This window comes from Pseudomonas sp. CFBP 8770 (genome assembly GCF_014841705.1).
Classification (GTDB): domain Bacteria; phylum Pseudomonadota; class Gammaproteobacteria; order Pseudomonadales; family Pseudomonadaceae; genus Aquipseudomonas.
The window spans coordinates 173015-285786 of sequence record NZ_JACYUL010000002.1 but is presented as its reverse complement, the minus strand read 5'-3'; the positions used below and the strand labels follow the sequence as shown (position 1 = coordinate 285786).

The 112772-nt window shown below is 59.2% G+C and carries 115 protein-coding genes, 1 tRNA gene and 3 pseudogenes (1 of these 119 cut by a window edge); 65 read left to right on the top strand and 54 right to left on the bottom strand.

Going from position 1 to position 112772, the window contains the following annotated elements; genetic code table 11:
- Positions 1-147 precede the first annotated feature (147 nt).
- The gene (locus IFT98_RS06180; protein WP_122476136.1) at positions 148-609 is read left to right on the top strand and encodes a PA2169 family four-helix-bundle protein; all 462 of its coding nucleotides are present in this window, start codon (positions 148-150) and stop codon (positions 607-609) included.
- A gap of 94 nt (positions 610-703) precedes the next feature.
- Here the strand turns inward: IFT98_RS06180 and IFT98_RS06175 are convergent, their stop codons facing one another.
- The 3 genes from IFT98_RS06175 to IFT98_RS06165 all read right to left on the bottom strand — a co-directional run bounded on the left by IFT98_RS06175 (position 704) and on the right by IFT98_RS06165 (position 3737).
- Entirely contained in the window at positions 704-1351 is a 648-nt protein-coding gene (locus IFT98_RS06175; RefSeq protein WP_192047769.1) for a serine protease, read from the bottom strand.
- Positions 1352-1842: 491 nt separating this feature from the next.
- On the bottom strand, positions 1843-2766 hold the full coding sequence (locus IFT98_RS06170; RefSeq protein ID WP_192047768.1) for a LysR family transcriptional regulator: 924 nt from the start codon (positions 2764-2766) through the stop codon (positions 1843-1845).
- Positions 2763-3737 (bottom strand): quinone oxidoreductase family protein, encoded by a 975-nt coding sequence (locus IFT98_RS06165; protein WP_192047767.1) that lies wholly within the window; start codon positions 3735-3737, stop codon positions 2763-2765. The genes IFT98_RS06170 and IFT98_RS06165 overlap by 4 nt, the downstream gene beginning before the upstream one ends.
- Positions 3738-3950: 213 nt before the next feature.
- On the opposite strand from IFT98_RS06165, the gene IFT98_RS06160 reads away from it, so the two are divergent.
- The 21 genes from IFT98_RS06160 (at position 3951) to IFT98_RS06065 (ending at position 22479) form a co-directional block, all read left to right on the top strand.
- Positions 3951-4970, top strand: coding sequence for an AraC family transcriptional regulator (locus IFT98_RS06160; protein WP_192047766.1), 1020 nt, complete (start codon positions 3951-3953; stop codon positions 4968-4970).
- Positions 4971-5187: 217 nt separating this feature from the next.
- Positions 5188-6576, top strand: a complete 1389-nt coding sequence (locus IFT98_RS06155) for an MFS transporter (protein WP_192047765.1) — start codon at positions 5188-5190, stop codon at positions 6574-6576.
- A 12-nt stretch (positions 6577-6588) separates the two neighbouring features.
- A complete protein-coding gene (locus tag IFT98_RS06150) occupies positions 6589-7329 on the top strand; it encodes a nitroreductase (RefSeq protein WP_192047764.1) in 741 nt (246 codons plus the stop codon).
- The gene (locus tag IFT98_RS06145) at positions 7326-8978 is read left to right on the top strand and encodes an AMP-binding protein (protein WP_192047763.1); all 1653 of its coding nucleotides are present in this window, start codon (positions 7326-7328) and stop codon (positions 8976-8978) included. The genes IFT98_RS06150 and IFT98_RS06145 overlap by 4 nt, the downstream gene beginning before the upstream one ends.
- 486 nt (positions 8979-9464) lie before the next feature.
- Entirely contained in the window at positions 9465-10703 is a 1239-nt protein-coding gene (locus IFT98_RS06140) for an urea ABC transporter substrate-binding protein (protein ID WP_192047762.1), read from the top strand.
- A 10-nt stretch (positions 10704-10713) separates the two neighbouring features.
- Positions 10714-11583 (top strand): ABC transporter permease subunit, encoded by an 870-nt coding sequence (locus IFT98_RS06135; RefSeq protein ID WP_192047761.1) that lies wholly within the window; start codon positions 10714-10716, stop codon positions 11581-11583.
- Entirely contained in the window at positions 11583-12614 is a 1032-nt protein-coding gene (locus IFT98_RS06130) for an ABC transporter permease subunit (protein WP_244650881.1), read from the top strand. Before IFT98_RS06135 ends, IFT98_RS06130 begins: the two co-directional genes overlap by 1 nt.
- The gene (locus tag IFT98_RS06125) at positions 12611-13336 is read left to right on the top strand and encodes an ATP-binding cassette domain-containing protein (protein ID WP_192047760.1); all 726 of its coding nucleotides are present in this window, start codon (positions 12611-12613) and stop codon (positions 13334-13336) included. Before IFT98_RS06130 ends, IFT98_RS06125 begins: the two co-directional genes overlap by 4 nt.
- A complete protein-coding gene (locus tag IFT98_RS06120; protein WP_192047759.1) occupies positions 13329-14033 on the top strand; it encodes an ABC transporter ATP-binding protein in 705 nt (234 codons plus the stop codon). Before IFT98_RS06125 ends, IFT98_RS06120 begins: the two co-directional genes overlap by 8 nt.
- Before the next feature lie 12 nt (positions 14034-14045).
- A complete protein-coding gene (locus IFT98_RS06115; RefSeq protein ID WP_192047758.1) occupies positions 14046-15566 on the top strand; it encodes an amidase in 1521 nt (506 codons plus the stop codon).
- Complete coding sequence (locus IFT98_RS06110; RefSeq protein ID WP_192047757.1) at positions 15563-16687, top strand: transporter substrate-binding domain-containing protein; 1125 nt, start codon at positions 15563-15565, stop codon at positions 16685-16687. Before IFT98_RS06115 ends, IFT98_RS06110 begins: the two co-directional genes overlap by 4 nt.
- A gap of 16 nt (positions 16688-16703) precedes the next feature.
- Positions 16704-17318: an ANTAR domain-containing response regulator gene (locus IFT98_RS06105; protein ID WP_122476163.1), complete on the top strand. Its 615-nt coding sequence runs from the start codon at positions 16704-16706 to the stop codon at positions 17316-17318.
- Positions 17319-17366: 48 nt separating this feature from the next.
- Complete coding sequence (locus IFT98_RS06100) at positions 17367-18518, top strand: iron-containing alcohol dehydrogenase (RefSeq protein WP_192047756.1); 1152 nt, start codon at positions 17367-17369, stop codon at positions 18516-18518.
- Positions 18519-18772: 254 nt separating this feature from the next.
- The gene (locus IFT98_RS06095) at positions 18773-19342 is read left to right on the top strand and encodes a hypothetical protein (RefSeq protein ID WP_192047755.1); all 570 of its coding nucleotides are present in this window, start codon (positions 18773-18775) and stop codon (positions 19340-19342) included.
- A gap of 14 nt (positions 19343-19356) precedes the next feature.
- Entirely contained in the window at positions 19357-20139 is a 783-nt protein-coding gene (locus IFT98_RS06090; protein WP_192047754.1) for a DODA-type extradiol aromatic ring-opening family dioxygenase, read from the top strand.
- 112 nt (positions 20140-20251) lie between these two features.
- Positions 20252-20863: a LysE family translocator gene (locus IFT98_RS06085; protein ID WP_122713837.1), complete on the top strand. Its 612-nt coding sequence runs from the start codon at positions 20252-20254 to the stop codon at positions 20861-20863.
- A gap of 201 nt (positions 20864-21064) precedes the next feature.
- The gene (locus IFT98_RS06080; protein ID WP_122476176.1) at positions 21065-21319 is read left to right on the top strand and encodes an AbrB/MazE/SpoVT family DNA-binding domain-containing protein; all 255 of its coding nucleotides are present in this window, start codon (positions 21065-21067) and stop codon (positions 21317-21319) included.
- A 29-nt stretch (positions 21320-21348) separates the two neighbouring features.
- The gene (locus IFT98_RS06075) at positions 21349-21663 is read left to right on the top strand and encodes a type II toxin-antitoxin system ChpB family toxin (RefSeq protein WP_446730812.1); all 315 of its coding nucleotides are present in this window, start codon (positions 21349-21351) and stop codon (positions 21661-21663) included.
- 97 nt (positions 21664-21760) lie between these two features.
- Positions 21761-21982, top strand: a complete 222-nt coding sequence (locus IFT98_RS20985; RefSeq protein ID WP_244650879.1) for a hypothetical protein — start codon at positions 21761-21763, stop codon at positions 21980-21982.
- Positions 21983-21997: 15 nt separating this feature from the next.
- Positions 21998-22129, top strand: a complete 132-nt coding sequence (locus IFT98_RS21070; RefSeq protein WP_274603752.1) for a hypothetical protein — start codon at positions 21998-22000, stop codon at positions 22127-22129.
- A gap of 125 nt (positions 22130-22254) precedes the next feature.
- Complete coding sequence (locus IFT98_RS06065; RefSeq protein ID WP_122794940.1) at positions 22255-22479, top strand: YgdI/YgdR family lipoprotein; 225 nt, start codon at positions 22255-22257, stop codon at positions 22477-22479.
- Here IFT98_RS06065 and IFT98_RS06060 read toward each other — a convergent pair.
- Positions 22457-23374, bottom strand: coding sequence for a DMT family transporter (locus IFT98_RS06060; protein WP_192047752.1), 918 nt, complete (start codon positions 23372-23374; stop codon positions 22457-22459). The genes IFT98_RS06065 and IFT98_RS06060 overlap by 23 nt on opposite strands.
- A gap of 89 nt (positions 23375-23463) precedes the next feature.
- Here IFT98_RS06060 and IFT98_RS06055 point away from each other — a divergent pair, with 89 nt between their 5' ends.
- On the top strand, positions 23464-24795 hold the full coding sequence (locus IFT98_RS06055; RefSeq protein WP_192047904.1) for an aminotransferase-like domain-containing protein: 1332 nt from the start codon (positions 23464-23466) through the stop codon (positions 24793-24795).
- A gap of 88 nt (positions 24796-24883) precedes the next feature.
- On the opposite strand, the gene IFT98_RS06050 is transcribed toward IFT98_RS06055, so the two are convergent.
- Positions 24884-25189 (bottom strand): hypothetical protein, encoded by a 306-nt coding sequence (locus tag IFT98_RS06050; protein WP_192047751.1) that lies wholly within the window; start codon positions 25187-25189, stop codon positions 24884-24886.
- 352 nt (positions 25190-25541) lie between these two features.
- Between IFT98_RS06050 and IFT98_RS06045 the strand changes: the two genes are divergently transcribed.
- Together IFT98_RS06045 and IFT98_RS06040 are read left to right on the top strand one after the other, a co-directional pair.
- On the top strand, positions 25542-26282 hold the full coding sequence (locus IFT98_RS06045; RefSeq protein WP_192047750.1) for an AraC family transcriptional regulator: 741 nt from the start codon (positions 25542-25544) through the stop codon (positions 26280-26282).
- A 68-nt stretch (positions 26283-26350) separates the two neighbouring features.
- Positions 26351-27292 (top strand): DMT family transporter, encoded by a 942-nt coding sequence (locus IFT98_RS06040; RefSeq protein WP_192047749.1) that lies wholly within the window; start codon positions 26351-26353, stop codon positions 27290-27292.
- Between the two features lie 68 nt (positions 27293-27360).
- Here IFT98_RS06040 and IFT98_RS06035 read toward each other — a convergent pair whose 3' ends face one another.
- On the bottom strand, positions 27361-27870 hold the full coding sequence (locus IFT98_RS06035; RefSeq protein WP_192047748.1) for an SRPBCC domain-containing protein: 510 nt from the start codon (positions 27868-27870) through the stop codon (positions 27361-27363).
- A gap of 87 nt (positions 27871-27957) precedes the next feature.
- Here IFT98_RS06035 and IFT98_RS06030 point away from each other — a divergent pair, with 87 nt between their 5' ends.
- On the top strand, positions 27958-28866 hold the full coding sequence (locus IFT98_RS06030; RefSeq protein ID WP_192047747.1) for a LysR family transcriptional regulator: 909 nt from the start codon (positions 27958-27960) through the stop codon (positions 28864-28866).
- A 130-nt stretch (positions 28867-28996) separates the two neighbouring features.
- Here IFT98_RS06030 and IFT98_RS06025 read toward each other — a convergent pair whose 3' ends face one another.
- Both IFT98_RS06025 and IFT98_RS06020 read right to left on the bottom strand, forming a co-directional pair.
- Positions 28997-29479 (bottom strand): OsmC family protein, encoded by a 483-nt coding sequence (locus IFT98_RS06025; RefSeq protein ID WP_122476198.1) that lies wholly within the window; start codon positions 29477-29479, stop codon positions 28997-28999.
- A gap of 80 nt (positions 29480-29559) precedes the next feature.
- Positions 29560-30033, bottom strand: a complete 474-nt coding sequence (locus IFT98_RS06020) for a Fic family protein (RefSeq protein WP_244650877.1) — start codon at positions 30031-30033, stop codon at positions 29560-29562.
- A 70-nt stretch (positions 30034-30103) separates the two neighbouring features.
- On the opposite strand from IFT98_RS06020, the gene IFT98_RS06015 reads away from it, so the two are divergent.
- Entirely contained in the window at positions 30104-30691 is a 588-nt protein-coding gene (locus IFT98_RS06015) for a LysE family translocator (RefSeq protein WP_192047746.1), read from the top strand.
- Here IFT98_RS06015 and IFT98_RS06010 read toward each other — a convergent pair.
- The 5 genes from IFT98_RS06010 to IFT98_RS05990 form a co-directional block, all read right to left on the bottom strand.
- Positions 30642-31544: an AraC family transcriptional regulator gene (locus IFT98_RS06010; RefSeq protein WP_244650875.1), complete on the bottom strand. Its 903-nt coding sequence runs from the start codon at positions 31542-31544 to the stop codon at positions 30642-30644. The two genes, IFT98_RS06015 and IFT98_RS06010, sit on opposite strands and share 50 nt — an antisense overlap.
- 301 nt (positions 31545-31845) lie before the next feature.
- Positions 31846-32562 (bottom strand): peptidoglycan-binding domain-containing protein, encoded by a 717-nt coding sequence (locus IFT98_RS06005; RefSeq protein ID WP_192047745.1) that lies wholly within the window; start codon positions 32560-32562, stop codon positions 31846-31848.
- 84 nt (positions 32563-32646) lie between these two features.
- The gene (locus IFT98_RS06000; RefSeq protein WP_192047744.1) at positions 32647-33453 is read right to left on the bottom strand and encodes a hypothetical protein; all 807 of its coding nucleotides are present in this window, start codon (positions 33451-33453) and stop codon (positions 32647-32649) included.
- Between the two features lie 77 nt (positions 33454-33530).
- Positions 33531-34961: a lytic transglycosylase domain-containing protein gene (locus tag IFT98_RS05995; protein ID WP_192047743.1), complete on the bottom strand. Its 1431-nt coding sequence runs from the start codon at positions 34959-34961 to the stop codon at positions 33531-33533.
- Between the two features lie 514 nt (positions 34962-35475).
- Positions 35476-36174 (bottom strand): hypothetical protein, encoded by a 699-nt coding sequence (locus tag IFT98_RS05990; RefSeq protein WP_192047742.1) that lies wholly within the window; start codon positions 36172-36174, stop codon positions 35476-35478.
- Between the two features lie 621 nt (positions 36175-36795).
- Between IFT98_RS05990 and IFT98_RS05985 the strand changes: the two genes are divergently transcribed.
- The 3 genes from IFT98_RS05985 to IFT98_RS05975 all read left to right on the top strand — a co-directional run bounded on the left by IFT98_RS05985 (position 36796) and on the right by IFT98_RS05975 (position 38108).
- Positions 36796-37056: a type B 50S ribosomal protein L31 gene (locus IFT98_RS05985; RefSeq protein ID WP_122713851.1), complete on the top strand. Its 261-nt coding sequence runs from the start codon at positions 36796-36798 to the stop codon at positions 37054-37056.
- A 158-nt stretch (positions 37057-37214) separates the two neighbouring features.
- Positions 37215-37547 (top strand): hypothetical protein, encoded by a 333-nt coding sequence (locus IFT98_RS05980; RefSeq protein ID WP_192047741.1) that lies wholly within the window; start codon positions 37215-37217, stop codon positions 37545-37547.
- 108 nt (positions 37548-37655) lie between these two features.
- Positions 37656-38108 carry a hypothetical protein gene (locus IFT98_RS05975; protein ID WP_192001006.1) on the top strand — a complete coding sequence of 151 codons (453 nt, stop codon included), beginning with the start codon at positions 37656-37658 and terminating at the stop codon, positions 38106-38108.
- Positions 38109-38552: 444 nt separating this feature from the next.
- Here IFT98_RS05975 and IFT98_RS05970 read toward each other — a convergent pair whose 3' ends face one another.
- The 10 genes from IFT98_RS05970 to phbB form a co-directional block, all read right to left on the bottom strand.
- Complete coding sequence (locus IFT98_RS05970; protein WP_192047740.1) at positions 38553-39278, bottom strand: ABC transporter substrate-binding protein; 726 nt, start codon at positions 39276-39278, stop codon at positions 38553-38555.
- 152 nt (positions 39279-39430) lie between these two features.
- Complete coding sequence (locus IFT98_RS05965; protein WP_192047739.1) at positions 39431-41074, bottom strand: acetolactate synthase large subunit; 1644 nt, start codon at positions 41072-41074, stop codon at positions 39431-39433.
- 81 nt (positions 41075-41155) lie between these two features.
- On the bottom strand, positions 41156-42481 hold the full coding sequence (locus IFT98_RS05960; protein ID WP_192047738.1) for an MFS transporter: 1326 nt from the start codon (positions 42479-42481) through the stop codon (positions 41156-41158).
- A gap of 61 nt (positions 42482-42542) precedes the next feature.
- Positions 42543-43595, bottom strand: a complete 1053-nt coding sequence (locus tag IFT98_RS05955) for a lactonase family protein (RefSeq protein WP_192047737.1) — start codon at positions 43593-43595, stop codon at positions 42543-42545.
- Positions 43596-43689: 94 nt separating this feature from the next.
- Positions 43690-46368 carry an aconitate hydratase AcnA gene (acnA, locus tag IFT98_RS05950; RefSeq protein WP_192047736.1) on the bottom strand — a complete coding sequence of 893 codons (2679 nt, stop codon included), beginning with the start codon at positions 46366-46368 and terminating at the stop codon, positions 43690-43692.
- A gap of 147 nt (positions 46369-46515) precedes the next feature.
- The gene (locus IFT98_RS05945; RefSeq protein ID WP_192047735.1) at positions 46516-47406 is read right to left on the bottom strand and encodes a LysR family transcriptional regulator; all 891 of its coding nucleotides are present in this window, start codon (positions 47404-47406) and stop codon (positions 46516-46518) included.
- A 302-nt stretch (positions 47407-47708) separates the two neighbouring features.
- Complete coding sequence (locus IFT98_RS05940; protein WP_192047734.1) at positions 47709-48779, bottom strand: isocitrate/isopropylmalate dehydrogenase family protein; 1071 nt, start codon at positions 48777-48779, stop codon at positions 47709-47711.
- Positions 48780-49046: 267 nt separating this feature from the next.
- Positions 49047-50027, bottom strand: a complete 981-nt coding sequence (locus IFT98_RS05935) for a GntR family transcriptional regulator (RefSeq protein WP_192047733.1) — start codon at positions 50025-50027, stop codon at positions 49047-49049.
- Positions 50028-50138: 111 nt separating this feature from the next.
- Complete coding sequence (locus IFT98_RS05930; protein WP_192047732.1) at positions 50139-51464, bottom strand: CitMHS family transporter; 1326 nt, start codon at positions 51462-51464, stop codon at positions 50139-50141.
- A gap of 124 nt (positions 51465-51588) precedes the next feature.
- Complete coding sequence (gene phbB / locus IFT98_RS05925) at positions 51589-52332, bottom strand: acetoacetyl-CoA reductase (RefSeq protein ID WP_192047731.1); 744 nt, start codon at positions 52330-52332, stop codon at positions 51589-51591.
- A 260-nt stretch (positions 52333-52592) separates the two neighbouring features.
- Between phbB and IFT98_RS05920 the strand changes: the two genes are divergently transcribed.
- From IFT98_RS05920 to IFT98_RS05895, 6 genes and pseudogenes are all read left to right on the top strand, one after another.
- Positions 52593-53174 (top strand): TetR/AcrR family transcriptional regulator, encoded by a 582-nt coding sequence (locus tag IFT98_RS05920; RefSeq protein WP_122714116.1) that lies wholly within the window; start codon positions 52593-52595, stop codon positions 53172-53174.
- A gap of 59 nt (positions 53175-53233) precedes the next feature.
- A complete protein-coding gene (locus tag IFT98_RS05915) occupies positions 53234-54337 on the top strand; it encodes an alkene reductase (RefSeq protein WP_192047730.1) in 1104 nt (367 codons plus the stop codon).
- Positions 54338-54435: 98 nt separating this feature from the next.
- Entirely contained in the window at positions 54436-55179 is a 744-nt protein-coding gene (locus tag IFT98_RS05910) for an SDR family oxidoreductase (RefSeq protein ID WP_192047729.1), read from the top strand.
- A gap of 63 nt (positions 55180-55242) precedes the next feature.
- A complete protein-coding gene (locus IFT98_RS05905; RefSeq protein WP_122713857.1) occupies positions 55243-55629 on the top strand; it encodes a nuclear transport factor 2 family protein in 387 nt (128 codons plus the stop codon).
- Positions 55630-55688: 59 nt separating this feature from the next.
- Positions 55689-55790, top strand: a pseudogene (locus IFT98_RS05900) (NAD-dependent epimerase/dehydratase family protein); the annotation flags it as partial.
- Positions 55791-55874: 84 nt separating this feature from the next.
- On the top strand, positions 55875-56336 hold the full coding sequence (locus IFT98_RS05895) for an SRPBCC family protein (protein WP_192047727.1): 462 nt from the start codon (positions 55875-55877) through the stop codon (positions 56334-56336).
- A 52-nt stretch (positions 56337-56388) separates the two neighbouring features.
- Here IFT98_RS05895 and yfcF read toward each other — a convergent pair whose 3' ends face one another.
- The 6 genes from yfcF to IFT98_RS05865 form a co-directional block, all read right to left on the bottom strand.
- A complete protein-coding gene (gene yfcF, locus IFT98_RS05890) occupies positions 56389-57015 on the bottom strand; it encodes a glutathione transferase (protein WP_192047726.1) in 627 nt (208 codons plus the stop codon).
- Positions 57016-57471: 456 nt separating this feature from the next.
- Positions 57472-57915, bottom strand: a complete 444-nt coding sequence (locus IFT98_RS05885) for a hypothetical protein (protein WP_122476218.1) — start codon at positions 57913-57915, stop codon at positions 57472-57474.
- A gap of 262 nt (positions 57916-58177) precedes the next feature.
- Complete coding sequence (locus tag IFT98_RS05880) at positions 58178-58435, bottom strand: DUF3077 domain-containing protein (protein WP_192047725.1); 258 nt, start codon at positions 58433-58435, stop codon at positions 58178-58180.
- A gap of 129 nt (positions 58436-58564) precedes the next feature.
- Positions 58565-58771: a hypothetical protein gene (locus tag IFT98_RS05875; RefSeq protein ID WP_192047724.1), complete on the bottom strand. Its 207-nt coding sequence runs from the start codon at positions 58769-58771 to the stop codon at positions 58565-58567.
- Between the two features lie 507 nt (positions 58772-59278).
- A complete protein-coding gene (locus IFT98_RS05870) occupies positions 59279-61993 on the bottom strand; it encodes a hypothetical protein (protein WP_192047723.1) in 2715 nt (904 codons plus the stop codon).
- Between the two features lie 742 nt (positions 61994-62735).
- Positions 62736-63110 carry a MerR family transcriptional regulator gene (locus tag IFT98_RS05865; RefSeq protein ID WP_192047722.1) on the bottom strand — a complete coding sequence of 125 codons (375 nt, stop codon included), beginning with the start codon at positions 63108-63110 and terminating at the stop codon, positions 62736-62738.
- A gap of 73 nt (positions 63111-63183) precedes the next feature.
- Here IFT98_RS05865 and IFT98_RS05860 point away from each other — a divergent pair, with 73 nt between their 5' ends.
- Positions 63184-63633, top strand: coding sequence for a hypothetical protein (locus tag IFT98_RS05860; protein ID WP_192047721.1), 450 nt, complete (start codon positions 63184-63186; stop codon positions 63631-63633).
- A gap of 12 nt (positions 63634-63645) precedes the next feature.
- Here the strand turns inward: IFT98_RS05860 and IFT98_RS20980 are convergent, their stop codons facing one another.
- Both IFT98_RS20980 and IFT98_RS05850 read right to left on the bottom strand, forming a co-directional pair.
- Positions 63646-65373 carry a PQQ-dependent sugar dehydrogenase gene (locus tag IFT98_RS20980; protein WP_244650873.1) on the bottom strand — a complete coding sequence of 576 codons (1728 nt, stop codon included), beginning with the start codon at positions 65371-65373 and terminating at the stop codon, positions 63646-63648.
- Positions 65330-65713 carry a tautomerase family protein gene (locus IFT98_RS05850; RefSeq protein WP_192047720.1) on the bottom strand — a complete coding sequence of 128 codons (384 nt, stop codon included), beginning with the start codon at positions 65711-65713 and terminating at the stop codon, positions 65330-65332. Before IFT98_RS05850 ends, IFT98_RS20980 begins: the two co-directional genes overlap by 44 nt.
- Before the next feature lie 94 nt (positions 65714-65807).
- On the opposite strand from IFT98_RS05850, the gene IFT98_RS05845 reads away from it, so the two are divergent.
- The 3 genes from IFT98_RS05845 to IFT98_RS05835 all read left to right on the top strand — a co-directional run bounded on the left by IFT98_RS05845 (position 65808) and on the right by IFT98_RS05835 (position 68174).
- Entirely contained in the window at positions 65808-66650 is an 843-nt protein-coding gene (locus tag IFT98_RS05845) for a LysR family transcriptional regulator (protein WP_192047719.1), read from the top strand.
- 122 nt (positions 66651-66772) lie between these two features.
- Positions 66773-67474: a glutathione S-transferase family protein gene (locus IFT98_RS05840; RefSeq protein ID WP_192047718.1), complete on the top strand. Its 702-nt coding sequence runs from the start codon at positions 66773-66775 to the stop codon at positions 67472-67474.
- 130 nt (positions 67475-67604) lie between these two features.
- Complete coding sequence (locus IFT98_RS05835; RefSeq protein ID WP_192047717.1) at positions 67605-68174, top strand: TetR/AcrR family transcriptional regulator; 570 nt, start codon at positions 67605-67607, stop codon at positions 68172-68174.
- 19 nt (positions 68175-68193) lie between these two features.
- On the opposite strand, the gene IFT98_RS05830 is transcribed toward IFT98_RS05835, so the two are convergent.
- Positions 68194-69063 (bottom strand): helix-turn-helix domain-containing protein, encoded by an 870-nt coding sequence (locus tag IFT98_RS05830; protein WP_192047716.1) that lies wholly within the window; start codon positions 69061-69063, stop codon positions 68194-68196.
- A gap of 156 nt (positions 69064-69219) precedes the next feature.
- Between IFT98_RS05830 and pobA the strand changes: the two genes are divergently transcribed.
- Together pobA and IFT98_RS05820 are read left to right on the top strand one after the other, a co-directional pair.
- Positions 69220-70404 (top strand): 4-hydroxybenzoate 3-monooxygenase, encoded by a 1185-nt coding sequence (pobA, locus tag IFT98_RS05825; RefSeq protein WP_192047715.1) that lies wholly within the window; start codon positions 69220-69222, stop codon positions 70402-70404.
- Positions 70405-70473: 69 nt separating this feature from the next.
- Complete coding sequence (locus IFT98_RS05820) at positions 70474-72036, top strand: sensor domain-containing diguanylate cyclase (RefSeq protein WP_244650871.1); 1563 nt, start codon at positions 70474-70476, stop codon at positions 72034-72036.
- 64 nt (positions 72037-72100) lie between these two features.
- Here IFT98_RS05820 and IFT98_RS21175 read toward each other — a convergent pair whose 3' ends face one another.
- From IFT98_RS21175 to IFT98_RS05795, 6 genes and pseudogenes are all read right to left on the bottom strand, one after another.
- Entirely contained in the window at positions 72101-72943 is an 843-nt protein-coding gene (locus IFT98_RS21175) for a methyl-accepting chemotaxis protein (protein WP_446730814.1), read from the bottom strand.
- 15 nt (positions 72944-72958) lie between these two features.
- Positions 72959-74083 (bottom strand): annotated as a pseudogene (locus IFT98_RS21170) (cache domain-containing protein); the annotation flags it as partial.
- A 142-nt stretch (positions 74084-74225) separates the two neighbouring features.
- Positions 74226-75221, bottom strand: a complete 996-nt coding sequence (gene araD1 / locus IFT98_RS05810; protein WP_192047712.1) for an AraD1 family protein — start codon at positions 75219-75221, stop codon at positions 74226-74228.
- A 53-nt stretch (positions 75222-75274) separates the two neighbouring features.
- Entirely contained in the window at positions 75275-76450 is a 1176-nt protein-coding gene (locus tag IFT98_RS05805; RefSeq protein ID WP_122476260.1) for an L-rhamnonate dehydratase, read from the bottom strand.
- Positions 76447-77505, bottom strand: coding sequence for a 4-hydroxythreonine-4-phosphate dehydrogenase PdxA (locus tag IFT98_RS05800; RefSeq protein WP_122476262.1), 1059 nt, complete (start codon positions 77503-77505; stop codon positions 76447-76449). The genes IFT98_RS05805 and IFT98_RS05800 overlap by 4 nt, the downstream gene beginning before the upstream one ends.
- Positions 77502-78458: an amidohydrolase family protein gene (locus IFT98_RS05795; RefSeq protein WP_192047711.1), complete on the bottom strand. Its 957-nt coding sequence runs from the start codon at positions 78456-78458 to the stop codon at positions 77502-77504. Before IFT98_RS05795 ends, IFT98_RS05800 begins: the two co-directional genes overlap by 4 nt.
- 398 nt (positions 78459-78856) lie before the next feature.
- On the opposite strand from IFT98_RS05795, the gene IFT98_RS05790 reads away from it, so the two are divergent.
- The 12 genes and pseudogenes from IFT98_RS05790 to IFT98_RS05735 all read left to right on the top strand — a co-directional run bounded on the left by IFT98_RS05790 (position 78857) and on the right by IFT98_RS05735 (position 89284).
- Positions 78857-79873 (top strand): Bug family tripartite tricarboxylate transporter substrate binding protein, encoded by a 1017-nt coding sequence (locus tag IFT98_RS05790; RefSeq protein ID WP_122794973.1) that lies wholly within the window; start codon positions 78857-78859, stop codon positions 79871-79873.
- Positions 79874-79925: 52 nt separating this feature from the next.
- Complete coding sequence (locus tag IFT98_RS05785) at positions 79926-80459, top strand: tripartite tricarboxylate transporter TctB family protein (protein WP_122476268.1); 534 nt, start codon at positions 79926-79928, stop codon at positions 80457-80459.
- Complete coding sequence (locus IFT98_RS05780) at positions 80456-81985, top strand: tripartite tricarboxylate transporter permease (RefSeq protein WP_122794974.1); 1530 nt, start codon at positions 80456-80458, stop codon at positions 81983-81985. The genes IFT98_RS05785 and IFT98_RS05780 overlap by 4 nt, the downstream gene beginning before the upstream one ends.
- Before the next feature lie 69 nt (positions 81986-82054).
- Positions 82055-82996, top strand: a complete 942-nt coding sequence (locus IFT98_RS05775) for a LysR family transcriptional regulator (protein WP_122476272.1) — start codon at positions 82055-82057, stop codon at positions 82994-82996.
- A gap of 214 nt (positions 82997-83210) precedes the next feature.
- A complete protein-coding gene (locus IFT98_RS05770) occupies positions 83211-84413 on the top strand; it encodes a pyridoxal phosphate-dependent aminotransferase (RefSeq protein WP_192047710.1) in 1203 nt (400 codons plus the stop codon).
- 52 nt (positions 84414-84465) lie between these two features.
- On the top strand, positions 84466-85365 hold the full coding sequence (locus IFT98_RS05765; RefSeq protein ID WP_122476276.1) for a transporter substrate-binding domain-containing protein: 900 nt from the start codon (positions 84466-84468) through the stop codon (positions 85363-85365).
- A gap of 98 nt (positions 85366-85463) precedes the next feature.
- Positions 85464-86192, top strand: a complete 729-nt coding sequence (locus tag IFT98_RS05760; protein WP_192047709.1) for an amino acid ABC transporter permease — start codon at positions 85464-85466, stop codon at positions 86190-86192.
- 3 nt (positions 86193-86195) lie between these two features.
- Positions 86196-86882, top strand: coding sequence for an amino acid ABC transporter permease (locus IFT98_RS05755; RefSeq protein ID WP_122713884.1), 687 nt, complete (start codon positions 86196-86198; stop codon positions 86880-86882).
- Positions 86879-87607, top strand: coding sequence for an amino acid ABC transporter ATP-binding protein (locus IFT98_RS05750; protein ID WP_192047708.1), 729 nt, complete (start codon positions 86879-86881; stop codon positions 87605-87607). Before IFT98_RS05755 ends, IFT98_RS05750 begins: the two co-directional genes overlap by 4 nt.
- Positions 87608-87651: 44 nt before the next feature.
- Positions 87652-87897: pseudogene (locus IFT98_RS05745) on the top strand (integrase core domain-containing protein); the annotation flags it as partial.
- 49 nt (positions 87898-87946) lie between these two features.
- Complete coding sequence (locus IFT98_RS05740) at positions 87947-88933, top strand: DUF2971 domain-containing protein (RefSeq protein WP_192047707.1); 987 nt, start codon at positions 87947-87949, stop codon at positions 88931-88933.
- A 69-nt stretch (positions 88934-89002) separates the two neighbouring features.
- Entirely contained in the window at positions 89003-89284 is a 282-nt protein-coding gene (locus IFT98_RS05735) for a hypothetical protein (protein ID WP_192047706.1), read from the top strand.
- A 519-nt stretch (positions 89285-89803) separates the two neighbouring features.
- Here IFT98_RS05735 and IFT98_RS05730 read toward each other — a convergent pair.
- Positions 89804-89893, bottom strand: a tRNA-Ser gene (locus tag IFT98_RS05730).
- A 213-nt stretch (positions 89894-90106) separates the two neighbouring features.
- Between IFT98_RS05730 and IFT98_RS05725 the strand changes: the two genes are divergently transcribed.
- Together IFT98_RS05725 and IFT98_RS05720 are read left to right on the top strand one after the other, a co-directional pair.
- Positions 90107-90796, top strand: coding sequence for a crotonase/enoyl-CoA hydratase family protein (locus IFT98_RS05725; protein WP_192047705.1), 690 nt, complete (start codon positions 90107-90109; stop codon positions 90794-90796).
- A 188-nt stretch (positions 90797-90984) separates the two neighbouring features.
- Positions 90985-91956 (top strand): magnesium and cobalt transport protein CorA, encoded by a 972-nt coding sequence (locus IFT98_RS05720; RefSeq protein WP_122795187.1) that lies wholly within the window; start codon positions 90985-90987, stop codon positions 91954-91956.
- Between the two features lie 36 nt (positions 91957-91992).
- On the opposite strand, the gene IFT98_RS05715 is transcribed toward IFT98_RS05720, so the two are convergent.
- The 10 genes from IFT98_RS05715 to IFT98_RS05670 all read right to left on the bottom strand — a co-directional run bounded on the left by IFT98_RS05715 (position 91993) and on the right by IFT98_RS05670 (position 101464).
- Complete coding sequence (locus IFT98_RS05715) at positions 91993-92718, bottom strand: amidotransferase (RefSeq protein WP_192047704.1); 726 nt, start codon at positions 92716-92718, stop codon at positions 91993-91995.
- 506 nt (positions 92719-93224) lie between these two features.
- Positions 93225-94058 carry a transglutaminase family protein gene (locus tag IFT98_RS05710; protein WP_122713900.1) on the bottom strand — a complete coding sequence of 278 codons (834 nt, stop codon included), beginning with the start codon at positions 94056-94058 and terminating at the stop codon, positions 93225-93227.
- Positions 94055-95005: an alpha-E domain-containing protein gene (locus IFT98_RS05705; RefSeq protein WP_122476296.1), complete on the bottom strand. Its 951-nt coding sequence runs from the start codon at positions 95003-95005 to the stop codon at positions 94055-94057. The genes IFT98_RS05710 and IFT98_RS05705 overlap by 4 nt, the downstream gene beginning before the upstream one ends.
- A 12-nt stretch (positions 95006-95017) precedes the next feature.
- A complete protein-coding gene (locus IFT98_RS05700; RefSeq protein ID WP_192047703.1) occupies positions 95018-96427 on the bottom strand; it encodes a circularly permuted type 2 ATP-grasp protein in 1410 nt (469 codons plus the stop codon).
- Positions 96428-96803: 376 nt separating this feature from the next.
- Positions 96804-97145 (bottom strand): ribonuclease E inhibitor RraB, encoded by a 342-nt coding sequence (locus IFT98_RS05695; RefSeq protein ID WP_192047702.1) that lies wholly within the window; start codon positions 97143-97145, stop codon positions 96804-96806.
- 220 nt (positions 97146-97365) lie between these two features.
- Positions 97366-97602: a hypothetical protein gene (locus IFT98_RS05690; RefSeq protein ID WP_122801087.1), complete on the bottom strand. Its 237-nt coding sequence runs from the start codon at positions 97600-97602 to the stop codon at positions 97366-97368.
- Between the two features lie 176 nt (positions 97603-97778).
- On the bottom strand, positions 97779-99866 hold the full coding sequence (locus IFT98_RS05685) for an LTA synthase family protein (RefSeq protein WP_192047701.1): 2088 nt from the start codon (positions 99864-99866) through the stop codon (positions 97779-97781).
- A 200-nt stretch (positions 99867-100066) separates the two neighbouring features.
- Positions 100067-100258 (bottom strand): PLDc N-terminal domain-containing protein, encoded by a 192-nt coding sequence (locus tag IFT98_RS05680; RefSeq protein ID WP_043185491.1) that lies wholly within the window; start codon positions 100256-100258, stop codon positions 100067-100069.
- Positions 100259-100348: 90 nt separating this feature from the next.
- Positions 100349-100879 (bottom strand): hypothetical protein, encoded by a 531-nt coding sequence (locus IFT98_RS05675; RefSeq protein WP_192047700.1) that lies wholly within the window; start codon positions 100877-100879, stop codon positions 100349-100351.
- A 63-nt stretch (positions 100880-100942) separates the two neighbouring features.
- On the bottom strand, positions 100943-101464 hold the full coding sequence (locus tag IFT98_RS05670; RefSeq protein WP_192047699.1) for an ankyrin repeat domain-containing protein: 522 nt from the start codon (positions 101462-101464) through the stop codon (positions 100943-100945).
- Positions 101465-101823: 359 nt separating this feature from the next.
- Between IFT98_RS05670 and IFT98_RS05665 the strand changes: the two genes are divergently transcribed.
- Entirely contained in the window at positions 101824-102102 is a 279-nt protein-coding gene (locus IFT98_RS05665) for a DUF3509 domain-containing protein (RefSeq protein ID WP_043185483.1), read from the top strand.
- Positions 102103-102275: 173 nt separating this feature from the next.
- On the opposite strand, the gene IFT98_RS05660 is transcribed toward IFT98_RS05665, so the two are convergent.
- The 3 genes from IFT98_RS05660 to aroC are packed head-to-tail and all read right to left on the bottom strand — an operon-like array spanning position 102276 to position 105117.
- Positions 102276-102821 carry an acireductone dioxygenase gene (locus IFT98_RS05660; protein ID WP_192047698.1) on the bottom strand — a complete coding sequence of 182 codons (546 nt, stop codon included), beginning with the start codon at positions 102819-102821 and terminating at the stop codon, positions 102276-102278.
- Between the two features lie 20 nt (positions 102822-102841).
- Positions 102842-104020 carry an MFS transporter gene (locus tag IFT98_RS05655; RefSeq protein WP_192047697.1) on the bottom strand — a complete coding sequence of 393 codons (1179 nt, stop codon included), beginning with the start codon at positions 104018-104020 and terminating at the stop codon, positions 102842-102844.
- Between the two features lie 5 nt (positions 104021-104025).
- On the bottom strand, positions 104026-105117 hold the full coding sequence (aroC, locus tag IFT98_RS05650) for a chorismate synthase (protein ID WP_122476314.1): 1092 nt from the start codon (positions 105115-105117) through the stop codon (positions 104026-104028).
- A 139-nt stretch (positions 105118-105256) separates the two neighbouring features.
- On the opposite strand from aroC, the gene IFT98_RS05645 reads away from it, so the two are divergent.
- A complete protein-coding gene (locus IFT98_RS05645) occupies positions 105257-106210 on the top strand; it encodes an alpha/beta hydrolase (RefSeq protein ID WP_192047696.1) in 954 nt (317 codons plus the stop codon).
- An 81-nt stretch (positions 106211-106291) separates the two neighbouring features.
- A complete protein-coding gene (locus tag IFT98_RS05640) occupies positions 106292-107074 on the top strand; it encodes a hypothetical protein (protein WP_192047695.1) in 783 nt (260 codons plus the stop codon).
- A 119-nt stretch (positions 107075-107193) separates the two neighbouring features.
- On the opposite strand, the gene prmB is transcribed toward IFT98_RS05640, so the two are convergent.
- Positions 107194-108102: a 50S ribosomal protein L3 N(5)-glutamine methyltransferase gene (gene prmB / locus IFT98_RS05635; protein WP_192047694.1), complete on the bottom strand. Its 909-nt coding sequence runs from the start codon at positions 108100-108102 to the stop codon at positions 107194-107196.
- Positions 108103-108239: 137 nt separating this feature from the next.
- Between prmB and IFT98_RS05630 the strand changes: the two genes are divergently transcribed.
- From IFT98_RS05630 to IFT98_RS05605, 6 genes are all read left to right on the top strand, one after another.
- Positions 108240-108830 carry a cysteine hydrolase family protein gene (locus tag IFT98_RS05630; RefSeq protein ID WP_122713912.1) on the top strand — a complete coding sequence of 197 codons (591 nt, stop codon included), beginning with the start codon at positions 108240-108242 and terminating at the stop codon, positions 108828-108830.
- 33 nt (positions 108831-108863) lie between these two features.
- Positions 108864-109184, top strand: a complete 321-nt coding sequence (locus tag IFT98_RS05625; RefSeq protein ID WP_122795005.1) for a hypothetical protein — start codon at positions 108864-108866, stop codon at positions 109182-109184.
- A gap of 36 nt (positions 109185-109220) precedes the next feature.
- Positions 109221-109778 (top strand): Smr/MutS family protein, encoded by a 558-nt coding sequence (locus IFT98_RS05620; protein WP_122476326.1) that lies wholly within the window; start codon positions 109221-109223, stop codon positions 109776-109778.
- A 72-nt stretch (positions 109779-109850) separates the two neighbouring features.
- The gene (folE, locus tag IFT98_RS05615) at positions 109851-110396 is read left to right on the top strand and encodes a GTP cyclohydrolase I FolE (protein WP_122476328.1); all 546 of its coding nucleotides are present in this window, start codon (positions 109851-109853) and stop codon (positions 110394-110396) included.
- Positions 110397-110424: 28 nt separating this feature from the next.
- A complete protein-coding gene (locus tag IFT98_RS05610; RefSeq protein ID WP_192047693.1) occupies positions 110425-110796 on the top strand; it encodes a glutaredoxin family protein in 372 nt (123 codons plus the stop codon).
- A gap of 109 nt (positions 110797-110905) precedes the next feature.
- The gene (locus tag IFT98_RS05605; RefSeq protein WP_122801105.1) at positions 110906-112105 is read left to right on the top strand and encodes a benzoate/H(+) symporter BenE family transporter; all 1200 of its coding nucleotides are present in this window, start codon (positions 110906-110908) and stop codon (positions 112103-112105) included.
- Here IFT98_RS05605 and pyrF read toward each other — a convergent pair.
- A protein-coding gene (pyrF, locus tag IFT98_RS05600) for an orotidine-5'-phosphate decarboxylase (RefSeq protein WP_192047692.1) crosses the window boundary here: on the bottom strand, positions 112095-112772 show its 3' portion. Its footprint extends 24 nt past the window's final position; the window shows 678 of its 702 coding nt (coding positions 25-702); its start codon lies beyond the right edge, outside the window — the gene reads right to left on this strand; it ends in the stop codon at positions 112095-112097. The two genes, IFT98_RS05605 and pyrF, sit on opposite strands and share 11 nt — an antisense overlap.

Below are 112772 nucleotides of genomic sequence, written 5' to 3'. Positions count from 1 at the left end.
GCGCCTGAAAGCACTGCCAAAGCGCCCCTTTCAAAAAAATCGGAACCTTCCGCCAAACAGGGCGACCTAAACACAGCGTACGTACCATGCCTACGCCATGGCTGCCTCTTGGGTCTGAGCCAGACCGTCCACCAAGGAGATTTTGAAATGACCGACGCTCATAAAGAAACGATCAAGGTACTCAACGACCTCATCGAAACATCGAAAGATGGTGAGGCTGGTTTCAAGGATCTCGCCGAAAACACCAACAACCCTGAGCTGAAGGCAGTCTTCGCAGCCGCCGCTTCCGACACCGCCAGCGGTGCTGCAGAACTGCAGAACGAGGTACGCAAGCTGGGTGGCGAACCCGAAACCACCACCAGCGTTGCAGGCGATCTGCACCGTCGTTGGGTCGACCTGAAGTCGGCCATCACCGGCAAGGACGACGTCGCACTGCTCAACGAAGCAGAGCGCGGCGAAGACGTTGCCAAGAAGAGCTACACCAAAGCGCTGGAAAACCATGACGTGACCCCTGAGGTACGCGCCGTGATCCAGAAGCAGTTCGATGGCGTCATGCGCAACCATGACAAGATCAAGGCACTGCGTGACGCAGCTCGCGCTCAGAAATGAGTGAGGGGCTTGGGCGGCTGCCAAGGCCGCCCGAGCCGTGCTTTACCCGCAACGCCCCCCGCCTTGACAACATCCCCGCCGTTACCCGATCGACTCAACGTGTCACATAGCCCATGACTGGGGCCGGTACTTTGACGTCGCCCTGAAAGCGATGCCATTCCTTGTCGATTTCCTTGTAACTCATGAACACACTCACCCGCTTGGCGTCGGCCAGATCGGTATTGGTCATGGACTGGGTGTAGCGCGTCGGCACGAATGCCACCGTGATGCCAACTACCGAGCCGTCATCCGCATACACCGGACCACCCGACATGCCCATGGCACTCGGACCGTCGTGGATGGAATAGAGCACGCCATCGTTGAGGTTGCTCAGCAACAGTTTGCCCTCCTTCACCTTGCCGCTGCCTTTGACGGGCATCAGCAGTGGACTGAAGCCGACGGCGGTGACGTTTTCGCCGACCGATGCCTGACGCCAGTGGGGAGCCGCTGCAGCCTTGCGCTTGATGAAGACCACATCGCCACGACCACGGTGCGCAACGTCACTGAGATAAGGGGTGTGCTTGGCAGAAACCGCGTAGTCCTCATTCCATTGCACGGCCGAGGCCTGATACAGGAGAGGGGCGGGAAGACTCGAGGTGACCATGAAAGCGTCTTTGTAGGCGGCATCGCTGACAAAGGGAGTTGGCATGCCATTGCAGCCGGAAAGAAGCAGGCCGAACATCAGGCAGATAGATCGATTCATCGTGTTCCAGTGTAGCAATCCCATTTCTGGGACTATTAAAGCAACCTTGCTTGCGTGGTTCTCATCCCTCTGGATGAGAATGGATTCGCTTGCGCGAGCGTTTGTAAAGACCCTGGAAACCGGCGCGTTGATGGGTGCGCTACGCGGTGTTCCAGGCCGCCATTGTTCCCTGGCGATCCTGTCGGATCGTGATTGACAGCGTGATCGGGTGTTGGTGGGCATGACGGCCAGGCCTTGAGAGCCTTTACCGAGCATGCCTAGCCAACCAAAGTCGCAACGCGCCAAGGTGCGGAAGCGAAACGACCAGTGATGACATTATGCCATCATTCATTGAAGACTGGCAACTAGATAGTGGCTCATAGCCATTTATCTCGTTGCACAGTGAGAGGGGTATCGGACCGGTCGGGGAAGTCTTTAATATCACTACGCTACTACTGTGACGTAGTTCCGATATCGCTGTCAGACGACAGCATGACCCTTGCGCCGCACACCTATCCCCAAGGGGGCACATCGACGAAGCGCGATTCGATCCATGCCTTGAATGCCAGGACGGTCGCCGCCGGAAACTTCGCAGAGGGTCGTATCAGGTAGATTCCGCCCACCGAGTCCAGTCGCCAGTCGGGCAGTATCTGAACCAGTTCACCCGATGCCAGTTGACGGCTCATCAGCCATTCGCCCGCGCCCAGAATGCCCGTGCCAGCCATTGCGGCGCTCAGCAGGGTTTCGCTGTCGTTGGATGTCAGTGTGCCTTGGGTCGTCACGCTTTCCTGACGGCCCGCGCGGTGCAGTTTCCATTCCGGAAACGACGCCAGCCCGCTGAAGCGCAGGCAGTTGTGCTGGATCAGATCTGCAGGCGTCAGCGGCATGCCGCAGCGTTCCACGTATGCAGGAGACGCACAGAGAATGCGGCGGTGCTCGCAGAGCTTGTTGGCGATCAATCGGCTGTCATCCAGCTCGCCGATGCGCAGGGCCAGGTCATAGCCTTGCTCGATGATATCGACAACGTGTTCGCTGTAGTCGGCCACAATCGAAACACCGGGGTGTGCGCTGAGGAACTCGGGCAACAGTGGGGCCACCCACAGCCGCCCCATGGCGGCCGGCAGCGCCAGGCGCAGGACCCCGCGCACCTGGGCGACGCCTGAGGTGGCCTGCTGCTCGGCTTCGACAATCTGGCTCAGGGCTGCGCGCAGGCGCTGTTCCAGCTTGGCGCCGACTTCGGTAATCCGGACCTGGCGCGTGGAGCGTTCCATGAGGCGCACGCCCAACCGCTTCTCCATGGCGGCCAGACGCTTGGAGATCACCGTGGGATGACGCTGGAGCAATCGACCGGCAGCAACGAACGAGCCCTGACTGGCCACGGCGAGGAAGGCGGCGATCTCGTCGCTGTGCTGACTGTCGAGCAGATCCGGAGTCATGGGACGAGAATGATTGTCCCGGCCGACTGACCCGATTCGAGCGCCTCATGGGCGCGAGCCGCTTCGGTCAAGGGATAGGTCTTCCAGATCCGCGGGGTGATGATGCCCGCCTCGACCGCCGCCAGCACGTCGGCCGCGCGCTCCTGGTATTCGGCTGTGGAAGCCGTGTGCGCGACGATGGAAGGCCGGGTCAGGAACAGCGACCCCTTGCCATTGAGGGTCGACAGTTCGACCGCGCCAGGCGCACCCGACGATGCGCCGAACGACACCATCAATCCGCGCGGACGCAGGCTGTCCAGCGACGCTTCGAAGGAGATGCGACCAATCGGGTCGTAGACCACATCGACCTTGCGGCCCTGGGTGAGCTTCGCCACGTCTGCGGCGAGCGTGGCCGCATCGAATACCAGCACCTCGTCGCAGCCCACCGCCTTTGCCCGCTCGACACTCTCGGGTTTCGACACTACGCCGATGACGTACGCCCCCAGGTGCTTGGCCCACTGCCCCATGATCTGCCCCAGGCCACCGGCGACACCGTACAGCAGCATCGTCGTCCCAGGACCTACCGGGTAGGTGGACTTCAACAGATATTGTGCAGTGATGCCCTTGAACAGCACCGCCGCCGCCTGATCGAAGGTGACCCCATCGGGCAGCTTCACCAGTCGGTCGGCCGGATAGAGCCGTTGCGCCGCATAGCCGCCCAAGGGCCCGGTGGCATAGGCAACGCGGTCGCCTGGCTGCACGTTGGTTACGCCTGGGCCCACCGAGATCACGGTGCCTGCGCCTTCCAGGCCCAAGCCGGACGGCAGCGGGACCTTGACCGCACCGTTGCGCTGGGTGACGTCGAGATAATTCACGCCAATGGCCGCCTGTTGCAGCCACGCCTGCCCTTCACCCGGCGCCTGCTCGACCACGGTGTCTTCCCACAGTACGGAGGAATCACCGGGTTGATTGAAACGGATCACTGCGGCCATGTCGTTCTCCAGTCGGTCAGTAGTGCCGACGAGTATGGAAACGCGCTCGGCGTTTCACAAGACGGTGAATCTGCAGTATATACCTGCACTGGGTGCAGCAATGATCAGTTGACGATTGCCCTGTTGTACTCGGACCGATTGCCTGACGTTGCGCGTTTGTTTACCGTTCAGGCCGCGGGTCGACACTCGGTGCATCGCTTACAGGGGCACGTCATGGCTGTAGTTGCAGACAAAGGCACGACTTCCATAGGCCTGGTGCACGAAGCCCTGCACGGGGCAGTGCAGCGCGGATTCGACATCCAGCCGGTGCTGCGAGACGCGGGCATCGACCCAGGGTTGCTCGATGCGCCCCAGGCCAGAGTCTCCGCAGTCGCGTTTTCTCGACTCTGGATTGCGCTGGCCAATGCGCTGGACGACGAGTTTTTCGCCATCGACAGCCATCCGCTGCGCAGAGGCAGCTTTCGCCTCATGTGCCACGTCGCCCTGGGCTGCCACTCGCTGGAGCAGGCGCTGCGGCGAATCCTGATGTTTCTGCGCAGCGCCCTGGACGATGTCTACGGCGAGCTGACGTACGAAGACGACTCGGCGGTGCTGGTCATTCACGACCACGGCGTGGAAAGACGCCTGTTCAGCTATGGCACCTGGCTGATCCTGGTGCACGGACTGCTCTGCTGGCTGGGCGGCCGGCGCTTGCCTATCCAAAGCATCGGCTTCCGTGCGGCACAACCTTTGGACGACAGCGACTATCGCCTGCGCTTCTGCGAGTCGCTGGTGTTCGGTGTCGCCCAGACCACCGTCCGGTTCGATCGCAGCCTCCTCGCCCTCAAAGTCGTGCAGACACCCGCAACCCTCACACCTTTCCTGGAAGAATCGCCCGGCAATTTGCTGGTCAAGTACCGCAACGATGAAAGCACGGGAGCAAGGGTTCGTCAGAAGCTTCGCGGTGTGGATCCGGAGGACTGGCCTGAGTTCGACCGGTTGGCGAAATCGCTGGGCACGTCGAGTTCGACACTGCAACGACGGTTGCACATCGAAGGCTTGAGCTACCAGCGCCTGAAAGATGACCTTCGCCGGGACATGGCCATTCATCTGCTTGGCCGTGAAGAGCTGACAGTGGTCGAAGTGGCACTGCAAACCGGTTTTCAGGACGCCAGCGCCTTCCATCGGGCCTTCAAGAAGTGGACGGGCGTCAGTCCCGGTTGCTATCGCCGCACCGAAGCCGATCAAACATGAGCACTGGCTGTTCGCCACTCTGAAATAAGCAAACCGTCCCGCCTGTCCCTGCCTGGGGACTGTCCAAACACCCCAATCAGAACGACGACTTTGGACATGGGCCTATTCCATGCCGGCGCCTACGATAGCCGAACTCCAGCCATGGCCGCTGCCCAAGGCCTGGTCGGCGGAACACCTGTGCACTTCAAAACAAGAATAAAACCGAAGGAGACACGCTATGCAACCCGTGAACGTATTCGCGCTGGCAAAGGATTCAAGATTCAACCGCTTCCATGGCCTGATCCTGTTCTGGTGCGTGCTCATCCTGATCATCGACGGCTATGACCTCGCCGTTGTGGGTGCGGCACTGCCGGCCATCATGAAGGACATGAACATCGAGGCCACCAGTGCCGGCATCATGGCCGGCTCGGCGCTGTTTGGCACCATGCTCGGCGCGATCTTTCTCGGCACGCTGGCCGATCGCATCGGTCGGCCGAAAATGACGGCCATCTGCGTTGCGCTGTTCAGTCTGTTCACTGCGGGTGCCGGGCTGACCAACGACCCCATCAGCTTCAGCATCATGCGTTTCATCGCAGGGCTGGGTATCGGCGGCGTGCTGCCGATCTGCACCGCGCAGATGGGCGAGTTTTCGCCATTGAAACTGCGCACCCGCCTGGTGACGCTGGTATTCGCCGGTTATTCCGTGGGTGGCATCCTGGTCGCCCTTACCGCAAAACAGCTGATCGAAAGTCACGGCTGGCAATGGGTGTTCTACGTCGCTGGCCTGCCCGTGATTCTCATCCCGTTCATTCTCAAGAGCATGCCTGATTCCATCGGCTACATGCTCAAACAGGGCCAGCAGGACGCACTCAGGGAGGTGGCGAGAAAGCTCGATCCCGGCAACATGATTCCCGACGATGCGCTTATGGCCGGCAACCCGGAGATCCTCGATAAACAAAATTCCCCCGTGCGCAACCTGTTCGCCGATGGCCGCGGTTTCAGCACGGTCATGATCTGGGCGGCATTCATGACCGGGTTGTTCATGGTCTACGCGCTGAACTCCTGGCTGACCAAGCTGATGGCGATGGCGGGTTTCAGCCTGGGATCGGCGCTGAATTTCGTGATCGTGTTCAACGTCGGCGCCATCGTCGGCGCGCTGGGCGGTGGCTGGCTGGGCGACAGGTTCAACATCAAGCGTGTGCTGGTGTGCTTCTACATCGTCGGCGCCCTGGCGCTGGTCATGCTTGCCTACACCCGCTCGCCTACCCTGCTCTACGCCGTGGTGTTCACGGTCGGCGCATCGACTCTGGGCACGCAACTGCTGGCCTACGCCTACGCCGGTGATTTCTACCCTTCGACCATCAGGGCCACCGGCGTCGGCTTTGCATCGGGCGTCGGCCGCATAGGCGCCATCGTAGCCCCGGTGCTGATCGGCTGGTTGATCTCGATGCACTTGCCGCTGGAGCAGAACTTCATGGCCATCGCCCTTGCCGGGCTGATCGGTGCGGCAGCGGTTTCGCTGATCAATCAGTCCCTCGCCGATTCTTCCCAGGCGCGCTCGACCCGCCGTGCGCCACCGGCCACCGACGGTGCGGCCTTGAATCGCGCCACCTCCAAATCCACCTGACTCGAGGCACTTATGAATCGACTGTCTCAACCGCCGTCAAGCCCCGCCCTGGTTGTGGAGGCTGTGGACTGGGCGATCAGGTCTCGGCGCAGCATCCGGGCGTTTCTTCCTGACCCCGTGGCCCAGGAAGACGTGGAAAGCATCCTCGATGTCGCCCGCTTCTGCGCGACGGGGGTGAACATGCAGCCTTGGCGTGTGCACGTGGTCACTGGCGACGCCAAACGGCAGCTGTCCAACGCCATAGCGGATATAGACAACGATCCCGCCCATGCCAACCAGCTGCTCGCCCCCTACGAGTACTACCCCAGGGAGTGGGTGACGCCCTACGTGGACAGGAAAAAGAAGGTCGGCTGGGAGCTGTACGGACTGCTCGGTATTGCCAAGGGCGACAAGCAGCGCATGCACGAACAGCACGGCCGCAACTATCGGTTTTTCGACGCGCCGGTAGGTCTGCTGTTCACCATCGACCGCGTGCTCCAGCAAGGAAGCCTGCTGGACTACGGGATGTTCCTGCAGAGCGTGATGGTGGCTGCCAGGGCTCGTGGGTTGCACACGTGCCCTCAGGCCGCCTTTCTGAAGTATCACCACGTCATCGCCGAAGTCCTTGGCATTCCCGACGAGCAAATGCTGGTCTGCGGCATGAGCCTGGGCTATGCGGACGCTTCCAGCATCGAGAACGAGCTGGTCACCGAGCGCGAAGCGGTGAGTGCATTCACCACCTTTCATCACAATAACAAAGAGACTCGCCCATGAAGCCTGCAGCCCTCAACGAGTGCCTCGACAAGACCCCGGCCAATCACCTCCCCCTTACCCCGTTGGGTTTTCTGGAAAGGGCTGCGCTGGCCCATCCGACACGGGCCGCGGTGGTGTATGGATCCATCACCCGGACCTGGGCGCAGACGCGAGAGCGCTGCCTGCGACTGGCCAGCGCTCTGGTCGCTCGGGGATTGGGCGCTGGCGATACCGTCTCCATTCTGTGCCCGAATACGCCGGCCATGCTCGAAGCGCATTTCGGCATCCCGTTATCGGGCGCAGTGCTCAACACCATCAACTGCCGGCTCGATGCCGAAGGCGTGGCGTTCATCCTCCGTCATGCCGAGTCCAAGGCCGTTCTGGTGGATCGCGAATACGCGAGCCTGGTTGCGGCGGCGCTCGAGCGCCTGGATCAGGCGCTGATCGTGATCGATATCGACGACCCCTTCGCGCCGTTGGGGCCATCGATCGGCGTGGTGGGCTATGAAGAGCTGCTCGCCAATGGCGATCCGGATTTTGCCGGCGTCTGGCCTGTCGATGAGTGGCACCCTATCGCCCTGAACTACACCTCCGGCACCACGGGCGATCCCAAGGGGGTCGTCACCAGCCACCGCGCGACCTATCTGATGAGCCTGCTGCAGATGACCAACTGGCCGCTGCCGCGTGCGCCGCGTTACCTGTGGACGTTGCCGATGTTCCATGCCAACGGTTGGTGTTTTACCTGGGCGATCACCGCAGCGGCGGGCACTCATGTGTGCATGCGCAAGGTCAGCGTCGAGGCCGTGTTCGATGCCATCGACGCCCACGGCGTGGACCATTTCTGCGCCGCACCCGTGGTCATGGCCATGATTGCCGATGCGCGTGATCGCGAGGTGTTGCGATCACCTGTGCGCGTGCTCACGGCCGGCTCCCCCCCACCGGCTTCGGTGCTCAGCGCCGTGGTTGCACTGGGCTTCGACGTGGATCACGTCTATGGCATCACCGAGGTATCCGGGACCCCGGTGAGCTGCGTGTGGCAAGACGGCTGGGACGCGCTGACGGACAGCGAGCAGCGCGCCTTCCGGGTTCGCCAAGGCACGCGAGCGGCAACGTTCGAAGGGATGATGGTGGCCGATCCGGACACCTTGATCGCGGTACCGCACGATGGTGTCACTACCGGCGAGCTGTTGCTGCGCGGCAATACCGTGATGATGGGATACCTGAAGAACGTGTCGGCCACCGGCAAAGCATTCGCGGGTGGATGGTTTCACACGGGCGACATTGCCGTGGTGCATGAAGGCGGCTACGTGCAGATCACCGATCGCTCCAAGGACGTCATCATCTCGGGCGGCGAGAACATCTCCTCGATCGAAGTCGAGGATGTCATCCACTGCCATCCCAGCGTCCTGCACGCGGCTGTCGTGGCCCAGCCCGACGACAAATGGGGTGAGGTACCGTGCGCCTTCATCGAACTCAAGGCCGGTGTCGCGGCGCCCACCGGTGCCGAGCTGATCGCGTTCTGCCAAACGCGACTGGCCAGGTTCAAATGCCCGCGGCAGGTCATCTTCACGGAGCTGCCGAAGACGGCCACGGGCAAAATCCAGAAATTCGTGCTGCGCGAGCGTGCAGGTAGCAAGGCTGCCATCTCGAGGCTTGCGTCCGGCGGGTGAAGCCGTTTGCGAACGTCCGTTCGATGCATAGGGGCAGTGTTCAACCCTTCCCGAGCACTGCCGCTGATGTTACCCATCGGATGGACCCTGCCCGGTATGAGTGCAGGATTCCCATTCTGGAGCACACTATTGCGCTCTCAAAAACGCACCAAAGAAAAATTACTAGTGAAAACATTTAGTTACTGACAGCGGCCTGATTATTGCTTCGTTTGAGACGTCGCGCCCCACGCGACATCTGTTTCCTCCAGCGCCCCCACGCACTGGGCGACCCGGCCCCAACGATGCGGCTGCGGTCACAAGCGAAACGCTCGTCACCCGTTCAGCCGACAGCGTCGTCGGTATGTGAGATCAGGCCCTACCCCCCCTCGCCTGCATCTCATCCAGACCCCACTCCATTGCTTTTCCGGTGCTTGCACGGGCAGCCCATTCGGCTGTCCGCGAACCGGCAGGCGATGGCACGCAGGGCTGGTTCCAGGAGCACTGAGCATGGCTATCAATCGTCGTACCTTCCTGCGTTCGTCCGCCATTTCCGCTGCCGCACTGTCGGCGCTGAGCTTCAAGAGCCTGTCGGCCTTCGCCGCCGACGACGCCATCAAGATCGCCTCGCTGTACGACAGCTCGGGTGGCCTGGACATCTACGGCAAGCCGATCGTGGACGCGCTGACATTCGCCACCGAGGAACTCAATGCCCAGGGCGGTCTGCTCGGTCGGCCGTTGAACCTGATCAAATACGACACCCAGTCCAACATGCAGCTGTACGCCCAATACGCCCAGCAGGCGGCGCTCAAGGATCGCGCCGCCGTGGTGCACGCGGGCATCACCTCGGCGTCACGCGAGGTGGTACGGCCGGTACTGGACCGCTACAAGACACTGTACTTCTACGACAACCAGTACGAAGGCGGCGTGTGTGATCGCAACTTCTTCGGCACCGGCGTGACGCCGGGGCAGACCGTGGAGAAGCTGGTGTCCCACGTGACCCAGAAGTGGGGCAAGAAGGTCTATATCGTGGCGGCGGACTACAACTACGGGCAGATCGTCACCGCCTGGGTGAAGAAGTACGTCGAGCAGGCCGGCGGTTCGAGCGTGGGTGTCGAGTTCTTCCCGCTGGACGTGACCAACTTCGGCGCGACCATTTCGAAGATCCAGGAAGCCAAGCCGGACTTCGTCTGGTCGGCCCTGGTCGGCGGCGCGCACATGTCGTTCTACCGCCAGTGGAAGGCCGCCGGCATGACCGGCAAGCTGCCGATCGCCTCGACCACCTTCGCCGGTGGCAACGAGCACATCGTGCTCTCGCCCGAAGAATGCAATGGCATCCTGATCTGCCAGAACTACGTGCAGGAACTGCAGACCCCGCTCAACACGGCGTTCGTCGAACGCTTCCACAAGCGCTTCGGATCCGACTACCCGTACATCACCGAACTGGCCATGGGCGCTTATCAGGGCATGATGCTGTGGGCCGAGGGCGTGCGCCAGGCCGGTTCCATCGAACGCATGGCGGTCATCGAAGCGCTGGAGAAAGGCATCAGCCTGGACCTGCCCAGCGGCAAGGTCAGCATCGACCCGGCCACCCACCACTGCATTCTGGACGTACACATCGCCGAGGTGCGCGATCGCCGCCTCGAGGTGGTCGAGAGCTTCGCCCAACAGGCGCCTTCGGACACCGCCGCAGTCTGCGACCTGATCAAGAACCCCCGTGATGCCAAGCAATACAGCATCGCGCTGTAAGGAGACGGACATGGATTGGGCTGCGATTTTTTCCCTGCAGATAGTCGGCGCCATCGCCACGCTGGTGCTGCTCAGCATCGGCCTGGCGGTGGTGTTCGGCATGATGAAGATCATCAACCTGGCGCATGGCGAGTTCATGATGCTCGGCGGCTACGTCGCCGTCCTGGCCACCCACCACTGGCACGTGCCGATCTGGATCTCGATCCTGGTGCTGGCGCCGCTCACGGTGGGCCTGTTCGGCATGCTGGTCGAACGCCTGCTGATTCGTCATCTGTACGGCCGCATGATCGACACCATGCTGGCCACCTGGGGCTTGAGCCTGGCGCTGACCGGTACGGCAACCATGCTGTTCGGCAACACCACGGTGGGCATCAGTTCACCGTTGCCGGGCATTACCCTGGGCGCCTATCAAACCAGTGGCTACGGACTGTTCGTGATTGCCGTGGCCGTGGCGGTCCTGCTGGGCCTGTGGGCGCTGCTGCGCTTCACCCAGTTTGGCCTGTGCGCGCGGGCGACCATGCAGAACGCCAAGATGGCCGCCGCCCTGGGCGCCAACCCCGGGCGCATCTACAGCCTTACCTTTGGCCTGGGTGCGGCTTTGGCCGGGCTCGGTGGCGCGGTCCTCGCGCCACTTACCGGGGTGATCCCGACGCTGGGCGCCAGCTACATCGCCAAGGCCTTCATCACCGTGATCGGCGGCGGCAGCGCAGTCATTACCGGCACGCTGAGTGCAGCCGGGGCGTTCGGCGTCATCAGCCAAGTGGTGACTTTCTTCAGCACCCCGGTGTTCGGTGAAGTGGCCTTGCTGCTGGCCGCCATCGTGCTGATCCGCGTGTTGCCCCAAGGCATCACCGGTCGTTTCTTTCGGAGGGCGTTCTGATGCTTGTTGCATTTCGTGATGTGCTGCCGGTGCTGGGCTGTGTGCTCGCTGCCGTACTGGTCGGCGTGCTACCGCAGTGGCTGGACCTGTTCACCCTGCTCTCGCTGACCATCTACCTGGTCATGGCCTTGCTGGCGCTGAGCCTGGCGTTCATCTGGGGCTTTGGCGGCATCCTGTGTTTCGGCCAGGCCGCGTTCTTCGGCCTGGGTGCCTATGCCTATGCCATCGGCGTGCTGAACATCGGCGACAGTACCTGGCCGGTACTGCTGGCCATTGCCGTGCCCGCACTGTTCGCCGCGGCCATGGGCTATTTCATGTTCTACGGCGGCATCAGTGATGTGTACTTGGGCGTGATCACCTTGGCGGTGACGTTGATTCTGTTCAACGTGATGAACTCCACCTCGGGCAGCGAATACCACATCGGCAGCGCGCTGCTGGGTGGTTTCAATGGCATTCCGGCGATCCCGACGCTCAACGTGCCGTTCGATCCGCAGCGCGTGCTGGAGCCTGAAACCCTGTTCCAGGTGATCGGCGGCGCCTTGATTCTCTGCTACCTGGGTCTGCGCGGGCTGCTCGCCAGCCGCTTCGGCAAGGTGGTCGTGGCCATCCGTGAAAACGAGCAGCGTGCCGGGCTGTTGGGCTACGACACGCGCCTGCACAAGCTGATCGTGTTCAGCCTGGGCGGCGGCATTGCCGGGCTGGCCGGATGCCTGTTCGCCAACTGGGGTGCGTTCGTCAGCCCAGGCGTGTTTGGCCTGGCACAGTCGGCGCAGATCATCATCTGGGTCATCGTCGGCGGCCGCGGCACCTTGTTCGGGCCAATCCTGGCGTGCATCGGACTGCAGGCGCTGATGGCGCGACTGGGCGAACAGCAAACGGTCGACAGTGGCCTGGTGCTGGGGGCGATTCTGCTGACCTTCGTCATGCTGCTGCCGCGCGGCTTGCTGCCAAGCCTGAGCTCACTGGCCAAGCGCGTATTTACGCGCCGCGCCGCTACCGCCACGGTCGTGCCACAGGAGGGCGGCGTATGAACGTGCTTCTGCAAACCCAAGGCCTGGGCGTCAGTTTCGGCGGAGTGCATGCCGTCAAGGCGGTGGATTTCACCCTTGAACGTGGTGAGCTGCGCTGCCTCATCGGCCCCAACGGTGCGGGTAAAAGCACCTTCTTCAAACTGCTCAGCGGGCAGTTGAAGCCTTCCCACGGCAACTGTCACTTCCAAGGCGAACGCATCAGCGGCCTGCCGCCGCACCGCATCGCCCGCATGGGCATCGGCATCAAGACCCAGACGCCCAGCGTGTTCGACGGCCTGGATGTGTTCGAGAACCTGCGGCTGGCCGCCAGCCGCACGCAGGGTGCCGATCAGGCCCGGCAAACCGCCGAACAGACCCTGCAACGCATCGATCTGAGCGAACACCGTCATCGTCTGGTGGGCGACCTTGCCCATGGCCAGCGTCAATGGGTAGAACTGGGCATGATTCTGGCCTCGCGGCCGACGCTGGTGCTGCTGGACGAGCCGGCCGCCGGCATGACCTATCAGGAAGTGCGCAAGACCGCAGCGCTGATCAAGGAGATCAATGCGCACAGCACCGTGGTAGTGGTCGAGCATGACATGGAGTTCATCCGCCTGATCGCCGGCACGGTCACCGTGTTCAACCAGGGGGCAATCCTCGCCCAGGGCAGCTTTGCCGAGGTGACTCAGGACCCGTTGGTGCGCGAAGCCTATCTGGGCAAACAGGAGATCAAACATGCTTGAAGTCAACGGATTGTGTTCCGGCTACGGACGCGTGCCGGTGCTGCGCGACATTGGTCTGCGCAGCGCCACCGACAGCTGCATCGGCGTGTTCGGCCGTAACGGTATGGGCAAGACCACCCTGCTGCGCGCGCTGATCGGCGAGTTGCCGGCGCTGTCAGGCAGCGTGCGGTTCGCCGGCCAGGACCTGAGCCGCGCCGACGCCAGCCAGCGGGCACGGGCCGGCATCGGCTACGTGCCCCAGGGCCGACAGATTTTCCCGTTCCTCACTGTTGGCGAAAACCTGCGCATGGGCTGCGTGAAGCACTTCGCTGAGGCCGGCGCCACCATCGAGCGGATCCTGGCGTATTTCCCGCGGCTGCAACGGCTGCTCGACCAGCCCGGCGGTGCATTGTCCGGCGGCGAACAACAGCTGCTGGCCCTGGCTCGCTGCCTGTGCGGCAACCCGAAGCTGATTCTGCTCGATGAACCGACCGAGGGCATCCAGCCCTCCATCTGCGACGAGATCATCGAAACCCTGCAGCGCCTGCGTCGCGAACAGGGCCTGGGGATCATTCTGGTGGAGCAGGACATCGACTTCCTGACGGCCCTGGCCGACCGCATCCTGATCATCGAGAACGGCCAACTGGTCGACGAAGTCGACCCTGCCAGCACCACTGCCGAAGCGCTTGCCGAGCGTTTCATGGGCTTTCATTCTTAAGGATTCATCGTCATGTCCATTCAACGTCCAACCCAGGCCGAACTTGCCGAAACCGGCAACCAACTGGGCCTGCATCTGCCAGCGCCGTTACTGGCGCAGTATGCCGACATCCTCGAAGCGGTCTGGCAGGACTATGACCGCCTGGATCAACTGCAACCTGCCAGCGTGCCGCAGCGGTACCCCAGGAATGCCGGGCAGATTCCCGCACCGGCGCAGAACCCCTACAACGCCTGGTACGTGCGCACCGACCTGCACGGCGCTGCCGACGGCAAGCTCGCAGGCAAGCGCGTCGCCCTCAAGGACAACATCTGCCTGGCCGGTGTGCCCATGATGAATGGTTCGTCGACCCTGCAAGGTTACGTCCCCGATGTCGACGCCACCGTGGCCACGCGCGTGCTGGACGCCGGCGGCAGCATTCTGGGCAAGGCCCATTGCGAGTTTTTCTGCGTATCGGGCAGCAGCCACACCAACGCCACCGGCGCGGTGCACAACCCGCGCAACCCAGGGCATTCGACCGGGGGGTCGTCGTCGGGATGCGCCGCGCTGATCGTCGCCGGTGAAGTGGACCTGGCCATCGGCACCGATCAAGGCGGCTCGGTGCGCATTCCAGCGGCCTACTCGGGCATCTACGGTATGAAGCCGACCCACGGACTGGTGCCCTACACCGGCATCATGCCCATCGAAATGACCCTGGACCATGCCGGCGTCATGAGCGCCACGGTGGCCGACAGCGCACTGATGCTCGAAGCACTGGCCGGCGCCGACGGCCTGGATCCGCGCCAGGATCGGCAGATGCCGGTACAGTCCTATACCCAGGCCCTGGGCGCAGGTGTTGCGGGCCTGCGCATCGGCGTGGTCAGCGAGGGCTTCGGCCACGCCAATTCCGAAGCCGATGTCGACGCCGCCGTGCGCCGCGCCGCCGGTCTGTTCGCCGAATGGGGCGCGCTGGTGGACGAGGTTTCCATCCCCCTGCACGCACTGGGCCATGCCATCTGGACACCGATTGCCGTGGAGGGCACCACGCAGCTGCTGCGCGGCTACAATTACGGTTCCAATTGGAAGGGCTTGTACGTGGAGAGCCTGATGCGCGCGCAACAAGATTGGCAACAGCAAGCCGACGCCTTCCCTCACGATCTGAAAACCTGCCTGCTGGCCGGCCATTATGCCCACCAGCGATTCGCCGGCCAGTTCTATGCCAAGGCGCAGAACGCTGCACGCCAGCTGCGCGCCGCCTACGACGAGCAGTTCACCCGCTACGATCTGCTGCTGATGCCAACGGTGCCACTCAAGGCACCCAAGCTTCCCGCAGCCGATGCCACGCCCGCAACCTGGGTCAATCGTGCCCTGGAAATGAACGCCAACACCGCACCGTTCGATGTGACCGGCCACCCGGCCATGTCGATTCCCTGCGGATTGGCCCAGGGGTTGCCGGTGGGTTTGATGCTCATCGCCCGCGATTACCATGAGGCGACCCTTTACCAGGCTGCGCATCACTTCGAACAGCATATCGATTGGGAAAGCCTGACCTCATGAGCGGCGAAGACTACAAGGTAGGCCTGCTGTTTTCCCGGGCCAGCCTGACGGCGGCGTCGGAAACCGCCCAGGCCAATGCCACGCACCTGGCCATCGGCGAAATCAATGACAGCGGCGGCCTCGACGGCCGGCGCCTGCTGGCCATCGACGGCGACCCCGGCGGCGACCCGAACAATTACCGCGACAGCGCACTGCAGCTGTGCGACCAGCATCAGGTGCAGGTGCTGTTCGGCACGCACATGTCGAGCACACGCAAGGTGGTTCTGCCGGTGGTCGAAAGCCGTCGTCGATTGCTGTTCTACCCAACCCTGTACGAAGGTTTCGAATACTCGCCGTACTGCTTCTATACCGGCTCGGCACCCAACCAGAACTCCCTGCAGCTGGCCCGCTACGTGCTGGAAACCCATGGCGGGCGGGTGCTGTTCGTCGGGGGCTCTTATGTCTACCCCTACGAATCGAACCGCATCATGCGCGAGCTGTTCGAACAGGCCGGCGGCGAGGTCGTCGACGAGATCTACCTGCCCTTCCACGCCACCGCCGAAGATTTCGACCGGGTCATGCAGCGGGTGCGCGAAACCGCTCCCGATGCCATCTACTCGACCATCGTCGGCAGCGACATTCCATCGCTGCACCGCGCCTATCGCCAGGCGGGGTTCGATCCTGCGGTCGTGCCCATCGTCAGCCTGGCCACCAACGAGGTCGACGTGCAAGCCATGAGCGACGAGGAAGCCGAAGGCCACATCTCCGCCGCGCCTTGGTTCTCGACCTTGCAGACGCCGGCCAGCCAGGCGTTCGTGGCACGCTACCGTGCGCGCTTCGGCGAACACGCCGCGATTACCTCGGGTGCCGAAGCGGCCTACTTTCAGGTTCACCTGTTCGCGCAAGCCGCGCGCCGCGCGTCCGATGACTCAGTGCAGGCCCTGCGCGAAGCACTGGCCGGGGCAAGCTTCGAGGCGCCTCAAGGCACCGTGCAGATCGACGCCCAGACCCAGCACACCTGGCTGTGGCCACGCATCGCCCGGCTCGACCAGCGACGGCGATTCCAGTTGGTGCTGGAGAGCGCCGAAGCCGTGCAGCCGAGCCCCTATATGGTCGACTACCAGATGGACGTGCAGCCATGACCTGCCGGAGGCCGAGATGACCAGCGCGCCGTCCCTGCTGCGCGAACTCAAGGGCCTGCGCGTACTGGTGATTCACCCACAAGACGGTGAGGCACGCATCGTGCTCGACCAACTGCAGCGCATCGGCTGCATCGTCGAACAACGCTGGCCGGTGCCCACCACGCTGCCCGAAGCGGTCGACGTGGTGCTGCTGGCCGTGGAACTGAGCCAGCGGTTGAACACGCAAACCTTGGTGGAAGGCCTGAGCGAGCAGGCGCCGCCAATCATCGCCGTGGTCGGTTACGAGAACCCGTCGATGCTGCAACTGGTGCTGGAGACGCAACCGGCGGCGGTCATCGAGCGGCCCCTGCGGCCCTTCGGCCTGCTGACCCAGTTGCTGATGGCGCGGGCCGCCTGGCGGGCGCGCATCGACATGCTCGCCGAGTTGCGCAAGCTGCAAAGCCGGCAACCGGCCGTGTCGAAAATCTCCATGGCCAAGGCGCTGTTGATGGCGCGCCATCGCCTGGGCGAGAACGATGCCCATCGGCGCCTGCAACGCGAAGCCATGACGCGCCGCACCAGCATGGAGGCCATCGCCCAGCAGATCATCGATGCCGATCAACCTGCCGAACCCGAACAGCCGCTGCCCTAGCCCTGCGCTGAACCAGCGCCCCCAACCACAAGAATACGAGGTCACCCCATGCAAGGATTCACCTTCAGCAGCACTGCCCACCTCATCTGCGCCACCGGCAGCGCCGCCGCCCTGGCCGAACAGTGCGCCAGCCGCGGCGCCCAGCGGGTATTGCTGGTCACCGATGCCGGCATCCTCAAGCACGGCCTGCTCGACAGCGTGCTGCCGGGCTTCGCCACTGCGGGCATCGAACTGGCGGTGTACAGCGACGTGCTCGCCGACCCGGCGGAAGCGTTGGTGCTGGCAGCCACCGAGCAGGCCCGGGGCATACAAGCCGACCTGATCGTCGGCTTCGGCGGCGGCAGCTCCATGGACACCGCCAAACTGGTCGCCTACCTGGCACACCCTGGGCAGCGGCAGAGCCTGAGCGACATCTACGGCGTGAACCAGGCCACCGGCCCGCGTTTGCCATTGATTCAGGTACCCACCACCGCGGGCACGGGTTCGGAAGTCACGCCCATCTCCATCGTCACCACGGCCACCGGCAAGTCCGGTGTGGTGGCGAACCAGCTGTTGCCGGACCTGGCAATTCTCGACGCGCAATTGACCATCGGCCTGCCCGCCCCGGTCACCGCTGCCACCGGCATCGACGCCATGGTGCACGCCATCGAGGCCTACACCAGCAAGCACCGCAAGAACCCGCTCTCCGACCTGCTGGCGCGCGAAGCCTTGCGCCTGTTGGCGGCGAACCTGGAACGCGCGGTCAATACACCGCAGGACCTGGAAGCCCGCCAGGCGATGTTGCTGGGTGCCTGCCTGGCCGGCCAGGCCTTCGCCAACGCACCCGTCGCCGCCGTGCACGCCCTGGCCTACCCGCTGGGTGTCAGCTTTCACCTGCCCCACGGCCTGTCCAATGCGCTGGTACTGCAGCAAGTGCTGCGCTTCAACCTGCCGGCCGCCCAGGGCCTGTACGCCGAGCTGGCGCCCTTGGTGCTGGGCGAGCGCCTGCAACCGGGCGATGCGGCGCAGCAGTTCATCGACGAACTGCTCAGGCTTCATGTGGCCACCGGCCTGCCGCTGCGCCTGGGTGATGCCGGAGTGACCCGCGAGAGCCTGCCGCAACTGGCTCGCAGCGCAATGCTGCAACAGCGCCTGCTGGTCAACAACCCGCGCGAAGTCAGCGAGGCCGATGCGCTGGCAATCTATACCGCGGCGTTCTAGGTCGCTGCCGACCACGGCGCCTCCCGTGCTGCACGGCAGACAGCCCCATACCAAGGGGCTGTCTGACTGCGAGCAACCCATCGCATCAACTCCATCAATGTTTACTATCGTGAAAGTCCGCTTTCTTTTCGCGGTGCCAGACGTTTATATGCGCGACTTATAGCAACTGTCTCGCTTTGGAGCTTCACGTGTACGCCCGCCCTGATTTGAAATACTCGCTTCTGTTCGCTTTGGCCAAATGTTCGATTGCTGGCTTGTCGTTTGCCATGGTGTGGTTGGACATCGCAGTCTTTCATACCGATATCCTTGAAATATCGTTTACCGAGATCACCCAGGAGCTCATGCTCGCGTTGTGCGCCCTGTTGTTCTGGAGCGCACCGGGACCGGCCCGCAAAGGCGGCTTCGAATACCTCGCCGCAGGATTTTTCGCCTGCCTGCTGACCCGCGAGCTGGACGGTCTGTTCGACCCCATCAGTCACAGTGCCTGGCTGTGGCCTTTTCTGGCTATCGCTGCAGTCGCCATAGGCAGCGCGGCAAGTGCCAGACACAGACGGCAAACCCTGCAGTCCCTGGGCGCTTTCCTGCGCACGCCAACGTTCGCCGCGCTGGCCACGGGCTTTGCGGTGCTGATCTTTTCGAGGATTTTCGGCATGGGTGCGTTCTGGCACCAGGTCATGGGTGACGGCTACCAGCGCCTGGCGAAAACCACGGCTGAAGAAGGTGTGGAGCTGCTGGCGTATGGCATCTGGCTATGCGCGAGCTTCGAGTATTGGGTCAAATGCCGGCTTGGCGAAAGCTGGAGTCCTCAAACCGCAACGTCTTGACGTGGAGTCCGCCGATGACTATTCGATCGCCCGTACTGTTCGTGTCCCATGGTTCCCCCATGTTCGCGGTCGAGCCCGGCCTGGCTGGCAAACACCTGGCCGAGCTGGGTCGTAAGTTGCCGCGGCCCGAAGCCATCGTCATCCTTTCCCCGCATTGGATGACCCGCAGTGACATCCGCGTGACCGCCAGTGCAGCCCCGCCGACGATTCACGATTTCGGCGGCTTCCCCGACGCCCTGTATCGGATTCAATACCCAGCACCGGGCGCACCGGCCCTGGCCGCGCGGATCGTCGACATGCTGCAGGCCGGCGGCTGGCAATCCCGCCTGGATGCCGAGCGGGGCCTGGACCACGGTGCCTGGGTACCCCTGCTGTATCTGGCGCCAGCCGCGGACATCCCGGTGATACAGGTCTCCATGCCGGCGTCGCTCGACACCCGCGAAGCATGGAAGCTGGGCCAGGCGCTCAAGCCACTGCGCGACATGAACGTGTTGATCGTGGCCTCCGGCAGCCTGACGCACAACCTCTACGAGTTCCGCGGCGCCACGCCCCACGGCGCTCAATACGTCAAGGATTTCGCCGCCTGGACGGCGAAAACCCTGGCCTCGGGCAATCTGGATGCGCTGCTGGACTACCGGCAATACGCCCCCTCGGCAGAGCGCGCGCACCCCACGGACGAGCACTTCATGCCGTTGTTCATCGCCTTGGGCGCGGCGGGTGAGCAGTATGAAACGCGGGTGATCGAGGGCGGCGTGGAGTATGGGGTGTTGGCGATGGACAGTTATTTGTTCACGTAAGGGCATCACCCGAATGCTGGGTGTACGGGTGAAATGAACTTTGGCTGTACGGTATCACTGGCCCTGCCGTCAGGTAGTTTCACTGCTACAACATCCCAGAGACCATACGGACATGCTCATCGACCTCTTGCCTGCCTTCGCCCTTTTCGCTCTGGTGTCGTCCATCACTCCAGGTCCGAACAACACCATGCTGCTGGCTTCGGGGGTGAACTTCGGTTTCCTGCGCACCATTCCCCATGCCTTGGGCATCAGCCTGGGTTTTATGCTGCTGGTGCTGGCGGTAGGATTGGGCCTGGGTGAAATATTCACCGCCGTGCCTTGGACCTACACCGCCCTGCGCTGGATAGGCGCGGCCTACCTGCTTTACCTGGCATGGTGCATAGCCACCTCTGGCAGCATGAGCGAGGCAGGAGAACAGGACAGCACACCCATGACCTTCCTCGGCGCCGCCGCCTTTCAATGGGTGAATCCCAAGGCCTGGGTGATGGCAGTTGGCGCCATCACCACCTATGTGCCGGCGCAGGGTTACGTTTACAACGTGGTGGTCATCGCCGCGGTGTTTGCACTGGTCAACCTGCCCAGCGTCTGCGTCTGGGCCGGTTTCGGCAGTGTGTTGCGTAACGTGCTGCGCGTGCCGCGCTGGTTGCGGCTGTTCAACTGGGGCATGGCGGCGTTGCTGGTGCTGTCGTTGTATCCGTTGTTGCAGAGCCCGGCGCCGGTGTGAGGTGCTGGAAAGTCATCCGCGTATTAGCGTTCAGGCGATGTATTGGGCTATTCCCTGATGGCCCAGTCTTGGGATATGCAATGTAGGCGACGGTTTTACAACGCGCTTTTGCGCTAGAATTGTAGATACTATGTTTATACAAAACGCTTGTGACTGACTCGCCCTGTATCTACAATGTGTACACTTTTTCAGGAGATTGCCATGGAAGTCAAAGTGCAGCAGTGGGGCAATAGCGCGGCGATTCGCCTGCCGGCAACTGTGCTCAAGATGATGAATCTGGTCAGTGGCGATGTGCTGAAACTCGATGTGTCCGCCGAGGTTATGACCCTCAAGCCTGCGAAGGCCAAGCCGCGTTACTCGCTGGCCGAGCTGATGGCGCAGTGTGACTTGAGCGCGCCGGAACCTGCCGACATGGCAGCGTGGGATGCCATGTCAGCCGTTGGGCGTGAAGCGTGAGGCGGGCCAAATTCAACCGTGGCGACATTGTGCGCCTGAACCTGAATCCCACCGCCGGCCGTGAGCAGCAAGGCGATTTTCGTCCAGCGCTGATCATTTCGCCTGCGGCCTTCAACGTATCGGGCTTGGTGCTGATCGCACCCATCACCCAAGGCGGGGATTTTTCCCGCCATGCCGGTTTTGCCGTGCCACTAAGCGGTTCCGGCACGGAGACGCAAGGCGTGGTGTTGTGCAATCAACTGCGCACCGTTGACCTTGAGGCTCGTGGGGGCAAACGCGTAGAGACCGCCCCCGAGGTGGTGATGGACGATGTACTGGCCCGCATTCAGGTGTTGGTTGAGTAAGGAAAACAATACCAGCGCCTGCTCTCGCTGAAGAACCCATGGGAAAATACGCTGCAATATCGGCAGCGACACCCACCGGCCCACACTGGATAGACCCATGAAATACAGCATCCTGGCTTCGCTATTGGCTTTGAGCCTGAACGCATCGGCCGCTCAACAGAGTCTTGATCTACCCAGTTGCGACATCAAAGCCCAGCGCGAGCTGGTGGGCGAAACAGGTGGCAAGATCACCGACCCTCGACAAGCCCACATCTCGGTACGAGCCAACATTCTCAGCGCGGACATCGGCACCACGCGAAAAGCCCGCAAGATCAGCTAAGCTGAAGCCGACCGTATGATCGAACGTGTCGAAGCCGTCCTTCATCAAACCGACCAATTCGTACATCAGCAGGGCTTCTTGAGCGCAGCGGAAAAAGCCAGTTTCGACCGAGAGTTCGACAGCCTCGCCATGCATCTGTGCAAGTAGAAGGGTCGTGGTGAATAGGTCGATGGTATTCTCACAACGCGTATAAAACGCCCGACCCACAACACCGCAGCTCATCAAAGAAGAGCATCCGCAACCCAGCGAATCGATCGAAGAAGGTCAACCTCATGAAACTGAAAGCTGTTTACTATTGCACTGCTTTCCTGTGCGCCGCTACGTTGGCGGGTTGCTCCACCAACACGGTCGTCACGTTGCAGGACGGGACGCAGTACATCACCAAGGACGTACCTGACGCCAAAACGAAAGACGGCTTCTATGAGTTCGAAGATGTTTCGGGCAAGCAGGTAAGGGTCAAGGCAGATGAAGTGGCTACCGTGAAGGAAGAGGATTGATCCTGCCGTAACGCCTGGCCCCGGCGACACAGAGGATCACCGCCACGGTGACGCCGAACATGCCAAGGCTGACCTGTTCGTGCAGCAGTACTGCGGCCAGCGCTAGGCCAAAAAATGGTTGCAGCAGTTGTAGCTGGCCGACAGCAGCGATGCCGCCCTGCACCAGGCCGCGGTACCAGAACACGAAGCCGATCAGCATGCTGAACAGCGACACGTAAGCCAGGCTCAACCACGCTGGTGTGCTGATGCCGGAAAACGAAGCGGGCGCCAACCATGCTGTCAGTGGCATCACGACCGGCATCGCCAACACCAGCGCCCAGCAGATCACCTGCCAGCCACCCAATGTTTTGGAAATTTTTGCCCCTTCGGCATAGCCGAGGCCGCAGGCGAGAATCGCCAAGAGCATCAGAATGTCGCCGGTCGGCGAGGCTGTCAGCCCTTGGGTGACGGCAAACCCGACGACCAACAGACTGCCCAGCACCGAGAAAAACCAGAACACCGGCCGAGGGCGCTCGCCACCGCGCAGAACGCCGAACGCAGCAGTCGCCAGTGGCAACAAGCCGACGAACACAATGGAATGGGCCGACGTCACGTGCTGCAATGCCAACGCCGTCAGCAGCGGAAAACCGATCACGACGCCCATCGCCACAATGATCAAAGGCAATAACTGCTGACGTGCCGGTCGCCGTTCCTTGAACAACAAGAGCAGGCACAGCGCGAGCACGCCGGCGATGGCTGCCCGAGCCACGGTTAGAAATACCGGGTCGAATTCCAGCACAGCGATGCGAGTGGCGGGCAGCGAGCCGCTGAAGATCACGACACCGATGAGGCCATTGACCACTCCGCTCGCGGGTTTCACTGTTGCCTGGCTGTGCACGTCAGAGGTGCGTTCCATCGAGTGTCCACTCCAAGTCGGGTTGCATGTAACGCATCGTATGACTGACTATCGTGACAATCAAAAAATTGTCATGGATACACTTCAAGATGGCTCGTCCCCGGTACAAATCGCTGGTAGATACCTTTGCAGCCGATATTCGCGCCGGACGTTTGCCGCCGGGTACGCGTTTGCCGACACATCGCCAACTTGCGGCCACTCATGGATTGGCCTTGGTCACCGCCAGCCGGGTGTATGCGGAGTTAGAAGCCATGGGACTGGTCAGCGGCGAGACCGGGCGCGGGACGTTCGTTCGGGAAACCTCACTGCCGCCCGGCCAAGGTATCGATCAACCGGACGTTACTGCGGGTGTGATCGACCTCAACTTCAACTATCCGGCCATGCCAGGGCAGGCCGACCTGTTGCGCAGTGCCTTACGCCAACTGGCGTTGTCCGGCGACCTGGAAGCGCATTTACGCTATCAGCCACATGCGGGCCGCGTGCATGAACGGGCTTCAATCGCCCGTCATCTGATCCATCGTGGCGTCACGGTTGATCCCGAGCAGATTCTGATCGTCAGTGGCGCCCAACACGGTTTGGCGATAAGCCTGATGGCATTGCTGAAACCTGGGGACGTGATCGCGGCAGATGCGTTGACCTATCCTGGCTTCAAGTTGCTGTGCAAGACATTGCACCTTGAAGTGCTGCCGATTCCTGTCACTGCTCAGGGGCCGGATCTCGAGGCCCTCGCCTCGCTCTGCCGCCGTCGTTCGGTGCGCGCCGTCTACACGATGCCTACGCTGCACAATCCGTTGGGTTGGGTGCTGCCCGCCGATCAGCGCGAGCGCTTGGTGGCGATCGCCCGCGCGCATGATCTGATGATCATTGAAGACGCGGCCTACGCGTTTCTGGCGCAGGATCCGCCGCCACCCATCATTGAGTTGGCGCCTGAAAGAACGTTTTACGTGTCCGGGTTTTCCAAGAACATCGCCACCGGCTTGCGCGTCGGCTTCGTCGCAGCCCCTGTGCATCGAGTGGACGCGTTGAAGCGCACGGTCAAGGCCACGACCTGGAACACACCCGGCGTCATGACCGCCATCACCTGCGCCTGGCTCGACGATGGCACGGTCGACGCGCTGGAGACGCAAAAGCGCGCGGACGCGCAGGCCCGGCAGGCGTTGGCTGACACGCTCCTGTCAGGGTTGCCGGTGGTGCGTCATCCCTCTTCGTACTTTCTGTGGCTGCCGTTGGCGGAAGATGCAAGGGCGGATCAAATCGCCCTGGAACTGATGCGCGAGCATGTGTCGGTCTCGACGGCCGAGCCGTTTTCGATCTCGGTTCATGTCCCTCATGCACTACGGCTGGCGCTTGGGTCGGTAAGCATGAGCGCCCTGGGTGAGGCGCTGAGCGCTGTAAAGCGGGTGGTGGGGGCGTATATCTGATCCCAGTTCACCCAGGTAAGAAAACGAGACACCACGTCGTCTACTCGACCGCCGAATGCGATATGAGGTCAGTTTGGACATGTGGCCATCAAACACGCTTGATTGCGTACATAAAAGCAAAAACAGCCAGGATCTTGAAAGTTGCCAAAAACCCTTTAAGTGCCAAAGAATACCACTCTGTTCCTTCAACACAGTCCATGCACTGCAGCGACGCAGGCGAGCTTCCTGACTTGTCGAACTCCAGTTCGCGGCAGTAGCCATAAAACATGAACGACCAGAGAAGCATGACCGCGCCCAATGCTTTGATCTTGTCTCTAGAGGAGTAGATGACCTCTGGCTCAAGAAGGTAAACCACGCCTGCCAAGACAAAAATCAACATGCCCACATAAGCCATTTTTTTTCGGCACCTCGGCGACGCCCGAAAATTGTTGAATACATCGAAAGGATGAAATGTACGGTCCCTCTGTAATCTATCTTCGAGGGAAACCAAATAGCCGGAGCAAAAAGCGAGCATCCCAATAATAAGAACAAGGATCATATGACGCCCCGCATTAGCAAAACTGGGCAGAATACCGATCTACCATTTCCCGATCAGGCTGTGGCTCTCACGACCTCAATACTAACACCGGTACTCGCCATCGGAATATGATGCGGCAGTGGTGTCAACGCCCCCTTCTCGCGCGATCTATCGCCCGGCTCGGGTGCTAAAATCCCTCGTCCCTGGACTCCGCCCGAGTGATGCACTCATGCTCCTGAATCTAGAAATCCGCAGCTATGAGTGTGAAAACCCTCATCACTCCCACGATCATGCTCAATTTGTCCTGCCGGTTCGTGGCCAGATGGAGATCGATGTAGACGGTCGCGGCGGGAGCATCGATCAGTCATTGGCCGCCGTGGTGAGGCCAGGCTCGGTGCACTCTCAGCTCAGCCGCGCAGACAGCTGTTTTCTGGTGCTGGACTGCGCGCCGGCTCTGCTGGAGACACTTCAGATGGAGCTTCTGGCTCGAAAGACGTACGTACCTATCTCCCCTGCGACACGGCGGCTGATCGAGTTCGCCGAGCTCATCGGCAACGAGCGACTAGCCTTGGACGCTCCACAGTTGAGCTCGCTGCTTCTCTCATCTCTCGGCCCTGACACCTACAGTTCCCCATCCGCCATCGAGCAACTGGTCGCTCGCTTGCGGGCTAACCCGGGGGCAAACTGGAGCAACGAGGTCATGGCCCAGGCTGCAAACATGAGCATGAGTCAAATGCACCAGCGATTTCGGCAAATGTTTGGAATGAGTCCTCAGGCCTGGTTGACGGGGTTACGCATCCAGGAAGCTCAGAGATGGCTGCGTGGCACTTCCTTGCCGATCGCCGAGATTGCCTTGCGTACAGGTTTTTCCGATCAGGCATCGCTGACTCGAACCATGCAACGTGTAAGCGCCGTCACTCCGGCGGTCTATCGCAAAGCGCAAAAGCATTCTGGGATAAAAATCCCGTAGTTACCGACAATACTCTCCTGGTTCGGCGCTTCAGACTTTCCCCGTTCAAGCTACGGAGCACGGGTGGAATGTTTACTGATCGATCGCTGTTGAAGGGTATTGTTTATGGTGTTTGCGCGGGACTGTGCTGGGGAGTGATTTTTCTTGGGCCACAGCTCACCCAAGGCTTGAGCGGCCTGCAATTCGCAGTGCTTCGATTTCTTTTTTACGGTGCGATTTCAGCTGTTCTGCTTATGTCCCGGTGGCGGCAGGTGTGCGCAAACCTTACTCGAGCCGATTGGAATTCACTCTTCTGGCTCAGCCTGATCGGGAATCTCGTTTACTACGCGCTGGTAGGTACCGGGGTGCAACTGGTGGGAATTGCGACGACGTCACTGATTGTCGGGCTCATCCCCGTGTTGCTGACCTTGGCAGGTCGGCACGACACCAATGCCGTCTCCCTGCGCAGACTCGCCCCCTCGCTGTGCTGCGCAATGGCCGGCGTTGTACTTATCAGTTGGCATGCACTGATCAATGGCGACACGCCTGAAACATCGACAGCCATCGCGGGTATTCTCTGCGCCACAGGTGCGTTGGTTGCGTGGACTTGGTTCGCCGTCCGCAATGCTCGGCGGCTGATTCAGCTCACCAGCATTTCCTCCAATGACTGGGCACTGCTGACCGGCATCATGACGGGCGCTCAGTCGTTGCTCCTGGCGGTGCCTGTGCTGGTTTTTCAGGCAGATGCCCATGGCAGTTCAGAATGGCTGCGTTTTTTTCTGGTGGCCTGTGGTGTAGCCCTTCTTTCCTCGGTTATCGGGGGCGCGTGCTGGAATCAGGCAAGTCGGCTTCTGCCGTTGGCACTTAGCGGGCAAGTGCTGGTGATCGAGACGCTGGCAGCGTTGGCTTTTGGATTTGTATGGGAGCATCGGTTACCCGATACGTACGAGATAGCGGCCATTACGTTGCTGGTCGCCGGGGTTGTCTGGTGTCTGAATTGCCATCGTGCTCCTCCTACACTTGCAAGCTGATCAAACCCGCACGTGAACATCGGCAACGGATGTGCTGATCTGCCGAACTGACGGCCAAGCGAATTCAATCACTGACCAATGGACTTCGCAGCGTTGACCAAGCCATCCAGCCAGTCCTGATGGCCATTGATCATCGGATTGGGTCTAGCTTGGGCAAGCTCTCGTGCAGGCTTACCTTTCTGAGTCTCCTGCGTGAAGATGCGCACGCGCCCGAGGGGCAGGTCCTCGATCAGCCAGGCATGGTGAACATCCAGACGTGTCTCGCCTTCACCCGCCCAACCATGCCAGGCAATCCGGCCAGGTTTGGTCGAGGTTGGCGGCACGTGCTCATTGCACAGCGCCTCTACGGGAAACCCGAACGTCTCGAAATAGAAGCGCACGCCATCAGCCAGATCAGGCCCAACGTGATCGTGAAAGCGCACGTTTGCAGAGTTCGCGTAGTACGAAGGCCACCGCTGGGCCTGACTCAACAGCGGCCACACCTGTGCAGCGCTCAAACCCGCAACGATCACTTCGTTGGAAACGAAGTTTTCAGTGAAGCCGGGCAAAAAGCCCTCGGGCCAGATGATTTCGTTCATGAAAGTCTCGGTAGCTGATGTAGGGAGTGCGCCATGATCGGTGTAAGCTTGAAATAACGCCAATCGCGATATTTTATCCAGCACATCATGAATACTGATATCAGACACCTGGACCTGAACTTGCTCCAGGCCCTCGACGCGCTGCTCGATGAGCGTAGCGTCACTCGTGCGGCCGATCGGCTGTCACTGACCCAACCCGCCGTCAGTGGCATGCTCAACAGGCTGCGGGAAAGCTTCAGCGATCCGCTCTTCGTACGCGCCCAGCGTGGCATCGTGCCGACAGTGCGAGCCGAGCAATTGGCGGCACCGGTCAAGCAACTGTTGGCTGACATTGAAGCCTTGCTGCAACCCCAGGGGTTCGATCCACTTAGTGCCAACTTGACGCTTAATCTGGCATCGACCGACTATGCGTTGCGCGCAGTCGTCGTGCCGTTCTTGCGTGCGCTGAGGGAACGGGCTCCGAACATCCGGGTTGCGGTTCAGCCCGTTGATGATAAGCAGCTTGCCTCCCAGATGGATCACGGTGATATCGATCTGGCGCTGGTCACACCCGCCACAACACCCGCAGGGCTACACGCTGCCCCGCTGTTCGATGAGCAATACGTCTGCGTCATGAGAACTGACCACCCCGACGCGCTGAGCGGCACCCTCTCACTGGATCGTTTTTGCGCTGTGGATCACGTATTGGTTTCGCCCTCCGGTGGAGGATTTCGAGGCGTGACAGACATTGCCCTCGAACGCATTGGCCGGACACGTCGAGTCATCTCATCGGTGACCAGCTTCTTGATTCTTCCGGAACTGCTGATGCAGAGCGACCTGATTGCCGTGGTCCCCCGGCGCCTGGTGCTGCATCAAAATGGTCTGTGCCTGATGAAACCCCCGGTCGAGATTCCCGGCTTCAGCAAGACGCTGGTCTGGCATGAAAGGACGCACCGCGATGCGGGACATCAGTGGATACGTTCACTTCTGCTCGAAACGATCGAGTTGCTTGACTGACAAGGGCATGAAAAAACGAAAGCCTGGCGCATGTCTGTTTGCTTGGACACCATCGCGGCCCTGAGCTCATCTAGGCAGTTGCGTAGATTTTTGAAGGGTGCCCGACTAGGCGGACACCCTCTCTGGCTGACTAGGCACTTGGGCTTATCGATATTTCGGGTGCGTGGCTGACTGGGAAGTTTACCGAACGGGCAATGAAGCACTTTTCATGAGCTACTTTGTGAAGCGTCTGAGCTTTTGCGATCTCAGACCCCGATTCCAGTACCACTTTCGGCCTCAGAATAACTGAGGTGAACTGACCGGCGCCGTTGCTCTCCTCGAGCATTGTTCCTTGAGCGTTGTCCTCGTAGGCCAACACAACGATACCGGCCTCGGCGCAAAGCCCAAGGTACCAAAGCTTGTGGCACGCAGATAAGGATGCCAAGAGCAATTCCTCGGGATTCCAGCGCGTGGGGTCTCCTCGAAAACTGGGATCGGACGACCCCTCAATGGGTGTTTTGCCGTTGGCTGCGATTACGTGCGCCCGGCTGTAACCCCGATAAGATGACGTTCCGGTCCCGTTGTTGCCGGCCCAAGTTACCTGGACTTCATACTCGTGCGTTTTATCTACCATTGATCCCTCCTGGGAACGTTTTCGAAAAGTCCGTCAAAGAACGGGCTCATTGAGTAAGCACCCATCGATGAGGTAGCGAGTCAGCGCAACCCAACGTTTGAGGTCGCCCGGCTATAGGCGATCTGTGGCACGTCGAGAAATGTCAGTGGGCAGAGGTTGGCACGAAACAGGGGCAGATTCGCCGCGAGCCGTGAGGTGCGCTTGTTGATATAGGCAAAGGGCTGCAGATAGGGCAAGTGCACCATCACGAAAAAGGATTGCTCGAACGGATCGGCAATCTGATTGGCCTTGCTCAGCACTTCGTCCAGTAACGGCTCAATGAGCCCGGGCGCAGACAGCGGCCGGTACACGCTTTTGCTGATATCTACCGCATGCTGACGAATCCGCCCTTCATCGGCTGGGTTGGGCAGCAGGTTTTCTGCCAGTGGCGCAATTGTGGCGCGATTTCGAGAATCGCGCCAATTTTTGGCGCGATTTATGGCGCAATCTGCAGAATCGCGCCAACCGTATTTGACATTGAAGGAAACAAACGCTGGCAACGTGTCCGGGAGCAATTTCCTTCAATACAGCCCCTTCCCATGATCTCTACCGTCAGTGCTCCCTCACCCGTATTGAAGGTGCCTGATGAGTATCGTCGTTTCCATGGCCGTGTTTGCGTTGGCGTCTTCCATAAGCCCCGGCCCGGTCAATCTGGTCTCCCTGAGCTGCGGTGCACACCACGGACTGCGGGCCGCCCTGCCCCACGTTACGGGGGCGACTCTGGGCTTCATCCTGCTGCTCGTGCTAATGGGCCTGGGACTGCATGAAGTGCTGAACCGCTGGCCGTGGTTGACGCAGCTGATTCGCATGGCTGGGGTGATATTCCTGCTGTACCTGGCCTACAGGCTGGCAAGCAGTGATGGGCGAGTGAACACGGCGCACGTGCAGACACGACCTTCCGCCTTCACCGGCGCACTGATGCAATGGCTCAACCCGAAAGCCTGGCTCGCGTGCCTTGCGGGCATGGGCGCATTCGTCGCCGACGGCGATGTGCGAATGGTGTGGATGTTCGCACTGATCTATCTGGTGATCTGCTGGCTATCGCTGGCCAGTTGGGCCTGGGCCGGTGCCTCGTTGCGCGACTACCTGAACAACACTGCCAGACTGCGCGGGTTCAATCGCGTCATGGCCGCGCTGCTCGGGGGCTGCGCGGTGTATCTATTGCTTGAGTAGGCACACCGCGATAGTGCCCTGGCGTCGTCGCCAAGGCGCGCTTGAACAGCCGCTGCAAGTGCGCTTGATCCGCAAAACCAACGCGCGCCGCGACTTGGGCGATGTCTTCACCCTGGCGCAGGCCATCGCGGGCCAGCTTGAGGCGGCAATCAATCAAGTACCCATGAGGCGTAAGCCCATGGCACGCTTTGAAAGCACGGATCAGATAGGAAGGTGAAAGCTGTACGGCCGACGCTATATCCTCCAGCCGCAACGCATCAGCGCAATGCTCACGAATGAATTTCGCTGCCTGGGCCATTTTGTGCGGTTCACTTTTGGCGTCATCGCTGACCGGCTGCAACCGCGCCACCAGTCGCTGGAAGAACCCCAGCGTTGCACTCTGCATGGTATTTGGCGGGCAGTCGCTGGCAGTGAGCGTGCGGTACAGATCGTCCAGCTCGTCAAACAGACTGACGTCGGCGCTATAGGTCTGCGCAAAAGGCACGAAGCCCTTGTGCTTGCCAGGACTGTGCTGCTGTTGCAGATCCGCGAGCCACTGGGCATCCACGTAGAACATGCGGTATGCCCAAGGCTGGTCATGTATGGGGTTGCACGCATGCACCACGCCGGGATTCATGAGCACCACGCTGCCGGCACTGATCAGACGGCTACTGTCGCCGTTCAGGTAAGTGCTCTGCCCCTGCATGATCGCGCCAATGGAGAACGTCGAATGAGAGTGGCGCGCGTGGCTGAACGTGCGGCCGTCCTCGACGTTGCGGATTTCCAGGTGAGCGAGTGCTGGATGACGCCAGTAGTGAGACATAGGTCCTTCCATCCCGTGGGGCTGGCATGCGGAAAGGGGCAGCTTCGCCATTGGACACGATCGAGCTTGATCCTGAGCTTATACCGGCGGCCCGCTGTCGGCCAACAAGTGACGGGGAGCAATGAATAAGTAGCTGTGTTTAGCAGACGTATTCTTTGTTAATGCGTGACCAGCACGCCGTTGACGCTGGCATAGAAGAGATTGGCAAGTGAAAACAGAACGTGTTTTGCCGCAAAATGCCTGCGTAATTCAACTGGGCATCAATGCAATTTTTGCGATCCTTCAACTGCCAAACCGCAAGACTTGATGTTAATGCCTTTGGAGCTGCTGGTTTCCGCTAAAGCCCCATGGTTCATATTTCCGTAGGCCAGTCGATATTCAATGCGTGCGCCGTCGCGGGCCCCACGACGCCGTCGGAGACCAAGCGGTGAGTTTTTTGAAACGCGATCACTGCAGCAACGGTATGCGGCCCGTACTGGGAATCGATTGTGCCTGGGTCGAGGCCGAGCCTCTTGAGGCTCTCCTGGATTTTCCTGACCTTAGGATTTTTGACATTTGGATCTTCTAAACGAATGACATACGGTTGTGGCTTGAGTCGTAAGGCGCGTGTATCGCTACTGTACTCGATGTCGGGAATTCGGCAGAAATAGTCCCAGACCCGGCCACTGACATTGCCAGAGCGCACCCCAAGGTTTATGCCGGCGGCTTCCATGGTCCTGCCGACACCATCACTCATTGCGATGTGTCCCATCTGCCCGGCCAATGGCGGTTTTCGGATTAGAACCACCCCAGCGGTGAGCATCGCATCGCGCTCGTCACTAGGTAGCAGCGTGCCGTTCTTCGCATCGGTAACCCAAGCCCCTGAGTAGGCTTCGGTGGTGGCCGGGTTGCCACGGTCATTCACGCAACCATAAAGCTTGTTGGTCTTCTGGTAAACGACCCATGAAATGAACTCGGCGCAATCCCAAGGACCACTCCAGTTGGGGTTATCCTTGGGTACCAGTACGTTTACGTACTTCTGGCCCTCCTTGCTTTTAGCGAGTTCATAGAGTTCTAGTCCGGTCGTCATGCCAGCCGCTCCGTTCGTTTACCTAGTGTTATTGATCCGAGCTTCAATAGCTCGGTTAGATCCAGCTTATACCTAGCCTCTTGGTCAATTACCGGGCAGTCGTGACAAGAGCTTGTCAGCTCGCTCAGAAGTGAGAGGTCCGACGGAGCGTACTGATTCGGCAAACGCCTTGATAGCCTTCGAGTCATTCTGAAGCGTATTCCTATTCAGGTGACTTAGCACAACCAGTGTATTGTAAACGCCATTTTCATTACCCTTGTGACCGTCTGCATAATCGAGCAGTGCCGCGGGAAAGTCTGGACTGTCGGCATACTGAGCCATGATTTGTTGGTAGGCGTCTCCTCGCGCGCGCGCCTTGGATGAAAATAGCTCTTGGATGGATACATTCATGTCCGCCGGCGGATCCGAGTGATTGCTCACAGGCGCGTTCGTGCGCAAGTCCAAGCCGGTCGCGTTCAGATCTTGCCTGATCTCCGTGATCTGCGGGTTGGCTGCGAGGATAGGTGTACTCAGCTTGTCAGCGATTTTGTCCAGTGAAATGCTGGTTTTGGCAAGGTCGCTGCGAAACTTCTGATTCTCCTTCTCCAAACTACTATTCTCCATCGCCAGATCCGCTTTCTTCTGCTCAAGCAGCGTCACTTCACCGTCTAGTTTCGCTCGAGCAGCTTGAATCTCGGACATTCTAATATTCGCTCTTTCTGCCTTGACCTCGGCTAATTGAAATCCTGCAATGGCGGCCATCACACCCCCAACACCCAGTATCATTGAACCGAATAATTTCACGGACTCAACAATTGGCGTTGTCCGTGTGAGTATTTTTATTTCGGCCACGGTTTTTTCATTTTGAGACTTCAGCAGCTCAAGCTCATACCTTTCTTTTTCAAGTTGCATGCTGCATCCCTCTTATCTTGAACTTGCAACGCCAGCCGCTCAGGGCAGCACTGTGGATTACGCTGGCCTGAGCACGGTCATTGCGATGACTGCAAGAGCCCTGAAAAGCTAGGCGTGCCCTTGGCTTGAAAATCCAACCTGTCACCGACGGCCATACAATCATTGAAGAACTCAACAAATTTATCGATGTGGTTGCCCGTTCCAGTGGGGTAGCACAGCATCTTCCATTTGTTTTTATCCCCACGATCCAATCTGATAGACCCAGCGTTATAGGCGGCGGCAACCTTCGGCGGATCAAAATGAGTAGTGCCTCGTTGCGAGGCAATATAGGCAGTGCCAGCCTCAATCGAGAGGTCTGGCCGAAGAAGGTTTTCACCATTGATGTCATGCTGCCCCAACACGCTTCGGGCTGTTCGTACCAGCGTTTGCATCAGGCCAACGCTTTCGTCATTAATTTTGGCCTCGATCAGCCTAGCGTTGGGGTTGCCGGCGCTTTCAACGGCAATAGTTGCCACGATCAATTCAACCGGCACACCGTACTGTTTCGAGTATTTGGAGCAGATATCTCCGTAGCGACTCCAGATCGATTTAATGGTACTGGGCTCACCCATGGTTCCATTGGGTTCAACACTGTCGATCCATATGCCGCCAACTCCCATTCTCCAACAAACACCCGCATCGGAAAAAGAATGGTTGGTCGTTAGCTCAGTCAGCACCTCTGACAGAAGATTGTGAGGTGCAGGCGTAGCAGGCGACGCTACCTCTCTCTGATCTTCCGTACTTGGAAGCGAAATAATTCCTTGCGGTTGTGCAGACTCTGCTTGCGCATGACCTAAAGCAGCCCTACCTAATTGAGCGCCTAGATCCTTTATTACTCCAGCTATGCTTTCTGATTTGTCCTGAGACCCTTGACTACTACCCCAGTAAAAGCTTACTACATTTGCAGCGATACCGTTTACAAAACCAACAATAGTTCCAACCACCCCAAAAACAGCCACTACGATATTTTGTGATTGAGTAGGTATTTTATCGGAAAAGAATATCATTAACAGCGAGCCTACCACCACAACCATCAAACTGACCAAGGCAATGACAACCAGCGACATTCCCGAGGTGAATACTCTGTTAGTGAGACCGCTTTCAAATTGAAATTTTCTCGAGCTTTTTTTATCTTCAAGTTCAATCTCCGCGAATTTCAAGCCCGACTCTAGCTCATATCGTTTTAAATCGCTTTCAGCCTTTTTCAGGTCAATGAGGATCTGCGGGTTCGCATTGTGCTTGTCGATAGCCAATACGATATTCTCAGGTGTCGCAATGCTGACTGACCTCGCCGCCCGTCTGGCATCGCGTGGTTCTCTATCATCTGAATTGTCGGGCAGATACTCTTTTAGTGCGCTTGATGCAACGGCTGCAGCTATCAAGTTAAAAGGGGGAGGCAACGAGAGGGCCGCGAGCAGCGTAGGGGCGGCGCTTTGAATGATCGCCTTGACAGACGACGAAATTTGCATGATCGGCTTCCTGTGGAGAGCGGTGGCACCCACAGGAAAAGCACAATGCTCCTCAGGTTTAGCCTTAGACTATAGGTCAACTTTTGATGTGCGGGGTTTTTTATCCGCTTTTTTCCAGTATCGCCTCACACACCCAAGGCAGAGATGACGCTCCACCGCTGAAATGCGGCATCCCACTGAAGTAATGGGTGCCTCGCAACTGTAATGTCCATCATCCTGATTCGGTCAAGCCCATCACATCATGTCTTTCGCGACCGACGAACACGCAGAATCAAACAGTCTCGTTAGAGGGTGACTTTCAGGGGCGCGGCTATTGGCAAGGAGCGCTTCCAAGGCAGTGCTGTGCTGATCCTCATCTGTGTAGAGAAGTAGCTGCGGCACACCTGATACTCTCGTCTGATTTACCAGCATGAGATCCATGATCTCTCAAGCAATCCTTTGGGCAAGGCTAGTCGATCGTTACTTGACAAAAAGAAGCCAGAGCTCACCGCTTGGTATAAGCCTGCCAACAACTTCATTTTTCCGTGGTAAAGACCAGGCCTTCTACACCCTTTGCGAAATCGATAGACACGATATCAAATATAAACTCTCGCTTGATTTTGTATTTCACCCCACCGACATCTTGATAAGTTATCGTGCACACCAACAATGGAAAATCAGCTAACAACTCCGCTTTGCCAATCCGCACTGCGCCGATCACGTAAGGTTCCCAGAGCATGACATAGGCTGGTGGAATATCGATTGATAGCGGTTGATCATCTACCGACGCTGGCAAAGCAAAGTCCAATTTTTTGACTTTCTGGTTTCTCCAGAGCGAAATGGAAACTGCCGCATGCTTCCCCTTAGACGAAACCATACCATGCTCGTAGCTGTAGTGATTGAGATCAGCCCCTGCGGCAGCCAAAGCGTTTATTTTTTCGAGTGCCAAAGGAATTGGGAACGACCAGCTTAATTCTATGTTTTTCGCCGAGCCAAGACCGATATTGTAGGCATCCACTGAGATCTTCTCTGCGGTCATCATGCCATGCGGATCAGCTCCAGCTTGACGTGTAGAGTCGAACCTGGTCCGAACAAAAATTATCTCCGGACGGTAGGAAGACTTTCTATTTTCAGAAACCTGCAATACCGTAAAAAGGGTAGCAAGTGCAGACACCGCCGCTGCAACGCTTGAAGATACGGCAATCAGCTGATCAGTGCTCAGTCCAAACAACATCACACACCTTCGAAATGATTTATCTTTTCGCTGTAGGGAAGTTTATTTTTTAATACTTCACGGCCCGCAGCAATACGCCACCCGCCATCGTAGACGATGACCATTTGTATGAATTCCGTGCCGCTTCAGCGTTCCGGGGGTCGGCTTTGGCACTATAGCGCGGCGACCTACGCTATTCCCGTAAAAATTGCTAAGTGCGCGCTCACTGCGGCTTTGATGACCAGTGAGTATCGATGATGATGCCGTCGCGCCTGACGCTGGAATGCCAACAATTGATAGTGATTTGCAGCGACCCACCCACAGGCGCTACCTTCACTATCGACTGGACGATCAAATCTGGATTCCACTGCGACTATCCGCTTCTGTGAGCTCTCGCCTACCGAATGTTCCAGGTGCCAAAGGTTGGGCAGCATGCGTCGATGTCCAGCACACCACGTGTCAGTCATGCGAAGGCTGGCGAACAGCAGCGTTGGGCCGATAGCTGCGAACCCGTTAAAGCGAACGCTTCTTACGTCTCGAGCCACCGTCTGGCTCGACCGTCAGGAAGCAGAGAGGTATGGAAAATTGCTCAGTAAACATGTTATGATATAACGTATTTATTCATAATTTAGGGTAACAATCATGAAACCTGGAATCCACCCTGACTACCGAACCGTCCTGTTCCACGACACGGCTGCGGACGTCTATTTCCTGATCGGTTCGACCGTGGAAACGGATCGAACCCAGACCCATACGGATGGCAACGTGTACCCGTATGTCGCCCTCGATGTCTCGAGTGCTTCACACCCTGTCTACACCGGCCAGGTCCGCAAGACACAGGCGGAAGGCCGTATTGCCGGGTTCAACAAGCGTTTTGCCGGTTTCGCGTCGAACAACAAGTGACCCCTCATAACCCGTGTCGCTGAAGCCAATGGCCCCCGCTGGCTTTGATCTTGGCGACACGTCTACTCGGGTGCATGTCACATACCGTCGTGCCAAGCCCTTTATCGCGAGGGTATGCAGTTAGACTGTGCACACATTTCAGGTATGGATCCCGAGCCGTGAGCGTGATTCTGATCAGCATTGTGTGCATCATCTTCTGGACCACCGTGTCATGGCTCTCAGGCACTGCGGAGCCGTGGGACGCAGCGGGTTACTGGACCATTGTCTATCCGGTAGCGCTGGTGCTGTCAGCCATTCTGGGGGCAATGTTTCTACGCTTCAGCCTGATAGCCGGGGCGATAGTCATGTTCGCCCAACTCCCGGTGGTCGTAGTGTCTGCCGGCGTTTCGCCCCTGCTGACCGCGGGGATCATCTATGTCGCCCTCCTTTCCATTCCCGCAATGATGATCTCCTGGGGGTCCGGAAAACTACGGCGTTTTTGCAGCCGTTGAATGGCGGCAGGCTGCTGGCCCCTCTGCTCGGCATTGAGCCTTACAGTATCGGGTGATGAGGCATCGGAGATGCTCCGATGGCCAATACCCTCGATAAGGAGATGCGAGATGAAGGATCAGGACAACCATGCGCTAGTGAGCACGTTGATATTCCCTATTGCTCCCATCGTGGTGATTTTCGCGCTTTCGGCTCTCTGCGCAGATATGTGGCACGCAGCCCATTACACGCCGGGTGAAGATGGTGGTGAAGTTGAGCCTGCCATGGCGCTCATTCTGATACCGCTGCTGCTGACGATTCTTGCCATGGTCCTTGCGGGAATGACAGCACTCAATCGTTGGGTCGCCCGACGGTTCGCTCCGGGCATCTGGTGGCGCTTCGCAATGGCCATTCCGCGAGTGCTGCTGGCGGGCCTGTCACTGCTGCTTTTTCTCGTCTCCGCGGGTTTCTTCATGGGCGACGTGACGGCCATAGGACACTGGCAGGTAGTTTGCGCCTGGATTGCCTGCCTAATCGTAGTAGCGACGTTCGTTGTTCAGCAGTATCGCCGCCTGACTGAATGAAAATCGAACGTAGGCACCGCCGACGACTTCGTGGCGGCGGGTGGTTCTTCGATCTGGAACAGTCGCGGTGAAAGCCTCTGCAGTGCTGGTGCAGATCAGGAAGCATTGATTGCGTATGACATGGAGACTGGCGAAGCGGGTGTTTTTAGCCTGGTGTGAAATCCGCCCATGTGCTGCCCGCCTTTAGAGTCACCGGCTAGTTGTCTCGAAGCAGCTTGCGGCAAGCTAACAAGAGTCGTTGACGTCACGCTCCTTTCAATTCCTGCGGTGAGACTTGCCTGACTGTGCCGACGGCTGCTGCGTTTTTGCAGTGGCATGGGATATGGCGTTTATACGAATACCGCAACCTATCAAGATGGCCTAACTCAAGGTTGCGGCACTTCAGGGCAGTTTGGAACCGCCAGAACTAACGTCTGTGATGAACCACAGATTGGTCGCTGGGCATTATTCCGGAACGGTAACGTCCGCCTGCCCGGTTTCATCCAGTGCCTTGCGCACCAAACCATTGGCCTTCTGCCGCTTCACAAAGTCCTGAATGTATTCAGCGCCTGCCGTGTGCTGCCGGGGCACGGCCATGGCTTGGCGAATGGACGTGAATTGCCCCTCGATAACTCGGTATCCAGCATGTGCCGCAGCGAATTTCTCCAGCGGCTGACGCACACCGGCCGCGGCATCCAGCCGCTGATCGAGGAATAGGTCGACTGCGCCCGCCGACGTTTCAGCCCGATGCAGCTCGGCATGCTTCAATGTCCGCGACAGGTAGAGGTCGTAGGCCGCACCTTTACCCACCGCAATCTTCAAGCCAGCGCTGTCCAGATCGTCAACTTGGGTGAACGTCGATTCGGCTCGCACCAGATATGTCCCTTCAATGGCCACGTAGGGGTCACTGAAAGCAACTTGCTCAGCACGAACCGGCTCAATAGCCATGAACGCCACGTTCCAAGTGTTCTGATCGAGCGCGGCAAAGACTTTCCCCGCCGCATCGAACGTGACCATTTCCAACGGTACGTTCAGTTCTTTCGCCAGGGCTTTGGCCAGTTGAACCGAGACGCCTTGTGGGCTGCCATCGGCTGCTTGTTGCGCCAGCACAGGGTTACCAAAGTTGATCGCGGCGCGAAGGGTGCCACCGGGTGCGAGGTCAGCAAGTACGGCGGGTGAGACTGTGCTCATTTTTCTCTCCAAATCCATAGCCTGAACAGGCAGTGAGAAACCGGCGGCAAGGGCCGCCACAAGGAACAGATGACGCCTGATAGGACGCCATGAAGTGAACGTCGGCTCGGCGCCTGTTCTTGCTGAATCAGGTGTCCGAAGTCTTGGCGCTTTCATACCAAGGCGCTTCTTCTCTTGATCTCAGTATTGAGAATGAAGTCATTTTCCGAATAGTCGACCGGGCAATCAATGACATGCACGCCTGGCTCGACGATGCATCGCTCTATCAACGGAAGAAAAGCTTCTGCACTTTCAACCCGGTGCCCTTTAGCTCCATAGCTGTTGGCGTACATGACGAAGTCCGGATTGCCATAATCCAGGCCGAAATCCTCGAAGCCCATGTGCGATTGCTTCCAGCGGATCATCCCGTAGCCATCGTCACGCAGAATGATGACAATCAGATTCATCTTCATCCGCACTGCCGTTTCCAGCTCTTGGCTGTTCATCATGAAACCGCCGTCGCCACACACTGCAACAATCGGCTTCTGAGGATAGACCAACCGAGCGGCCATGGCCGAGGGAAGGCCAGCGCCCATGGTCGCCAGCGCATTGTCCAGCAGCACGGTGTTGGGCATATGCGCTTTGTAGTTGCGGGCAAACCAGATCTTGTAGATCCCATTGTCCAACGCCACGATGCCTTCTGAAGGCAGCGCCTTGCGCAGGTCCGCCACCATCCGTTGCGGGTACATGGGAAAACGGTTGTCTTCGGCGCCTTCTATTATCTGAGCTTCGTTAGCGCTACGGATCGTCAAGAGACGGCTGAAGTCCCAGTGTTCCTGAGTATCCAGCGCTTCGGAAATCTGCCAGATCGCATTGGCGATGTCGCCCACCACTTCAATCTGCGGGAAGTACACAGGGTCGACTTCAGCCGAGCGGAAGTTGACATGAACCACTTCGGTGCCGCCACGAACCATGAAAAAAGGCGGTTTTTCGATGACGTCATGGCCAACATTGATGATCAGATCCGCAGACTCGACGGCTCGATGGACAAAATCACCCGAGGACAGTGCGGCGTTGCCAAGAAAGCGCGGATGACGTTCGTCTACAACCCCTTTGCCCATTTGTGTCGTGACAAATGGAATACCGGTCTTGTCGATCAACTGACGGAGCACCTTGGCGGTCATCTTCCGATTGGCGCCTGCACCAATGACCAGGATCGGACTTCTGGCCGCTTCGAGTTTCGACACAGCTGCCGCAATGGATTTGCACTCAGCCAATGGCCGACGGCTCAGGCTTGGTGGAATCGGCATGCTATCGGTCTGTTCGGCGGCAATATCTTCAGGCAGTTCAAGATGCACCGCGCCTGGCTTTTCCTCTTCTGCCAGCCGTATGGCTTCACGAATACGGGAAGGGATGTTGTCCGCTGATGCCAACTGATGGGTGTACTTGGTCAGGGGCCTCATCATCCCGACCACATCCAGTATCTGGAAGCGGCCTTGCTTGGACTTCTTGATCGGCTTCTGCCCTGTGATCATCAGCATCGGCATGCCGCCAAGGTAGGCATATGCACCGGCCGTCACCAGATTCGTCGCGCCAGGGCCCAGAGTGGACAGGCAAACGCCGGTCTTGCCGGTCAAACGCCCGTACGTAGCCGCCATGAAGCCTGCAGGTTGTTCATGGCGAGTGAGAACGAGCTGAATGCTTGAACGGCGCAACGACTCCAGTAGATCAAGGTTCTCCTCACCGGGAATCCCGAACACGTACTCGACACCTTCACTTTCCAGGCATTGCACTACCACATCAGCGGCCTTGGCCATCTTGTTACCTCGGTTTTGGTAAGCGATTTGGCATCGCTTACGAATCAATTTCGGCGCTTTCACAGCCCTGATCAATGGCCTTTACCGTGCTTCCTGGCTCGCGACTACCACGCTCTCGACCGAATCCTTGTTGGTCACCCGCATGAAAACAGTCATCAAGAAGCCAGCCATCAGCAGTGCGCTGAGGAACAGCAATCCATTGGCCGCACTTTGGCTGTTGCCCTTGACCATACCAATCAACGACGGCCCGACGAAACCGCCCAGGTTGCCAATCGAGTTGATGACGGCAATCGACACCGCTGCGGTGGTGCGATCGAGAAACAATGTCGGCAGCGCCCAGAATGGTGATTTGAAGCTGTACAGCCCGGACAACGCGAGGCAGATCATGGCCATGGCGACATAGGGGTTGGCCAGCAGGCCTGCTCCGAGGAGCCCCAGTGTCGCCAGGAGCAGCGGAATGGCTGAGTGCAACTTTCGCTCGTTGCGCTTATCCGAACTGCGAGACCAGAAGATCATCGCCGCCGTGGCCACGATGTACGGCAGCATTGCGATCAACCCGATCTGTGTATGCGTCAACGACTCGGAAAAGCTCTTGATGATCTGCGGCATCCAATAGCCTACACCGAGGCTGCCACACTGGTACACGAAGTATATGAACGAGAGGTACAACACCTTGGGGTTGGTCATCGTCTTGTAAACGCTCAAGCTCTTGACGTTCTTGCGGCTTTGCCGATCGCGCTCGAGTTCGGCAACCAGCCAGGCCTTTTCTTCAGGCGTTAGCCACTTGGCCTGCTCCGGTTTATCTGTCAGATAGAAAAAACAGGCAATGCCCAGGAAGACTGCAGGGATGCCTTCGAGAAACAGCATCCAGCGCCAGCCGCTCCAGTTGAACCAGCTGATGTTATCCATGATCCAGGTGCTCATCGGCGCGCCGATGATATAGCTCACCGGGATGGCCGCGGTGAACAACGCTACCGTGGTCGCCAATTCTTTGGAGCGGAACCAGAAGGTCAGGTAAACGATGATTCCCGGGAAAAATCCAGCCTCGGCCACCCCCAGGAAAAAGCGCAGAACATACAGCTGATTGGCCGTTTGGGCGAAAGCGGTTGCCGCCGCGATTACTCCCCAGGTCACTAGAATTCGGGCGATCCAGACCCGTGCACCAAACTTGTTGAGCATCACGTTGCTAGGCACTTCAAACAGGAAATAGCCAATGAAGAAAATACCGGAAATGAAGCCGAAGGCCTCGCTGGTGAGTGCCAGCTCCTTGTTCATTTGCAACGCGGCATAACCGATGTTGGCGCGATCCAGGTAGGAAACGATGTAAAGCAGGAAAACGAAGGGGATGATGCGCAGGGTTACCTTGCGCACGACTGCGTTTTCATCAGGCGTATTATTCTTGTTCATGGCGACCTCACTGTAAGCAAGCTGCTGCATGCTCATGTACTTGTTATGGATCGGGCGTTACTCAGGCAGAAAAAACCATGCAGACAGGGCTTCCGGTGGTGGCCGTGAAACCTGTCTTGCTCAACCCTCCTTTGTGCGAATCCACAGCCAAAGAGATGAGGGTGTCGCTGTCTTCGTTGAGCGCAAAGATGAAGCGCCCATTGGGAGTCAGTGCAAAAAAACGGGGCGTTTTGCCGTCCGTGGGTGTGAATTCAACCGGGTTCAACAAGCCTGTTTGCTGATCGATGGCAAATACGGCAATGCTGTCGTAACCGCGGTTGGAGGCGTAGACAAAGCGACCGCTGCGGTCCACTTCTATCTCCGAAGCGCGGCTGTTTCCGGTGTAGGTGCAAGGCAACGTGGACATCACTTGAAGCGGCTGCAACGAACCGTCTTCCGCTGTGAACTCATAGGTGGTCACCGTCGAGTCCAGCTCGTTGATGACATAGGCAAAGGGTGCCTTGGGATGCAGTGCCAAGTGGCGTGGGCCCGCCCCTTCTCGCGTCGTTGCAAAGGGCTGATCGGCCGGGAACAACTTGCCGTTGTCAAAGCGAAAGCTGAATACTTTGTCCAGCCCCTTGTCCGGCACCAGCACAAAATTGCCGGAGTGATCGAAGGGGTTGAAATGCGGCTTGGCAAACGGCTGTTCGACCCGGTGCGGGCCCGCCGTACCATCAAGTTCAATCAGCTGATTGACCGTCCCCAGCGAACCGTCCTCAAGCACATTCATCACTGCCAGCGAACCGCTGAGGTGATTGGAAACCACCAGAAAACGCTCACTCGGATCCAGCGCGAGATGCACCGGATTCCTTCCTTCACAGCTCTGCTCATTGATGAAGCTCAACTTGCCGGTCGCTTTGTCGACGCTGAACGCGCTGACTTCTTGCTGGTCGCCATGGACGGTATAGAGCCGATCACCTGCCTTGTTGAGTGCCAGGAAAGACGGGTTGACCAGATCCTGCACAAGTTGGATTAGTGCCAATGTGCCTTTTTCTTCGTCCACCTGGTAAACCGTGATGCCATCGCCGCGCGCATTTCGCGCGCGGGTGGTCCGTGACCCGACGTAGGCGTACATAAGAATTGTCTCCGGATGGCTGAAAGCCTTTCAACGAATAGCCCTTTGCCTCAGGGCTGACCGCGGCACTCAAATGCCGCAATCGCAACTGCAATCATTGCCTGGTACGTTTGACTACCTTGCGGATCACGAACGGCAGCACGCCGCCGTTGGTGAGGTAACGTATTTCCTGCAATGAATCGATACGGGCGTCCAACTCGATCACTTCTACCTCGCCGTTGCTCCGACGCAGAGTCATGATGACCGGGTTGTTGCCTACTACCAGATCATCCTGCCCCGCGAAATCGAAGTGCTCGCTGCCGTCCAGATTCAAGTCCTGCACCTGTTGACCCGCCTTGAACTGCAGCGGTATCACGCCCATGCCAATCAGGTTGCTGCGGTGAATTCGCTCCACGCTGCTGGCCACCACGGCTTTGACGCCGAGCAGCGCCTGAGCCTTGGCCGCCCAGTCACGGCTTGAACCCGCGCCATAGTTGATGCCTGCAAAGACCACCATCGGGATTTGGTGGCGGGTATAGCTCTCGGCTGCCAGAAACAACGGCAGGCACTGGCTGTGGTCCGCGTTCCACGCCCAGACGCCAAGGCCCGGCTGATCGTCTGCCAATAGCAGGTTTTTCACCGAGCGGTTGGTGAACGCGCCGCGCAACATCACCTCGTGATTGCTGCGGCGGGTGGAGTACTGATTGAGATCCTGAGGATCCTCACCTCGCTCCAGCAACCACTGGCCAGCCAGACTGTTGGCCGGAATCGCACCGGCTGGGGAGATATGGTCCGTGGTGACGTTATCGCCCACCACCATGAGTACACGTGCGCCACTGATGGCCAGCGAATCCCTGGGCTCGGCCTTGATGTCCGCCAGGTATTGCGGGCGACGCAGATAGGTCGACTCCGGGCTCCAAGGGAACTGCACGCTGCCAACCGCCGACAGCGCCTGCCACTGATGGGTCCCGTCCCAGACCGTCGCCAGGCGCTGCTGGAAGAACTCAGGCTTGACCACTTCGAGCACCTGCGTGGCGATATCGGCATCGCTGGGCATCACGTCGCGCATGTACACCGGCCGGCCTTGTCGATCCTCCCCGAGGGGCTGCGACTCGAGGTCGATGTCGATGGTCCCGGCGATGGCATAGGCCACGCAAAGCGCAGGCGATGCCAGATAACCGGCCTGCAGTTTCGGGTTGACCCGACCTTCGAAGTTGCGGTTGCCGGACAACACCACCACACCTTTGAGACCCTGATCGGCAAACGCCTCGACGTGCTCTTCCAGCTTGCCGGAGTTACCGATGCAGGTCATGCAACCGAAGCCTGCGAGGTCGAAGCCCAACGCTGAAAAGTCTTCCAACAGGTTCGCTTCGGCCAGGTAATCAGCCACTACTTGCGAGCCGGGAGACAACGAGGTTTTCACCCAGGGTTTGCTTTTCAGCCCCAGCGCCCTGGCGTTACGCGCCAGCAGACCGGCCTGGATCATTTGCGACGGATTGGCTGTGTTGGTGCAACTGGTAATGGCCGACATCACCACGGCGCCGTGAGTGATCGGCTCGCCAAAGCTGGGCTCGAAAAAACTCTGCTCGGCAGGACCGGCAATCAGATTGCCGCCGCCCATTACACCTTCACGGAACGAGGCGGCAGCATTCGCCAGGCTCTGACGTTGATGGGGCTGATGGGGACCTGCAACGCTTGGCTCGATACTGGCCAAGTCGAGGTCGATCAGTTCGTCGAACTGCGGCTCGGCATACTCATCACGACGCCACAATGGCTGGGCAGTCATGTAGGCGACAACCTTGGTGCGCAGCTCGGCGGAACGGCCAGTCAATTCAAGGTAGCTGAGCGTGTCGCTGTCGAACGGGAAGAACACCACCGTCGCGCCGTACTCGGGCGCCATGTTTGAAACGGTGCCGCGGGCCGCCCAGCTCAATGTGGACAGGCCAGGGCCGGTGAACTCGACGAATTTGCCGACCACCGAACGCTTGCGCAGAATTTCCGCCACGTGCAGCGACAGATCGGTCGCGGTCACGCCGGGACGCATGACGTTGGTCACACGAATGCCCACTACTTTCGGAAAGCTGATCGGGACCGGCTCCCCGACCATTGCCGCCTGCCCTTCCAGCCCGCCCACGCCCCAGCCCAATACGCCAATGGCGTTGATCATGGGCGTGTGGCTGTCAGTGGCGACCATGTCGTCCGGGTGGAGGATGCGCAGGCCGTCTTCTGTCTTGCTTTCCCAGACAACCTGGGCCAGAGCCTCCATGTTCATCTGGTGGATAATGCCGGTACCCGGTGGAATAACGCCAAAGTTGTCGAGACTCTTCTGGGCCCACTTGATGAAGCGATAGCGCTCGCTGTTGCGGCGGAAATCGATGTTGAGGTTCTCTTCAACGGCATCCGCTTCAGCATAGTGCTCAACGATGACTGAGTGATCGATCGTCAATACGGCGGGAATCAGCGGATTCATCGCTTTGGGATCGCCACCCAGCTCCGCCACCACGTCCCGCATGCCGGCGAAATCTGCCAATGCTGGCAGGCAGGTGGTGTCATGGAACATCAAGCGGTTGGGCTGAAACGGCACCTCGCACTCGGGGCCTTGACCCAATGCCCGGGCCAGTACTGAAGGTAGCGCCTCAGGCGTGCAACGCGCGACGTTCTCCAGCAGGATGCGGATCGAATAAGGAAGGCTCGCAATCTGGGAAGGCGTCAACATCTTGTGCAGATCGACGTAAGCGATGTGTTCGCCATCGATCTCCAGAGTGTTCAGCAAGTCGGTTGCAATCTCGGTCATGGTTGCATCACTCATTTTTATAATGTCCGCGCTGTAGGTCGAGGGCTCACTCGCTCATCGCCGATGGATGAATATTAGGAGTGCAGCCCTGGGTTGAAAATTGATGTATTGCCAAGGCTGCGTTCTCCAAACAAGAACGCCCGCCGCTCAAAAGGGTGTTTGTTTGAGGTTATCGATGAGGGTTTTCAAGGTCGGTGATGCCGCTTCGTATTTGCGGAAAGCCAGCAGCAATGAGCGCTGCGCCCATGCTTCGTCGAGGGTGACAGCCTTGAGTTTGTGACTACGGACATAGGGCTGCAGCACGGTGCGCGGCAGGATCGCCAGGCCCAGTCCGGTAGAGACCATTCGGCACATGCAATCAAAACTGCTGATCCGGATGCGCAGCTTCAGCGTCTTGCCAAGCTTGTCGGCTTCGCTGGTCAACAGGCTGTGCACCGAGCTTTCAAGGTGCGGTCCGATGAATTCGTGCTCCAGCACTTCGCTGAAGCGGATGTTCTTTTTGCTGGCCAGTGGATGACCCTGAGGGACCACCAGCGTCAGTTCGTCACGCCGATAGGGCGCGGTCTCCAGGCCCTGGGCGGCGGTCTGGTCGGCGATGATGCCCAAGTCGGCCCGCCCATCGGCCACTGCCCTGACAACCGCCGAGCCGACCCGCTCCTCGATATCGAACTTTATCTGCGGATAGGTCGAGACAAAGCGAGCGATGTCGCCGGGCAAGAACTGCGAAAGCGCGGAGGTAATGGCGTGAATGCGCACATGGCCTTTGACGCCTGACGCGTAGTCACCCAACTCGTTATCCAGGCTGGCCAGGGTCTGTTTCAGCTGACGGGCATAGAACAACATCGACTGACCAGCAGGAGTAAGATCGACACCGCGTGCACCGCGAATCAATAGCTCGGAACCGGCCTGGGCTTCCAGTTCGGTAATGCGCTTGCTGACTGCAGAAACGGCCAGATGCTTGAGTCGTGCAGCACGGGTCAGGTTGCGCTCCTCGGCAACGGTGATGAAAATGTCCAGGCTGGTCAGGTCGTATCGCATTGGCATTTCCTCTCTGCTGGCGACATGCAACTCTGAACGGGTATACGCCTTTCCGTGCGAGCATTTTGTATGCTTGACTAACAGAATACAATATTATTTCGTGTTACTCGTTAAGCACGGCTTGTATGCCTGCTACGGCAACAGCCTGACCAACCGATGCAGTGGAAATGCCTCCAAGTGTATTGGCACAGCGCGTCGTGACTCGGCTACAGAGCCGCGTTCAGAGCTGAAAAGTCGCTATGGGCAACCAGACGAGCGCGCAGATGAATCCTTGGTGTTGCAGCGGTATTCGCAGGCTCCGATCACCCCTGAATGACTGCGGCTACAGCCTCACCAAACCCTCTGCAGCCCAGGTTGCCGCCTAGATCGAACGTCCGGGTAGCCGGATTCTCCAGCACTGCATCGACGGCACGCTCCATTGCCAGGCCGGCCTCGACTAGAGCATGGCGCTGGTGGTGCTCGCCCATCCACTGCAGCAGCATCGCCACCGAAAGAATCATCGACACCGGGTTAGCCTTGTCCTGCCCCGCGATGTCCGGCGCGGAACCATGTTGAGCCTGCGCAGCGCAATGCGTATCACTGGCCATGATCGAGCCAGCCAGGCCCAAGCTGCCAGACAACTCACTCGCCAGATCGCTAAGAATGTCACCATAGAAGTTGGTAGCAACCAGCACATCGAAACGCTCCGGGTTTCGCACCAGGTGCGCAGTAGCGGCATCCACCAATAGGTCGTCGAGCGCGACTTCAGGAAACTCCAGCGCAACGGTTCGAACGGCTTCGAGAAACAGGCCATCGGTCATGTGAAAACTGTTGGCTTTATGGATCGCTGTGACCTTTTTATTGCGTTTCATTGCCAGCTCGAACGCGCGCCGGGCGATGCGTTCGCTGCAATGACGGGTAATCTTGCGGGTGGAAAGCGCCATGTCAGGGCTGGGCATGACCTCGCCCCAGCCTTTGCTCATGTTGCGATCCGGATAGAAGCCTTCGGTTGCCTCGCGCATGATCACCAGGTCCATGCACTTGCCCACTTTCATGTTGGACGTCAGAAACGACCAGGTCCGCGCAGGGCGGACGTTCGCGTACAGGTCCAATCCGATCCTGAAACCCGCCGACACATTGCGCCCGCCCTTTTCCGGCACCGGATAATCAGCGTGCGATTGCGTCCCCAGAATGATCCCTTCGTAGCCTTTGGCTTTGTTCAGGGTTTCGTCACGCAACGTAGTCCCGTGTTTTTCCAGGCAGCTGAAGCCGACGTCGTCATAATCGAACGTCAGGTCAAGTGCGGATCCTGCGTTCACGGCCTCCAGCACCCGCATGGAGGATTCAATGATTTCGGGACCGATGCCGTCGCCGGGCAGAACCAAAATGCGCATAACCTTCTCCTTCTTGTTTTCATTCCCTGACGTGGGACTCCAGTAATTGCATATTATATATATAAAGTACAATAAAAATTATGCCCTAGGTGCGCTGGCAACTCCAATGTACAGCTCGGAAACATCGGTATGGTTCAGTAGGTATTGGCCCACGGCAGAGTTGGCCAATCTGCTGGATGACTTACTGTCTGGAGATAGGGGTGGCGGGCTAGCTATCAGGCATACCGTGTAACCGCATTTCGCAGGCAAGACTCACGAAGTGGCTATTCAAACCAGAGAAGCAGCGCCCTCGCGTGAACGCTTTTCGGCTTCATCTCGGGCCTCTTTATCCGTCTTCTGTCGGCCGACGATATCAAGGTGATGACGGAGGAATCCGGCAGCTGCTTCGCACTTGCCGCTTTCGATCAGGTCGAGCAGTTGGATATGCTCGGTGGACTGAATGATCAGACGCTGCCGATCCAGGTTGGCTTTGTAGGCCATGAAGCGGCGCAGCTGATTTTGTCGGCGAATGGCCTCAAGGAAAAACGCGTTCCCCGAACAGCGCACGATCAGCTCATGCAGTTGAGCATTGATGTGAAACAACTGCGATCTGGAGAGGCTGAAAATATCGCCATCAAGCAGCTGTTGTTGCAGCGCTCTTGCCTTGGCGAAAGCGGCTTTGTCGACCTTGTAACCAGGTTCAAGCAACGCCGCGGGCTCAATGGCCATACGAAAACGATAGCTTTGAATATGGGCGCTGGAATCGTGCAGGAAAGCATTTATTTCCCAGCCCTGGCCCGGCTTGCGCTCGATCATCGCTTCGTTGGCGAGGCGGTTGAGCACTTTGAGTAACTGACCGCGTGGCACATCGTACTTACGCAGCAGTTCCGCCTCGAAGAACGATTTGGGAATATCGCCACTGAGAACGTCATCGACGACGCGCAGATAGAAGTCTTCAAAGGGATCGACATCCAGCGGCAGCTTGGCTGTATCGATATTTCGAGCATCGCAGGTCAGGAAATAACCACGATTCTGCTCCCGGCGGGCGATACCGAGCTCTTCGAGCAAGGCGAAACAGCGGCGGATCGGTGAGCGGGAAACCCCCAGTTCCTTGGCGAACGCCTCTTCGCGCAATGGATCCCCATTGCGCATCGAGCGCGCACGGGCCATATCAACGATTTTCGGTGCCAGTTGCTCTGCCAGATCGGACTTGATCCGAGGCTTGGTCGTGCCCTGTTCAGGGGCTGAGGCTACACCGATAGAGTTCATGATCGCTCGTGAAGATGAGGGTTGATGCGCGAAGGCCGGCTCCATCAGCCGACCCCCGTCAAAATACCACAGCTCATTTGCCGAGACACCCTGACGACCCCCGCCAGCTGCTCACGGGAACATCGAGAACGCGCCAGTCGCAGCCATTGCGCCCATGATCAGGAAGCTCAGAGCGAACGCCCACTTCATGGTGTACTTCTGATGGTCACTGAACTCGACACCGGCCAAGCCGCATAGCAGGTAGGTGGATGCCACCAACGGGCTCAACAAGTGAACCGGCGAGCCGATCAGCGAGGCTCGACCAATCTCTGCATGGCTGATGCCATAGGCCTCGGCAGCCTTGGCGAGCACTGGTAGCACTCCGTAATAGAACGCATCGTTGGACATGAAGAACGTACCCGGGATACTGGCGAGTGCAGTAATCGGCGCCATGTAAGGGCCCCAGGTATCGGGCAGCATCGCCAGGAAACTGGCCGACATGGCGTTGACCATTCCCGTGCCGGACAGAATCCCGGCGAGGATCCCAGCGGCAAGAAAGATCGCGATCTGGTTCAGCGCCGTTGGCGCGTGGGCCGCAATACGGCGACGCTGGTCGGCCATGTGTGGGTAGTTGATGACCAATCCGACCGAGAACGCGACCATGAAAAGAATGGCCAATGGCAGCCATTCCATCACCAAGCCGGCCATCAGCGCGACAGTCAGCACGGCATTGAGCCAGAACATTTTTGGACGACGCAGCTCCGCGTCTTCGGCAGACATGGCCGGCATGCCGGTGGCATCGTCATCGAATGTTGAAGCGTCGACATCGTCCGGCAGGCTCAACTTGCCCAGACGCGAGCGTTCGCGAACACCGATGTACCATGCCAGAAACATCACGCCGATAAAGCCGATGATCATCGCAGGAATGATCGGCTGGAACAGTTCTGATGTTTCAACCTGCAGCGACGCGGCTGCCCGTGCCAACGGCCCGCCCCATGGCAATAGATTGGTAACGCTGGCAGCGAGGATGATCACACAGGTCATTGCCAGCAGGTTCAGACGCAAACGCTTGAACAGCGGCAACATGGCCGTCACGGTGATCATGTAAGTGGTCGAGCCGTCACCATCCAGCGACACCATGCCTGCGAGCAGCGTGGTAAAGATGACCGCTTTGACCGGATCACCTTTGATGATCTTCAGGAAGGCTCGAATAACGGGATCGAACAGCCCGGTATCGAACATCATGCCGAAATAAAGGATCGCAAACATGACCATGATGGCCGTGGGCGCCACTTTCTTCAGACCGTCGATCATCATCGTATCCATCGTCGAGCCGAAGCCCCCGAGCAGAGCGAAGATGATTGGAACGATGGTCAGCGCAACCAGCGGTGAGAGGCGCTTGGTCATGATCAGTGCCATGAAGGTTACGATCATGCCGTAACCGAGAATTGACAGCATCTGTATTTCCTCGACTAGAAGTACATTTATTTTTATGGTTAGGCGCAGAAACGCTTCGAGAATTACCTGTATAGAAACAGGGGGAGCATGCCGAGCAGCCGGTTTCACTGCCCGGAAAAGACCGTCAGCTCATGTGCAGGCCACCGTTAATGGAGAAGTCTGCGCCGTTGGCATAACCGGATTCTTCCGAAGCCAGCCATGAGCAGATCGAAGCGATTTCCTCTGGCGTGCCGAGGCGTCGGGTTGGGACTTCGCGGATCAAGCGATCCATTGCATCGACCGTGGTGACGGACTTGAGCTTGGGAGTGGCGATATAACCCGGAGAAACGGTATTGACGGTCACGCCACGCGAGCCCACTTCCTTGGCCAAGGCGCGGGTGAAGCCGCGAATAGCGGATTTGGCGGTGGAATAATTGACTTGGCCAACCTGCCCTAGTTGGGCATTGACCGAAGAGATATTGATCACCCTGCCCCAGCCTCGGTCGACCATCCCGTCGATGACTTGGCGCGTAACGTTGAACAGGGAGTTGAGGTTGGTATTGATCACGGTCTGCCAGTCACCTGGCTGCATGTCCCGAAACATCACGTTACGCGCAGTGCCTGCGTTGTTGATGAGCACATCGATCGGGCCGACATCTTTGAGGATGTTCTGGAAAGCGATCTGACAGGAATCCCAGTCAGCCACGTTACCTTCCGAAGCGATGAAGCTGAACCCCAGCTTCTCTTGCTCGGCGAGCCAGCTCGTTCTGAGCGGCGAATTCGGTCCACACCCCACCACAACGGTGAAGCCATCTTTTGCCAGGCGCTGACAGACAGCAGTCCCAAGGCCTCCCATACCAGCGGTGACGTAAGCGATGCGTTTAGTCATGTGAAGCACTCCGTTTGTTTTTGTAGGGAGTTTTATGAGAACGACGGCGGTCTGGGGCCAATAGACCCGATATTGAATTGTTTTGCAAGGTTACGACGTACAATTTATTGGTGCGGTTGGTGTTTGGATGTGAACCCTGGAAGTGAGGGCGAGCCCATTGTTTCAAAACTGCACGAATGGGTCGCTTCATGCTTCGTGACGGTGGTAATAGCGAACACTTGTAGACGACCGGTCGGTATGTGTTTACCATGCTGCCCATCATGAAGAAACCAGCTCAAGACATGCGGCAGCACATCATCGATGTGGCTCGTTCGCTGATGACCAACAAAGGCTATACGGCCGTTGGCTTGGCCGAAGTGCTGAGCACGGCGGGTGTGCCCAAAGGGTCGTTTTATTATTACTTCAAGTCGAAGGAAGAATTCGGCCAGGCTTTGCTGGAAGAATATTTCTCCGAGTACCTGGGCCGCGTGGACGCGCTCATGGCAAAGCCTGGAAGCGGCGCCGAACGCTTGCTGGCCTATTTCAACTACTGGACTGAAACCCAGGGCACTGACCTGCCCGAGGGCAAATGCCTGGTGGTCAAGTTAGGCGCAGAGGTCTGCGATTTGTCTGAAGACATGCGCGCTGTGCTCGAAGTCGGTACGGCGAAGATCATTCAGCGCATCACCGCATGCGTGGACATGGGTGTAGCCGACGGCAGCATTCATCCAGAAGGTGACCCTGCGGCCTTTGCTGAATCACTCTACCAGCTATGGTTGGGCGCCTCCCTGCTGGTCAAGGTGAACAGATCCACAGAGTCCTTTTCAAAAGCTCTGATCATGACCAAGCGCTTGCTGCACTAGTACGCGCTTTTTATTTACCCAATTTAGTAGACGACCGGTCCACTACTAAGGCTTAGAACATGAAAGACATCAGTAACACCACTGACCTGTTTTCCCCCGTACGCATGGGTGCCATCGAACTGGCGAACCGCATTGTCATGGCGCCCGTCACCCGTAGCCGTTACGCCGAAGCAGGTATCCCCACTGAGTTGCACGCCACTTATTACGCTCAGCGGGCCACCGCTGGATTGATCGTGGCTGAGGCGACCAACATCTCGGCTCAAGGCCGCGGCTATGCGGCGACCCCTGGCATCTGGAGCGAGGAGCAGGTAGCGGGTTGGAAAAAGGTCACCGATGCGGTGCACGCTGCAGGTGGCAAGATCGTCAGTCAGCTCTGGCATGTAGGGCGCTTTTCAAGCGTCGACCTGCAACCCAATGGCGAGGCGCCGGTAGCACCTTCCGCTATCCAGGCAGAGGGTAATACCTACACAACCGATGGTTTCGTACCTGTGTCCATGCCGCGTGCGCTCGAAACCGCCGAGATCCCCGGCATCATCGAGCAGTACATACACGCAGCCAGGAATGCCAAGCGCGCGGGTTTCGACGGTGTAGAAGTGCATTCGGCCAACAGCTACCTGCTGGACCAATTCCTCCGCGATTCCACCAACCAACGTACAGACCAGTACGGCGGGTCCATCGAGAATCGCGCGCGTCTGACCCTTGAAGTGACCCGAGCGATCGTCGATGTCTGGAGCAATGACCGCGTAGGCATTCGTCTGTCACCGGTGACACCGGATGCGGGAAACACGCCACCGGACAGCAATGTCATGGGCCTTCATGGCTACCTTATCCAGCAGCTCAACGCGCTCGATCTGGCCTACCTGCATTTTGTCGAAGGGGCCACAGCCACTTCGCGAGAAGTGCCGGAAGGTGTCGACATGGACGCATTGAGTGCCCAGTTCAATGGTCGGTTCATTGGCAACAACAACTACGACCTGCAGATGGCGGTAGAGCGGCGCGCAGCGGGCAAGATCGACGCCGTGGCATTCGGCCGCCTGTTCATTTCCAACCCAGACCTCGTCGCGCGCCTGCGCCGCGGTGCCGAGCTAACCATCGCGCCTCGTGAGTCGTACTACGGCGGCGGCGCCAAAGGCTACACCGATTGGCCATTGGGTAATTACTAAGACCAGCACTTACCTGCTCCCCTGCCCGTTTCATCTGGCACTCCCCTACGGTTAGTACGCGCCACCTACGCGGGAACACCGCCACAAAGGAACACGACATGAATTACCTGGACAAGAAAACCGCCATCGTCACTGGCGCCTCTTCTGGCATTGGAGCCGCCACGGCTAGAGCGCTGGCGGCCCATGGCGCCAACGTCGTCGCCGCGGCCCACGACGAAGCGGGCCTCATCGTTCTGGTCAGCGAGCTACGTGCCGACGGTTATGAAGCGGTGAGCTACGTAACGGACGTTACCTGCCCAGAGCAAACACTGGCGATGGCCCAGTTCGCCAAGGACACCTACGGCTCAGTGGATATCTTGGTGAACAACGCCGGCCTGATGCTGTTTTCCAACTGGGTCGACCTCGCCACCCGCGACTGGAACGCCATGATCGATGTGAATATCAAGGGCTACCTGAACGCCATCGCGGCCGTTCTCCCATTCATGATTCAGCAGAAGTCCGGCCAGATTTTGAACATGGACTCAGTGGCAGGGCATCAGGTCGGCCCAGCGGCCGGTGTCTACAGCGCTACCAAATTCTTCGTTCAGGCTATGACTGAATCCATGCGCAAGGAGTTGGGTGTGCACCACGGCATCCGCGTCAACACCGTAAGTCCAGGCGTGATCAATACCGGCTGGGCCGACAAAGTGACCGATCCCGAGGGTCGCAAAGCCGCCAAGTCGCTGAATGAAATCGCTATCGCGCCCGAGGACATCAGTCGCGCGGTGATCTACGCACTCAATCAACCAGCCAACGTAACTGTGAACGATCTGATCATCTCGCCGACGCGTCAGGACTGGTGATCGGATTATGCACGTCGATGTAACCCCGTGATCCGTCGAATCCAACTTCAGGAGAAACACCCTATGAGCAACAACATCAAAGCCGTGCCAACCAGCGATTACAACGCCGTCATCGAAACCGCCAGCAACTATGTCGAAGGCTTGCGTGCAGGCAACGTTGCCATCATCGCGGAAGCGTTTCATGAAGACGCCGTGATGTACGGCTTCACCAACGGGAAACTGTTGGGCGGGCCGATCAGCAACCTGTATACGTTCGTCGAAACCAACGGCACGGCGCCAGACATCAGCACTCGTCTGGACGTGCTGGCTATCACTCCGACCACCGCTGTGGTACGCGTCGATATGGAAAAAGACGCGATCGGCGCTGACTACAACGACTACCTGACGTTGATCAAAATCGATGGTGCCTGGAAAGTCATTGCCAAGGTTTACCACCAATTCGAAGGCTGACTGCGCAGTTCTGTGCCGGCGCGAGCCGCGCCGGCACTTCCCCACAACAGGAGCAACCCATGTCCAGAGTCTCTGTCATTGGCGCCGCCGGTAAAGTCGGCAAACGCCTTGTTAGTCTTCTTGTCAGTAACGGTCACGACGTAACCGCACTGCATCGGCAGCGCGTCGATTGATTTGGCTGCAAGCACGCTCAGCCAACGATAATTTTTAAAGACATGGCTTTGAAGGCTTTTGGAGTTTGATGTATGGCAACAGTTGAATACAGCGCCGTTATGGCAACCACCGCAGAACACGCCTGGAAAGAGCTAAGAAACTTTGGGGAAATAGCCCAATGGCACCCGGCAATCAATGAAAGCAGCCTCGAAGATGGGCAATCAGAAAGCACGATTGGCTCAGTCAGACGGCTTGATCTGGCAGACGGAGGCGTTCTTCGCGAACGCCTTCTGGTACTGGATGACCCCCAGATGCGCTTAACATACAAATTCGAAGAATCACCTCTACCGCTCGACAACTATCGAGCAGACGTCAGGGTGATCAAGGTCAATGGAGAGCTTCAGTGTGTTATTGAATGGCGTGCGAGCTTCGACGTCCGCGATGCAGAAATGACTGCCCACTTTGAAGCGCTGATCACTCGGCTGGTCGTGGATGGCCATGACAGCCTGGCGCGCTACCTTGCTCAGTCACAGCCGTGTAAAGACACGCACTGAAGCCAACCGGTTTGAAGGAATACTGATGTCCCATCACCGGCCAGCCTGTGATCTAAAGCGGCGGGCGCTCGAGGGCGACCCAGGCCTGCACGCTGGGACGCTGCCATTGACGTTGCGCATACTCCACCAACACTGAAGGCACAGCATCGCCATTGAGTATCAGGCGGTTGAGCATGAGCGCCAGATCGACATCCACTATCGACCATTGGCCGAAAAGATTTTCTGCGCCGTCTTTGAGCAGCGCTTGCGCCGTATAGAACAACTTTTCCGCTGACTCACGAGCCGTCGGCGACAAAGGGCCATATTGCTGACCATAGAAAACTCCAACGGTGGAGCGCTCCTGCCTGATGGGCAGCAGATCGCTGCGAATCCAGGCCTGAATCTGCCGCGCTTTTGCCAAAAGCCGAACATCTTTCGGATAAACCGGCACTTCGGGATAAACGCTTTCGAGATACTCCGTGATCGCTGAAGACTCCGACAAGGCAAAATCTCCATCCACCAGCGTGGGGACCCTCTGGGTTTGCGAGAGAGCAGCGTAGGCATCTGCCTGGTGTTCAAGTTTCTGCAGGTCGACTGCGCTCATCGCAAAATCGATGCCATTCTCGCGCAGTGCAACAAACACCGACAGGGCATAGGGGCTGGTGAACTGCGAATCGACGTACAAGTGCAAACGGCTCATGGACTGATCTCCTTATGCAGAAGACTCCACGCTACGAGATTAGGCCGAGAGAGGGAAATCAATGATTTTCATGGGGGTATGCTTGGTAGGAATGGGCTGCGTTGGGGTGTTGGTCTGGATAGGCTAGGGTCTGGGTCGATAGTACCCAGCCCACGCGTTTATCGGCTCAGGCCAGTACCGGCTCGGTGCGGACCATGGCAGTCTCGAGGTACGAATCAAGCGTCCCAGTGGCTACGCGATTCCAGACCAGGCGTTTAAAGGTTGGCACAAGTGACAGCTTGTTTGATATCATAGCCTCGTCAGCACAGACCGGAACCTTCGCTTGAAGGGGTGTTGATTTCGGAGTGAAAGCTCTCCCAGCCAGTGTGCGGGATAAGGCGCAAGCCGAAAGAACAGGCCGATATTGAGACACGCAAAAAGCCCCTGTGCGCAAGCACAGGGGCTTTTTGCTTCCTGTCACACCGACTTTCCTTTATTGCGCATCTCCAGTACGTAACGCGTGTTGAATGCTTTCCCTTTGGGCAGCGAGTGGCGACCCCAGGTATCAACCTCATAAGCGCTGATGACGTGCATTCGCAATAGATTCGTCGTTTCGGCGGGCTTGGTGATGGAAAAGAAAATCGCGTAATCATGTAGATCCAGACAAAAGTACCTCTGGCCACTGTTTTTGCTGTTATGCGGCACTACCATTCCGGTATAGAAGCGGCGCTCTATGTAGTCACGCAGCTGGGTGCTGCAGTGGTACCGCGAAGGGCAGAAGTATCTATGTTCATGCTTGTGCCGCAGCGGCTCACCGTTGCCTTTATCGTCCGTGAAGCAATGAAAGCCGAATTCGAAACGGACGGTCAGCTGGTTACCAGCCACCTCGAAGGTCATCTCGAACGGCTGCAAATGCGCCATACTCTTGGTAACACCGTTGATGACCAGATGATTCCATTGCATGTTCAGTAGCAGTCCAAGCGCCCTGTGAAGCGGGCATTGTATCGTTGCTGAGACAGATTGCATTCCGCGTCCAGGTAGACCTTTCCAACATACCGAGATGAGCCATCACTTGATGCCAGAATATCCCTGCGGTGGGCATACCGTGTGGCTGCTTTGGCTGCGTTGCGAGACTTGTGTTTGGCGCGATCAACAGAATGAATCGCGCCAATCCCCTTCCAGGTCACTCACCGCGAATCAACAACGCATCTACCAATGCCTTCGCCCCCTCGATGCAATGCACCGTGGCGCAAACCAGTCCTGGATCCACCACCCGGGCATCGCACATTTCAGATACCGAAGCATGGGCGCACGTCAGCAGATGGGACAATTGCGTCAACGCATCTTCCAGGGCAACACCCGAGTTGACGCTGAATATCGGCTGCCGGTCCGAGCCATGGCGGCCGAACGGCAAGACGTTGGTTTCCGTGATTTCGATCATGGTCAATCTCCTTATCTACGATGAACACGCCAACAGGCCTACCCATAGGCAGGCACCTATGGGAGCAAGCCCTGCCCACAGGCAGACATCTGTGGGAGCGGGCTCTGCCCGCGAATGCCGCGCCGCGGTCTATGTCCGCCAGAACTGCCAAAAGCGCCGCGGCGGCTGACTCTCGCGCTGCGCATTTCTCCGCGCCTGCTCCATCAACGCACGCTGACGCTGGAAACGCTCGACCAGCACACGGCCATCGGTTTCAGAAAAATCTGTCGGAAAATGAAACAACGGGTGATCGGAAGGAAGATCGACAACGGGTGGATCGGGGGTCGGCTTGACCATGATGCAACTCCTGACGGCTCGATTGAACCGCCACCTTCCGCTGCTAAACGAAAAGGGTGGCAGCTGTACGCGGGTTAGCAGACCGGACCGTCAGGCACCCGGCGCACCCGAAGGTGCCCCACGCACAGCCGCCATAGATCGACACTGTAGGCGAAAAAAAACGCCGACAATGGGTATGGAGGCGCTGCGCGCCTGACGAATTGTTCGAGCTGCTAAACCCGGTCGCTGAATTGGCAGCGACGGGTGTGAGGTTAGCGGAGGTGGTGGGGGATGGCAAGGTTGGGGGGAAAGGGAGTTGCTGATTGAGGGAGATGGATGGAGGATGGTTGAACAACTGCTTTCGGCCAAAAGCAGACTATCAAGGTTTCCGCTTTATAGGCGCTCTGACGGCTTTCACTGCAAGAGCCCCCTCACCGAGCTTCAACTAGCGTTCGCAGCCAGCCAGATCGTCTGGCTTAGCTAGCCTACGCATATCTACGTTAGCTAGCCACAAGTGTGACACGGGTATTAAGTGTCGTTTGAGGGTTGGTCGATTTTTATATCAAACTTCCCAATTGGTAGACGGCCATTTCTGATCATGTCATCAATGGCATCGCCCAAATAAGGATTAATTGTAGACGCTAGTATCTCTTTTTTTCTGCTGCAAGGTTTCACAAATCCACATTCGCTGTGTTTGCCTGCAGGTTTGTCGAACCAGAAACATTCGAACCCTGAAGAGATTTCGGAGTCCTCACTCCAAAAAATAAATGGAAATAATGACAGTCCAATTTGAGATTCGGGATCTAGAATTATTGGAAACTCTCGTGCTAGTTGAGTCGCTGAGCTGAATCCAACTGTTTCAATGAATGGTTGGATATCATTCGCGACCTTGAAAAGCCCTTGATATGTGCCAATTTTGAATGGTGTTGACCTAGTCTCGGATACGTAACCAAATTTCTTGCCTCTTACAATCTCTAGGCAAAGGTTAACAATTAAAACCAAGTGACTATGGCTGTCAAAGGCATCGTCGGCTAGCTTTTCATGCTTATGTTGAGTGAAATCCGAAATTGCTTTATTAAGATGGTCAAGATGCTTAGGCAGACATTTAAGCAATTCTGCGCAGAACAGCAGATTACTGCCTCCATGTTCGAGCGACCGTTCAAGAAGATCTTTCAGTGGCCCCATCGAGCGATGTTGAAAGTTTTTCAGGAACTTCTCTGATGGCTCCACTGCTAGTGATTCTGCGGCGGTGCAGTATGCTAAAAATGCTAACCCAGCCTCAAATACTTCTCTGGCAACCGCAGTGGATTGATTAGAATTTTTTACGTCGAGGTACTTCCTAAGAGGATATGCGATCGGATATGGGAGCAGAGAAAGAGAATCGCTCAGTCCGAGCCAGCTTGATTTTGAAGCTCTATATTTGGTGATCTTAACTTGATCTTCTGTGATCATGCAGATGGCGGAGCAGCTGGTTCCAAAGTCATACCCTATGTAGTTCGAACTGGAGCCAGATCTACTGGTGGGTGCTGTCATATCGATAGCGAACGCCTTGCCCTCAACAATGTTCCCCTCCACTCCAAAATCACGATTAGGTTGTTTGTAAATAAATGTTGGTTTTGCTGTGCCATCCTCACTTACGGTAAGTTGAACCGTCAGCGATGAGTCAAAATGTTTATTATCTCTCGTATGGATGATTTGTGACTCGGCATTGTATATGTCGTCTTCGCCAGAATCAGAAGGTTTTGAAAACAAATAACTCAGGTGGTTCTTGGGAGGGCTGTTTAATCTGATTCTCCATTGCAGAGGTTGATTTATGAAGTTATTGAGTGCAAGCGCAGATGGCATTAGGTCTGTTGGCTTAGCACCTTTCATATCAACTTTGTCTCCCACAGATTGAAAGGTTTTGTTGTCCTCTACTCCTTTCCCATCTGGATTAAGCTTCAGCCGTATTGGATTATATGTTACACCAACAAACTCCGATTCATCTTCATAATAGCGCCTGGCACATTCGATAGCCAAGCCAGTTGCGACTACTTCTTGAAATGATTGACTGATAGGAATAGGCTCCGCGCCTGAAAGTTCGCTTTCAAAATCACGGATTAGAAGTTCGAGCAGCCATCTGATATTGGATGACCCCCCAGAAATTAACGTAGTTGTAATTTCTTTTCCAACCAATTCTGGTTCGGCAGTTTTAAAAACCTTTTTTATTACTTTGTGCAGATGTTGATCCCATATTTTCTCAATGAAAATGTTACGTAACTGATGCCCAAACAACTCATCTTTAATCCAAGGATCTTCAGTAAATGGGTCTTTTGGCAGGCTTATACTTATTCTTTCATATGCCTCACTATGTAGACTCCAGTTTTTAATCGATGATACAAGGTCAATCTTATATTGCTCGCACTCTTGAATTAGCTGTCGGAAGTTCCGTATAAAAGCCTGTTTTTTAGGGCTAAGACTCTCGATTTGGAGTTCGCCGGATCGTATTCGTTGATGGTTTTTTATGCAGCTGTCGGCGTCAGCTTTATTGCGAGAATCAATGCTTCTCTTGATCAAATACTCTGCGAGGCATTGATTGATATAAAATCCGCCCTTAGGCACTGAGTCGGCTCCGAGAGGCTTGGAGTGTTTTCCCGATAAGCTAATGTCTCCCTTGTTTGTGGATTCAATTATGCATCCATCGAATGTGCCACCTCCAAAATCTAACACTAAAGCAATGTGTTTAGCGTTTTCTTGGAGATGGGGAATTCGTTGTCCATATCTGTAGTATTGGTAAACGGCGAATGGTTCGGGTAGGAATTCTACCTCTTCATATCTGCTTAGAATCCTTCTAATGTTGCCTCTGTAGTTTTGAACCCATGCTTTATAGTTTTCTTGCAGCTGAAAGTTTAGGGGCTCTGCGACAATGATTTTTGCTGAGATTTTTGTATTGTTATTTGGGTTTAACTCTTGCTCAATAGCTGTTAGCGAGCCCTCAATGAAATCCTTGCTTAACTCGTAAGCGCTTTTCTCTACGCCTGATTCAGTGGGGAACAATTTTCGAGTTGGTGAGCCTGGTGAAATATCACCGAGGTCTATTTTAAAGTTGTTATTTATTATTCCAGAGGCTGTCTTGGTGGCAGGTAATCCGAATAATATTTCACCATTTTTATTATATCTGAGCGCGGTTGGAATATATCGGCTGCCATTGACTTCGATCGGTTGGACACCAGTTACCCACAGTGTTTTTTGTACTTTTATCATCTCTATCCTTGGATTTTTCCACCCGGCGAGGTTTTGGGATCGGCGACATTTAACGATGCTGACCTTCACCAGTGACCCGCAGGGAGTGCTTTGTGGATTATCAAAAGCTGCTTTCGGAACCTATCAAAATGCCACTACCCCGTCCATACGGCATCGATACGATTAACACATCATGCAGAGGAAAGTTCAAATGGGGCATCCAAAGCTCGAGTCAATGTCAGTAATTAGGATCGTGCGCCGCAGTAATTCCACCGGATCATCGCCGCCTTTGCGCAAGCCAAATGCGTTGGTGTGCATTCTTGCTCGAGGGCCACCTTGAGGTGATAGATGAATCGCCCCAAGGGTGGTAGACGCTTCTGATGGTCTGCTTTTGGCCGAAAGCAGCCCTTTCAGCACGTAGTCATCGACCGCCAGTGATTTACACCATTCGCAGTCTTGGTCCAAACAACAGCCGCCACCCTCGGAGATATCACACCTCCAACATCTGCCGCACGCTGCAAGAAGACGACTCTCGAAGCAAATACCTACCCCATGCGGATAAGGCTATCAACTGGATCGACATCTTCGAAGCTCTGAAAGTAAGATCTTCGGCTGTCATCGAACGCACTCCAGAAACGCTGCACAAACGCCCGATCAGGGGTTCTGGATACACCTGGATGTTGCTGATCGAAGACCTGCTGACCGTTCCACACAATCCGCCCCACGCCACCCTCCTTGAACCCCGGCAACAGCAAAACATCATTCAAGACACAGCAATCCGACCAGCCCCCATCAGCGGACAAACCTGCACGGCTCGCTCGGCCAATAGGTTGCGTAGAGCGTGCATTTGTCCAATGCGCTCGTCCAACAAAGCGATTTTCTCAGCAAATAATTTCGCCAGCAGATCGGTGGAAGCTTCTTCGCCAGTCCATAGCAGCGGCAGATTTTCACCGATCTCCCGCAGTGAAAATCCCAACTGCTGCGCCAGCTTGATATATCCAACCAGTTGCAGCGTCTGCTCGGTATACAACCGGTAGCCGTTGGCAGCACGACCCGGCTTGATCAAGCCTTTCTCTTCGTAGAACCTCAGGGTATCGACTGACACGCCCGCCTTCGCTGCCACTTCTCCGATCTTCACGCGTCAATTCTCCCTTTGACTCTGGACCTAACTCCAGGCTTTAGCTTGCGGGCTCCAACTGTGAGGGGTGAATATGATCAGCGTAAATAGAAATCTACAGATCGTTCGGGCCAGTGCTGTTTACGATCTTGTGGTCACTGCGGGCTTCATGACGCCTTGGACGGCATTGCTGGTTTTTGAAGGATTCGCAGCGCTGTCCGCTGCGCTGGCATTGGACCGAGCGGTCCCCACGCTGGACACTACCGCAATACTGTTCGCCAACCTGCTGGGCAGCATCGTGGTGGTCTGGTCGATATGGCGGCTGGTGCAACCGAGCCGCAGCATTGGTTTGTATGACGCACTGGCGAGAGTGCTGTTCGCTGCCTGGCAGCTGTTTGCAGTAGCTCACGGCGCCAGTTTTCTGATTCTGATCTTCACAGTTTTCGAAGTGGCCTTTGCCATCGCGCAACTGCTGCCGACAGACAATCCACGAGCGGTTCAAACGCAGGCACGCCCTGAGGGTTGTGGTCTCGGTGCGCGGTAGACGAAAGTCTCGCTATGGCGTCACCCGCAACAGCTTCGCATCGACTCCATCGGTCAGCACATAGATCGACCCATCGGGAGCTACCTTGACGTCGCGCATGCGCTCGTCCAGTTCGCCCAGCAGTAGTTGCTGATCGACGATCTGCTGACCGTTACGCACAACGCGGCGCACGGCACGCTCCTTGAGTGCCGGGACCAGCAAATCGCCTTGCCATTGGGGAAACAGCGGACCGTCGTAGATGGCCAAGCCAGCAGGTGCAATCGACGGTGTCCACTCCAGGATTGCGTTCTGGTAGCGAGGCAACCGGGTGAATGGCGTTATTTTCGCAAACGGGTAGTCGATACCGCCCGTGACGATGGGCCAGCCGTAGTTGGCGCCTGGCACAATGCGGTTGACCTCGTCGCCGCCGCGCGCGCCATGCTCGGTGATCAGCAAATAGCCCGTTGTCGGGTCGACGGCGATGCCCTGCACATTGCGGTGGCCAAGGCTGTAGATCTCCGGAGCCACGTCGGTTTTACCCATGAAAGGGTTGTCTGCTGGTGGACGACCGGCGCGGTCGATTCTGACCAGGGTGCCCAGATCGTTCGCCGGGTTTTGCGCTTCCTCTCGTCGCTCGCTGCCGTCGCCTAGCGCGAGCACCAGGGTCTGGTCGCGAAGAAAGGCGATGCGCCCGCCATTGTTGCCGGCGCGAGGTTTGAGCGTGGAGCTGAACAGTACGCGGACGTCGTCGATCCGATCATTCGCCAACGTGGCACGCACAAGGCGCGTGCCGTTCGCACCGGCTTCGCCATAGGCCATGGTCAGGTAAAGCCAACCGTTGTGTTCGAACTGCGGATCCAGCGCGACCTCCATCAATCCCGCGGTACCGCCCTGCTGGAAGATGGGCGGCAGCCCGTCGAGCTTGATCTGCGAAGACGCGCCATCGGCAGCGATGGCCAGGAGTCGCCCTTCCATCTCTGTGACCAGGACGCGGCCGTCTGGAAGAAACGCCACCGACCATGGGCGGTTCAGGCCTGTCGCGACGGTCTGAACCTTGTAGCTGGCGGAATCTACCCTTGCTGGCGTATTGCCGGTACCAGGGGCCATGGCGAAGAACAACATGGCGGGCACAGCGATGAGAACCGCCACCACACCCGCCTGACGCCACTGCCCTCCTCGGCTCGACGAATGAGCAGTCACGACGGAAGGCGCGCTCAGACGCGCATAAAGCCACCCGCCGACGATCCCCGTCAGCGACATCAGCACATGGCCAACCGCCGTGCGGGTGCCCGGCAATGCCGGCATCGGAATCACCGAGCGCATCAGCCAGAAGACGAAACCCAACGCACCCACGCTGGCCGTGATGAAAACGAGCCTGCGCCAGGAAGCTGGGGTGAAACGCAGCACCCAATGGCCTGCCAACACCGCGAAAGACAGCGCCAAAAAGGCTATGCCGGCCATGACCGGAGCGAACCGCGCAAGGTCTTCGAGCGTGGTCCAGAGTCGAACCGACAAGGTCACCGGTGCACCGAGGCGAATCAGTTCGGCGAGGTTGAGCTGAGTCTGCACGACGCTGGCAATGGCACCCGTCGCCAGCGCGGCGACGAGCAATGCCCTTATGTAGTGGATCGCGGCCTTCATTCGATGCGTTCTCTGCCTGGCTTTCAATGCTTGGAGATTAACCGCAAACACTGCACGCCAACACTCAAAAACCAGCCTACCCGCGGCCCTTCGCCCGATCGGCCTGAGTCCGCCCGTCATACCCCCAATCGGTTGCCGGATGCTCCTTTACAACGATGTAGGTCGCCGGGTGAAGGTCCGGCAGGGCCCGTTGGAGCAACGACATGACACTTGCGATAAACGCAGTTTTTTCCTCTTCCGAGTTCGTCCCGGCGGTCACGCTGACCTCAAGATGCGCCGCTGCCGGCTGGTCATCAGCGCCGACGGTCCAGCGATGTGCCCGCGGCACTTCGATCAGCACCGAAGTGAGGTCCCGGCGTTTGCCCAGGGCGTTGGCGATCAGGTCAGTCAATTCGGTGCACAGCTGGCGGCCCTGGTCGAGAGACGGCTCGTGCGACAGGGTAAGTCTGGCAAAAGGCATTTTCGTTTTCCTGGCGGTGATGGAGATCGAAGTCTATTTGAGAAAAACGAAACTATACTCAAGACCTTCCACACCCCAGGTTTGAGTTTTCCTCATGATTACGGACATTCCCTCCCCTTTGCTTCGCACCTTCGTGGCGGTGGTCGATTGTGGCTCGCTGGCCGCGGCGGCCACGCGCATTGCGCGCAGTGAGTCGGCGCTCAGCCTGCAGATCGCCCGTCTTGAAGGCATCGTACGCCAGCCGCTGTTCGACAGGGATGGCCGGGCATTGCGGCTCAACCCTGCCGGAGGGCTTTTGCTGGGCCATGCGCGCTCGATCCTGGGTCGTATAGACGCCGCACGTGCGGAGCTTGCGCCGGACACCGCAGCGCCGGTTCGACTCGGTGTCGTGCAGGATTTCGTGGCAGGGGTATTGCGCCCCACGCTTGCAGACGTCCTCGCCGCGACCCCTGGCGGTGCTTTTTCAATTGTCGTGGCCAGCACGGCAGAACTGCTGCAGGCCATAGGCGAGGACCGCATCGACGCCGCCTTGTGTGCGGGTGAGCCGTTTGGCGGCAGCGTGGTCACCCGGCTTCCCATGAAGTGGTTCGGCAACCCGGATCTGCTGCTCGGTGACGTAGTTCCACTGGTGGGCATCACCCTGCCCTGCCCGTTTCTGCTGGCCGCGCAGCGGGTGCTGGACGCCGCAGGGCGTCCGTGGCGCATGGCGCTCACCACCCCAAGCCTTGACGGTGTACGTGCGGCGGTCGAGGCAGGACTGGGGATTACCTGCCGCACCGAAGCGGGCTTCTGCCTACCGGCAATGGAGGGTACAGAGCTGCCGCCACTGCCGGAGATCGCCTATTCCATCGTAGAGCGACGGCGGGGCGATGCAGGTACGCGTCTGGCCGTCAGCAGAATGCGAGAGCACCTTGAAGCCGTTGCGCACCACTCATAAAAAGGCGAACCGCTTTACCTAACAAACGTTAGGGAGCCTATTGACGCGCTGCCAGGAGGCGCCTATGGTCTGTCTACCTAACAAGCGTTAGGCCAGACTGCTCAATTCTTCAGGACCCGCCCATGACTTCCAAACTGCAGCTCTTCACCTCCCCCTCGGCTTTCCCCAACCCGCAGCGCCTGCGGTTGTTCATGCACGAAAAGGGCATTGCCGATCAGTTCGATGAAACCATCTACGACATGGCGCCGGGTGGGCAGCAGCGCGGTTGGCGCCATCTGAACATGAACCCGTGGGGTGAAACGCCGACCTTGCAGTTGGCCGATGGCAGCTACCTGGCGGAAACGGCGGCCATCGCGCGTTACCTCGACCAGTCCTATCCGGGCCGCAAGATCATGGGCGAAAGCGCGCTGGAACAGGGCCTGGACACCATGTGGGACAACCGCATCTGGGTGCATATCCTCTATCGCATCGTCACCGCGTTCCATGTGCTGCACACCGGCCTGGGCTTCAAGCTTGAACTGACCAAGAACGAAGCATGGGGTGAGCACTGCCGCAAGGAGGCGCTGATGCATGCCGCCCTGGTCAATCGCCATCTGGCTGACGGCCGTGAATGGCTGCTGGGCGGTGCCGAGCCGACGTTTGCCGACATCACTTTGGCAACCGCCATTGCCTTCTCCAAGTTCCCGGTCAACGCCACCCCGCTGGATGAGCGTTTCGAGCATCTGGACAGCTACTGGCAGCGCTGGCAGCAACGGCCAGCCTTCCAGGCGGCCTACGCTGACCGCAGCAGCGGCATACCAGAGCTGGATTCGCCTACCGTCTGACAGCTCACGATGGGTAGCCGCTATCGAGGCCGTCACTACCTGACGGTCTCGGTAGGCGTCATGCCGAGCCCTTTTGCTTTAAGATGCCGCGCTTCCCCGAGAACTCGTCCTACGTACGAAAGGCACCCCAATGAGCAGCAACGCCCGCGAGGCCATACTCTTGGCTGCCCGAAACATTGCCCAGTCACAAGGCTACAACGGGCTGAATTTTCGTGACCTGGCGAATGAAGTCGGGATCAAGCCGGCCAGTATCTACTACCACTTTCCGAGCAAGGCCGACCTCGGCGTTGCCGTTGCCCGGCGCTATTGGGAAGACGGTGCGGCTGCGCTGGAAACCATTTCCGAGCAGACCCCCAACCCTGTCGAAGCGCTGCAGCGCTTCCCCGAGATCTTTCGGCGCTCGCTGGAGGCTGACAACCGGCTTTGCCTGGGCAGCTTCGTGGGGGCTGAAACCGATAACCTTCCCCCGGCCATGGCCGAGGAAATCCAGGCCTTCGCGCAGGTGAACATTGCCTGGTTGAGCCGGCTGCTGGTGGCGGCGCACGTGTGCGAACCGGCTGCAAGCGAGGTACGTGCGCGGGCTATTTTCTCGGCAGTGGCCGGCGCTCAACTGGTTGCCAGAAGCCACTCGGACATCTCGCTGTTCGATACGCTGATCGAGGCCTATCGGGCTTACGGGCCCCTGCCCCCCCGTCAGTAGCCTTCAGGGCCCACTTCCATTACCGCTGCACGCGAAACTGTTTCGGTGACTGCCCCGTACAGCGTTTGAAGAAGCGCGAGAAGTAGGCCGGGTCGGAGAACCCGAGGTTGTCGGACACTTCGGCGATGGTCATGCTGGTGTAGACCAGATCGCGCTTGGCCTCCAGCAGCAATCGCTGGTTGATCATCTGCAACGCAGATTGCCCCGCAAGGCGCCGACACAGCGCGTTGAGATGGGCAGTGCTGATGCCGAGCGTCGCGGCATAGTGGTCGATAGGCAGGTGTTCACGAAACCGCAGTTCCAGTGTCTTGATGAAGACCTGCAGATAGTCGCGCCCCCGATCGACTTGCAAGGTGTCCGATGAGGACAGTGCCTGTTTGCGCCGACTGAGCCAGATCGACAGTATCGTGATCAAGGATTGCAGCATTGCATCGCGGCCCGATCGCTGTTGGCTGTACTCCTGGGCAAGGGCTGAAAACAGCGTGTCCAGATATGCACGCTCGGCACCGACCGGATAACACACAGCCGTGGTCAGCACCGGGCTGCCGAGCAAGGCGCCGAGCTGATGGGCCAAGGGTAGCGCCAGGCTGAGCACGTGGCCCTGGGTGTCGGCGGAAAATTTGAAGGTGTGCACGCTCAGCGCTGGAACGACCTGCAGCGAAGGAGAATCGACGAGATTGACCTCATCCTCGACCTTCAACGTGGCCTGCCCTGCCTGCACGTACAACAGTTGCACCAGATCGCTGTGCCGATGGGGTTTTATTTCCCAGCCATGCAGCTTGCTACGCTCGGGAATCGACTCGCAATGGATCAGGTCTGGCGTCGGCCAGGCCCCGGTTTCGCCGTACAGCTTGAACACCGGAACGGGCGCGGCGAGCAATTTCGACATTGTGTCTTCTCCCCTGCAACGATCCGCCGAAAGTCCATGAAATATGCCGGATATTGCCTTCTTATCTCAAGTCTGCTCATCAAAAATACAGGGGACAACAATAAAAGTGCACTGTAAGGGGTCACGCCCGCAGTCGCACCGCACAGGGCTGCTCACATGAAAACTCAAGTCGCTATTATCGGCGCCGGTCCGTCCGGCCTTCTGCTCGGCCAACTGTTGCATCGTGCTGGTATCGACAACGTCATCGTCGAACGCAAGGACCCCAACTACATCCTCTCGCGGATTCGTGCCGGCGTGCTCGAACAGGGCACCGTCGACCTGCTGCGCGAAGCTTCGGTCAGCGCGCGTATGGACGCCGAGGGTCTGGTGCACGAGGGGTTCGAACTGGCGTTCGATGGACGCAGTGAACGCATCGACCTCAGCGCTCTGACCGGCGGCAAAACGGTGATGGTCTACGGCCAGACCGAAGTCACCCGCGACCTGATGCAGGCCCGGGCCGCCGCCGGCGCGCTGACGGTCTACGAGGCCGACCAGGTTCAGCCCCATGACATGAAAGGCGACCATCCGTACCTGACCTTCCAGCGCAACGGCGAGACGGTTCGCCTGGACTGCGACTACATCGCCGGCTGCGATGGCTTTCACGGCGTGTCGCGGCAAGCGATTCCGGCAGAGGCCCTGAGCGTCTTCGAACGCACCTACCCCTTCGGATGGCTGGGTATCCTGGCCGACACACCGCCGGTCAACCACGAATTGATCTACGCCAACCATGAGCGTGGCTTCGCCTTGTGCAGCATGCGTTCGGCAACGCGTACCCGTTACTACCTGCAGGTGGGAGCAGAGGAGAAGGTCGAGGACTGGTCCGATCAGCGCTTCTGGGATGAATTGAAGCGTCGCCTGCCCGCGCCTGTCGCAGAGCGACTGGTGACCGGCCCGTCCATTGAAAAGAGTATCGCGCCGTTACGCAGTTTCGTGGTGGAGCCGATGCAATACGGCCGTTTGTTTCTACTCGGCGATGCCGCCCACATCGTCCCGCCCACGGGAGCCAAAGGCCTGAACCTGGCGGCCAGCGATGTCAGCACTCTGTATCGCATCCTGCTCAAGGTCTATCGCGAAGGGCGTACCGACCTGCTGCAGAAGTACTCGCACATCTGCCTGCGCCGCGTCTGGAAAGCCGAACGGTTCTCTTGGTGGATGACCTCGATGTTGCACCGTTTTCCCGACACCGATGCCTTCGGTCAGCGTATCCAGCAGACCGAACTCGACTACTTCGTGGGTTCGCCTGCCGGCCGCCAGACCATCGCCGAGAACTACGTGGGGTTGCCGTATGAAGACATAGAATGAATACGAGCTTCCAGTGCGGTACGGAAACTGCATTGATCTGGCTTTGCCGCCAAGCCAATGACGCCTTTTATGAAACCAAGCGACTTTACCCCAGCCAGACTATCGCCGTCGTTGCTGAGCAAAGCCCTGATAGGCTTCATTGCATTGGTGTGCCTGTCCTTGAGTCTGGCGACCGCCTGGCAAATGAGCTTGTCCCGGGAAGAACGTCTGGCGGCTGCCAAAGTTGCAGTTTCCAATATCGTCCGTGCCGCCGAACAGCAAGCTCAAGATACGGTGCGACAAGCTGACAATACCTTGCGTGATCTTGTAGAACGCGTAGAGCACGACGGGCTTGCGATCGACGCGCGAGCGCGCTTGGCGAAGCTGATGGCGGCAAACGTGTCGAACGTCGAGGCTGTCCAGGGGCTGTTCATCTTCGACGCCCAGGGCAACTGGATAGTCAACTCGTTCTCCGAGATCCAGACCCACGATAACGGTGATCGTCCTTATTTCATCTATCACCGTGATCACAGTGATACAGCCACGCGAATCGGCTCCATCGTGAAAAGTCGCATCACCGGGGATATGGTCATCCCGATCAGCCGACGTATCAATGGCGCTGACGGCACTTTTGCCGGTGTGGCATTGGCCACGGTGCCCGTTGCCTATTTCCAGACGTTCTTCGAGCGAATGGATGTAGACGACCAGGGCGTTATTTTCCTGGCACTGAACAACGGTGACCTGCTGGCTCGACGCCCCACCTTGACCGCGCTGATGACCACCAACCTTGCCAAAGGCGATATTTTCTCGCGCTATCTGCCCGAGAGTGACAGCGGTATTGCCGTGACCAAGTCTTTGGTGGACGGTGTGGAAAGGATCTATGCCTACCGCCGAGTCACCGGCCTGCCGATCGTCGCGGCCGCGGGTGTCTCCTCCCAACACGTATTCGCTCCCTGGTGGGCGTATGCCTATCGGTCGGCGGGGCTGATTGCGCTGATCTGCCTTGCCTTGATAGGGCTGAGCGTCTTGCTGTACAAGCAAATTCAGCAACTGATAACGGCGGAAAGCGAGCTGCACAGCGCCCAGAATGAACTGGAGATCATCGCGCAAACCGACAGCCTGACGCAGTTGCCCAATCGACGTTGCTTCGACTTTGCCGTGCGCAAGGAATGGGCGCGAGCCAGCCGCAATCGCTCGACGCTGGCGATCATCCTGTTGGACATCGATTGGTTCAAGCAATACAACGACCAATACGGGCATGTCCGGGGCGATGACTGCCTCATGGAAGTCGCCAACCTGATAGGCAGTGCGGTGCACCGAGCCGGGGATCTGGCGGCACGTTATGGTGGCGAGGAATTCGTGATTCTGCTACCGGAAACGGATCTTGCCGGTGCGCTCAGCGTCGCCGAAAAGGTCAGGCTGTCCATTTTCAATGCCGGCATAGAGCATTCAGCCAGCGCGCTGGGCAACGTCACTGTCAGCTTGGGCGTGGTGGCAATCAATGCACCCAAACATGACGCCTATACCGCGGCCCTGAAGGAGGCGGACAGGCTCCTGTATCGTGCCAAAAACCGAGGCAGAAACCGTGTCGAGGCGAACGAGCTGCTGGGTGCACAAGCAACCGGTTCATACGCTAGCAGCCTGGTGACTTAGCGCATCTGCCCGGGATTATCCCGAGCCTGGGCTGCCGTCTGTAACCGCAGCCCAGCCCCGCTCCTCACACTTTGAAGCGTCGTACCACAGCGATCAGATTGGCGTTGGATGCGGCGAGCGCAGACGTGCTCTTCTCGGTTTGAGCGCCTCCTGCCACCAGGTCCTCGACTATCTGCCGCACCGCTACCATGTTGCGGTTGACCTCTTCACTGACGGCGCTCTGCTCTTCAGCCGCAGTGGCTATCTGCGTGCTGAGGTCGTTGATGCATACAACCGATTCGGTCATCGCATCCAAGCCTTCGTTCACCCGGGAGGTCTTGTCTACCGTGGCCTGGCAGCGCGCCTTGGTGCTTTCCATCGCCACCACGGCAGCACTGACACCCTGCTGCAGACGGGTGAGCATTTCATTGATTTCCGAGGTGCTTGATTGGGTACGGCCTGCCAAGGCTCTTACTTCATCGGCAACCACTGCAAAACCGCGGCCTTGTTCGCCTGCACGCGCCGCCTCGATCGCAGCGTTGAGCGCGAGGAGATTGGTCTGCCCGGCAATGTCACCAATCACGCCCAGTACAGAATTGATGCGCTGGGCATCGTGTTCCATTGCCCTGACCTTGGTAGTGGCTTCTTCCACTTCCGAGATCAGTTCGCGGACACTGCTCGACGCATCTTCGACCACCACCTTGGAATGCCGGGCCTTCTCGCTCGCCACCTGGGTCATGCTCGCCGTTTGCGCGGCATTGCGGGCGACGTCATCGGCGGTAGAGCTCATTTCGGTGATGGCCGTCACCGCTTGATCGGTTTCATTGGCGTGGCGAGTCAGAATGCTGTTGGTGCCACGGGACTGTCCGCGTAGCTGCTCGATACCCTCGGCAATCAATGAAGACGAGTCGGACACTTCACTGATCATTTTCTGCAGATAGACGATGAAGCGGTTGATCGAGTGGCCCACTGCGCCAACTTCGTCCTCGGCGCGAATGACGATGCGCTTGGTCAGGTCGGCATCACCGGCCGACAAGGTATCGATATTGGTCTTGAGCACCGCCAAACGGTTCATCAGTTGCCTGAGGGCGAACACGATGACCAGCAGCATGATGACCACCATCGGGATCTGCAGCATCGCCAGGGTCTTGAGCACATGGCTGCTTTGCGCCGTCAGCACTTCGGTGGGTTGGGCTACCGCCATCTGCCACGGTGTGCCTTCGACGGGCATCAGGAACAAGGTGTATTCCTTGCCATTGCTGCCGACGAACGTCGAACGCGTGGCACCGGGGCTTTTCAGCAAACCCTGCAATGCTGCCGCAAAGGGGTATTGGCCAGCCAGGTCGCCGAGATTCTTCAGTACGTTGTTGCCTGGAATCTCCGGCTGGTTGCTCAGAACTTTGCCGTCGCTCTCGACGATCATCAGTTCCGCGTTGATCTCGCGCTCTTTCTGCGCGATCAGCTCATTGAAGAAGCCCAGCGTCACATCGATGGTCGCAACGCCATAGGCGGCGCCGTCCTTGGTAATGGCCATCGCGCAGTTGGTGCGCGGCTCCGGGCTGGCATCGTCCTGGTAGGCTGATGCCCAGTTGCACTGCCCCGCAGGGGCCTTGAGCCCACCGAGGTACCAGGACTGCTCGAAGTAGTTTTTCGATTCAGGCGAGTTCCAGTGGGTGTTGACTATCAACTGGCCGCTGGCATCGCGGTGATAGAACGTACTGTGCTTGGCCCGGCCCACGGTCCGTTTATCGGGAAGAGGCCAGATACCACCGCCGAATACCTTCGACTCGCCGTACTGGTTGACCATGCTGGGCAGCAGGCGGTCGATACTGTCGCTGTCGAGTTGCGCAACCGTCTCGGTAATCACCCGCTGCTGCGCCTGCACCCGCGCCAACTCGCGCTTGATGACGGCACTGATTTCCCCTGCCTCAGTGACCAACTTGCGTTCATCGGTGCTTGTAAGGCTGGGTGTGATGAAGTAATTGACCCCAATCGCCGTCAGCACCGCGACGAGCAGAACGAAGCCTACGAAAGTAGCGGTGTAGCGAGTTTGAATGGTGTGGAGCATGAGGGGCGCATCCGCAAGGTGTGGAGTTATTGATCTTGTATAACCTTATCGGCGCGGAACTTTGTCGCATGAGTGCAAGCCCTGATAAAACGCGAAAATCTCGGTTAATCAGGGGCGTGCACGGCTTGCTTATTCAGTGCGATCAGAGCGCGTTCACCTGACCGATCGCCAGTGGCTCGGCGCTTTCGCCGATGCCGTTTTCCAGGGGTGCGCCAAACGCATCGAGGCTGATCTGGAAGCGATCACCCGGCTGGGTTTTCACGCCGTCGGCGAATGACAGTGTCGCGGTGCCGAAGTAATGCACGTGGACATCGCCCGGGCGCAGAAACTGCGCGTATTTGAAGTGATGGAATTCAAGGTTGGCGAGGCTGTGGCACATGTTGTCTTCGCCGCTGAGAAACTCCTTTTCCCAGAGCGTTTGGCCATTGCGAATGATGCGGCTGGTGCCGGCAAGATGCGCTGGCAATGCACCCACGCGCAGTTCCGGGCCGTAGGCGCAGAAGCGTAATTTCGAATGGGCAAGGTAGAGGTAATTGCGCCGCTCCATGACATGGTCGGAGAACTCGTTGCCCAGGGCATAGCCGACGCGGTACGGCTGGCCATCCTCACCAATCACATACAGCCCGGTGAGTTCCGGCTCTTCGCCAGCATCTTCGGCGAAGGGTGGAACAGGGAAATCGGCCCCCGGCCGCACGACGATGCTGCCGTCCCCCTTGTAGAACCATTCCGGTTGCGCGCCGGCTTGGTCTTGTGCAGGTCTGCCGCCTTCCAGGCCCCATTTGAAGATGCGCATGGTGTCGGTCATGCCGGCTTCGACAGCGCCCTCTTGCTGGTGCATCTTGTCGCGCGCCGAAGCGCTGCCCAGGTGAGTCAGGCCGGTGCCGCTGATCAGGCAATGCGCAGGGTCTTCGTGATCGAGCGGCGGCAATACGCGGCGCTCTTGCAACAGTTGCGCGTAGTCCGGCCCCGGTCGCGTGCCACGGGCGGCAACTTCATCGGCCAGGCCGTGGTGACCGCGAATGGCCGCCAGGGCCAGCTCACGGGTCGTGCGGGTGTCATTGATCACCTGGACGTGGGCGCCCTCGACAACGCCAACCTGGCGTCCCCCGTCGGTGTTTTCGAATTGAATCAGACGCATGTGTGGCCTCCGGAACGTCATGGTTGGCGCCGCCCGCAAGCGGCGCCAAAGGGTCACTCGATGATGTTGAAGTCGCTCAGGTATTCATCGGAGATTTCCAGGCCCAGACCCGGGGTGTTGTCGTCGAGCTGAATGTAGCCGTTGACCGGTTGTGGCTCGCCCTTGAACACGTAATAGAAGAGTTCATTGCCGACCTCGACGTCGAACACCGGGAAGAACTCGGCCATCGGCGACGCCGTTGTCGACATGGTCAGGTGATAGTTGTGCATTTGCCCAGCGTGCGGGATGACGGGCACCGACCAGGCTTCGGCCATGGCGTTGATCTTGCGGGCAGCGGTGATGCCACCGACACGGTTGGTGTCGTACTGGATCACGTCGATCGCACGGCGTTCGAGCAAGTCCTTGAAACCGTAGGACGTGAATTCGTGCTCACCGCCGGAGATCGGCATGATGCCCATCTTCTTCAGCTCGATGTAGCCTTCGATGTCGTCGGCAATCACCGGCTCTTCGAGCCAGCGCGGTTCGAACTCGGCGAGCTTGGGCAGCATGCGACGGGCGTATTCCAGGGTCCAGCCCATGTAGCACTCGAGCATGATGTCGACGTCGGGGCCGGCCAGCTCGCGCAGGGCGCGCACTTGTTCGATGTTCTTGCGCATGCCGGCCGGGCCGTCTTTCGGGCCATAGCCGAAACGCATTTTCAGCGCAGTGAATCCCTGGTTCAAATAGCCCTGAGCCTCTTCGAGGAACAGGTCAAGGTTGTCATTGGCGTAGAGCTTGGAGGCATAGGTCCAGATCTTTTCCTTGGTACGGCCACCCAGCAGTTTGAACACCGGTTTGTTGACCGCCTTGCCCATGATGTCCCAGATCGCGATGTCGATTGCCGAGATCGCCGCCATGCCGATGCCCTTGCGGCCCCAGGCGTGGCTCTGGCGGTACATTTTCTGCCAGATGTATTCGTTGTCGAACGGGTCTTCACCTATGGCGATCGGCGCCAGATACGTGTCGATGATTTCCTTGGCCACACGTGGCGCCAGGGCGCAGTTACCGATGCCGACCAGACCGGTGTCGGTCTCGACTTCCACCACCAGCCAGCCGTGGAAACGGAACGAGCCCATGGCGTCGCCGCGCTCGAACAGAATGTCACTGGCGTTGGTGCAGAAGTGCGCCTGGGGCGGAACGACTTTGCCTTTCCACTCGAAAACGCGGGTACGGATGGCTTTGATTTTCATGGATTCAGATTCCTTGCGCTGCCGATTTCTTGTAATTGTCGAGTTGTGTTCAGTAGCTGTTGCCCGCCCATCCGGCAGGCAATTTCGAACGCTTGGCGAATGGCGCCGACGTTGGCTTTGCCCTGCCCGGCAATATCGAATGCGGTGCCGTGGGCCGGGGTGGTGATCGGGATCGGCAAGCCGCCCTGCACCGTTACGCCGCGGGAGAAGCCCATCAGCTTGATCGCGATCTGCCCTTGGTCGTGGTACATCGTGACCACCGCGTCGAAGGCACTGGCATCGCCCTGGACCTTGAGGAAGATCGTGTCGCCCGGATACGGGCCTTCCGCGGCAATGCCCATGGCCTGCGCCGAACGCACTGCCGGGCCGATGATGTCCAGCTCTTCGCGACCGAACGAGCCGTTGTCGCCGTTGTGCGGGTTCAGCCCACACACGCCGATGCGCGGTTTTGCCAGGCCGCTGCGCTTGAGCGCGGTGTCGATCAACTGAATCGCTTCGATCACCCTGGTCTGCGACAGCAGGCCCGGCACGTCGGCCAGGGCAACGTGCGAGGTCACGCGCGAGGTCCACAGGTTGTCGAGCACGTTGAATTCGCAGAACGGCCCAACGAAGCCCAGCAACTCGGCGAACCAGTGCAGCTCATCGCTGTGGGCCATGCCGGCCATGTGCAGCGAGGTCTTGTTCAACGGGCCGAACAGCACGGCGTTGGTGGTGCCGGCTTCGGTCAAGCGCAACGCCTGTTCAAGGGTGTCGAGGCTGTAGCGACCGCCGATGACACTGGCTTCACTGCGGGCGAACTCGCCAAGCGTATCGCCGCGGAAGTCATACAACAGCGGCGTGTCATCGACGAACGACAACTGCTCGAGCGACTCCACGCGGCGGTAGGGAAATTCCATTCCGGCGATGCGCATGCCGCGCTGCATTTCCGCTTCGTCGGCGATCAGGATCACGTTGGCCTGGCTGCGCACCGAGGGCTCGGCGAGCAGCCGTGCGATCAGTTCCGGGCCAATGCCGGCCGGGTCGCCAAGGACCATGGCGATGGATGTCTTGTTCATGCTTCACTCCTCAAGGGTTCAGGCCGTGTCCGGTCAAGGGTGCCCGGCTCGCAGCGATAGACGCGCTGCGCATTGCTGTAGAACAAACGCTCCTGATCGGCCAGGGGCAGATCGGCAACGATGGATTTGAAACCGTTGTAGATGACGTCGAACGAGCCACACAGGCTGTCTACCGGAAAATTGCTGGCGAACATCACGCGGTGGGTGCCGAACATCGCGATGACCTCGCGCACGATCCATGCGTTGTCCTTGGTCCGCCACGCCTGGCGCAGCTGGCCGAGGCCTGACACCTTCACCTGCACGTTCGGCCACTCGGCCAGCCGCGCCATGGCCAGGCGCCAGGCGGCCAGGCCTTCGGCGCTGCGATCATCGGGCAAGCCGGCATGGTTGAGGATCAGCGTGGTGCCCGGAAAATCCCGCGCCAGCCATTCCGCCTCATGCAGATTCCACCACGGCGTCTGCAGGTCGAAATGCAGGCCCAGCCCCTGCAGCGCGGCATAATTGCGCCGCCAACGCTCGTCGCTCATCAGGCTGCGCACGCGCCCGACCTGGGCACGTGTGGTCGGGCCTCCAGGCTTGTGGCGCACACTGCGCACGCATTTGTAGGAGGCTTGCTCGGCCAGTACGGCGGCGGCCTCGGGATGATCCAGCCAGGCTTGCGCGACGATCGCATTGGGCAAACCGTAGCGGCGGGCGAGTTGTTCGACGAAGCGGGTTTCGCCCACCGGGTCCTGCGGGTCCCATTCCGATTCGATGTACACCGTCTGCACGACCTGGTGAGTACCGGTATCGGCGAGGTAATCGTCGGGCAGGTAGCTGCGTTTGATCGCGCTGTAATCGCCATAGCGGAACGCGACACTGGCATCGGCCGCCAGCCACGGATGGGGGTTGATCGAAGGATCCCAGAAATGATGGTGAGCATCGATGATCGGACCGTTCCACAGCTCGGCCATGGCGCACCTCATTGGTGATTTATTGTTCTTTTGATTGATCGTTCTTCTGGGTGCAATCCACCGCAAAACACGGCGTTGGTGTGCACTATCGAAGGCTCCCCGATAACCGTCCAATCAAAACTTGGAATAGAGCGATAGCCTGGAGTTATCTCAACGGGGTTTTTGCGTGTCTGCGGATGGGTTGCAGCGAGCCGGAGTTTCTTATGAAATGGCTCTGGACCGGCACCTACACCCTGCTGCGTGGCTTCCTGCGAGGCTAGCTATAACCCCTGGTTATCGGTGTATGTATTGTTTTGACTAGACGCGGAGCCTGCACCTTCCCACACTCACTCCAGGCTTGCGGTTCGACCGCTCAGACAAGTCACTTATAACAACTACAAGAAAACGAGGCTCTTTCCATGCGAAATGCATTCGTCCGTCGCACATCCCTTCTCATGCTCGGCTGCTCCATGGCCGCTGCCGGCGCTTTTCCAGCGCTCGCCACGGCGGCCTGGCAACCGGACAAGAATGTCGAAATCGTCGTCGCGGGTGGGCCCGGTGGCGGCACCGACCAGTTGGGCCGCCTGATTCAGTCGATCATCTCCACGCACAAGCTGCTCGACGTCAACACCATCGTCCTCAACAAGGGCGGCGGCAATGGCGCCGAAGCGTTTCTCGACCTGAAGATGAACAAGGGCGATCCGGAAAAACTGGTGATCGGCACCAACAACATCTACCTGCTGCCGCTGGTGGCCAAGCTCGGTTACCAATGGCAGGAACTGACCCCTGTGGCGGCCGTCGCCGAGGATGACTTCATTCTGTGGAGCTACAAGGACGCGCCATGGAAAGACGCCAAAGGCTTCTACCAGGCGGCCCAGGCTGACCCTGCGAAAATGCGCATGGGCGGCAGCCAATCCAAGGATGTCGACCAGACATTGACCTTGCTGCTCAACCAGACCAACAACAGCAAGCTGGTCTACATCCCGTTCAAGAGTGGCAGCGAAGCCGCGACCCAACTGGCCGGCAAGCACATCGCCGCCAACGTCAACAACCCCAGCGAAAGCATCAGCCAATGGCGCGGCGACCAGATCGAGCCGCTCTGCGTGTTCAGTAAAGAACGCATGACCTACACCGACAAAGTGGCCGGCGACAAATCCTGGGCCGACGTGCCGACGTGTTACGAACAAGGCCTGGGCATCGATCAATATCGCTTCCCGCGCACCGTGTTCATGCCAGGCGAGGTCACTGCCGAACAGCGCGCGTTCTATGTCGAACTGATGCGCAAAGTCACCGAGACGCCGGAGTTCAAGGCCTACGTCAAGCAGAATGCATTGGTACCGACCTTTCTCGAAGGCGAGCCGCTGACCGCCTACATCGAAAAAGACACCGCCCGCGTGACACCGGTGTTCAAGGAAGCCGGCTGGCTGAAAAACTGAGTCGCCTGCGGCCGTCCGCCTACGTACGGCCGTCATCTGCTGGAGGTGTTTCATGTCCCATTCTTCGGATTCACCGGCGCTGGTCGGCACCCGCTGGGTCGAACTTGGCCTGACACTCTTCACCACGCTGATTGGCGTGGTGGTGATGTTCGGCAGCGTCGAACAGGGTATCGGCTGGGGCGATTCCGGCCCCGAGCCGGGTTACTTCCCTTTCTACATTGGCCTGCTGCTCAGCGCCGCCAGCCTGGGCAACGGCGTGTTGACCCTGGTGCGCTGGAAAGCGTTGAGTATTGCGTTCGTCAGCCGCAGCGCCTTTGGCCAGGTGTTGTCGGTGTTCATCCCGATTGCCCTGTTCGTCGGCGCGATGCCGTTGGTGGGCATCTACGTGTCATCGGCCTGCTTCATTGCCTGGTTCATGTGGAGTGACAAGGCACGCGCCACGCCCTACAGCAAATGGAAGATCGCAGGCATCTCCCTCGGTGCAGTGCTTGCCAGCTACCTGATCTTTGCGCTGTGGTTCAAGGTCCCGCTGGATGGCGGTCCGTTGGGCGAATGGATTGCCCAGACCGTGAGATATTTCAAATGAGCGAATTCGATTCCTTGTTGCAGGGCATGAACCTGATCCTGACCCCGGGCCACATCGGCCTGATGGTGATCGGCGTGCTGCTGGGTATTCTGGTGGGGGTGTTGCCCGGTCTCGGCGCGCCCAACGGCGTGGCGTTGCTGCTGCCGCTGACATTCACCATGTCGCCGGTGTCGGCGATCATTCTGCTGTCGTGCATGTACTGGGGTGCGCTGTTCGGCGGCTCGATCACCTCGATTCTGTTCAACATACCCGGCGAGCCGTCATCGGTGGCGACCACCTTCGACGGCTACCCCATGGCCCGCGAAGGCCGTGCTGCCGAGGCATTGACCGCCGCGTTCAGCTCGGCGCTGATCGGCGCCCTCGCCGGTGTCCTGCTGCTGACGTTCCTGTCGACACGCATCGCCGAGTTCGCCATGTCCTTCAGTTCGCCGGAGTTCTTTGCGGTGTATCTGCTGGCGTTCTGCACGTTCATCGGCATGAGCAAGAATCCACCGCTGAAAACCGTGGTTGCGATGATGATCGGCTTCGCCATGGCCGCCGTCGGCATGGACACGGTGTCCGGCAACCTGCGCCTGACGTTCGACCAACCGATCCTGATGACCGGGATCAGTTTCGAAGTGGCGGTGATCGGCCTGTTCGGCATCGGCGAAATTCTCTGCACCGTCGAGGAAGGCCTGGTGTTTCGCGGCGAACATGCGCGTATCACACCGATGGTCATCCTGCGCACCTGGGCCAAGCTGCCGCGGTACTGGTGGACGATCGTGCGCAGCACCCTGGTAGGTTGCTGGATGGGCATCACCCCGGGCGGGCCGACGGCGGCCTCGTTCATGAGCTACAGCCTGGCGCGGCGCTTCTCGAAGAACCGCGAGAATTTCGGCAAGGGTGAACTCGAAGGCGTGATCGCCCCGGAAACCGCCGATCACGCGGCAGGCACCAGCGCGCTGCTGCCGATGCTGACCCTGGGCATTCCCGGCTCGGCAACCGCGGCAGTGATGCTCGGTGGTCTGATGATCTGGGGCCTTCACCCCGGGCCGACGCTCTTCGTCGAGCAGCACGACTTTGTCTGGGGGTTGATTGCGAGCATGTACCTGGGCAACGTGGTGAGCCTGATCGTGGTGCTGGCCACCGTGCCGCTGTTCGCTTCGATCCTGCGCATTCCGTTCTCGATCATCGCGCCAATCATCATCATGGTCTGCGCCATCGGTGCGTACTCGGTGCACAACTCGTTCTTCGACGTGGTGTTGATGCTGGGCTTCGGCGCCCTGGGTTACCTGTTCAAGAAACTGGGCTACCCGATTGCGCCGCTGGTGCTGGCAGCGGTGTTGGGCGACAAGGCGGAAGATGCGTTCCGGCAGTCGATGCTGTTCTCCGACGGTCACATCGGTATCTTCTGGTCCAACCCGTTGGTGGGTGGCTTGACCACGGCGGCTCTGCTGATGCTGTTCTGGCCGCTGATCTCCAAAGCACTGCAAACCGTGCTGGGCCTGCGCAAATCCCCCCTGCCGAAGGCAAAATCGGTGCTGTGACACGCCGTGCTGGCAACGCCTGGCATTTGTTGTCAGGCTTGCCGCAGTTCATTCTCGCGAGCCCGGCCCATGACCCGAATTCCCGATGCCAACGTGATCCACGGCCGCCTGCGCCTGCGCCAACTGCGGCTGATGCTGACGCTGCAGGAATTCGGTTCACTGCGCCGCGCTGCCGATCACATCGGCATGACCCAACCCGCCGCGACCAAGATGCTGCACGAGGCCGAGGATCTGCTCGGTGTCGAACTCTTCGAGCGCCTGCCACGCGGCATGCGCCCTACGCCGTTCGGCGAAACCGTCACTTACTACGCGCGCATGGTGTTCGCTGAATTGAGCGGCATGCGCGAGGAGCTGGTGGCGCTGGAATCCGGCAACCTCGGCCGGGTCGCCGTGGGTGCGATTCCGGCACTGGCCTCGGGCTTGTTGACCCGCACCATCGCCACCTTGAAACAAAGCCACCCTCGCCTGTCGATGAGCATTCAGGTCGACACCAGCGACGTGCTGGTGCAGGCGCTGTTGCAGGATCAACTGGACATCGTGCTGGGGCGGATTCCGGCCGGCGCCAGGGCTGAAGAACTGCTGTTCGACAGCCTGGGTGAGGAAGCCCTGTGTGTGATCGCCGGCGCACAACATCCTTTGTCCAAGGAGAAACAGCTGAGTTGGGCCGAGTTGCAGAACATGACCTGGGTGTTGCAACAACACCCCAGCCCGATGCGTTCGATCATCAATCAGGTGTTTCACAACGCGCGCGTGGACATCCCCAGCAGCATCGTCGAAACCACCTCGATCATGACCTTGCTGTCCTTGGTACAGCAGACCGACATGCTCGGCGTGACACCGGTGTCGGTGGTCGAGGACTATCCCGGACGGCATCTGCTGGCGGTGTTGCCAATCAAGTTCGAAGCGCGCCTGCCACCGTTCGGGCTCATCACCCGACGCCATCGCATCCAATCCTCAGCGATGCAGGCGTTCATGAACTCGGTGCGCGCGGAGCACGCATTGGTCAAATGAGCGGCGAGAAGAATCAAGCACACTGATGAATAGACCGCGCAAATTAAACGTTCGAGAGCTTCGCGTGACGTTCGCAACGCCCTTTTCAAGGCACTGAACTTTTAGGTATTTGAGCGATTGCAGAGGGCGCCGCCCGTGTCATACTACGTCCTACAACTAGAACGACAGGATGTCTCAAAGGCCCTGGCGCACGACCAAAGGAAGGCTGTTTTTCATGAATTTTGAAAGCGAACGCGTCCGCCAAATCTCCTCGTCCCCCAGCATGGTCATCTCCATGCGTGCCAAGCAGTTGTCCAGCGAAGGTCGCGATATCGTCGACATGAGCCTGGGCGAACCCGACTTCGACACCCCTGCGCATATCATCGAGGCCGCGCATCGGGCAATGCTCGACGGGCACACTCGCTATACCGCACCGCAGGGCACCCTGCCCTTGCGCAAGGCCATCGTCGCCAAGTTTCAGCGCGACAACGGCCTGACTTATAGCGTCGACGAAATCACCATCGGCAACGGCGCCAAGCAGGTGATCTACAACACCTTCGTTGCAACGCTGGAACCCGGCGACGAAGTGGTCATACCCGCGCCCTATTGGGTGTCGTACTCCGATATCGTCACCTTGAACGGCGGCGTGGTGCGGGTCATTCCCTGTGGCATCGATGCAGGCTTCAAGCTCACGCCGCAGGCCCTGCAAAGTGCGTTGAACGACAAGAGTCGCTGGCTGATTCTCAACTCGCCTTCCAACCCCTGCGGGGCGATCTACTCTGAAGCCGAGTTGCAGGCACTGGGCAAGGTGCTGGAGGATTTCCCCAATGTGCTGGTGATGTCCGATGAAATCTACGAGCACGTGCTGCTCGCCGACCAGCCTTTCGTGTCATTTGCCAGCGCCTGCCCGCACCTGCGCGAACGCACCCTGCTGATCAACGGCGTGGCCAAGGCCTACGCCATGACTGGCTGGCGTATCGGCTACGGCGCAGGGCCCAAAGGTCTGATCGCCGCCATCAGCAAGATCCAGTCACAGAGCACGTCGGGCGCGAGCGCCATCAGTCAGGAAGCGTCCCGCGCAGCGCTCGAAGGCCCGCAGGATTTCGTCAGCAGTTGCGCCAGGGAATACGCCCAGCGCGGCAAGCTGCTGGTAGACGGCCTGAGCCAATGCCCGGGCCTGCGCCTGAGCGCGCCGGCCGGTGCGTTCTACGCTTTCCCGGAATGCAGCCAGTTGTTCGGCCGCACCACGGCGCAGGGCAAGGTGCTCGGGGACGACGTAGCGCTGTCGGCCTACCTGCTCGATCACGCCGGTGTCGCCGTCGTGCCGGGCGCAGCGTTCGGTATGCCAGGGTACTTCCGACTGTCATTTGCCACTTCACGCGAACAGATAACCAAAGCTGTCGTTGCCATTCGCGAAGCGCTTTCAGCCCTGCGCTGACGCTATCGCTTTTCGTTGTGCCAAAGCTGCCATAACAACATCGGAGATCTACATGCTCGATCAAAAGAAACAGCTGCTTGCCCTGGTTGTCGCGGTTTGCCTGGGCGCCAGCGCTGCGCAGGCTGAAGAACTGACCGGTACACTGAAAAAGATCAAGGAAGTGGGCACTGTCACGCTGGGCTACCGCGATGCGTCGCTGCCTTTCTCCTATCTCAACGACGCCCAGCAGCCTATCGGCTACAGCATCGAGTTGTGCAAGAAAATCGTCGACCAGATCAAGGTCAAGGTCGGTGAGCCCAACCTCAAGACCGAATACGTATCGGTCGTTGCGGCCACCCGTACCCCGTTGTTGATCAACGGCACCATCGACATGGAGTGCGGCGTTACCACCAACACCGTCGAGCGCCAGAAGCAGATCGGATTCCTGCTGACCAGCTACATCGCCAGCGCCAAATACGCCGTGAAGAAAACCGCCGGCATCGACAGCGTGGCCGATCTGAAAGGCAAATCGGTGGTAGTGATCACCGGCGGCAGCGGCGAGTGGATCACCAAGAATCTGGACCGCGAAAAACAGCTGGGCTTGAAAATCCTCAACGCCAAGGACGGCGGCGAAGCCTTCCTGATGCTGGAAACAGGCCGTGCCGTGGCCTATATCAACGACGACGTGCAGCTGATGGCAACCATCGCGCAAAGCCGCAGCCCGGACGCCTACGCCTTGCTGCCTGAACCGATGTCAGCCGAACCCTACGCCATCGGCATCCGCAAGAACGACCCTCAATTCAAGACATTCGCCGACGATGTACTGCGCAACCTGTACAGCACCGGTGTGATCGATACGCTGTACCCGACCTGGTTCCAGCAGCCGATCCCGCCGAAAAACGCCACGATCAACTTGCCGATGAGCGATGCATTGAAGCAAGCCATCGCCAACCCGAACGACACCGGCGTCTGACCCGCCCCCTTCACGCCAGGCAGTGACGCGGCGCACATGCGCCGCGCCGCTGTGCGCCTGGCTGCATGCAGTGCTTCTCCCTGAACGTTGGTGTTGGCATGGATTACAACTGGAACTGGAGCGTGTTCTGGGATTTCGCTCCCGGAGAATCCGCCTCTTATCTGCATTGGTTGATCACCGGCACGAGCTGGACCCTGGCGACCACCCTCCTCGCGTTCACCCTGGCATTTCTGATTGGCGGCTTGGTGGGTACGTTGCGTACCAGTACCGTGCGCCCGCTGGTATGGCTGGGCAACCTGTATACCGAGGTGTTTCGCAATATCCCACTGCTGGTGCAGATGTTCATCTGCTTCTTCGTGGTCCCCGAACTGCTACCCCTCTCCTGGGGCGACTACCTCAAGCAAGACCTGCCCTACCCGTCTTTCTTCAGTGCCGTCGTGGCCCTGACCCTGTTCACCTCAGCCAAGCTTTCCGAGCTGTTCAAGGCGGGCATCGAGTCGGTTGCCTACGGCCAGCGCGGCGCAGCCCTGGCCCTCGGCTTGCGGCCGACCCAGATGTACCTGAACGTGCTGCTGCCGCAGGCGATCCGCGTGGTGTTCCCACCGCTGACGTCCGAGGCACTCAACACCCTGAAAAACTCTTCGGTGGCGTTGACCATTGGCTTGATGGAGCTGACCGCGCAGGCGCGTAACGTCAGCGAATACTCGTTCAATACCTTTGAAGCCCTTACCGCGGCAACCGTGATCTACGTGGCCATTTCACTGCTGATGACGTTCGTCATGGGTCGTATCGAAAACTCCCTGGCCGTTCGCGGCGCGACGAGGTAAGTCATGTTCGATCTAGACCCCAGTGTCATCGTGCGAGCCATGCCCGCACTGTGGAACGGCCTGAAGTTCACCTTGTTGCTGACACTTGTGGCGATGTCCGTGGGCATCGTTGTCGGCACCTTGCTGGCATTGATGCGCTTGTCGGGCAACCGCGTGATGCGCGGCTTCGCCCTGGGCTACGTCACGGTCATGCGCAGCATTCCGCTGGTGCTGGTGATCTTCTGGTTCTACTTTCTGATGCCGCTGCTGCTGCAGATGACCTTCCACACCGAACGCCCCGTGCAGATAGGCCCGGTAATGACTGCCTTCGTGACGTTCTGCATGTTCGAGGCGGCCTACTACAGCGAAATCATCCGCGGCGGCATCCAGAGTATTTCCGGCGGCCAGAAACAGGCAGCCCAGGCCCTGGGCCTGCGCCCGTCGCAAGCGATGCTCTACGTGATCCTGCCGCAGGCACTGCGGCGCATGCTGCCGTTGCTGCTGACCCAGACCATCATCCTGTTTCAGGACACCTCGCTGGTGTACGTGTTGTCGATCGCGGACTTCACCGGCGCAGCCAGCAAATTCGCCCAGCGCGACGGACGCCTGGTGGAGTTGTACCTGTTCGTGGCCCTGGTGTACCTGGTGATCTGCTACCTGCTGTCGCGGCTCAGTAAACGCCTGAAAAGAAGCACGGAGAGAACCGCATGATCCAGATGAAAAACCTGAGCAAGTGGTACGGCGATTTCCAGGTCCTGAAAGACTGCACGACCCAGCTGTCGCGCGGTGAGGTGATGGTCGTGTGCGGGCCGTCCGGCTCGGGCAAGAGCACCCTGATCAAGTGCGTGAACGGTTTGGAGCCGGTGCAAGAGGGAGAGATCTCCATTGAAGGTCAAGCGGTCACTGGCCGCGGTGTCGACCTGCCGAAACTGCGCGCCCGAGTGGGCATGGTCTTCCAGCATTTCGAGCTGTTCCCGCACCTGACCATCGTGGAGAACCTCAACCTGGCGCAGATCAAGGTGCTCAAGCGCGATGTCACCACCGCCACCAGCAAGAGCACGGCACTTCTGGAGCGTGTGGGCCTCAAGGCCCATGCGCACAAGTACCCCATTCAGCTGTCTGGCGGCCAACAGCAACGGGTCGCCATTGCCCGCGCCCTGGCCATGGACCCCATCGCCATGTTGTTCGATGAACCCACCTCGGCGCTCGACCCGGAAATGGTCAATGAAGTGCTGGACGTCATGGTGGAGCTGGCAGGCGAAGGCATGACCATGATGTGCGTCACCCACGAGATGGGGTTCGCCCGGAAGGTCGCCGACCGCATCGTGTTCATGGACGGCGGCGAAATCATCGAGGACGTGAAATCCGAAGAGTTCTTCAGCGCGCCCCGCTCCGATCGCGCTCGCAACTTTCTGTCGAAGATCTTGCAGCATTGAGTGCGGGGATGGTGCGCCTGCTGGGCCATCCCATAGGGCGATAGCGCTTCACACAGAGCGTGAGTCGGCGCGGCAACTGCCATGATACTGCGCCGATGGAGCGGGTATTTCGCAGCCTAAAAAGCGAATGGATATCGACGGTGGGCTACATGAGCGCTGCGTTGGCTAAACAAAAAATCGGTCGTTTCATGATGGAACGGTACAACTGGCGACGATCGCATCAGTTCAACAAAGGCTTGGCACCTGCCGTTGCCGAGAAAAAACTCAACGCAGTGTCCGGGATCAGTTGACCGCTACAAAATGACATTGAGCCAATTATTTAAAACCATAGAGGTTTAGATGGATACAAATATAGGATTTCATGACGCAGATAACTCTGTGCTAGATAGTTTGGATCTAATACACAAATTCAAGCCTTACAATGATAGCACTCTGGAAATGATTGCAGAAAGCTATTTGTGGTTCGCATCGCTTCGTAGCCTGAATGATCCGTTCGAAGGGGGTTTAAGTTATAAGTATGATCCAGGGCTAACCCTAGATCAAATATTGTATTCGGAGTTTGCTTTTTGTACTGATGAGACAAATATAGATCGTGAGCATACAGCGATACAAGCAGAACTAAAGGAATATCAGAAAAACCCCACTGGCTATATAGACAGAAAAAGGGAAGAACACAAAAAAAGTTTTGAGCGTTCAGTTGTAGATAACACGAAGAACTACGGTTATTTCTGCGCCTTAAGTGCTCCTAAGATAGATGAAGCGGCTAATGACGTTACCATCAATGATGACCAACAAAGGCTTAATCAGGTTCGTAGGAACCAAGAGGATATAAGCCTTTGGAGTCATTATGGGGATGGCTTGCGAGGTATCAGGATAACCTACGACCCACTGAAACTGAAGCAAATGCAAAATATCAGTACTGCACTTGTTACATATCAGGATAATCCGGAGCCAATCGATGCAATCTATGAAGTTCGCAGACGAAAAGGCCACTGGAAAGAGAGATGGAATCATATACAAAGCCTGACTATGTTCAATACCAAAGCTACATTATGGGCCAATGAGCGGGAAGTGAGAATTAGGACCGGCAATCAAGGCAAGGTGCGGATAACGCCAAATTCAATTAAGTGTGTTACGTTCGGCGAAAAGATGCCTAAGTATCGAAGGGTATTAATAATAGCTGCAACCATACAACACAACCCTAACGCAACTTTTTATGAAGCTCGCATTAGTAAAGACGAGTTCAAGATCGAATACACCGAATATGAAGTACCACCTTTGGTGTATTCGCCAGTGCAGCCAGCTTCTAAGAATCAAAAAACCTGATTCTTTTATGCGTTAATAACGTGCAGCATGTCCCTTGATTCAAGCCCATCGCCCGAGCGGAGTACTCCCATGACCGAACAGCCAAAAAGTGTGGACAGTATCGCGGTGCCGCTACTCAAGCAGGACACACGAGCAGGCGTGAGTGGCTACACGCTGGATCTGCTCCCCAAGCTTACCGGCCTTAGCAGGACAGGAGTTATTCACCTGGCCCTGCGACAGATGGCCGACCGGTATTTGCACAAGTACGACATGGACGACGGCCCGCTGAGTGACGCTCAGCACACTGCAATACGCCTCGCCAGCCGCGCTACGAGCATCCCGGCCGATCACTTCACCAAAAGGGTGTTTTAGGTCGCTGGGGGCTGCTAGGGTATAAAAAGATATCAATCACCCAGTGCATTCAGCATTGTCACCAGGCGCATACGCGGTGAACGATGGAAATTCACCATCGAGCGCAAAAAGATGCTCGACCGCCCATTTTCCATATCATTCGACACCGGGGCTAAAGGCATAGCAGTCTGCGCGCGAATCGAGCAGCAGATGGATGCCGGCCTCATCCCACCAGAAATCCGCGACCGCGCTACGGCGACCACGGACTAGGTGGAAACCATCCTACAGACGGTGCGCCGCTATGAGCTCGCGATGACGGTACCGGACTCTATGCAGTGGTCTACCAACCCCGGCCACCTTTTCAGGCGAAAATGATCGCCCCATAGAGGTGTGGGATGAGCGGACAACGACGTACCGTTGCCAACCAACGAATCCTCAATTTGATTGAAAGAAGTGTACGGCCCAACGAGTGATCACTTGCCCAGAAACCAAAAACCCCCGAAGCGCTAGGCGCTCCGGGGGTTTTTGACGTATCTAATATGGCGGTGAAGAAGGGATTCGAACCCTTGATACAGTTTCCTGTATACACACTTTCCAGGCGTGCTCCTTCAGCCACTCGGACACTTCACCGTTTCTCGGCGCACCTGTTCGGTGTGTCGAGGCGCGCTAATGTAGTCGATAGCGTTCGTGATGGCAAAGCTTTTCTGCAAGTTTTTCATGCGCTTAAGCCCAGCGCCGAATTCCCTCGGGCCTGTCAGCGTGACCGGCCAGTCAGTCAAGGCGCTTTACCCGGCCGGCAAGGCTGGGTAACGTCGGCGCCACAACACGACAAGGAATACCGGTATGAGTGAGCTGATCGATTACCAACTCGAGGGCGGCATCGTCACCTTGACCCTGAACAACGGCAAGGTGAACGCCATCTCGCCTGCCGTCATCGCGGCGCTCAACGAGGCTCTGGATCAGGCCGTAGAGGCGCGCGCCGTGGTGGTCATCACCGGTCAACCCGGCATTCTTTCCGCAGGTTACGACCTCAAGGTCATGACCTCGAACCCGGAGAATGCGATCAGTCTGGTCACCCAGGGCTCTACCCTCGCCCGCCGGCTGTTGAGCCATCCGTTCCCGGTCATCGTGGCCTGCCCGGGACACGCCGTGGCCAAGGGTGCGTTCCTGCTGCTGTCGGCCGATTACCGGATCGGCGTGGAAGGCCCGTTCCATATCGGTTTGAACGAGGTGCAGATCGGCATGACCATGCACCACGCCGGCATCGAACTGGCCAGGGATCGCCTGCGCCGTTCAGCCTTCCAGCGCTCGGTGATTGGTGCGGAAATGTTCGATCCCTCCGGGGCGTTGCAGGCCGGTTTTCTCGATGAGGTGGTACCGCCCGAGCAGTTGCAGGCCGCCGCCCTCGCTGCGGCGCAACGCCTGCAGAAGCTCAACATGAAGGCCCATGCCAGGACCAAGCTGAAGGCACGTAAAGCGTTCCTGGAGACTTTGGACGAAGCCATCCGGGTTGACCAGGAACAAGGCTTCTAAGAAGCGTCAGTACAAGCGGTAGGGAACATTGCCCACACGTTGGGTCTTCACTGTGGCGGGCGTGAGCAGGCCGCTGCGCAGTGCAATGCGCGATCGATGAACTGAACCGCGAACTGTGCCGCGCCGGGACACTCCTATCCACAGCAGGCCCATACCGGGTCGCCCTGCCAATCGAAGAAGTGAGCATCATGGGCCGAGTGGTCGCCGCCGCGGTATACAGCGCGGGCAAGAAGATTACCGACATCAGCCTCGACGAAGGCGCGCAATGGGCGCGGCGTCCGGGGCATTTCGTATGGATCGGCCTGGAACAGCCCGACGCCGAACAGATGAGTCAACTGCAGAAACAGTTCGACCTGCATGAGCTGGCCATCGAAGATGCTCTCGAGGTGCACAGCCGACCCAAGCTCGAAACCTTCGGCGATGCGCTGTTCATCGTGACCTATTCGCCGATCCGCCGAGACGGCAAAGTCGAGTTCGTCGAGACCCATATCTTCGCCGGGCGCGGCTACATCATCACTTGCCGCAACGGTCACTCGGCTTCCTACGCCTCGGTGCGCAAGCGTTGCGAAGCGCGGCCATTGCTGCTGGATCACGGCGAAGATTTCGTGCTCTACGCACTGCTCGATTTCGTCACCGAGAACTACCAGCCGGTCAGCGAGACCATTCACTGTGAAATCGAATCGCTGGAGCGCCGCGTACTCGGTGGCTCGCTCAACGAAGCCGACATCCAGCACCTGCACGGGCTGCGTCGCGAACTGCTGCGCATGCGCCGCTACGTGGCGCCCATGGTCGAGATCAGCGAAGAGCTGCAGCGGCTGGATTTCCCCTTCATCGACAAGAACATGCGCCCCTATTTCCGCGACGTGCAGATTCATGTGAACCGGCAGATGGAGGACCTGGCCACCATGAGCGACATCGCCACGCAGACCATCGAGATCGGCCTGCTGCTGGAGTCGTCGCGGCAAAGCCTGACCCAGCGCAAGTTTGCCGCGTGGGCAGCGATACTGGCGTTTCCCACGGCCGTCGCCGGTATCTACGGGATGAACTTCGAAAACATGCCGGAGCTGACCTGGCACTACGGCTACTACATCGTGTTGGGGGTCATCGCGTCCGGCTGCAGTGGCTTGTTCGCCGGCTTCAAGCGCGCTGGCTGGCTGTAGCCGCGCGCTGTCCGACCCTGCCACAGGGCGCGGCCGTCACGCTGCCGGCCGGGTGCCCTGCGCGACGAAACGCATCATCCACTCAGCCACGGTAATGCCGTGGTGATCACGGTCCAGGCTGGCAATGGCTTTCTGATACACCGGCTCGCCCAGGTGCTGCTGACGAATGTCGAGCAGCGCTCTGGAATAGTCATGGATGAATTCCGGATGCCCCTGGAAACACAGGACCTGATCACCGATCTGATAGGCCGCGAATGGGCAGAATTCGCTCGACGCCACGACCGATGCGTTCTGCGGCAGCGACGTCACCTGGTCTTGATGACTGATCAGCAGGGTCAACGTTTCGACTTCCGGACTCATCCAGGACGCACGGCTGGCCAGGCTGTATTCATGGGTGCCCACGCCCCAGCCTTGCGTCGCGCGCTCTGCCTTGCCGCCCAGCAGCAGCGCCAGCAACTGATGGCCAAAGCAGATGCCGAGCAGCTTGTCGCCGCGCTGGTAGCGCTCCAGCAGAAACGTCTTGAGCGTTTCGATCCACGGGTGGGTGGCAAAGGAGTCAGCCTTGCTACCGGTGACCAGATACGCATCGTAGTGGGCATCGGCCGGTGGGTATTCACCGTTCATCACATTGAACACGGTGAACTTGGCAGGAATGGGCTGGCTGGCGAACAACGTTTCGAACATGCGGCCGTAGCCATGGTATTGCTCGACCAGCTCGGGCCGCAGGACGTCGGTTTCCAGGATGCAGATGTTGAGGGTCATAGGTCACTCGATGGAGAGGGAACGCAGGTAACAAGCCTGCCCGTTATCGGCGCTGGCTGGCAAGTGAAGCTGCGCCGGATTTGCCCGATGAACGGTAATTAACACCACCGAGCTTGCATTTGCCTTCTTGGGCGTCTAGCACGGCATGTTCAAAATCGGCAAAAGAGTTCCTTAGTCGAGTTTGATCGAAACGACCCCATTTGCCGTGGCAAAGCGTTCTAAGCCCCGTCAATCAAGGGTTCTAAGGTAAAAGCATGACTATTGATGCGGCCGTATGGGCACATCGAGTCGTGGGGGGTGCACCTTTTCGCCAAGCTCAACCAAGGTTGCGGCATGGGTTGGCGCCAGGAAGAACATAACTCATAGGCAGTCTGCCATGTTCAAACATCCAAAGATCCGCCAGGCCGGACTCATTGTGTTCACCATGACGCTGGTGCTGATCCTGCCCAATCTGGGCAGGCTGTTCAGTTAAGGCGTTGCGGCCAGCCTGCAGACCGCTCTCGGATCTAGCCCTGGGTCTGACTCTGGGACTGCGGCGCAGTAGCCACGCTGACCACAGGTGCGCTCGGCGCGACCAGTACCTTGGCGTGCATCTGCTCGAAGCCGCCACCGCGACGCATGCCGCGCACCGGGCAGGCATCCAGGTAGTCCAGGCCTATCGCCAGTTTCAAGTGGCGTTCCGGACGCGCCAATTGGTTGGTCACATCGAAGCTGTACCAGGCATCGTCGAGCCAGGCTTCGGCCCAGGCATGACTGGCCATGTGCTCGGTGTCCTCGGTAAACAGGTAGCCGGACACATAGCGCGCCGGGACGCCCAAGCTGCGGGCACAGGCAAGAAAGGCATGGGTGTGGTCCTGACAAACCCCGGCGCCGCTGGCGAAGGCTTGCGCGGCACAAGTGTCCACGGCCGTCGCACCGCTGGTGTAGGTGATGTGCTGGTGCAGACCCTGCATGAGGTCGATCAGGCCATTGCGGTCGCGCCGCGTGTGGCACTGTTCGGCGGCAAAGGCACGCAAGGCGTCGTCGGCCTCGGTCAGCCGGGTAAAGCGCAGGAACGGCAACGGTGACTGTGTCTCGTGTTCGGCCTCGCGGGTTTCGTCGATCTCGACCTGGCCGCGCGCGCCGATGATGATCGCGTCGTGCGGGTCGTCCAGGGTCAGCACATGCAGGATATTGCCGAACGGATCGAGCTGAGCGCGCACCGGGCGCGGCAGGTCAAGCTGCCAGCTGAGAATGCGCTGGCGTTCGCTGTCATGCGGCGTAAGGCGCAGGTACTGGATGCTGGCGCGCACCTCGTCATCGTAGTGATAGGCGGTTTCGTGACTGATGTTAAGCCTCATACAGCCTCCAGATAGGCGCTGTGGATCGCATTGCCCAACTGGCGCACCAGCGGGATCTGTTCGTTCAACCACTCGTGCAGGCCTTCGTCGAGGATCTCGTCGATGCCGGTATAGCGCAGGCGCGCATCCAGTTCGGCAGCCAGGCGCTGGGCCGGGCGACCGTTGGCGCCGGGCAGGTCGGCGAGAATCTGGTTGATCTCTTCGGTACACGCGCGCAGCGAGCGCGGCACGTCGGCGCGCAGCAGCAACAGTTCGGCCACCGGCTTGGCGGCCGGTGCATCGCGGTAGATTTCGGTGTAGGCCTCGAAGCTCGACAGCGCGCGCAGGAGCGCGCTCCATTGGTAGTAACCACGGGCCGAGCTGTCGTCGACCGAATAGGCATCGTCGCCGAGCATCTCGTAGCGCGCGTCGAGCAGGCGCAAGGTGTTGTCGGCGCGCTCGATGAAGGTGCCCAGACGAATGAAGCGGAAGGCGTCGTTGCGCATCAGGGTGCCGTAGGTAGCCCCGCGGAACAGGTGGGCGCGCTCCTTGACCCAATCACAGAAGCGGCTCATGCCGTAGCGGCCCACACCCTGCTCGGCGATCCCGCGGATCTCCAGCCAGGTGGAGTTGATGTTCTCCCACATGTCGGCAGTGATGCGGCCGCGCACCGCATGGGCGCTGGCCCGTGCCGCACCCAGGCAGCTGTAGATGCTGGCTGGATTGGCCGGATCCAGGGCGAAGAAATGCAGCAGGCGCTCGGCATGCAGCTGGCCGTGGCGCTCCAGGTAGTCTTCCAGGGTGCCGGTGATCAACAGCGGCATGGCGATTTCGTCAAGGCCGTCGCCGCGGCCATCCTGTGGCATCAACGACAGTGAATAGCTGACATCGAGCATGCGCGCCAGGTTTTCGACGCGCTCCAGATAGCGCGACATCCAATACAGATCAGAGGCAGTTCTACTTAGCATTGGCAGGCATCCTTAATCCTCGACCACCCAGGTGTCTTTGGTCCCGCCGCCCTGCGACGAATTCACCACCAGCGAGCCTTCACGCAAGGCCACGCGGGTCAACCCGCCAGGTACCACGCGGGTTTCTCGGCCAGCCAGGACGAAGGGTCGAAGGTCGATGTGGCGCGGTGCGATGCCGTTCTCGACGAAGGTCGGGCAGGTCGACAGCGACAACGTAGGTTGGGCGATGTAGGCATGAGGTCGGGCCTTGAGGCGCGCCCGGAAGTTTTCGATTTCTGCGGCACTCGCGCAAGGGCCTACCAGCATGCCGTAGCCACCCGAGCCCTGGGTTTCCTTGACCACCAGATCGGGCAGGTTGGCCAGCACATGGGACAGTTCCGAAGGCTTGCGGCATTGCCAGGTCGGCACGTTCTTGAGGATGGGTTCTTCATCCAGGTAGAAGCGGATCATGTCGGTAACGAAGGGGTAGACCGACTTGTCGTCGGCCACACCGGTGCCGATGGCATTGGCCAATACCACGTTTCCGGAGCGATACGCGGCCAGCAGGCCGGGAACGCCGAGCATGGAATCGGGGTTGAAGGCCAAGGGATCGAGAAATGCGTCGTCCAGCCGTCGATAGATCACGTCCACCGGCTTGGGCCCGTCGGTGGTGCGCATGAACACTTTATCGTCACGCACGAACAGGTCCGCGCCTTCCACCAGCTCCACGCCCATTTCGCGCGCCAGGAAGGCGTGTTCGAAGAACGCACTGTTGAACCGCCCCGGCGTCAGCACCACGACGCTGGGATTGTCGATCGCGCTGGAGCTTTTCAGGGTATCGAGCAGCAGATTGGGGTAGTGATCCACGGGAGCGATGCGCTGCGCGGCGAACAGCTCGGGAAACAGCCGCATCATCATCTTGCGGTCTTCGAGCATGTAGCTCACGCCACTGGGCGTGCGCAGGTTGTCTTCCAGCACGTAGTAGGAACCGTCACCGTCGCGCACCAAGTCGACCCCGGAGATGTGCGAATAGATGTCGCGGTGCAAGTCCAGACCCTGCATTGCCAACTGATACTGCTCGTTCGCCAGCACCTGCTCGGCAGGGATGATCCCGGCCTTGATGATGCGCTGGTCGTGATACAGGTCGGCGAGGAACGTGTTCAGCGCCTTGACGCGCTGGATACAGCCACGCTCCACGATGCGCCATTCGCTGGTAGGAATGCTGCGTGGAATGGTGTCGAAGGGAATCAGCCGTTCGGTGCCCTGCTCGTCGCCGTACAAGGTGAAGGTGATGCCGGCTCGATGAAACAACAAATCGGCCTCGCGTCGACGCTGGGCAAGCAATTCCTGCGGCGTATCGGCCAACCAACGGGCGAACTCCCGGTAATGCGGGCGAACTTGGCCATCGGCATCGTACATCTCATCATAATAGGTGCGGCTCATGCCGTACTCCTTGTCACCCGGACCCAAGAGCCTTCGCAAGGCCCGTGCCATCGGCATATTTGCCATGAAATCAAATGCTTGGAATTCCCTGCCGGGAACCGTGCACCGTTATTGTGCGGCAACGTCCGAACGCCGATGACATACGCTTCATTGCGAAGCGGAATTTTCAAGCGGCTTGAGGCTATGACCAGCATAGACAGAGTTGAATTCAATAGCTTGCAGCGTTAGCGCATAATTATTTCATCGGCGCCGGCAAAAGCTTGGCGCCCATTGCGAGTCACCGAATTCCCTTTCGCCGCCACCCTGTGAGCGGCTTTTTTTTGCCTGCAATTTGAGTGGGAAGGTGAACCACGGCGCCGCCGTGGTTCACCTTGTTTCAGGCCTGCGGGAGCCGGACTTCGTGCTTCACGCCCCAGCCCTCGATTTCACCCCCCAACGGTTCGACGACGGCTTCGAAATCCTGCTCGAATTCGCCAATGCCGCCGTAAGTGGCGTACATCAGTTTGCTCAACTCCAGGTGCCAGGCACCGTCGTCGCGCTCGCTGATCTGAGCGTTGAGCGACTCGCCGCGAAACTTGCCGGCAGCCGTGCGCGCCCGGTCTTCATCGGGAAAGACCGCGTAGAACTCGATGGGATGAATGCGTGCGAAATCGAAGCCGCCCTCTTTCATGCGGCGCAATACATTGCTGCTGATGTCTTCTTGATAGGTTGTGCTCATGAATCGTCTCCCTCAGCAATAACGACGGATAGACTTTCAGTACTTCCAGAACCTCCTCGGAACAAGGAAAGGGTGCGGTGCAACGTCGATGACGCGGCGCCTGGAATCGAGCCTGTTACAAGAAGCGTGATGCGGAAACGAGCAGCAGGATCCATGGGGACCCTGCCCGCAGAGTAGCGCGAAGGCCGGGCCCATGCCAATGGCCCGGACCGGGTGAAATTCAAGCGACTTCGGTGATGGCGGTGATTTCCACGCTGTGCTGCGACTTGAGGGTCTTGGCAACCGGCGAGGCAACGTTGTCGGGAAGATTGACTTCATCCAGTCCGGCTGCAACGGGGTATAGCTTGGAGCGAACGAGCGTTGCCGCCTCTTCGATCGACGGGCAGGTGTCAGCACTGATAGCCATGCTGTCCAGCACGCCATCCTTGTTGACGAAGCTGATTTTCCACTCTTTCATCGGTGTACATCTCCTCGACGGAATTCAGGCAGGACTCTGCTTGATACGCTCACTCAACGTTGACTCGCAGCGGCGGGGATTCGTTCCGGACGGTGGATTGCCGGAGGTGTGCCAACCCGGCGCCTGCACGGCCATGAAAAAAGGCCCCGAAGGCCCTTTTACAGTACACCAGGTAGTTACTCCTGCTTGCTCTCCACCGCACCTGCGGTGTTGTCCAGCAGGCTCTTGGTCGCGGTCTGGATGAACGAGTCCAGCTTGGCCCGCAACTGCGGCACATCGTCGGCATCGGGGATCAGCTGGGCGTCGAATTCACGGCCCAGCTGATAGCGATACAGACGTGTGTCCATGTCACGGGGCTCGACCAGAATGCGGTCGCCCTTGATGATCGCCACGGTCTGCTCGCTGCCCGAAGGCTTGATCACGGCGAAGCCGGGGTCCCCGGCAGGCAGGTTGAGCAGGTCGCGCCCCCAGCACTGGTGCTGGCTGGCGCCACCCAGGCGACCCATGATGGTCGGCACCACATCGGGCTGCGAGCCGACGGTGTGGTTGACCTTGCCGAATTTCTCCTGGATGCCCGGTCCGACCAGCAGCAACGGTACGTTGAAGCGGCCCAGGTCCATCTCGGTGATCTGCTTCTGGTTACCGAAGCCATGGTCGCCCAGCACGATGAACAGGGTTTCCTTGAAGTACGGCTCCTTGCGGGCCTTCTCGAAGAACTGGCCCAGGGCCCAGTCCGAGTAGCGCATGGCGGTCAGGTGCAGGTCCAGGCTGCCGCGCCCGGTCACCTTGTCCACTGGCAGATCGGCCGGCAAGGCGTAGGGCACGTGGTTGGACAGGGTCTGCAGCAGTGCGTAGAACGGCTTGCCAGCAGCGCCGCGCTTGGCCAGTTCTTCGTTGCCGCGGTCGAACATGTCCTGGTCGGACACGCCCCAGGTCGGATCGGAGAACACTGGATTGACGAAGTCGTTGCGGCCGATGAACGTGGTCATGCCCTGGTTGCTGAAGAACCCGGACTGGTTGTCCCAGGCGAAGTCGCCGTTGTAGACATACACGTCGTCGTAACCGCGAGCGGCGCTGAGCATCTCCGGCAGGCCGGAGAGCTTGTGGCTGCCTTCTGGGGTCTGCATCAGGTATTCGAAGCCCGGCAGGTTGGGGAAGCAACCCATGGTGGCGAACATGCCTTGATGGGTGTGGGTACCGCTGGAGAAGAAATGATCGAACAGCAGCCCTTCCTGGGCCAGCTTGTCGAAGTACGGCGTGATGCTGCCCTCGGCGCCCAGCGCGCCCACCGAATGCCCGGCAAAGCTCTCCATCAGGATCACCACCACGTTCTTGATCGGCAGGGTGTTGGCCTGAGGCGGCTGGAAGTTGCGGCGCACCGCGGCAGTGTCGCTGTCCACCAGGGTATCGTGGGGGGTCAGCAGCATTTCCCGGACGGCGCTCTGCGCTTCGTCCTGCGGCAGAGTCGCCTTCCAGATATTGTCGCGATCTTCGGACATGCGGCTTTTCGCGGCGGCGATCAGCGTCAGCGAGCCGTTGAGGCCCAGCTGGTTGGCAAAGTTCGAGTCGGTGGTGTAGGCGTCGCCCCAGCGCAGCGGCGGGCCTTGGCGCAAGGTGCCGCGCGCAGCCACCACGGCAATCAGCAGGATGACCACGAACACACCAACGCGCGCATACCAAGGCGCCACCGGCTTGCCGACGCTGGCCGCCGTGGCAACGCGCGGACGGGTCAGGCGGTCAAAACCCTTGAACACCAGGCTCAGCAGCCAGGTCACGAAGACCCAGGCCAGCAGATAGCGCACCACTGGATAGCCATACCAGATCATGCTCAGGACGGTCTTGGGATCTTCCTTCACGTACTGGAACACCAGGCCGTTGAGGCGCTGGTGAAACTCGCGGTAGAAGTCCATCTCCATCAGGCCGCACAGCAGCACCACGCTGGACACTACCGTCAGCCAGGCCCGGAACAGTCCGCGCCAGCGCATGGCGCGCGCGCTGAGCACCGCCAGCAGCAATGGAATCAGCAGGTACACCACCAGCCGCAGGTCGAAGCGCAAGCCATTGAGGAAAGCTTCGACGAAGGTGCTGGCAGGCGTATCACCGATCATCTCGCGGTTGTACATCAGCAAGGCCAGGCGCAATCCGCTGAGCATCAGCATGATTGCCAGGCCGCTGAGCAGGGTATAAGCCAGGTGCGATTTGACGGTCGGTTGCAGTGTGCCGCGCGCGGCCTGCTTTTGACTCAAGGCGTCCGGAGTAGCCATGTGTGGGAAAGGTCCGTTGAGGTCTGTCGGTTAGGGTCTAGGGGTGACGCGAAGGTGAAATCTGGGCGCGGATTGTCCGTGAAGACAGGTGAAAATTCCGTTCAGATTCTTTGCTGCGGCCGCGAAACGGCGGTCGGGCCGAGGATGATACGTCGGTAGGGCTGGCAGGTCGAACCCGTTGCAGGTTCGACCTGTTGCATTCAGACCCGTACGTTGCCGCGTGGACCGGCGATGGCCCAGATGATCAGGCCCAATACCGGCAGCAGGATGATCAGCAGTACCCACAGGACCTTGGCCCCGGTCGAGGCACCACTCTTGATGACGTTGATGACCGCCCAGATGTCCAGCGCGAGGATGATCAGGCCGATCAGGCTATTGAAAGTGGAACCCATGTGATACTCCTTGTGGATGGCATGCATCAACTAGGATAGCGGCGTGTCGCAGGGGTTCCGTGGCAACCGAGCGAAAGCTGGAACAAGCGTTCAGACGTGCACTGCGACGCGCAATGCCTCCAGGGCCGGTACCGCCACGATGTGCAATTCGGCGCCCAGCGCCGTCACCCGATCCACGTCCTTGCCGTACACCAGCACCATCTGCAATTCATCGTCCAGTGGCTGGCTGAAGTCGAACAGCACGTAGCCGCCCTCTTCCTTGCTCATGGCCCCTAGTTGCACCTGGATACGATTGAGCGCAGTCAGCGCTTCAATCTTGTTCAGCTGTTTGGGCTTGATGTTGAACGTCACATCGGGTCCGAACGAGTCGATGATCTGCTGCAGCAGCTCGGGGTAGGTGTCGGCCTGGAAAATGACCGTGTCGGGCAAGCTGCCCACCACGACCCATTCGCCCAGCGGAATGGCAAAGCCGTCGTCGTAGTTGATGTCGGGATTGGCGGTCAGGAACGCCTGGGGATCGGCGTAGGCCTGGGCGGCCTCATCGGCAATGCGCTCGATGTCTTCGTCGCGCATGCAGCCCGAACCGATTTTACCGATGAGTTCGACAAGTGACTGTTTCATGAGGCAACCCCTGCGGCGCTGGAAAAAGGCCGCAAGGATAGCCGCAAATCAGCCGGGCGGGTATCAGGCCGCCAGCTTCTCCAATTGTTCGATGGTCAGCGTGGCCCCCATGGCACGCGCGGCGCCCAGGGCATCGATGCCTTGCGCGTCCACCGCGTTCGGGTTGGCGCCCTGCGCCAGCAGGTAGTCGACCATCTCCGTGCGATTGAACATCGCGGCCATCATCAGTGCGGTCCGGCCATCGGCCGATGCGCCATCGACCGGGGCACCCTGCTCGATCAGCAACTTAACCATGGGCAGATTGCCCTTGAAAGCGGCGCCGGCCATGGGCAACTGGTTCTTGTCGTTGGCAATCAGCGGATCGGCCTTGTACTGCAGCAGCACGCGAGTCGCGTCAAGGTTCCCGTGATAGGTCGCGAGCATCAACAGGGTGTCGCCATTGTGGTTGCGCAGATTGGGCGGCAGACCTTTTTCGAGCAGGCGTTCAAGCATCTGCGCATCACCGTTGCGAGCGACGTCGAACACTTGTTCGGCAAACTGCGCGGCTTCTTCGTCGTTCATCTGGCGAGCTTCGGGTTGGGTCATGGCAAAACCTCCTGGCAAATGGTTCACGGTAGGCAGTGTTCCCGCTGGGTTTCGAGCCTGCAACAGAGCCTGGCTATCGCCCCTGGAAGCGGGAATTTATTGGCAATTTGTGGTCATAGACAGTAATGACGCGGGAAAAAATCCTTCTTGCGTCGGTCATTCCCTCCGGGCGACTTACCGTCAGACCCACCACGCCGCGCAAAATGCAGCATGCCCGACGACCATTCATGCAAATTGCACGGAGCCCGAATTTTATCTTATTGCCAAGCCGTTGATTTACAAGGTTTTTATATTTAACGAAACTTGGCACACTCGCTGCAACTACCTAGACATGCCTGCCAACTTGCTAGGAGCTGCACATGAACTTCCTCCACGAAAAATTCGTTTCCGTCTTCTCCGAGTACGAAGTGACCACCCAGCCGCGTCCGGATGGTGCTGTTCTGCTGACCCTGCGTGACACCGATGGCAAACAGATCAAACGCTCGATTTCCTACGCTCAGCTGCACACTCCTGAGCAATTGACCTGGGTCATCAGCGCCATTCGTCGCGACCTGGCCGGCGAAGCCAGCCAACTGCCAGCGATCAACATGCTGCAAAGCCAGAACCGCTTCGCGCTGCCGACCTACCACTCGGCCTGATCAGCGCAGGCTGATCTGCCCGGCAAGTGTTGCTCGGCACGTATTCGCTGGACCGCTGTTCGTTTGACCCCTGCTGTTTGATTGAACGCTGTTGCTTGACCTCTGTTTCTTCTAAAGCCCGATACCTGGCGCATCCTGGTATCGGGTTTTTTTTCGACTCGGTGAAGGCCGGATCAGTCGTCCAGCCCTGGAAACAGATCGTTCACCGGCTGCACCACGTACTCCGGGCACCAGCCGTGTGAATCGGTGAGCACACGCAACGCAATCAGTCGCCTCCGCTCGCCCGTGTCCAGCCAATGGGCCATGCCTGCCGGAACCACGACGCGATCATCACGTTCGCACAGCAGCGCGTACACGTAACCCCCAACGTGCAGGTTCAACAGCGCTCGGCCCGCCAGCACGCACAGCACCCATTCACCGACAAGACGATGCTCACGCAGCAGTTCGGCCTGCGTCGGGGTGTGCTGCACGTTGTTCTCGTCCAGGCTGAGCACGTCCACGCTCATGTAGCCACCCTGGGCCATCCAGGCGTCGACTTCGGCGCGGCAGGTCGCGACGATCTCTTCGGGGCTTGCCTCGAACGACACGGGCAGCGTCGATCCGGCGCGCTCGAAGCGCACACCGAGCTCGGCCAAAGTGGCCGCAATATCTTCGGCATGGCTAAGCACCTTGTTGGGGATGTCCGCAGTGCTGTGGTGATAGACGCTCAGGCGGCTCATGCAAATTCCTCGAATGGGTTTCAGTGAATGGCCACAGGTGGCAGATCATGGGGCGTGCGCCTGAGCATGATCAACGCGGCAGCGAACGCGGCAAGGCTAGCCAGGGCAAAGGTGCCGGCAGCGCCCAGGGACTGCCACAGGTAGCCGGAGTAGAGCGCACCCAGGGCGCCGCCGACACCGGCCAGTGCGGCATATAGGGCCTGCCCCTGACCCTGCTGATGGGCGCCGAAACTGCGCTGCACGAAATGGATCGCCGCCGCATGGAAGCTGCCGAAGGTGGCGGCGTGCATCAACTGCGCCAGCACCAGCAGCCACAGGTGTTCGGCGAAACTGCCCAGCAGCAGCCAGCGCACGGCCGCCAGAAGGAAGCTGGCGATGAGCACATGACGCAGGGAGAAGCGCGCCAGAATCCGGCTCATGGCCAGGAACATCAAGACCTCGGCCACCACTCCGACTGCCCACAGCATGCCTATCACTGCACGGCTGTACCCCAGTTGCTCCAAGTGCAGGGTCAGAAACGTGTAGTACGGGCCGTGGCTGAGCTGCATCAGGCCCACACACCCATAGAACGCCAATACGCCGGGGCGAACCAGCTGTTTCATGAAGCCCTCCCCCGTCGTGCGGCGAGTGCCCTCGCCGGCAGGTACATCCGGTACCCACGCACTCGCCACGACGATACCGGCCATGATCAACAGCAGCGCGTACGGATAGGCATCCAGGCTCAAGCTCTCGAATACCCGGCCCAGGCCCACCACGGCCAGAATGAAGCCGATCGAGCCCCACAGGCGGACCTGGCTGTAACGTGCGGTTTGCCCCTGCAGGTGTGCCAGCGTCAGGGTTTCGAATTGTGGCAGTACCGCGTGCCAGAAGAACGCGTGCAGGGCCATGACCATTGCCAGCCAGGCGTAGCCGGTGTCCACCAGGATCAGGAAAAAACTGGCCAGTGTGCAGACCGCGCCGATGCGCACGATGGCCAGGCGTCGACCGGTGTGGTCGCCCAGCCAGCCCCACAGGTTGGGCGCCACGCAGCGCATGAGCATGGGAATCGCCACCAGCTCGCCGATGCGCGCGCTGTCGAAGCCCAGATGGTGGAAGTACAGCGCCAGGAACGGCGCCGTCGACCCGAGCAAGGCAAAATAGAACAGGTAGAAGGTGGACAGCCGCCAATACGGAACCGAGTGGCCCGCCGGCGGCGACATTGCGCTCAAAGCTGGCCCAGTACCGGAGTGTCGACCTTGACCTCGGCATTCTGCCCGCGATGGCGCAGCAAGTGGTCCATCAACACGATGGCCATCATGGCTTCGGCGATGGGCGTGGCGCGGATGCCCACGCACGGGTCATGGCGGCCCTTGGTGATGACGTCCGCCGGCTGGCCGTGGACGTCGATCGAGCGACCCGGCGTGGTGATGCTGGACGTTGGCTTGAGGGCCAGATGAGCGACGATCGGCTGGCCCGAGGAAATGCCACCCAGCACACCCCCCGCGTGGTTGCTGAGGAACCCTTCGGGCGTCATCTCGTCGCGGTGCTCGGTGCCGCGCTGGGCAACGCAGGCGAAACCGGCGCCGATTTCCACGCCCTTGACCGCGTTGATGCTCATCAAGGCATGGGCCAGCTCGGCGTCCAGGCGATCGAAGATCGGCTCGCCCAGGCCTGGCATGACGCCTTCGGCCACCACGGTGATCTTGGCGCCGACCGAATCCTGGTCGCGGCGCAGCTGGTCCATGTAAGCCTCCAGCTCCGGAACCTTGTCCGGATCGGGGCTGAAGAAGGCGTTGTCTTCGACGCCATCCCAGCTCTTGAAGGCAATCGGGATCGGGCCGAGCTGGCTCATGTAGCCGCGGATCTGGATGCCCTGGGTAGCCAGGTACTTCTTGGCGATCGCGCCTGCCGCCACGCGCATGGCCGTTTCACGCGCCGAGCTGCGGCCACCGCCACGGTAGTCGCGCTCGCCGTACTTGTGATGGTAGGTGTAGTCCGCGTGGGCCGGGCGAAACAGATCCTTGATCGCCGAGTAGTCCTTGGATTTCTGATCGGTATTGCGAATCAGCAGGCCGATCGAGGTACCGGTGGTACGCCCTTCGAACACCCCGGAGAGAATCTCGACCTCATCGGGTTCCTGACGCTGAGTCGTGTGCCGGCTGGTGCCCGGCTTGCGTCGATCGAGGTCGCGCTGCAGGTCGTCCACGGAAATTGCCAGCCCTGGCGGACAGCCGTCGACGATGGCGACCAGCGCCGGGCCATGGCTTTCGCCAGCGGTGGTGACAGTGAACAGCTTGCCGAAGGTATTGCCGGACATGCAGGGCGCTCCGCGAAATCAACCGAATCAGACAGGGCGCCAGTATACGCAGGGTCGACGGCCAGTTCATCCCTGAACCTTAGCCGGACGCCCCAGTCCAAAGCGCACTTCCCTCGATAGTGGCTCGATGATGTTGCAGATGAAGTTCCGATTGGTTGCCTTGTTTCTGTTCATCAGCAGCACCGCTGCACTGGCCGCTACCCCTGATATTGCCAGGCGCCCGATCGAGCTGCAGACCGCTCAGGGCACGTTGTACGGTTCGCAGCTGGTGCCCCGGGCGGATCGGCCGGTGCCGGTGGTGCTGATGATTTCCGGCTCCGGTCCGACCGACCGGGACGGTAACAATCCCGAGGCGGGTCGCAACGACAGCCTGAAGAAACTCGCCTTGCTGCTGGCGCAGAACAACATTGCCAGCGTGCGCTACGACAAGCGCGGCGTGGCCACTGGCCGTAAGGCCACCCCCGACGAGCGTGATCTGAGCGTGGCAGGCTACGTCGACGATGCCGTGGCGTGGAGCGCGCAGCTCAAGCGCGACCCGCGTTTCGGCCCGCTGATCATCCTGGGCCACAGCGAAGGTGCGCTGATCGCCACCCTGGCAGCGCCGCGCGCCAATGCCGATGCGGTGATTTCGCTGTCGGGCAGCGGTCGCCCTCTGGGCGAAGTGTTGCGCGAGCAGATCGGCGAACGCCTGCCAGCCGAACTGCAACCGCGCAGCTATCAGTTGATAGAGCGGCTGGAAGCGGGGCAGTACGACCCGGACGTGCCCCAGCCCCTGCAGGTGCTGTTTCGCCCCAGCGTGCAGCCTTACCTGATTTCGCTGTTGCGCCAGGACCCTGCGCAGGCCTTCGCCGCCTTGAAGATCCCCGCCCTCATCGTGCAGGGCAGCAACGACATCCAGGTCGGGATTGGCGATGCGCAGGCACTGCAACGCGCCAAGCCCGATGCGCAGCTGGCGCTGATTCCCGGCATGAACCACGTGCTGCGCATCGTGCCGATGGACCTGCCTTCGCAACTCAAGTCGTATCGTGACCACAACCGTCCACTGGCGGCGGAACTGGGTCAGGCAGTGGTGAAATTCATCGACGGGCTTTGACGCAACGCGCCAGGGGACCCATGGCTGCGTTCAAGAGTGGCCGGGCGTGGCCGATACAAGGTGCGTGAAGAGGATCGCACCATGACCGAACAAGCCCCGCCAGATGCCGTTGTCGAAGAACCTGCAGCGCCGCCGCGGCCGTGGGCCGAGGTGACCCCCGAGCAGTTCAGGATGCTGCGCCTCGCGCCCCTGCCCGCCGACCGGGCCAGCGGCCCGCGCCCGCTGCGTTTCGTGCAGTTCGGCATGGCCGAGCGCCACGACGCTGCCCTGAGCCTGTTGCGCCTGGACATCCAGTTGCCCGGCCAGCGCGTGCGCAGCGAGCAGAACCGGCTTGATGTCTGGGTCGATCATCAGCTGCAACAGGTCAGCCTGGGCAGTGACGCAGGCCTGCAACTGGAACCGGTCAACCGTGGTCTGGGGCGCTTCGTCATGGCCCACGCCGCTGCATGGCTGCAGCGTCATTGGCCCCACTACACGCTGCAAGGCGCGGCGTTGTCGAGCAAGGAAGCGCTCCAGCCGGCCGGCCTGGATCGGCGAGATCACGCACTGCGCACCCAAGGCTTGAACGTCGAATACGCAGACGTGCAACGCCTCAAGGGCCAGTACCACCCGATTGCCGTCAGCCAGTTGCTGAGTACCTGGAACGTGGAGAAAGTGCAGGTGGTCGAGGTGCTGGCGGCCAGCGAGATGCTGCAGATGGCCGAGCAGCAGTTGCAGGAGATGGAGTTGAAGTTGCACGGCCAGCAGGAACGTATCGGCAAATTCTCGCGCGAGGAAAGCGGCCTGCGTTTCACCATCGCCTGCCTGATTGCATTCGCCGTGTTCCAGGCCGCGCTGCTGATCTGGATCGCCACCCACCGCTGACAGCGGCACTCGCAAAAAATGTGTGGGAGCGGGCCCTGCCCGCGAACGCGTTACCGCGGTATAGAGAGAAACCGCTGCAGACGTTCGCGAGCGCAACCCGCTCTACTGCTCATGCGTCCTCAGATACGCGAGACAAACAACGCCTGATGTTCACGGCACTGTGCCGCACTGAGCATGAACACGCCGTGCCCGCCGCGCTGGAACTCCAGCCAGTTGAAATCCACCTCCGGATAGAGCGCTTCGACGTGCACCTGGCTGTTGCCGACCTCGATGATCAACAGGCCTTTGTCGTTGAGGTGGTCCGCCGCCTCAGCCAGCATGCGCCGTACCAGGTTCAGGCCGTCGTCGCCACAGGCCAGGCCCAGCTCGGGTTCGTGCTGATACTCGGCGGGCATGTCGGCGAAATCCTCGGCATCGACATAGGGCGGGTTGGACACGATCAGGTCGAAACGCTGCCCAGGCAGCCCTTCGAAACCATCGCCCTGCACCGTATAGACCCGCTCTTCCTGGCCATGCCGCTCGATGTTCTGATTGGCCACCTCGAGCGCCTCGAACGACAGGTCGGCCAGCACTACTTCAGCGTCCTGAAAAACGTCGGCGCAGGCGATGCCGATGCAGCCCGAACCGGTGCACAGGTCGAGAATCCGCGCCGGCGGCTGGCTCAGCCACGGCTCGAAGCGGTTCTCGATCAGTTCGCCGATCGGTGAACGCGGCACCAGCACCCGCGCATCGACGATGAACGACATGCCGCAGAACCATGCCTCGCCGATCAGGTAGGCGGCCGGCACGCGCTCTTCCATGCGCCGCTTGAGCAGGTGCTGCACACGCACGATCTCATCGTCTTCCAGGCGGCAATCCAGGTAACTGTCGGCGATTTCATAGGGCAGGTTCAACGCCCCCAGCACCAACAGACGGGCTTCGTCCCAGGCGTTGTCGGTACCGTGGCCGAAGAACAGCTCTTCGCCATGAAAACGGCTGACGGCCCAACGGATGTGGTCGCGCACGGTGCGCAAGCGGGAAGTGATCACAAAAGCTCCTCGGTCGAATCAAGCCGGAATATTAACAGAGGCCCGTGGGTGATTTTCGCGATGTTCGCTCAATCCGATTCACAGAACGGCTCGAGCAGAGGACAATGCGGCAAAAGCCCTAGCCAAAGGAGCCCCAGATGTCCGTTCCAAAGACGATGTTCCAACTCAGTGGCCGCGGTTTCCCGCCCACCCGGATCGCCAACGCCAGCCTGATCATCATCGATGCGCAGAAGGAATACCTCAGTGGCGACCTGGCCCTGTCGGGCATGGACGAAGCGCTGGCCAACATCGCCAGCCTGGTTGCCGCGGCGCGTGCGGCCAAGCGTCCGGTTGTGCACATTCGCCACCTGGGTACCGTTGGCGGGCTGTTCGACCCCCAGGGCCGACGCGGCGAGTTCATCGAGGGTTTCGAACCGCAGGGCGATGAAGCCGTGGTCGAGAAGCGCATGCCCAATGCCTTCAACAACACCGGGCTGCACGAGCTGCTGCAGAGCTACGGCCATCTGGACCTGATCGTCTGCGGCTTCATGAGCCACTCCAGCGTCAGCACCACCGTGCGCGCTTCCAAGGACTACGGCTATCGCTGCACGTTGGTGGCCGACGCCTGCGCGACCCGTGACCTGCCCCAGGGCGACGGCGTGCTGGCCGCGGCCAAGGTGCAGGAAGCCGAAATGGCCATCATGCGTGACAACTTCGCCGCGGTTGCCATGACCGGCGACTTGCTCTGACCCCCAGCCGGCCCGATCGCCACCGAGGAATCAATGAAGTCATCCCATGGTTTCAATGCGCGCAGACTCAGGAAACGTGCTCCCGGTGGCTGGCGCTATCGCCTGGGCGCGGGTCTGGGCGCCGTGCTGTTGACCCTCGGCCTGCTGCTGGCGATGGCCGGCATCGCTACCCTGCTGGGGCATCCGCCGCAGATAGCCGGGCTGGACACCACCACCAGCGGCGCGGCCATACTCGCTGGCATGGGGCTGCTGGTGCTTTATCTGGGCCTCTGGCTTTGGCGCCGCAGTCGCCGTGGAATGCGCCGCAGCCGTGAACTCGGCCTGGCCCCGCACCTGATGAAAAAGCACGATTGAGTCGCGTAGACTAGCGCTCCCGTGGTGGAGACCTTCATGCAAGACGACGAATTTTCCCTGTTCAAGGACCAGATGCGCGGCGTGCGGCGCATCCAGCACGATCGCGCCGACACCGGCAGGCCGAAAGCCGACAAGCTCAAGCTGCAGGCACTGCGCCAGGCAGCCACCGTGGGCACCCAGGGCACGACGGTCGACGGGTTGTCCGATCAGTTCGTCATCGACGTCGGCCCCGAGGACGACCTGCACTGGGCGCGTGACGGCGTGCAGGAAAGCCAGATGCGCAAGCTCAAGGTCGGCCAGATTCCCTTCGAAGGCAGCCTCGACCTGCACGGCATGACGGTGGAGAAAGCCCGCGAAACGCTCTGGGCATTCCTCGCCGAAGCCACTCGCTTCGAGATCCGCTGCGTGCGCGTGACCCATGGCAAGGCCGTGCGCCTGGACGGCAAGCGGCCGATGATCAAGAGCCACGTCAACACCTGGCTGCGCCAGCACACGCAGGTGCTGGGTTTCACCTCCTGCCAGCCACGCCATGGCGGCGCCGGCGCGGTGTACGTGATGCTCAAGCGCACCATGCTCGAAGGCCGCGACGAATAACGCTTCGCTTGCACCCGTGCGAGCGGAGCCGTACCCTTCGCGTCTGCGAAATATTTCCCCACAGGTTTGATCATGTCCCTGGAACAGAACTACACCGAGATCCTTGGCCAGCTCGGCGAGGACGTTAACCGCGAAGGCCTGCTCGACACGCCCAAACGCGCCGCCAAAGCCATGAAGTACTTGTGCCGCGGCTACGAGCAGACTCTCGATGAAGTGACCAACGGTGCGCTGTTCAGCTCAGATGCGAGCGAAATGGTCTTGGTCAGGGATATCGAACTCTATTCGTTGTGCGAGCATCATCTGCTGCCGTTCATTGGGCGTGCGCACGTCGCCTACATTCCCAGCGGCAAGGTGCTCGGGCTGTCCAAGGTGGCGCGTATCGTCGACATGTACGCTCGCCGCCTGCAGATCCAGGAAAACCTGGGCCGGCAGATCGCCGATGCGGTGCAGCAGGTCACCGGCGCACTGGGTGTCGCCGTGGTCATCGAAGCCAAGCACATGTGCATGATGATGCGTGGCGTCGAGAAGCAGAATTCCTCGATGATCACCTCGGTGATGCTGGGCGAGTTCCGCGACAACGCGGCGACTCGCAGCGAATTCCTCAGCCTGATCAAGTAAGCCGTACCCCAACCTCGAGGGCTGCCACATGTTGATGAAAGCGTTGCGTATCGGACTGGGCCAGGTGATCGTGGCGGGCGACCTGCTCACCCGCCCACCGCGTCGCAAGCGCAGCCCCGAAGCGCAGGCCGAGGTCGACCGCGTCGCCAGCGGGCTGACGCTCTATCAGTTCCACGCCTGCCCGTTCTGCGTGAAGACCCGCCGCACCCTGCACAAGCTCAATGTGCCGGTGCCCCTGCGCGACGCCAAGAACGACCCCGTGGCGCGCGATACCCTGCTGGCCGAGGGGGGCAAGATCAAGGTGCCCTGCCTGCGTATCGAGGAGGCCGGCAAGGTCACCTGGATGTACGATTCCAAGGTTATCATCGATTACCTGAACACCCGCTTCGCGGCGGCCTGAGCGCTGTCGCCCAGCTGTATCGTCGATTGATCGCGCCGCTGTACCGCATGCGCCCGTGCACCCTGGCTTACCCTTGACCGACGCTGCTCAGGACAAGGATCGGACCGCCATGCCCAACCCCACCACCGTCGCCCCGCTGCGCCCGTTGGCCGATACCGCGCCATCTGCCGTGGTGGCCGGTTTCATCGCCATGATGACCGGCTACACCAGCTCGCTGGTCCTGATGTTCCAGGCCGGCCAGGCCGCCGGCTTGACCACCGCGCAGATATCCTCGTGGATCTGGGCACTGTCGATCGGCATGGCGGTGTGCAGCATCGGTCTCTCGCTGCGCTACCGCACCCCCATAACAGTCGCCTGGTCGACACCGGGCGCAGCCTTGCTGATCACCAGCCTGGGCGGCGTGAGTTACCCCGAAGCCATCGGCGCGTTCATCACCTGCGCAATACTGGTCACGATCTGCGGCCTGACCGGCAGTTTCGAGCGCCTGCTCAAGCGCCTGCCTGCTTCGCTGGCCGCAGCGCTGCTGGCCGGTATCCTGTTCAAGATCGGCAGCGAGATATTCGTCGCTGCACAACATCGCACAGCCCTGGTGCTGTGCATGTTCTTCACCTACCTGATGGTGAAACGGCTGTCGCCGCGCTATGCGGTGCTGGCGGCGCTGGTCATCGGTACGCTGGTATCCGGCGCGCTCGGCCTGCTCGATTTCAGCCATTTCAGCCTGCAGGTTGCCGAGCCGCAGTGGACCACGCCGTCCTTTTCCCTGGCGGCGACCATCAGCATCGGCATTCCCCTGTTCGTGGTGGCGATGACCTCGCAGAACATGCCGGGTATTGCCGTACTGCGCGCCGATGGCTACCAGGTAGCGGCCTCGCCGCTGATTTCGGTGACGGGTATCGCCTCGTTGCTGATGGCGCCGTTCGGTTCCCATGGAGTCAACCTGGCGGCCATCAGCGCGGCCATCTGCACGGGGCCGCATGCCCATGAAGACCCCACCAAACGCTATACCGCGGCGGTCTGGTGCGGCGTGTTCTACGCCATTGCCGGCACGTTCGGCGCCACCCTGGCAGCGCTGTTCGCCGCCCTGCCCAAAGAACTGGTGCTGTCGATCGCCGCACTGGCGCTGTTCGGCTCCATCATCAATGGCCTGACTCAGGCCATGAGCGAGCCGAAGGAGCGCGAGGCCGCCCTGGTGACGTTCATGGTCACCGCCTCGGGCCTGACGCTATTTTCGGTAGGCTCGGCGTTCTGGGGGATCATCGCCGGCGTACTGACGTTGCTGATTCTCAACGCGGGCAAGCTCAGCCGTTGATCTGCGCAACCACATCGGCCAACGCTTGGGCTGGATCGGCAGCCTGGCTGATCGGACGCCCGATCACCAGGTAATCGGAACCCGCATCCAGCGCCTGGCGGGGTGTGAGGATGCGCCGCTGGTCATCCTGTGCGCTGCCGGCCGGGCGAATGCCTGGCGTGACCAGCTGCAGGGTCGGATGGGCTGCCTTCAAGGCCTGGGCTTCGAGCGCCGAACAGACCAGACCATCCATGCCGGCTTTTCGCGCCAGCGCCGCCAGGCGCAACACCTGCTCCTGCGGCTCGATGTCCAGGCCGATGGCGGCAAGGTCTTCGCGCTCCATGCTGGTCAACACGGTGACGCCGATCAGCAATGGCTTGGCGCCAGAGCGCTGTTCCAGCACCTCACGGCAAGCCGCCATCATGCGCAGGCCGCCGGAACAGTGGACGTTGACCATCCACACGCCCATTTCGGCAGCAGCCTTGACGGCCATGGCGGTGGTGTTCGGGATATCGTGGAATTTCAAGTCCAGGAACACCTCGAAGCCCTTGGCGTTCAAGGTTTCAACGATGCCCGAAGCGCTGCTGGTGAACAGCTCCTTGCCCACCTTGACCCGGCACAGCTTGGGATCCAGTTGATCGGCCAGCTTCAGGGCCGCTTCGCGGGTCGGGTAATCCAGGGCGACGAT

Excerpts from the sequence above, each read along its gene's own strand:
- IFT98_RS05935 (WP_192047733.1), bottom strand. The coding sequence starts at position 50,027 with ATGAACTCTATCGGTGTAGCCTCAGCCCCTGAACAGGGCACGACCAAG.
- IFT98_RS05910 (WP_192047729.1), top strand. The coding sequence starts at position 54,436 with ATGAATTACCTGGACAAGAAAACCGCCATCGTCACTGGCGCCTCTTCT.
- IFT98_RS05770 (WP_192047710.1), top strand. The coding sequence starts at position 83,211 with ATGAATTTTGAAAGCGAACGCGTCCGCCAAATCTCCTCGTCCCCCAGC.
- IFT98_RS05850 (WP_192047720.1), bottom strand. The coding sequence starts at position 65,713 with ATGCCTTTTGCCAGACTTACCCTGTCGCACGAGCCGTCTCTCGACCAG.
- IFT98_RS06110 (WP_192047757.1), top strand. The coding sequence starts at position 15,563 with ATGAGCGGCGAAGACTACAAGGTAGGCCTGCTGTTTTCCCGGGCCAGC.
- IFT98_RS06035 (WP_192047748.1), bottom strand. The coding sequence starts at position 27,870 with ATGAACGAAATCATCTGGCCCGAGGGCTTTTTGCCCGGCTTCACTGAA.
- IFT98_RS05705 (WP_122476296.1), bottom strand. The coding sequence starts at position 95,005 with ATGCTAAGTAGAACTGCCTCTGATCTGTATTGGATGTCGCGCTATCTG.
- IFT98_RS20985 (WP_244650879.1), top strand. The coding sequence starts at position 21,761 with ATGAAATACAGCATCCTGGCTTCGCTATTGGCTTTGAGCCTGAACGCA.
- IFT98_RS05755 (WP_122713884.1), top strand. The coding sequence starts at position 86,196 with ATGTTCGATCTAGACCCCAGTGTCATCGTGCGAGCCATGCCCGCACTG.
- IFT98_RS05665 (WP_043185483.1), top strand. The coding sequence starts at position 101,824 with ATGAACTTCCTCCACGAAAAATTCGTTTCCGTCTTCTCCGAGTACGAA.
- IFT98_RS05955 (WP_192047737.1), bottom strand. The coding sequence starts at position 43,595 with ATGTACGCCTACGTCGGGTCACGGACCACCCGCGCGCGAAATGCGCGC.
- IFT98_RS06090 (WP_192047754.1), top strand. The coding sequence starts at position 19,357 with ATGACTATTCGATCGCCCGTACTGTTCGTGTCCCATGGTTCCCCCATG.
- IFT98_RS05960 (WP_192047738.1), bottom strand. The coding sequence starts at position 42,481 with ATGAACAAGAATAATACGCCTGATGAAAACGCAGTCGTGCGCAAGGTA.
- IFT98_RS05725 (WP_192047705.1), top strand. The coding sequence starts at position 90,107 with ATGAGTGAGCTGATCGATTACCAACTCGAGGGCGGCATCGTCACCTTG.
- IFT98_RS05605 (WP_122801105.1), top strand. The coding sequence starts at position 110,906 with ATGCCCAACCCCACCACCGTCGCCCCGCTGCGCCCGTTGGCCGATACC.
- IFT98_RS06060 (WP_192047752.1), bottom strand. The coding sequence starts at position 23,374 with ATGGAACGCACCTCTGACGTGCACAGCCAGGCAACAGTGAAACCCGCG.
- IFT98_RS06040 (WP_192047749.1), top strand. The coding sequence starts at position 26,351 with ATGTTTACTGATCGATCGCTGTTGAAGGGTATTGTTTATGGTGTTTGC.
- IFT98_RS05625 (WP_122795005.1), top strand. The coding sequence starts at position 108,864 with ATGAAGTCATCCCATGGTTTCAATGCGCGCAGACTCAGGAAACGTGCT.
- IFT98_RS05660 (WP_192047698.1), bottom strand. The coding sequence starts at position 102,821 with ATGAGCCGCCTGAGCGTCTATCACCACAGCACTGCGGACATCCCCAAC.
- phbB (WP_192047731.1), bottom strand. The coding sequence starts at position 52,332 with ATGACTAAACGCATCGCTTACGTCACCGCTGGTATGGGAGGCCTTGGG.
- IFT98_RS06140 (WP_192047762.1), top strand. The coding sequence starts at position 9,465 with ATGGCTATCAATCGTCGTACCTTCCTGCGTTCGTCCGCCATTTCCGCT.
- IFT98_RS06115 (WP_192047758.1), top strand. The coding sequence starts at position 14,046 with ATGTCCATTCAACGTCCAACCCAGGCCGAACTTGCCGAAACCGGCAAC.
- IFT98_RS05750 (WP_192047708.1), top strand. The coding sequence starts at position 86,879 with ATGATCCAGATGAAAAACCTGAGCAAGTGGTACGGCGATTTCCAGGTC.
- IFT98_RS06125 (WP_192047760.1), top strand. The coding sequence starts at position 12,611 with ATGAACGTGCTTCTGCAAACCCAAGGCCTGGGCGTCAGTTTCGGCGGA.
- IFT98_RS05795 (WP_192047711.1), bottom strand. The coding sequence starts at position 78,458 with ATGGCCGAGCTGTGGAACGGTCCGATCATCGATGCTCACCATCATTTC.
- IFT98_RS05915 (WP_192047730.1), top strand. The coding sequence starts at position 53,234 with ATGAAAGACATCAGTAACACCACTGACCTGTTTTCCCCCGTACGCATG.
- IFT98_RS05805 (WP_122476260.1), bottom strand. The coding sequence starts at position 76,450 with ATGAAAATCAAAGCCATCCGTACCCGCGTTTTCGAGTGGAAAGGCAAA.
- IFT98_RS05675 (WP_192047700.1), bottom strand. The coding sequence starts at position 100,879 with ATGAAACAGTCACTTGTCGAACTCATCGGTAAAATCGGTTCGGGCTGC.
- IFT98_RS06145 (WP_192047763.1), top strand. The coding sequence starts at position 7,326 with ATGAAGCCTGCAGCCCTCAACGAGTGCCTCGACAAGACCCCGGCCAAT.
- IFT98_RS06120 (WP_192047759.1), top strand. The coding sequence starts at position 13,329 with ATGCTTGAAGTCAACGGATTGTGTTCCGGCTACGGACGCGTGCCGGTG.
- IFT98_RS06105 (WP_122476163.1), top strand. The coding sequence starts at position 16,704 with ATGACCAGCGCGCCGTCCCTGCTGCGCGAACTCAAGGGCCTGCGCGTA.
- IFT98_RS05870 (WP_192047723.1), bottom strand. The coding sequence starts at position 61,993 with ATGATAAAAGTACAAAAAACACTGTGGGTAACTGGTGTCCAACCGATC.
- IFT98_RS06165 (WP_192047767.1), bottom strand. The coding sequence starts at position 3,737 with ATGGCCGCAGTGATCCGTTTCAATCAACCCGGTGATTCCTCCGTACTG.
- IFT98_RS05680 (WP_043185491.1), bottom strand. The coding sequence starts at position 100,258 with ATGGGTTCCACTTTCAATAGCCTGATCGGCCTGATCATCCTCGCGCTG.
- IFT98_RS05830 (WP_192047716.1), bottom strand. The coding sequence starts at position 69,063 with ATGTCGAAATTGCTCGCCGCGCCCGTTCCGGTGTTCAAGCTGTACGGC.
- IFT98_RS05710 (WP_122713900.1), bottom strand. The coding sequence starts at position 94,058 with ATGAGGCTTAACATCAGTCACGAAACCGCCTATCACTACGATGACGAG.
- IFT98_RS05765 (WP_122476276.1), top strand. The coding sequence starts at position 84,466 with ATGCTCGATCAAAAGAAACAGCTGCTTGCCCTGGTTGTCGCGGTTTGC.
- araD1 (WP_192047712.1), bottom strand. The coding sequence starts at position 75,221 with ATGCGTCTGATTCAATTCGAAAACACCGACGGGGGACGCCAGGTTGGC.
- IFT98_RS06170 (WP_192047768.1), bottom strand. The coding sequence starts at position 2,766 with ATGACTCCGGATCTGCTCGACAGTCAGCACAGCGACGAGATCGCCGCC.
- IFT98_RS06030 (WP_192047747.1), top strand. The coding sequence starts at position 27,958 with ATGAATACTGATATCAGACACCTGGACCTGAACTTGCTCCAGGCCCTC.
- IFT98_RS05735 (WP_192047706.1), top strand. The coding sequence starts at position 89,003 with ATGACCGAACAGCCAAAAAGTGTGGACAGTATCGCGGTGCCGCTACTC.
- IFT98_RS05820 (WP_244650871.1), top strand. The coding sequence starts at position 70,474 with ATGAAACCAAGCGACTTTACCCCAGCCAGACTATCGCCGTCGTTGCTG.
- IFT98_RS06100 (WP_192047756.1), top strand. The coding sequence starts at position 17,367 with ATGCAAGGATTCACCTTCAGCAGCACTGCCCACCTCATCTGCGCCACC.
- IFT98_RS05685 (WP_192047701.1), bottom strand. The coding sequence starts at position 99,866 with ATGGCTACTCCGGACGCCTTGAGTCAAAAGCAGGCCGCGCGCGGCACA.
- IFT98_RS05790 (WP_122794973.1), top strand. The coding sequence starts at position 78,857 with ATGCGAAATGCATTCGTCCGTCGCACATCCCTTCTCATGCTCGGCTGC.
- IFT98_RS06085 (WP_122713837.1), top strand. The coding sequence starts at position 20,252 with ATGCTCATCGACCTCTTGCCTGCCTTCGCCCTTTTCGCTCTGGTGTCG.
- IFT98_RS05970 (WP_192047740.1), bottom strand. The coding sequence starts at position 39,278 with ATGAGCACAGTCTCACCCGCCGTACTTGCTGACCTCGCACCCGGTGGC.
- IFT98_RS05645 (WP_192047696.1), top strand. The coding sequence starts at position 105,257 with ATGAAGTTCCGATTGGTTGCCTTGTTTCTGTTCATCAGCAGCACCGCT.
- IFT98_RS06155 (WP_192047765.1), top strand. The coding sequence starts at position 5,188 with ATGCAACCCGTGAACGTATTCGCGCTGGCAAAGGATTCAAGATTCAAC.
- IFT98_RS05655 (WP_192047697.1), bottom strand. The coding sequence starts at position 104,020 with ATGTCGCCGCCGGCGGGCCACTCGGTTCCGTATTGGCGGCTGTCCACC.
- IFT98_RS05895 (WP_192047727.1), top strand. The coding sequence starts at position 55,875 with ATGGCAACAGTTGAATACAGCGCCGTTATGGCAACCACCGCAGAACAC.
- IFT98_RS06160 (WP_192047766.1), top strand. The coding sequence starts at position 3,951 with ATGGCTGTAGTTGCAGACAAAGGCACGACTTCCATAGGCCTGGTGCAC.
- IFT98_RS05995 (WP_192047743.1), bottom strand. The coding sequence starts at position 34,961 with ATGCAAATTTCGTCGTCTGTCAAGGCGATCATTCAAAGCGCCGCCCCT.
- IFT98_RS05760 (WP_192047709.1), top strand. The coding sequence starts at position 85,464 with ATGGATTACAACTGGAACTGGAGCGTGTTCTGGGATTTCGCTCCCGGA.
- IFT98_RS05975 (WP_192001006.1), top strand. The coding sequence starts at position 37,656 with ATGAAGGATCAGGACAACCATGCGCTAGTGAGCACGTTGATATTCCCT.
- IFT98_RS06005 (WP_192047745.1), bottom strand. The coding sequence starts at position 32,562 with ATGACGACCGGACTAGAACTCTATGAACTCGCTAAAAGCAAGGAGGGC.
- aroC (WP_122476314.1), bottom strand. The coding sequence starts at position 105,117 with ATGTCCGGCAATACCTTCGGCAAGCTGTTCACTGTCACCACCGCTGGC.
- IFT98_RS05880 (WP_192047725.1), bottom strand. The coding sequence starts at position 58,435 with ATGATCGAAATCACGGAAACCAACGTCTTGCCGTTCGGCCGCCATGGC.
- IFT98_RS05985 (WP_122713851.1), top strand. The coding sequence starts at position 36,796 with ATGAAACCTGGAATCCACCCTGACTACCGAACCGTCCTGTTCCACGAC.
- IFT98_RS05785 (WP_122476268.1), top strand. The coding sequence starts at position 79,926 with ATGTCCCATTCTTCGGATTCACCGGCGCTGGTCGGCACCCGCTGGGTC.
- IFT98_RS05670 (WP_192047699.1), bottom strand. The coding sequence starts at position 101,464 with ATGACCCAACCCGAAGCTCGCCAGATGAACGACGAAGAAGCCGCGCAG.
- IFT98_RS05835 (WP_192047717.1), top strand. The coding sequence starts at position 67,605 with ATGAGCAGCAACGCCCGCGAGGCCATACTCTTGGCTGCCCGAAACATT.
- IFT98_RS05920 (WP_122714116.1), top strand. The coding sequence starts at position 52,593 with ATGAAGAAACCAGCTCAAGACATGCGGCAGCACATCATCGATGTGGCT.
- IFT98_RS06045 (WP_192047750.1), top strand. The coding sequence starts at position 25,542 with ATGCTCCTGAATCTAGAAATCCGCAGCTATGAGTGTGAAAACCCTCAT.
- IFT98_RS05860 (WP_192047721.1), top strand. The coding sequence starts at position 63,184 with ATGATCAGCGTAAATAGAAATCTACAGATCGTTCGGGCCAGTGCTGTT.
- IFT98_RS05690 (WP_122801087.1), bottom strand. The coding sequence starts at position 97,602 with ATGAAAGAGTGGAAAATCAGCTTCGTCAACAAGGATGGCGTGCTGGAC.
- IFT98_RS05780 (WP_122794974.1), top strand. The coding sequence starts at position 80,456 with ATGAGCGAATTCGATTCCTTGTTGCAGGGCATGAACCTGATCCTGACC.
- IFT98_RS05845 (WP_192047719.1), top strand. The coding sequence starts at position 65,808 with ATGATTACGGACATTCCCTCCCCTTTGCTTCGCACCTTCGTGGCGGTG.
- IFT98_RS05885 (WP_122476218.1), bottom strand. The coding sequence starts at position 57,915 with ATGGCGCATTTGCAGCCGTTCGAGATGACCTTCGAGGTGGCTGGTAAC.
- IFT98_RS05630 (WP_122713912.1), top strand. The coding sequence starts at position 108,240 with ATGTCCGTTCCAAAGACGATGTTCCAACTCAGTGGCCGCGGTTTCCCG.
- pobA (WP_192047715.1), top strand. The coding sequence starts at position 69,220 with ATGAAAACTCAAGTCGCTATTATCGGCGCCGGTCCGTCCGGCCTTCTG.
- IFT98_RS06055 (WP_192047904.1), top strand. The coding sequence starts at position 23,464 with ATGGCTCGTCCCCGGTACAAATCGCTGGTAGATACCTTTGCAGCCGAT.
- IFT98_RS05875 (WP_192047724.1), bottom strand. The coding sequence starts at position 58,771 with ATGGTCAAGCCGACCCCCGATCCACCCGTTGTCGATCTTCCTTCCGAT.
- IFT98_RS05740 (WP_192047707.1), top strand. The coding sequence starts at position 87,947 with ATGGATACAAATATAGGATTTCATGACGCAGATAACTCTGTGCTAGAT.
- IFT98_RS05800 (WP_122476262.1), bottom strand. The coding sequence starts at position 77,505 with ATGAACAAGACATCCATCGCCATGGTCCTTGGCGACCCGGCCGGCATT.
- IFT98_RS05965 (WP_192047739.1), bottom strand. The coding sequence starts at position 41,074 with ATGGCCAAGGCCGCTGATGTGGTAGTGCAATGCCTGGAAAGTGAAGGT.
- IFT98_RS20980 (WP_244650873.1), bottom strand. The coding sequence starts at position 65,373 with ATGACGGGCGGACTCAGGCCGATCGGGCGAAGGGCCGCGGGTAGGCTG.
- IFT98_RS06025 (WP_122476198.1), bottom strand. The coding sequence starts at position 29,479 with ATGGTAGATAAAACGCACGAGTATGAAGTCCAGGTAACTTGGGCCGGC.
- IFT98_RS05715 (WP_192047704.1), bottom strand. The coding sequence starts at position 92,718 with ATGACCCTCAACATCTGCATCCTGGAAACCGACGTCCTGCGGCCCGAG.
- IFT98_RS05775 (WP_122476272.1), top strand. The coding sequence starts at position 82,055 with ATGACCCGAATTCCCGATGCCAACGTGATCCACGGCCGCCTGCGCCTG.
- folE (WP_122476328.1), top strand. The coding sequence starts at position 109,851 with ATGTCCCTGGAACAGAACTACACCGAGATCCTTGGCCAGCTCGGCGAG.
- IFT98_RS06015 (WP_192047746.1), top strand. The coding sequence starts at position 30,104 with ATGAGTATCGTCGTTTCCATGGCCGTGTTTGCGTTGGCGTCTTCCATA.
- IFT98_RS06065 (WP_122794940.1), top strand. The coding sequence starts at position 22,255 with ATGAAACTGAAAGCTGTTTACTATTGCACTGCTTTCCTGTGCGCCGCT.
- IFT98_RS05945 (WP_192047735.1), bottom strand. The coding sequence starts at position 47,406 with ATGCGATACGACCTGACCAGCCTGGACATTTTCATCACCGTTGCCGAG.
- IFT98_RS06130 (WP_244650881.1), top strand. The coding sequence starts at position 11,583 with ATGCTTGTTGCATTTCGTGATGTGCTGCCGGTGCTGGGCTGTGTGCTC.
- IFT98_RS06010 (WP_244650875.1), bottom strand. The coding sequence starts at position 31,544 with ATGGCGAAGCTGCCCCTTTCCGCATGCCAGCCCCACGGGATGGAAGGA.
- IFT98_RS06175 (WP_192047769.1), bottom strand. The coding sequence starts at position 1,351 with ATGAATCGATCTATCTGCCTGATGTTCGGCCTGCTTCTTTCCGGCTGC.
- IFT98_RS05700 (WP_192047703.1), bottom strand. The coding sequence starts at position 96,427 with ATGAGCCGCACCTATTATGATGAGATGTACGATGCCGATGGCCAAGTT.
- IFT98_RS21070 (WP_274603752.1), top strand. The coding sequence starts at position 21,998 with ATGATCGAACGTGTCGAAGCCGTCCTTCATCAAACCGACCAATTCGTA.
- yfcF (WP_192047726.1), bottom strand. The coding sequence starts at position 57,015 with ATGAGCCGTTTGCACTTGTACGTCGATTCGCAGTTCACCAGCCCCTAT.
- IFT98_RS05930 (WP_192047732.1), bottom strand. The coding sequence starts at position 51,464 with ATGCTGTCAATTCTCGGTTACGGCATGATCGTAACCTTCATGGCACTG.
- IFT98_RS05720 (WP_122795187.1), top strand. The coding sequence starts at position 90,985 with ATGGGCCGAGTGGTCGCCGCCGCGGTATACAGCGCGGGCAAGAAGATT.
- IFT98_RS06150 (WP_192047764.1), top strand. The coding sequence starts at position 6,589 with ATGAATCGACTGTCTCAACCGCCGTCAAGCCCCGCCCTGGTTGTGGAG.
- IFT98_RS06080 (WP_122476176.1), top strand. The coding sequence starts at position 21,065 with ATGGAAGTCAAAGTGCAGCAGTGGGGCAATAGCGCGGCGATTCGCCTG.
- IFT98_RS05610 (WP_192047693.1), top strand. The coding sequence starts at position 110,425 with ATGTTGATGAAAGCGTTGCGTATCGGACTGGGCCAGGTGATCGTGGCG.
- IFT98_RS05620 (WP_122476326.1), top strand. The coding sequence starts at position 109,221 with ATGCAAGACGACGAATTTTCCCTGTTCAAGGACCAGATGCGCGGCGTG.
- IFT98_RS05695 (WP_192047702.1), bottom strand. The coding sequence starts at position 97,145 with ATGAGCACAACCTATCAAGAAGACATCAGCAGCAATGTATTGCGCCGC.
- IFT98_RS06135 (WP_192047761.1), top strand. The coding sequence starts at position 10,714 with ATGGATTGGGCTGCGATTTTTTCCCTGCAGATAGTCGGCGCCATCGCC.
- IFT98_RS05940 (WP_192047734.1), bottom strand. The coding sequence starts at position 48,779 with ATGCGCATTTTGGTTCTGCCCGGCGACGGCATCGGTCCCGAAATCATT.
- IFT98_RS06050 (WP_192047751.1), bottom strand. The coding sequence starts at position 25,189 with ATGGCTTATGTGGGCATGTTGATTTTTGTCTTGGCAGGCGTGGTTTAC.
- IFT98_RS05840 (WP_192047718.1), top strand. The coding sequence starts at position 66,773 with ATGACTTCCAAACTGCAGCTCTTCACCTCCCCCTCGGCTTTCCCCAAC.
- IFT98_RS21175 (WP_446730814.1), bottom strand. The coding sequence starts at position 72,943 with ATGATCAGTGAAGTGTCCGACTCGTCTTCATTGATTGCCGAGGGTATC.
- IFT98_RS06180 (WP_122476136.1), top strand. The coding sequence starts at position 148 with ATGACCGACGCTCATAAAGAAACGATCAAGGTACTCAACGACCTCATC.
- IFT98_RS05640 (WP_192047695.1), top strand. The coding sequence starts at position 106,292 with ATGACCGAACAAGCCCCGCCAGATGCCGTTGTCGAAGAACCTGCAGCG.
- acnA (WP_192047736.1), bottom strand. The coding sequence starts at position 46,368 with ATGACCGAGATTGCAACCGACTTGCTGAACACTCTGGAGATCGATGGC.
- IFT98_RS06000 (WP_192047744.1), bottom strand. The coding sequence starts at position 33,453 with ATGCAACTTGAAAAAGAAAGGTATGAGCTTGAGCTGCTGAAGTCTCAA.
- IFT98_RS05905 (WP_122713857.1), top strand. The coding sequence starts at position 55,243 with ATGAGCAACAACATCAAAGCCGTGCCAACCAGCGATTACAACGCCGTC.
- IFT98_RS05990 (WP_192047742.1), bottom strand. The coding sequence starts at position 36,174 with ATGTTGTTTGGACTGAGCACTGATCAGCTGATTGCCGTATCTTCAAGC.